A 115,343-nucleotide genomic window follows, 5' to 3' on the forward strand; every position below is an offset into this window, starting at 1 on the left:
AGGACAATCCATGCGGGATCTACCTTCGGACTTTCGAATATCGGCCTGTTGCCAGGGCCCCGCGTGCTCTGCTTAACTTCGATGGGGTGGATTCCTGCTTTTATCTATGGGTGAATGGTGAGCTTGTGGGATACAGCCAGGTATCCCATTGCACCAGTGAATTCGATATAACCAAAAAACTGAAACCGGGGCGCAACCGTCTCGCAGTTCTGGTGCTCAAGTGGTGCGATGGCAGTTATCTGGAAGACCAGGATAAGTTCAGGATGAGTGGCATCTTCAGGGATGTCTATATCCTGCGTCGACCTGAAAGCCGCATCCGGGATTACTTCGTTCACACTAACCTAACGCAGGATAACTCCCGAGCCTGTGTCACTGTGGATCTTGATATAGCGGCTACTGGACAGTCGGCAAAATCGTCTGTCATGGGCAGGATCGTGGACTCAGCAGGTTCGAAGATCGCTGAAAGCAGGGCCAGTGGGGGCGAAAATCAATCATGTCTGCGAATGGAAATCGACCATCCCCGTTTGTGGAATGCCGAAGACCCGCAGCTTTACAGGTTGGAGCTCTACTATAAGGGCGATGCCGTGGGGACGTCCATGGAGGATCCCGACGAGGTCATTACCGACTACATTGGACTGCGATCTGTTAGCGTCGAAGGCCAGGTGGTCAAGGTCAACGGCTCGCCCATCAAGATTCATGGTGTGAACCGGCATGATGGAGATCCCCGGACGGGATTTGCCATTGATCAAGATCAAATCATGCGCGACTTGGTTCTGATGAAAGAACATAATGTCAACGCCATCCGCACTTCTCACTATCCTAATGCGCCGCAGTACTACTCACTCTTCGACCAGATGGGCTTCTACCTGGTGGCTGAAGCAGACCTGGAGACACATGGAATCGAATACCTCTATCATGGTCCCGGCTGGAAGGAACCCGACTATTGGAACGGCAAGATAGCCGACGATCCAAATTTTACCCAGTCTATCCTTGATAGGGCCCAGCGCAGTCTGGAGCGTGATAAGAATCACCCCTCGATCATCATCTGGTCCATGGGCAACGAGAGCGGGTACGGATGTGGAATTGAAGCGGCTTTGGCCTGGACTAAACAGCGCGACCCCTCGCGACTCACCCACTACGAATCGGCAATCCACGGCTCACCCAGGACAGACCTTGACTATTCCAATCTGGATATCACTTCCAGAATGTACCCCTCAATCCGTCAGATCAAGGAGTATTTCACCTCTGAGGGTCCCCATGGCGTCAGCTCTCACGGGGATGACGGGGACGGAGGCAGGCGACCGTACTTCCTGTGCGAGTTCTGTCATGCCATGGGATTGGGGCCCGGCGATCTTGAGGACTACTTCCGTGTTTTCCAGGAGCAGCCGGGAATTCTTGGTGGATGCGTTTGGGAGTGGGCTGACCATGCCATTGATCAGGGACGGTCAAGAGATGGTCGACAGGTCTACACCTATGGCGGTGATCACGACGAGTACCCGAACGATGGCAACTTCTGCATGGATGGTTTGGTGTACCCTGATCGGCATCCCCATACTGGTTTGGAAGAGTTCAAGAATGTCTTTCGTCCAGCTCGGGTAGTTGATTTTAATCCGGCAGATGAAACAATTCGTCTGCATAATTACCTGGACTTTATTTATTTGGATGAGTATCTGACCCTGTCTTGGACCGTGCTCAGGGATGGCGAACCGGTTCTTACTGGTGGATTGTCGGAGAATGCCGAAGATGATCTGCACATCGCTCCTCATCAGGAGGGCAAGGTCAAGCTTCCTCCTATAAAATGGCCCGACCGCGGAAGAGTGACGCTCTTGGTTTCCTATGCCTTGAAGAAAGAGGACCGGAACCTTCGTCGGGGACATTTACTGGGGTTCGATGAGTTGAATGCGGGAGCGCTGGGTCTGGATGAACGGCGCAACAGTGTGGCTGGATTCATTTTAGAAGAACACGGACACAACCGACAAGATGTCGTCCGGCCTATGACCAAGGAAAACGCAGGCACGATTGAAGTGGAGGGGGATGACTGGCGATATGTCTTCAACAAGCGTACCGGCATGCTTGATACTGCAATTGTAGCCAATCGACAGCTTCTGACAGCTCCCACCCAAGTCAATGTCTGGAGGGCTCCAACAGACAACGACGCCATCATTAAGCAGGAGTGGATCAGGGCTCAGTACGACAGGACTGTGACCAGGGCGTATGAATCTGTTCTGAATATTGATGAGGACAGAGGCATTACCACGATTCGCACTGACTTGTCCCTGGTGTCGCCGAGCATCCAACCCTTGGGAAGTATCCAGGCTACATGGTCCTTTGATTGTCTAGGAGGTTTGGATCTTGGGTTGAGCTTCCACAAGGATTCCGAATTCCCTGTACTGCCAAGGTTTGGCATACGCCTCTTCCTCCCCAGAACCATGGACAAAGTCACATATTGTGGATATGGGCCCTACGAGAGCTATAGGGACATGCATCAGGCCAGCCACTATGGCGTTTTCTCAAATACTGTGGAAGACATGGTCGAACACTATCTGCGCCCACAAGAGAACGGTTCGCATTTCGGTTGTGATTATCTAATGGTCGAGGATGGCTGGTCGGCTTTGGAGGTCGTTGGAGACACTCCCATCTCCTTTAGCTGCTCCCCATATACCCAAGAGGAGCTGACTGAAAAAGGTCACGACTATGAGCTGCAGGAATGCGGTTCCACTGTGCTTTGCCTGGATTATGCAACTGCAGGTGTCGGCTCCAATAGTTGCGGACCTGATTTGGCTCCTGCCTATCAAATGAATGAGTCCGAAATCACCTTCGGACTGCATCTAAGGGTCCAATCACACTAGATCCGTGAACCCGGATGGAGAGGAATTGCTCTCCATCCGGGTTCATTTTCGCCAGTTCCTGTATTGCTGATATACCTGGTCCTGAGGCTGTCCCGATAGTGTTTCTTCAATATTCACTGGCCAGACGGGGGGCTGATTCTGACCGAACAAGGTCCAGGCTGCCTGACGTGCTGCTCCGATGGCGACGTACTCATCGATTTGTGGCAACTCCACATCCATGCCCAGAATCTGAGGTGCATATGCCCTGACTGCCTTGGACTTTGCCCCTCCGCCGACCAGGAGGATTCGCCTGACTTCGGTGCCGAGATGTTTCAGCAATTCCAGGCAGTCGCGTTGTGAACAGAGAAGACCTTCAATAAAGGCGCGAGCCAGGTTCTGCCTGTTTGTGTTTTCCAAGCTCAGTCCATTGATGCTGGCCCTGGCATCCGGACGGTTGGGGGTGCGCTCGCCATCAAAATAAGGGATTAAGGTGATGCCGCCGGCTCCTGGTTCTGACTGGTCGGCAAGATCTGCCAGGCCATCGTAATCAACGCCCATGGCTGCACGGCCGGCATCAAGAATTCTAGAGGCGTTGATTGTGCATGCCAGGGGGAGCCAGTGCCCAGTGGCATCAGCGAAACCTGTGACTGATGCGCTCATATCGTATGCGGGAACAGGGCTGATGGCGGCGGCAACTCCGGAAGTGCCCAGAGAGATCGAGACGTCCCCTACTCGCATTGACAGCCCGAGAGCGGTCATGGCATTATCGCCCCCGCCAGGTGCGATGATGCATCCGCCGGGTACCTTCTTGCCTGCGATTCGAGGATCGGCCTTGGCGCCGACCTGATATGGCCCCAGGACCTTGGGAAGGATGACCTTCTCAGCCATTCCGTCAGGAAGGGCCATGCTGAGGAGATCGCGTCGATAAGTGTCGGTTGCTGAGTTGAAGTAACCGGTGCCGGATGCGTCCGACCGGTCAGTGAAGAGGTCAGTCAGGTGTGCGTCATCACCCTTCGCGGCGGCAGGCCCATGTCCGGCAATGGCCCAACTCAACCAGTCATGGGGAAGGCAGATGGCAGCGATTTTATTGGCGTTTTCGGGTTCGTTACGACTAACCCAGTTCACTTTGGTGATGGTTAAAGAGGCGACTGGAGAAGAACCGACCGCTCTGACCCAGCGCTGTCGACCGCGCATATTCGGATCAGCATCCAGGTCCGATTCGGTTCCGCTTTCTTTAGGAGGTCGGCCCAGGCGGATGATCAGCTCCTCAGCGTCAGCTGCAGAACGGGTGTCATTCCAAAGCAGCGCATCGCGAATGACCCGGCCGGTATCGTCCAGAAGGACCATGCCGTGTTGCTGACCGCCCACTGAGATGGCGGAGATATCGTCAAGACCGCCAGCCTCTTGGGCCGCCTTTCTAAAGGCAGTCCACCAAGCTTGCGGGTCGATGCTGGTCCCATCGGGATGTGATGCCTTGCCGAAACGAACCATTTGTCCCGTCCTGGCATCCGTGATCCTTACTTTGCAGGATTGCGTCGATGTATCAACTCCTGCCACCAGCACTCTATCCATAGCCGCCTCCTTGCTCGAGCAGATGTATTGCGATTCTTATGCCATCCTACCCTAATCATTAGATGAATGAACTAAGTATTGCTGGATGACATTGACAATGGCAGGTGGAATACTAAAAAACGGTCTGTTTGTTCCTGCCGTCCACGATAGACGTCAATTTTAAGAAGGTCGATTTATGGTTACCTTGCGTTCAATCAATCAGGACGATCTGAGAAATCACAACCTTTCGGTCATCATCAATACCATTCTACGTTCCCCGTCAGCGCTGAGCAGAGCTGATTTGGCCAAAACGACCGGCTTGACCAAAGCTACAATGTCCCTACTGAGCGCACTTCTCTTGAAGAACAAGGTTATAGGGGAGGGGGAGCCGGGGACGACACAGACCAGTTACGGTCGTCCAAGCACGCCTCTATCCATCGCCCATGGGCGATGGGCCGGCATGGGCTTGCAGATCAATACCGATGGTTATGGGTGTCTGGCTCTGGATCTAGATGGAACGCTGATTGATTCAGCCTGGATCGATGACGATATGCGTGAAGCTGATCCTGAAAAGGTCTTTGCCAGCCTGGATGCCTTGGCAAAGCCCATTGAAGGCAGACTCCGCGAGGATAACTATAAATTGGTCGGCTCTGGTCTTGCCCTTCCTGGCTTGGTCACTGGCGATATGCAGTTGCTCATGGCTCGAAACCTAGGATGGGAGCGAATCGACCTTTCCGGATTCGCCTTGGTTCGTCGACTAAACCCCGTGGCGGGCAATGAGGCCCGGTTGGCGGCCTTGGCCCAGATTCCGGGATTTGCGACTCAACGAACAGCAGGTGGGGGGAATGACCTTCTTTCGCCGACTGATTCTTTTCTTTACATTTCCACGGATATCGGTATTGGAGGTGCTGTGGTTCGAGGGGGTACCGTCGAAGTGGGCGATCATGGTTTTGCAGGTGAGCTAGGGCACGCTTCTGTGGATCTGAACGGTCCCACTTGCCGGTGCGGGCGGCGGGGATGCCTGGAGACCTATGCCGGTCGCAGGGCCCTGGTCGAAGCTGCGGGCATCGCATCTGGGGCTGAGGCTGTTTCCACTTGGGCGATAAACGAGCTCTACAGACGCTGGCAGCAAGGAGACGACAAAGCCGTCGAAGCTATCGACAGAGGCTTGGATGCCATGATCTCGGTCATCGTCACAGCTATAAATATTGTAGATGTGGATGCCGTTATATTGGGCGGTTTCTGGCCTAATCTCGGAAGAGATCTTGCACAACGCCTGCAGGAACGGATCAATCGGTTGACCCTGGGCAGGAACGCCGCACCGGTAAGGGTGCTCATGCCCAGCCTGTCTGCCTATCCGGCCCTGCGGGGTGCAGCCTCTGTCGGGCTGCGTAAATTCATCGACAACCCTTTGGGATTCTTTGACAACTAAGTATGGTCAAGACAGGTGTTTATGGCCGATGTACCTGTTTGATTATGATGAGTTATTCGCTCAAGGTGACCGATGGGGTGTCGGTGATCGGATAATAATTGAGTTTGTTCTTGATTTGTTTCTTCCAACGTGACGGTGTATCGATAAATTTTGTTATACCCTTCCATGCTGCTCCGAACGCGACGGAATTGCTTGTTGAAATTGACTTCAAAACGTTGATTTTGGCCCATTTTGACGAAAGCACGCGTTTGGAGAGCTTCAGAAGAAGTGGTTCTTTTAAGTACTCAAACAGCTTCGAATACAACCCGTCCAAGACGATCGTCGGCACATCGCATATATTGACGAAATCAGCCAAAGCTAAACCCAAGTAGTCGGCGGCGCTCGCCACGGCTTTGCTGGCCCGGGTTTCGTTTCGCATCAGGGCGGCAAACAAATTGCCTATGGGGCTGTCCTGGGAAAAACCTGACGCCGCCATTATGGCATTCTGCCCGGCAAATGATTCAAGGCAACCGGTGTTTCCACATGAACATACATTAGTGCCTTCAGCAACATACACGTGGCCGAGTTCCCCTGCCCAACCGTGATAACCTGCATCAAATGAACCGTTCTTCATCAACGCGGCATCGATGCCTGAGCCTCCTGAGACATAGAGAAAGTCGGATAGCGGTTCACCATGTTTATTCCTGAGGTAGTTTTCAGCATATGCCCCGGCGTCCGCCGAATTTAAAAATGAAATTGCCGGCATGTACTTTTTTTCGCGACCTATATGAAGGGAACGAGCGAGGTCAACGTCGGTCCATCCAAGAGTCGGACTGCTGAGAAGATGTGTACCGTTCCTATCGAAGTAACCGTGCAGAGCTGCGGTGACATCGACCACAATCAGATCCGCATTTCTTGCCCTTTCATGCAGATCACTGATTATGCGTCCAACCAAAACAAGTGTTTTAGCTGCCTCTTCTGTTTCGGTCTGCAGATATTGTTGTGCGAGTATTTGACCTGACAGGTCGACGACAGAGGCCTCTATGGAGTCTCTCATAATATCCACGCCTATCGATGCATAGGTGTGCAGAGCCGGAGCCAAGGGGACGGCTGGCCGCCCAGAACCTATGTTTTTCGAGTCCAGTTCCCGGATAATCCCGTACGCGATGAGCTGCTCGACAAGACGCGAGAGTGTCGACCGATTTAAGCCTGTAATTTTTGCCAGATACGCGCGAGAGGGATCAGGAAGCGAACCGGTTATTACAGCCTTGGCGATTATTGCAAGATTGTGGTTGTGCAGGCTGGTCCTGCCTGCTGTATTCAAGACGTTCTTCTTGCTTGCTGCTACGTTGCGCATAGTATTGAATCCTCTTTCAGCCATATATTAAGTATGCACCAAAGTTCAAATAACAGCATTTATTCTCTGCTCAATAGCAAAATACAAAACGTAGGATTAATAAGTTGCACAGTTGGACAAAATGATAAACATAAATTACTATGTTGCATAAAGCAATAATTGCATGATATGACCAAGGAGGGTGATTGTGCAGAAACTGGTAGCCGGAATTGACTCTTCGACACAGTCATGCAAGGTCGTGATTCGCGATATCAATACAGGCAAGCTGGTGCGTTCAGGTGCTGCAAGACATTGCGGAGGAACGGAGGTCAACCCACATGTGTGGCGACATGCTTTGGATGCTGCCCTGCAACAGGCTGGCGGATTAGACGGAGTCGTTGCGCTTTCGATTGCCGGGCAACAGCATGGCATGGTTGCTCTTGATGCTGATGGTCATGTTGTCCGTGATGCCATTCTTTGGAACGATACCAGATCTGCACCGCACGCTTTTGATCTCATCAATGAGCTTGGTGATGGCGACTATGAAAAAGGGAAGCGTAAGTGGGCTGATAGCGTCGGAAGTGTTCCCGTAGCATCACTCACAGTGACGAAACTTCGCTGGATGGCGGAAAAGGAACGTGGCAACTGTGAGCGCACAGCGGCCCTCGCTCTGCCGCATGATTGGCTGACCTGGAATTTTCTAGGGGGCAAGGATATTCATGATCTGGCTACAGATCGTTCAGAGGCCTCTGGAACGGGCTATTACTCTCCGGAGGAAAACGCATACAAATACGACCTGCTTTCATTGGCGGCAGGCAGAAAATTTGCTGAGAAGATTGTGCTCCCCTCTGTAAAAGGTCCGAATCAGGCAGTTTCCAAGACCATAATCAAGGGACACGAGATCACTGTTGGACCAGGGGCAGGTGACAATGCTGCAGCGGCATTCGGTTTAGGACTCAAGCCTGGGGAAATCGCAATGTCTATTGGCACATCAGGCGTTGTCTCCCTCGTCTCGACAAAGGCTACGCACGATCCTCAGGGGTATGTCACCGGATTCGCTGATGCAAGTGGGAAATACCTACCCTTGGTCTGCACTCTTAATGCATCACGGGTTATCGATTGCTTCTGCGCCATGTTGGGAATGGATTATGAGGAATTCTCACGAGCGGCGCTTTCGGCTCCACCTGGTGCTGAAGGGCTAGTTGTTCTTCCGTACTTTGAGGGTGAACGGACTCCCAACTATCCTGATGCCACTGGCGCAATTCATGGTATAACGAACACGAATCTTACGGCTTCCAATCTGGCAAGGGCAGCAATTGAAGGTATGCTGTGCGGAGTTGGCATCGGAATACGGGATATGCAGAAGCTCGGCATATCGGTTACCAAGATTAACCTCATTGGTGGCGGAGCGCGTTCGGAGGCCGTCAGGCGTATAGCCCCATCGGTTTTAGGCTTGCCTGTGACTGTTCCGGAGTACAGCGAATATGTTGCAGATGGTGCTGCACGGCAGGCTGCTTGGGTATACGGGGGCAACAAGGAGCCCCCGATATGGACGCCGAACCTTTCCAGTGAATATCAATGTGATTTTTCTCCCTTCATATCCCAGCGATTTGAAGAAGTGTCAGCCTGCTTTATGCACAAAAAAGAAGACAATGCACTTGCTTGAGTGAGTAAAACACTTTTTTTCATAACTAAAAAACAAAGAATGCAACATCAAATAATCAAAGGAGATACGCGATGCGTAACATAATGAAGGCCGCACTTTCCGCTGGTCTTGCCTTGACTTGCCTGGCTTTCTCGGCAGGATGCGGTTCTGGGGGAGTCATCGGCAGCAAAAATGGTGCGAATAGCAAAGCCACAAAAATCGTCCTGGTTGCCAAGCAAGAGGGGATTCCGTGGTTTGATGATATGAGATCCGGGGTTAAGCAATTCTCGGAAGACAACAAAGGCAAGGTTGATGTCAAGCAGATTGCGCCAGATTCAGGCGATTCGGCCAAGCAGGTTCAGATGGTATCCGATCTCATCTCTCAGCAGGTTGATGCCATTGTGGTTGTCCCCAATGATCCGCAGGCACTGAAGCCGGTGATCAAGCAGGCCAAGGCGAAGGGGATAGTAGTAGTGAGCCATGAGGCCAGCAACATCGCAGATGATGTGGATTACGACATCGAAGCTTTCAAGAATGAAGATTTTGGAGTTGCTTTCTGCAAACCTCTTGCAGAGAACATGGGCGGAAAAGGAAAACTGGCAGCGGTTGTAGGCTCAAAGACAATGGAGACCCATATGGCATGGTACAGGGCCTGCAAGAGCATGATGGAAAAGGACTATCCGAATATTCAATTTGTTTCCAGTGAACCATACGAAGATAACAACAATGATGACACGGCTCGCAAAGTTGCCACTGAGATCCTTAACGCGCACCCTGACATCACTGGTTTCTTCGGCACATCAGTATCGGCCGGCTCCAATATGGCTGCAGTTCTTAAGGAGCGGAGCAACAGGAATGTCTATGTCTCCACTTTGGGAATCCCCTCGGTGGATATGCCATACATTCAAGATGACTGGGTTCGTTATGCTCAGACATGGCGCCCCAAGGATGCTGGTTATGCGGCTCTTCAACTGGCTTATGACAAGGTTCAAGGTAAGAAGATCGCCAGCGGTATTGATTTGAAAGCCAAGGGTTACGAAAAGTCAGAGGTAAAGGGCCACCAGGTATATGGGGACGCTCCTTTGATCCTCAAAAAGGGCGATTACAAGGACGGTAAGTATCCGTTCTGATTCAACAGGTCATATGTCTGTTGTCGTTTCCAATATTCTTTGCGAAGCAAGGGAATAACAGTGATGAATGCACAATTATCCGCTACAAATATATGCAAAACCTTCGGCGGTGTTCAAGCATTGCGGAGCGTAAATCTCAGCATCAGGAAAGGTGAGGTTCACTGCCTCGTCGGAGAGAATGGGTCAGGGAAATCCACGCTCGTAAATATTCTTTCTGGCGGACTAGTGCCCGACAGCGGAAGTATTCAAGTCGGGAATTCGGAGTTTTCGTCGGTTACGGCACGACAAGCTATAAGTCTTGGGATTGCAGTCATACACCAGGACTTGTCGCTATTCGGAACCATGAATGTCCGAGATAATATCTGCCTGCCCGGTCTGGTTCATCGTAAGCGGTGGATTATCAACTACCGTCGTTGCGACGAAATCGCTTCGAGAGCCCTGGAGCGGATTCATGCGGATATCGATCTGGACGCGCGAGTAGAAAGCCTGTCCATGGCGGCCAAGCAACAGGTCGCCATTGCCAGAGCGCTTGCCCTTGAAGCCCATATCATTTTCATGGATGAGCCAACGACTGCGCTGACGTCCGTTGAAGTACAGAGTTTGCTGGACACCATCCAGAAGCTGAAAGCATCAGGCGTATCCATTATTTTCATTTCTCATAAGTTGGATGAAGTATTTTCCGTGGCAGACAGGATTACTGTATTCCGATCTGGCGAGGTCGTTGGTACATACCAATCGGATGATCTGGATAATCGCAGGTTGTCGGCTTTGATGACAGGTCATGATGTTGTGTTCGGTGATCCAGAGGACCATGTCGTCCCTGAAGCTCAGCCTGTATTGGAGATGAAAAATGTGAGCGCAGCCCGGGTACGCAATGTGAATTTGACAGTCAGACCTGGTGAAATTGTTGGTTTGAGCGGATTGCTGGGCTCAGGTAGAACCGAAACAGCTTTGACCTTATTTGGGCTGAACAAGCTCGAAAAAGGCCATGTCTTTATAAATGGGAAAAGGGTTTCTATCAATAATCCACGGGAGGCAATCGAGGAGGGTATCGCCTTGGTACCCGAAGATAGGCAGGAACAGGGACTGTTCCTTGACAGGACATTGCTTCAGAACAGTGTGGCCAGTGTACTTAAGCCCTTATCTAATTCGCTTGGACTGATTAACGCCAGAAAAGAGCATGAAATTGGTAAAGAGGTGCTGACTGGTCTGAAAGTGAACACCCAGGATCTTTCCATGCTTGCACAATCCCTTTCTGGTGGTAATCAGCAAAAGGTACTGCTTGGCAAGTGGGTTGCCACAAAGCCCAAATTGCTGATATTGGATTCTCCCACCGTAGGTGTGGATGTGGGTTCAAAATCCCAGATTTATGACATTATTCGTCGTTTGGCCGGCCAAGGCATCGCAATACTGGTTATTTCCGACGAAGAGGAAGAATTATTGGCGGTGTGTAACCGTATAGCTATTTTTGTGCAAGGAACAGTGACGACTGAGCTGACGGGAGACCAATTACAATCAGGGTATTCACAGTTATATCGAAATGCTGATAAGAAATCTGATTCCCATGCCAGGGGCTCAAGGCTTGTAAATGAGAAAGGAAGCAATTCCTGATGAGTCAGAAGATCCAGGCAAGGATGCCTCGAATAAAAAAGTTAAATTCCATGGAAATCACACTCCTCTCCATTATCGTGGGTTATTCGGTGATTGTTTCTTTGGTGAATCCTAATTTCCTGACACTGGGAACATTCGCTGATCTGACCCGTAATGGGACTGGAATGGCAATACTGGCTGCCGGGGTGTATATGATTATGATTTCCGGCGGCATTGATGTGTCTTTCCCGGCTGTGGCTATTACGTCAGGATATTCAGCTGTACTCCTATCCTTGGCATTCCATATAGACTCACTGCTGGCGATACTGCTAATGGCAGCCGTCATCGGCGCCATTCTCGGTGTCTTTAACGCGTTGCTTGTATATTGGTTATCACTGCCTACTTTCATTGTCACGCTAGGTACATCCTCAGTCTTTTACGGACTGATGGCTACGGTTTTGGGTACGAAACCCGTGACGATTAGCGAGATGCCCAAGTCCCTCCTAGATTTTGGCGCGTGGAATGTCGTCTCATTCACCAGCAAAGGACAAAGCAGCGGTATAGCGGGTTTCTTCCTTATAGCTGTTCTCATCTATATCGCCTTGTGGTTCATCATGAACCATACAACATTGGGGCACAGCATTTATGCCTTGGGCAATTCAGAGGAATCAGCACGACGGGCAGGTCTGTCGCCCTTGAAAATCAAGCTTTTTATCTATCCTTTGATGGGCGTTCTTTCAGCTTTGATGGCGATCATTTCCTTCGGAAATCTCAAATTTGTTGATCCAACCAGCATCATGGGCACAGATATGACAGTGATAGCTGCTGTGGTGATTGGCGGGACCAGGATTACTGGAGGATCCGGTACGTTGCTGGGGACATTCCTTGGAGTGACGCTTGTGCAGTTGTTAAATAATACTCTTGTGCTTCTTGGGATTCAGTCTTCCTGGAACAACCTCTTTATCGGGGCCGTCATGGTTTGTGCGGTCGTTGCCATTTACTACGGCGAAAAGCGCCGTAACCGTCGAAGCATGTCCTTCCTGGGATGAGGGATGAGGATTATATTATGGGACAAGAAAAATCAAGTGAATTGAAAGTAAATCGTATAAGTGGTGTCCTACGGTCATTGGTTGTTAGGCTTGATAGACCGAGCAAAGTGCTGTATTGCTCGGTACTGGTTGTCTGCATCGGGTTCTACATATTGCTCGGCAACAGTCTTTATAATGTAGGAACACTCCAATCCATGGGCTTCCAGGTAGGCGAGTTTATGTTCCTAGCTCTTGCCATGGGGACAGTTATGCTGACGGGCGGTATCGATTTGTCCGTGGTGGCCAACATGAACGTCGCGGCAATCATCGTGGCTTGGTTCCTATCGGGTAGTGAAGTCGGACGTGCAGGCTCAGTCGGATTGTCGATTGCCATTGCCATTGTGTTGGGAATCCTATCCACGATCCTATGCGGCGTTATGAACGGGTGTCTGGTTTCATTTGCCGGCGTCAACCCCATCGTCGCTACCCTAGGTACTCAGCTGTTGTTCACTGGAGTGGCTTCTGCATCGACTAATGGATCTTCCGTTGCTGTTTCAGTTGCTGACTATTCCACACTTGGAACCGCGACCATACTGGGCATTCCCGTAGTTTTCCTAATTGGCTTGGTGAGCTATGGCATCATTGGCTGGATTACGAGTCGCACGCGTTACGGCCGTGAACTATACTCGTATGGTTCAAACCCTGTTGCATCGCTTTTCTCTGGTCACAGAGTGAACCGTACCTTGATACTTACCTATGCTCTTTCAGGTATATTCGTAGGATTGGCTGCTTTTGTCATGGTAGCGAGGGTTAATTCAGCTCGTGTTGGCTTCGGAGGCACGTACCTGTTGCAGGCTCTGCTTGTTGTTGTGCTGGCAGGATTTGATCCATTCGGTGGTCGGGGCAAATTCAGCAATCTGCTTTTAGCGGTCATTATGCTTCAAGTTTTGCAAACAGGGTTTACCATTTTGAACTTCTCGCCCTTTGTTAAAAATTTGGCCTGGGGTTCTGCTCTGATCATAGTCATGGTCATTAGCAGAGCTCTGGAGCTCAGAGCAAAGCACACTCAAAAGGTCAAGTAGAAGGGTTCGCTTCGGTGACATCGAACATCGAAGAATCATCGGAAAATGATTGGATAATGAAATGACAATGGACAGCGAGCAGACAGAGTCAATACTTGATGAACTAAAACAGACTTTTGATAGTATGGATTACGCGAATGTCGACTCTTTCATTCAAATGCTTAAGAAAGCACGGCATATTGTTTGTGCTGGAGTAGGTCGTGAGGGATTGACCTGTAGGGCTTTCTGTATGCGCTTGATGCATTTGGGCTTTGACTGCCACTGGGTATGGGATGACACGGCACCCGCTCTTGGACCTGGTGATTTATTTGTCTTTACCTGTGGATCTGGAGAGATTGCGCATCTCCTCACAATTGCCCGCCTAGCCAAGGACGCGGGCGCTTCAGTCGTTTGTTGCACCGGCGTTCCTGGGAGTACGGCCGCATCTGTAGCAGATTTGACTATCTTCATCCCGGCAACCGTATTCAAAGGTCAGGGTGACTTGGTTCCCTCCCTACAACCGATGGGAACTTTGTGGGAAACAGCGTCATGGGTATTCTTTGATTCTCTTGTCTACGAAATACACAAGGAAGAAGGCATAAGTTACTCATCAATGACGAAGCGACATAGGAACTACGAGTAATTCCTCCAATCTCTAATGATTTACCCGGTCTTTATCTGAATTTCAGGTTGCTCCGGCAATCTGAGAATATTCATCTAGGGCATTCCTTTGATGAATAATCGGTCCTGGAGGCCGGGTTCTTCATGGGGAAAGATTGTTGTCCTAATACTCTCCTGCAGTTGTCAATAGTATTCCGATTTTCCACCGGCTGCGTGAAGACCTGAAGTTGCCCCTCACCCCCCGAGACGAGACTGGTTTGCAGTGTTCAAAAGTTTGTTGCTGAGGAACGAGTTCAGGACGAAACAGTGGGTTAGCTGCTATTCGCAACTAGAGCCCCTGTATGCGGTAGAACCGCCTTTGTCTAGGTGGTTAAGGCAGAGACAGTTAATACCAGATTGTTGCAGTACTAGTCGGCGATTGGTCTCTCCAGCCCTTTGAAGACGAAGAGGGCGCGGGCATCTCCGCCCTGCAGGCGCTTCAGATAGGTTCGAGCTCGGGCCATGCGTTCCACAGTGGTTTGGGCCAGTGGGGCCGGGAGTTGATCGGGGTCGAACCAGCCGACTGACAGGCTCTCATCATCACCCACAAAGGGGTCGGCATTGCCGCTGGGGTCGGGCCGGCAGATGAACAGATGGTCCATGTACATGGTCCGGTCACCGTTGGCGTAGGTGACCACCTCCTGGGAGGATGTGACCGCCGCCAGGTCGGTGACGATCACATCCACCCCGGTCTCCTCCTTGACCTCACGGGCCACGGTGTCTGCCGGGTCCTCGCCCGGCTCGTTGATCCCGTAGATCAGGGCCCACTGGCCGGTGTCAGAGCGCCGGCCCAGCAGGACGCGGCCCTGGCCGTCAGTGACGAAGGCTGTCACGCCGTTCAGCCAGAGCAGGTCATGGCCTATGGACCGGCGCAGTCTGAGTACAAAGTCAGGGGTGGGCATATATCAGTCCCGGTCCGGGTCGGCCAGCGCAGCCCGCTGAGCCATCCAGGCCTCCACCTCTTCCACGGTCTTGGGGATGCCTGCAGACAGCCACTGGGGTCCCTGCTCGGTCATGAGCACGTCGTCCTCCACGCGCACGCCGATGCCGCGGAATTCCGGGGAAACCAGCAGGTCGTTCTCCTTGAAGTAGAGTCCGGGCTCGATGGTGAAAATCATCCCAGGGGTGATGGGTGCGCCCTGGTAGGACTCGTACCTGGCCTCCGCGCAGTCGTGCACGTCCAGACCCAGATGGTGGGCGCAGCCACAGGCGTGCCAGCGGCGGTGCTGCTGGCCCTGGGGGGAGAGGGACTCCTCCACGCTGACCTTGAGGATGCCCCACTCGTGCAGGGTTTCAGCCAGCACACGCATGACGGCATGGTGGATGTCCGAGTAGGTGGCGCCGGGCTTGGCGGCCTCGAAGCCGGCCTGCTGGGCCTTGAGCACGGTCTGGTAGATCCGCTTCTGCAGTGGGCTGAAGGTGCCGCCTACGGGGAAGGTGCGGGTGATGTCGGCCGTGTAGAGGCTGTTGACCTCCACGCCGGCGTCGATCAGGAGCAGGTCGCCCTTCTGTACCGTCCCGTCGTTGCGCATCCAATGCAGAATAGGAGCATGTTTGCCCGAGGCGATGATGGACCCGTAGCCGACGTCGTTGCCTTTCTCGCGGGCGTTGGCGTTGAAGACGCCCTCCAGCATCCTCTCGGAGCGAGGCTTGCCCACCACCCGGGGCAGGTGGGTCAGAATCCGGTCGAACCCGTCCTTGGTGGCGGCGATGGCCTTGCGCATCTCGCCCACCTCGTAGTCGTCCTTGATCATGCGGGCCTCGGAGGTGAACTCTTCAAGCTTGTCGTCGGCTTCCTCATTACGGTCCGGACCACCGATGCCGTTGGCCTTGCGGGCGGCCTCCACCTGGTCCAGGACCTCCTGGTCGGCGGTGCGGATTACCCGCATCTTGACCGCCCCCTGGTCCGGCCCCAGATCCTTGGCGATGGCATCAGGGAAGGAGGCGATGTCCTTGGTGGGGATGCCGGTCATGATGGCCAGCTCCCGCAGTCCGGCCCGGGGACCCACCCAGTACTCCCCATACTGGGAGGACCGGTAGTAGTCGCGGGTGGACTGATCGGCCCGGGGATGGACGAAGAGCTCAGGGGTATGGGTCAGGCCCTTGGCGGCCTCCGGACTGTCAGGGTCCACCGGGTCCAGGACCAGGATGGCTCCGGGTTCATAGTCCTCGCCCAGTCCCGTGTAGTAGGCGAAGGTGGTATCTGGGCGGAAGGCGTAATCGTTGTCGTTGTTACGGGTCTTGTAGGAACCGGCGGGAATGACCAGGCGTTCGCCAGGGAAGCGATTGCCCAGTTCACGCAGACGGCGCTCAGTGTATTTGCTGGACTCCAGCGGCTCGATTTGAGGCTCCTGGGGCTGCCAGCCGGTGGTCATGAACTCCTGGAATGCGGGGGAGTTGGGGCGCAGGGTGCGGTTGTTCACCCGGTCCTCCATATTCTGCTCATCCAGGTCCACGTTCTTGGGATCGGTGTCTCCTTGTAGATGCTCCTGAGCGGATGCGGTCACGTCCAGCCTCCTTGAAATTCCGGTTCTGACTATGTTGGTTCCATGGTAGTGCGTTCGGCCGATGTGACAGTCGGCTGTTTCGGCCCTCAATCGGGGCAGGTCGCGCATAGAATGGGCGGGAAGCATCCACAGCCAGCAGGAGGCGCAGGCAGAATATGTCATTCGAACACCCCAACAGCAAGGGTCAGGATATTCGCGATGTCGAGCGGGCCATCATGGCGCGTCCCGCCGAGCATGACAGCCCCAATCTGGACTTGGACAGGATGGGGATGATGCTGGACCTGCTGGGCCACCCCGAGCACAGCTTCCGGGTCATCCACGTCACCGGGACCAACGGCAAGGGGTCCACGGCGCGGATGGCCGAGGCTCTGGTGAGGGCCTATGGTCTACGCACCGGGCTCTATACATCGCCCCACCTGGAGCGGATCAACGAGCGGATCGCCATCGACGGCAAGGAGCTTTCAGACGAGGACTTCGTAGACCTATACCAGCAGATCGAGGATTTCATCGCCATGGTGGATGACCGCTTCGCCCAGCAGGGCAGGGCTCCCATGAGCTTCTTCGAGGTCCTGACCGCCATGGCTGTCTGGGCCTTCGCCGACGCCCCCGTGGACGTGGCCATCGTCGAGGTTGGGATGGGCGGCCGCTGGGATGCCACCAACGTCCTCGACGGGGATGCCTCCATCATCGGGCCGGTGGATATGGACCACATGCAGTGGCTGGGGGATACGGTCGAGCAGATAGCGGGGGAGAAAGCTGGGATCATCAAGCCCAAGTCCACGGTCATCGTCGGCGCCCAACCCCATGAGGATGCCGTCATGCCCATCATCGAGCAGGCTGTGCGCGAGCAGGGCGCCCCCACCCTGTTGAGGGACGGCAACGAGCTGGAGGTGGTCTCCCGCATGCCTGCAGTGGGCGGTCAGGTGGCCACCTTGCGCACGCCTCAGGGACTCTACAAGGATGTGCCCATCGACAAGTTCGGCGAGCATCAGGCTCACAACGCCCTGGCGGCCCTGGCGGCGGCCGAGACGGTCATCCCCGTCAACGGAGCCCTGGACCAGGATCTGGTGGCCGAGGCCCTGAGCCAGGTGCGCATCCCCGGACGGATCGAACAGGTGCGGACCTCGCCCACCATCATCATCGATGGCGGGCACAACCTGAACGCGGCCCAGTCCCTGCGCTCGGCCATTGAGGAGAACTACGACTTCAAGCAGCTGGTGGGTGTGATCTCCATGATGGCCGACAAGCAGGTGGAGGACTACCTGGGCCTGCTGGAGCCCGTGCTGGACAGCGTCGTGGTCACCGAAAACTCCTGGAAGGGCCGGGTCATGCCGGCCGAGGATCTGGAGCGGATCGCCGTCCGGGTCTTCGGGCCCGACAGGGTGGTCCGGCGCGACCGGATGCCCGATGCCATCCAGACGGCCGTTGACATGGTCGACAGCGAGGACCAGACCGGCGTGGGCTATGGCCGGGGGGTGCTGATCTGCGGCAGCTTCGTCACCGCCGGCGACGCCCGCACCCTGCTGGCCGAGCGTCCCAACCCCGATTTGGCCAAACCTAAGGCGGAGCGCGCCTGATGTATCTCAAGGAGCTGACCCTCAAGGGCTTCAAGTCCTTCGCCTCGGCCACCACCCTGCGCTTCGAGCCGGGCATCACCGCTGTGGTGGGCCCCAACGGATCAGGCAAATCAAACATCGTCGATGCCCTGGCTTGGGTCATGGGTGAGCAGGGGGCCAAGAGCCTGCGCGGCGGGTCCATGGAGGACGTGATCTTCGCGGGCACCTCCTCCAGACCGCCGCTGGGCCGGGCGCAGGTCACCCTGACCATCGATAACACCGACCGGACCTTGGACATCGACTACACCGAGGTCACCATCAGCCGGACCATCTACCGCAACGGCGGGTCCGAATACGCCATCAACGGATCAGACTGCCGCCTGCTGGACATCCAGGAGCTGCTCAGCGACACCGGACTGGGCCAGCAGATGCACGTCATCGTCGGTCAGGGGCGGCTGGATGCCATTCTAAGGGCCGATCCGGCCGGCCATCGGGCCTTCATCGAGGAGGCGGCCGGCATCCTCAAGCACCGCAAGCGCAAGGAGCGGGCCCTGCACAAGCTGGCCAACACCGAGGCCAACCTGTCCCGCCTGGACGACCTGATCGGCGAAATTCATCGGCAGCTGGGCCCGCTGGGCCGCCAGGCCAAGGTCTCCCGCCGGGCCGACATGATCCAGATCAGCCTGCGGGACGCCCAGGCCCGCATCCATGCCGACGACGCTCTGACCTCGCAAAAGAAGCTGGAGGATCTGCGCTCGCGGATGGTTCAGACCCGTGGGCAGCTGGCCCGGAGGCAGGAGGAGCTGACCAGGGTCAAGCTGCGCATCGAACAGTTGGAGGGGCTGGATCGGCAGTCCAGTCCGGCCCTGGATGCGGTCAACCAGCAGTGGAACGACCTGACCAAGCTGGGTGAGCGGGCCGGGTCCCTGGCATCCTTGGCCAGGGAGCGCAGCCGTTCGCTGGAGGCCGGCATGGTGGCCGACCAGGGACAGGATCCCGGGGTGCTCAGGCGGCGGGCTGACGAACTCAAGGACCAGGCCGACCGGGAGGAGGGCCAGGTCGGAGCCGACCGGATCGCCCTGGATGGCTGTGTTCAAGCCCGTGCGGATCTTGAGCGGCGGCTGGCCGCTCACCGGCAGACCATGACCGAGCTGCGGCAGGCGGCCAGAAAGCGGCAGGCTCGGTTGGGGGACCTGGCGCAGCTGGTGGCCAAGGAGGAATCGGCCCTGGAACTTTCCAGGCAGCGCGAGCGTGACCTGGTCCGACAGCAGGATCAGCTCAGGGAGGGTCTGGAGCGGGCCAGAAACCGGGTACGGGACCTGGACAACCAGGAGGAAAGCCCCGACCAGGACGGCAGACAGGCCCTGGATCAGGCAGGTCAGGTCAGGGACCAGGCCCGCAGCAGACTCAACGACCTTCAGGAGCACGAACGTCGAATCCAGTCCGATGCCATCTCGGCTCAGGCCAAGGCCGACGCCCTGGCGGACACGCTGGACCATCGTGGCGCTAGCGAGGCCCTGTCCCAGGCTGGGGGTCCGGCCCTGCTGGGTCAGCTGACCGACTTCGTCTGCGTGGAGGAGGGTTGGGAGGAGCCCCTGGCCCAGGCCCTGCACGACTATGCTTCGGCCCTGGTGGCCAAGGATGGTCAGACGGTCAATCAGACCCTGGAGCGTGCGCGCCGGGACCGTCTGGGACGTGCCGCACTGATTTCGGCATCAGGCCCGCTCGAGGGGGCAGTCGTAAAGCCGGGCGATGGCCCCTGGCGGTCGGCCGCTGACCTGGTGGCCCTGCGTGAGCATCCTGCCGATTCTGACCGGGCCCAGGGGGTGCTGGATGCTGTCCGCAGTCTGCTGGCCTCCACAGCTGCCGTCGATGACGCTGATCAGGCCCGACGTGCCCTGAAGGATGGATGGCAGCAGGCGTTGACCCGCTTGGGTGACCTCTACGACCGGGTGGGTGCTGTGGGCGGTTCCGCCCCGGCCACCAGTGATTTGGCACTGACCGCACGCAGGGATAAGGCCCTGGCACAGGTGGAGGCCCTACAGGAGGAATCCAAGGCATTGCAGCCGCAGATGGATGCGGCCCATGCCGTTCTTGAGCAGGCTGAGCAGAAGCTGCAGGAGGCGCGCAACCAGTGCACCGAGGCCCGGGTCAAGGCCGAGCAGGCCGCCCGGGAGCTGGCAGCAGCCCGCAAGGAATCGGATCGGGCCCAGGCCGGGGTCAAGGATCTGGAGGACCGCCTGGCCCAGGTGCGCGACCAGGTGCGTACCCACGAACTCAAATTGGATGACCTCAAGGCCGGCCTGGCCCGCGCCCAGGAGGACGGGGGGTCTGACCCTGACGACCCGGAGGGCATGGAAGAGCGGCAACATGAATTGGAGACGGCCCTGGACCAGGCCCGCACGGCCGAGATGGAGGCCAAGCTGACCTGGACCGAGAGTGACCGGCGGCACACCTCCCTGCTGCGTCAGATTGATCTGCTGCGGGACCAGGCCGACCAGGCCGAACGCCACCGGCAGCGGATAGGCGAGGAGAACCGTCGTCGCAAGGCAGGCATGGCCTCCCTGGGGCTTATCGCGCTTAGGGCCGACCTGCTGGCCCAGCTGATCAAGGGCAGGATGGACCATACGGCCCGCCACCGAGATCAGCTCAGGGCCAAGGCCTCGGCACACGACAAGGAGTTGACCAATCTGCGGGCCGACAGGGACGCTCTGGAACCCAAGGTGGCCGGTCTGCGCCAGGACGAGCATGGTCTGGATCTGGAGCGGGAGCGTCTGGGCGGCGAGGACGGCCGTCTGCGCCAGCGCATCCAGGATGACCTGGGCATGGAGCCTGAGGAGCTGATACGCGAATACGGCCCCGACCGTCCGGTACCCGTCCTGGATGACGAGGGCAATCCTGTGCCTCTGGACCAGGAGCCGACCGAGGAGGACGGGGATTCGTCGGCCTTCAAAACGGTGCCCTACCAGCGCGGTGAACAGGAGAAGCGGCTGGCCAAGGCCAAGCGGGACCTGGCCGCCCTGGGCAAGGTCAACCCGCTGGCCACCGAGGAATACGAGGCCCTGGAGTCCCGCAACCGCTACCTGCACGAGCAGCGTCAGGATGTAATAGGTTCCCGGGACGATCTGATGGCCCTGGTCAAGGATCTGGATTCGACCATGGTCACGGTCTTCAAGGAGGCCTTCGACGATACCGCCCAGGCCTTCGAACGCATCTTCGCCACCCTCTTCCCCGGCGGGCGCGGGCGGCTGCGGCTGGAGGACCCGGACGACCTGCTGACCACCGGCGTTCTGGTCGAGGCCAGTCCGGCCGGCAAGAAGGTCCGTCGGCTCTCCCTGCTTTCGGGCGGGGAGCGATCGCTGACGGCCCTGGCCCTGCTTCTGGCCATCTTCACGGCCCGACCCAGCCCCTTCTATGTCATGGACGAGGTCGAGGCAGCCCTGGACGACGTCAACCTGACCAGGCTGCTCAAGGCCTTCGAGCAGCTGCGGGAGCATGCCCAGCTGATCATTATCACCCACCAGCAGCGGACCATGGGCATCGCCGACGCCCTCTACGGGGTCACCATGAGGGGGGACGGGGTGACGGCCGTCATTTCCCAGCGGCTGAAGGATCCGAATCGTTCCGGTCGCGAAGAGCCCGAGCCCGATCAAGGGTGACCTCTGCCAGGACTGCCTGAGAGTCCACGATGGGCAGTTGCGGCATGGGGTAGGCCTCGTTGAGCACCGAGAGCTCGGTGCAGCCCAGCAGGACCGAATCACAGTGGTAGTCGTTCAGGAAAGCCTGGAGGACACCAAGGTAGCGGTCCTGGTCCAGTCGGCCTTCCTTGACATCGTCGTAGATCAGCGCGCTTACCCGGTCCTGCAGGGCCTGGTCCGGGTCCACCAGCTGGTAGCCGGCGCTGTCGGCTGGTCCTTGGTAGATGGCGGCATGGCGGGATCCCTCGGTGCCCATGTACCCCATGCGCGGATGGGATTTCGCAGGATAGTGCCGATTAGCCCAGTCAATGGTGGCCTGGGGCATGCTCAAAATGGGCACCGGGGTCAGGGCCTGGAGTCTGGGCAGAATCTGATGGGCGGTATTGCAGGCCATGACCATGAAGGAGGCTCCCATGGCCGTGGCCTGGCGGACGTCCTCGGCAAGATAGGGGAAGGGATCATCCTTGCTGCGGCCCATGATGAACTCGGTGCGGTCGGGCACGGTGGCGTGGTTGAAGACCACGTAGTCCAGAAAGTCCTGGTCCCGGTGTGCCCCGGTCATCCGGTCCAGCACCCGTACGAAGCTCTCGGTGGCCAGCGTGCCCATGCCACCCAGGACGACGAAGAAGTTTCTCATGCCAGTGTCCTCTTGTCACGGAAGTAGCGCCGGTAACGACGCCGATAGATTGCGAACATGTGTCGAATCAGCAGCCAACGCTTGAAATTGCGGTCCTTGCTGTACTCCAGGGTGGTGCCCCAGTCCCCGCGGCGAATCATGGCCATGGCCTGCCGCTTGTCCTCGGATTCGGCGCAGTATTTGCGGAAAATGTCCTTGGGGATCTCCATCCAGAGGCGATGCCCCCGGCCGAAGACGGTGCGTCCGTTGAAGGGGGTGTCCAGAACCAGGTCGTCCACGAAGTAGCGGGCCAGGTTGAAGCCGTTCAGGGTGACCACGTAGCTGCTGCGGCCCTGGCGCAGATTGATCTCGAAGAGCTTGTAGATGCCGTCGCGCGGGTCGTACTTCATGTCGAAGTTGGCCACCCCGCTGTACTTGATGTCCTCAAGGAAGGCCTTGATCCGGTCGAAGATGTCCTGGTTGTAGTCGGGGATGATGGCCGCGTAGTTGCCCACGGCCTCGGGGGCGGGATCCTCCAGCAGGGGATGGCCCAGGAACATCATGCGCACCCGGTGGTGACGGTCCACGTAGGCATTGAGCACCCTCATGTTGTCATCGCCCCCGGGCACGAAGTCCTGGATGACCATTTTGGAGGTGTATCCGGCCCGGTAGGACCTGCGGATCATGGTGTCCAGCTCATCCGGGTTGCTGAAGATGAAGGCCTTCTTCCTTCCGGGGAAGTCGATGCCCAGCCACTCGTCGCTGTCTGCGGGCTTCATGGCCACCGGGTAGTCGAAGGGCAGGTTGCGGTGGTGACCGGCTTTGACGTCATCGGCATCCACCGAAACAGTCTTCGGGTGGGGCAGGTCATAGCGGTCGCAGAGCTCGTAGAAGGAGGATTTGAGCGAGAGGGAACGGTTCAGTTCCTTGTCGATGGCGTTGAAGACGAACCGCTCGCGCAGGGGCTCGCCGAACTCGTCCAGCAGGTTGGCGTAGGTGTCCCCGCAGGGCAGCAGGAGCAGGGTGACCCCCGGGTGGTCCCGGTGATAAGCGTCGGCCCAGTCGTTCAGGGTGGACACGAAGACCTTGGGATTGGTGAAGTCGTGGACCAGGTGCAGGTCCAGGATCTTGCTGTACTTGGTGGGGGAGAGCTGGTAGTGGCCGAATGCGGTGGAGACCAGGCCGTAGGCCTCGTGGAAGGCTCGCGCCATCCCGTAGGTGTTGATGTCGGTGCCCAGTATGACCGGTTGGAATTCTTTCATGTTTCTGAAACCACCTACCATGTGCTCGTGCGCCCCACCCTGCCGTGGGGCATTCGGCTTTCCATCTTAGAACCTGCCGGGATCGTCAGACCTTGGCTGCGCCGGTGGCTCCCAGGTCGTAGCTTTTTGTGCCCAGCAGACGTGCCACTACATGGTCGTCGCCCTCGTAGGGCACGTGGCGGCCTTGATTCTTGAACCAGCGCTCCTCGCCCTTGCCGGTGACCAGAATGATCCGCAGACGATCCCCCGGCTGGCCCGGTTGACCAAGACCCTGTTCGATGGCCTGGGTCCTGTCCAGTACGATACTGGTCTCCAGGTTGGCGTTGGTGACGAAACTCAGCATTTCCCGGTCCACATGTTCCGAGCTCTCCTCGTTTTCGTCGTCAGAGGTCAGGATGAGTCGATTGACGCGGTCCTGGGCTGCCTGGACGATGCCCTTTCGCCGGTCGATACCCCTGCCGCCGGTTGCTCCGCAGACCAGAGTGATCTCAGGCTGACGCTCGCCGTAGCGCTCATCCACAAAGTCCAGAAGGGCCTTCATAGAGGCGTAATTATGGGCGTAATCGACATAGGCAATCCGGTTGTCGGCTTGGAAGCATTCCATCCTGCCGGCGATGCGGATCTTCTCCATGGCGCGGAGGGCATCGGCATCGGGTTCCAGCCCCAGCCGGTTCAGCATGGCAAAGGCGGCTATGGCGTTCAAGGCGTTGAAATCACCGGCTATGGACAGGCTGACCGGGGTCATGGGACCGCTGGCGGGGCCGATCAGATAGTCGTTGCCCTTGTCCGGGGCCTTGCGGGCCACGAAGTCGGCCTCTTGTTGGCCGAATCCAAAAGTGGTCACTGGAATACCGGCGGCGCTTGCATCCTGGCGGATCAGGTCGGCCCTCTGGATGTCGGCTCCCATGACCAGCTGTCTGCTGTTGTAGGCTATGCGGCGCTTGCAGTAGAGGTAGTCCTCGAAGGTGGGATGCTCCATGGGGCTGACGTGATCGGGGGAGATGTTCAGGAAAGCCCCTAGGTCAAAGGTCAGTCCGTAGACGCGATCCACCTTGTAGGCCTGGGAGGAGACTTCCATGACCAGGTAGCGCATGCCGGCATCCACTGCCTGGCGCATCATGCGGAAGAGGTCCAGCGACTCGGGTGTGGTCAGCTGGGATTCTACATAGTGGCGGCCGTCCAGGCAGTTGTCCACAGAAGAGAACAGGGCCGCCCGACCTCCAGAGAGTTCGCCCAGTATGGCGTGCAGATAGTAGGCGGTGGTGGTCTTGCCCTTGGTGCCGGTGATCCCCACCAGGGTCAGCTGGTTCTGCGGATAGCCGTAGAAGGCGGCCGAGAGCAGGCTCATGGACTTGCGCACGTCATTGACGATGATTCCCGGGGCGCTGGTGTGGGCGGACAGGTCCTGCTGGGCCACGTAGGCCGCCGGACCTTCGGGACCACAGGCATCCATGTACTCGGGCAGGAAATGTCCCTTGCAGAAGAGCAGACTGCCGGGTCCCGCCTGGCGGGTGTCGTAGGTGACGTCGGTGAAGGGCTTGAGCGAAGAGTGATTCGTCGGCTGATCCAAGGTCCATCGATCACCCTGAATTACCTCGCGCAGCTGATCATGTTTGCGCAGCAGCTCCAGGGCCGAAGCCATCGTCAGCGCCATGCCGTCTTCCTCCTCGTCTGATGGGATTCTTTCAGCCCGACTGCAATCCGGTCGAGGCCAGGTCCAAGTCTATAGTCCCGGCCAGGCAGGCACGGAGGAGTCCCGCCACCCCTTGACCGAAAATATACATATGCTTCAGGTCCCATACCGAAAGTGACTGGGCCCAGTGATGAAAGGTCAGAGCCAGGAGTCGGTGACCGGGCGGCGCCCTTGCGAGATCAGGTACTGATTGAAGTGGTCCCTCCACTTGGCCTGTGCCTGCCGCTGCCAGTCCATAAGGGAGTCCATGGTGATTCGGGCCACCTGGGGGAAGAGGGTGGTCATGGGCTTGATCAGGTCCACGGCCGCCACCGTATCCGCCGTGGCATTGTGGAAGTTGCCGTGGGGGATGACGCCGTAGTACTCGCTGGTCATTCCCAAGTTGCGGCGGCCCGACCGATGGGAGATCTCCCTGTCCAGAACAAGAGGGTCCACCACCAGCAGATCGCCCTCGCTCAGGGGCTTGACCGAACCCGCGCACCAGCGGGCGATGTCCCCGTCCAGCATCTGCACGTCGAAGGGGGCGTTGTAGGCCAGCAGGGGGATGCGCTTGTCCTGGGCGCGGGCGATGAGTCCGGCCATCTGCTCGGTGGCCAGCCCAGGCTCCATGCCCTCGGTGGCCAGCTGCTGATCGGTGAACCCGTTGACCCGACTGGCCCCCTTGCTGATATGCCGGTGCGGATTGACTACCCAGGTGGCTACTGCATCCCCTGAGTAGCCCTTGGTCGGGTCGCGCAGAACCAGGCTGGCCGAGACAATGCCGTCCTTGCCCGGTCTGGTACCCGTGGTCTCGGTGTCGAACCCCAGAAGCCAGGAATCCCCCAGGCGAGTCGATCCCTCCTGCTGCGGGGCGGACTCAAGCGCCTGCTCCATGCTTGTGTACTCGGTGTTTTCCATAAGAGTGATTTCTCCTTCGTCATTATGGTAACCGAGGAGCTACCGGCCCGCGACCGGGTCGGAACCGCAACGGGCGAGGGGGGATGGCACAATAGGGGTGTGGCAGATACCAGCGAACTCGAAAGCAGAAAACGTCAATTCGAGGCTCTGGCCATGCCTGCGGTCGATGTGCTCTACCGTCAGGCCATGCGCCTGACCAACAACCCGGATGACGCCCAGGATCTGGTCCAGGATACTTTCGAGCGCGGATTCAAGGCCTTTGACCGCTTCCAGCCCGGCAGCAACTTCGAGGCCTGGATGACCACCATCGAGCGCAATGCCTACTTCAACCAGTATCACAAGGCCAAGCGGCGTCCGCAAAGGGCCAACGACTCGACCGGCGAGTACAACGACTGGGACATCTATTCGGCCTCGGAGCACGGGTCCGAGGGGCTCAAATCCGCAGAGCAGGAATACATGGAGACCTTCGCTCCCAAGGAGATCATGGCCGCCTTGGACCGGCTCAGTCCGGAACGCCGGCGAGTCTTCATCGACGCCGCCATCGACGGCAAGAGCTACCAGCAGGTGGCCGACGAGGAGGGCATCAAGATCGGCACGGTCATGAGCAGGCTGAACCGTGCGCGCTCGCAGCTGCGCCAGGAGCTGGAGCGGTATGCCAAGGAGCGGGGCTACCAGCAGGAACACGGAGCTGCGGGCAAGCCCTCAGCGGAACGCCATGGACCTGCTGAGACCAGGCCTAGTATAAAAAAAGAGATCAGCAGCAAGGGGCACTGAGGGCCCCAGAAGATCGGGTATCAGGAAGCGGGCAGGAGCATGGACGGACGCGTGGAGATGAGTCACTACGCCTACGATGGCGGCGGCTCTGTCAAGGTGACCCACACCAGCCTGCGCATCTACCAGGATGCCTCCTGTGTGGACCCCAGCGACTGCTTCGATCCGGAATCCTGCTGCGATGATCGGGAGCGCATGGTCATCGAGGAGCTGCGCCGGTATCTGCGTCCCGAATGCGCACCGGACTGTCTGCTGGACCGGCTCAGGCACATGTTCGATCAGATGGATGAACTGGAGCAGGGGACGCCGGAGCACACTACGGACAAGTAGGCAAAGTCAAGTAAGCCCAGCCGGTTTCTTGACAGAGCATCGCTTCTGTCCGGCTATTCGGGCTATTGCAGGAATCATGGTCATGCCCATGCAGCCATGGTTTTTTTTTTTTATGCATATATGCAAAACCCCGGCACCGTTGGTGCCGGGGCAGACGATCAGGTGTTCGGCCTCTTGCCGTGGTTGGCGGCCTTCTTGCGGCGATCCCTGCGCTTGCGTCCGCGCATGCCCATGATTGGACTCCTTTGCTACTGATGAACCTATAAGCCTTGCCGATTATCGCACACCGGGCTGACCTTTGTCGACCAGCCAGGATGCTCAGACGCTGCTCAGACCTCTTGTGCCCGGTAACCCACCTGGGTGGTATAGATGGCGGCAGGCTGCAGAATGACCAGGTTCCGGCCGGTTCTGAAGGCGTTGGCATAGGCCGTCATGGGTTCCACGGCAACTCCGGCCGGGCGCATGCCCGCGTCGAAGCCGGTCCCCGTGCAGACCTGCCAGGAAGTGATGGTCTCATCGCCCCAGAGCTGAATGCGGATGCCGTCCGGCCGGGTGAACCAGGCCGAGCAGGTGCCGTCGTCGTCCCGCTCCACATCGGTCCAGGCATCGTCGAAGTTCGCATCCTCGCCCAGCACAGGACCCTGGCGCAGATCGGTCCGCCCCTGGACGGGTTCGGTGCCGGTGGGCAGCAGTCTGTCCGGATCTACCACCACGTGGGTGCGGCAGGGGATGGACAGGGTGCAGGGGGCGTTGTCCTTCTGAATCTGGTCACCGGCGCCCTGCTTGCCATTGGCCAGCCAGGGGTGGATGCCGAAGGCCCAGGGTGCGGCCTCATCGCCCAGGTTCAGGGCACGGGTGGTCATGGTCAGCCCCTGGTCGCCCAGGGTGTAGGTGACGGTGACCACTACGTCGAAGGGGTATCCGCCCATGTCCGGCACCCGCCAGGAGAGGCTGACGGAGTCCTCGGTCAGGGCTTGCAGCCGCCAGTAGGCCCGGTATCCGTACCCGTGAATGGCGGTGTTCCGGTCGTGCTCGTCGATGGGCAGGGTGTAGGTGTGGCCCTGGAATTCGTAGGTGCCGTCCTCGATCCGGTTGGGGAAGGGGACCAGCACGTTCCCATTGCTGCAGGGTACGGTTCCATCCGGGTCGAATGAGGCCAGCAGGTCCTTTCCCCGGTATTTCAGGACGCGCAGGATGGCTCCCAGCTCGGTCACCACCGCCTCGTAGTCCCCATGACGGATGCTGTACTGCTGTCCTGTCCGGGGCACGGCCCCGCCCATCATCTCGTTCGTATGCATGCTCCCACTTCCATAGTGCCGTTGATGCTTGGTACGCCACCATCCTAGCGCCTGGGTGGTCTTGGCTTCTTGGTGAAAAAGTGGCGGATGGACTACCGGGGTGCTCTCCGGCTTTCTACCATGAACTTGCATTGTCCGGAACCGTCCGGATTGACATCGATAAGGAGCGGTAGTGGCAGGATTTCGGACCACTGTGTGCGAACAGCCGACCCCACAGGGGCAGGGGCGGGTCATCCTGGCTGATCCGCGTGGGTTCTGCGCGGGGGTGGACCGTGCCATCCAGACTGTGCAGACCATCCTGGAGGCGGACAATCCCCACCAGAATCAGGGTCTGCCCCCGGTCTACGTGCGCCGGCAGATAGTTCACAACCGGCATGTGGTCGAGGACCTGTCCCGGCGAGGGGCCGTGTTCGTGGATGAGCTGGACCAGATTCCCGACCAGGCCGTCCGTGCCGGGGTACCTGTGGTCTTCTCGGCCCATGGAATCGCTCCCTCGGTCGTCAAGGAGGCCCAGCGACGCGGGATGCGCGTGGTTGATGCCTCATGCCCTCTGGTCAGCAAGGTCCACCGCGAGGTCCAGCGCTTCGTTCGCGACGGCTACTCGATTATCTACATAGGCCATCGGGGGCATGACGAGGCTATCGGAGTCATGGGGGAGGCCCCGGACCGGGTTTACCTGGTGGAGCATGAGGCCGATATTGAGGCTTTGGACTTCGGACCCGACACGCCGCTGGTCATGCTGACCCAGACCACTCTGAGCCTTGATGAGACCGCCGACCTGGCTGCAGCCCTGCGCCGACGCTTTCCCTGGATCCAGGAGCCGCCGGGCTCGGACATCTGCTACGCCACCCAGAACAGGCAGCAGGCGGTCAAGCTGGTGGCCGGCCAGGCGGACTGCATGATTGTGGTGGGGTCGGCCAACTCCTCCAATTCGGTGCGTTTGGTCGAGGTGGCCCGTCAGGCCCTGGATGCGCGTTTCCCCGGTCAGGGCCAGCGGAGGGCTCACCGAGTCGACGATGCTGGCGAGCTGGACCCGACCTGGCTGCAGGGCATGGATTCGGTAGGACTCACCTCGGGTGCTTCGGTTCCCGAAAATCTGGTTCAGGGGGTGCTGGAGACCCTGGCCTCCCGAGGGTTCACCCAGGTGACCCGGGAACGAGCAGTCGACGAGCATATGCACTTCGTCCTGCCCGCCGCCCTGCGCTCGGCACGGGCATCCAGGAAGGTTCCACAGGTTTCACAGCCCCAGAGCTAAGCTCCAGCGCTCAGGATTCCTCAGTCAGTGGCTAGAGGTGCGGTCTTGGCCTTGAGGACACGGATCAGATCCCGAGGGTCCAGCCCAAGGCTGATGCCGCGCTTGCCGCCGGAGACCATGATAGTCTCGAACTCCAATGCGTCCTGGTCCAGCACGGTCACGTGTTGGGTGCGCTGGCCGAAGGGCGAGATGCCGCCCAGGACGTATCCGCTCTCTCGTTCGGCCTGGGCCTTGTCGGCCATGCGGGCCTTCTTGGCTCCCACGGCGGCCGCCAGGTGCTTGAGATTCAGGTGGCCGGTCACCGGTACTATGCCGATGACCCGTTCCTTGCCCGTGTCGGCCATCAGGGTTTTGTAGACCGTGCGCGGGTCCAGGCCCAGCTTTTTGGCGGCCTCGATGCCGTACCCCTGGTCCATGTGGTCCGCATTGTGTTGATACTCGTGGATCGTGAAGGGAACCCCCAGACGCTCCAGCTGGGCCATGGCCGGAGTCGCGGCATCCGAGTCTGCCCGCTTCTTCTTGCTCATGACTCCATGCTAAGGTACTGACCGTTCAGGTAGGCTGAGGGGTGTCTTTGGTGCCATTGCGCGGAAAGGGTAGTCCATGACTGCTGTCAATGCCTGGCTGCTCGATGCTGTGACGGGCGGCTGGGGGCTGGCCGTGCTTTTCCTGGCCGCCTTCCTGGATGCCCTGATCATCCCCATACCCACGGAGCTTATGGTTTTGGCCACGGCTTCGGCCTTTCGGGCCTCGGGGCGACCCCTGCCCGTCCTGGTCTTTCTGGTATGCGCCCTGGCCTTCGCGGGCGGCGATGCCTGCACCTATGGGCTGGGGCGGCTGGTCCCGCTGAATCGGCTGGCCGTCTTCCGTGGCGCCGCAGGCAAGGCTGTGACCTCATGGGCCCACCGGGCCCTGCTGCAGGGAGGCGGATTCTTCACACTGGCCTCGCGCTTCGTTCCCTCGGGCCGGACCGTGGTCAATCTGACGGCCGGCGCGGCGCGGTATCCGCTGAACCGTTACCTGCCCCTGGCTGCACTGGCCGGTCTGCTCTGGTCCATATACATGTGGACCTTGGGGTATCTGGCCGCCTCTTGGCTGGAAAACAACCCTCTGGCCGTCATGGCCATCGGCTTTCTGGCGGGCATGGTCGTCGGCCTGGTCTGCGACCTGGCCATGCGGGCGCTCACCCGGAGGCGCTGATTATAAGCAAGGGGCCCGCCCCCGTAGGGAACGGACCCCGAAATCGCTATGGCCGGAGGAACCGGTCGGATGCTCAGTCGCCCAGTTCGGCGAAGTAGAGCAGGGTGCGGATCATGTTGCTGGTGAAGCCGTACTCGTTGTCATAGAAGGCAACGGTGCGGACCAGCTGGTCGTCACCATAGGTGTTGACATCGGTCTGCGTGGGATCGAAGATGCCACCGTGGGTGTCGCCGATCACGTCGGAGGAGACGATGCCCTCGTCGTTGTAGCCGAAGTAGTCCTTGCCCTCGAAGGCCTTCTTGGCGGCGTCGTTGATCTCGTCGACAGTGACCTTCTTGTCCAGGACGCAGGTCAGCTCGGTGACGGAGCCGGAGGGAACGGCCACACGCTGTGCATGGCCCTGCAGCTTGCCGTCAACGGAGGGAACGACCTTGCCGATGGCCTTGGCGGCACCGGTGGAGTGCTCGATGGTGTTGATGGCGGCGGCGCGGGTGTTGCGCGGCTTGTTGCCCTTGGGGCCGTCCAGCAGCATCTGGGAGCCGGTGTAGGCGTGGATGGTGGTCATGTAGCCGATGCGGATGCCGAAGTTGTCATCCAGCATCTTGACCATGGCGGCCAGGGAGCCGGTGGTGCAGGATCCGGCGGAGATGATCTTGTCGGAAGGCTTCAAGGTCTTCTCGTTGACGCCGTAGACCACGGTGGGCGTGGTGTCGTCCTTGGCGGGAGCGGAGATCAGAACCTTCTTGGCCCCGGCGTTCAGGTGGGCCTGGGACTTCTCGGAAGAGGTGTAGAAGCCGGTGCACTCCAGCACGTAGTCCACGCCGTCGTTCTTGACCCAGGGGATGTTGTTGGCATCCTTCTCGGCGTAGACCGGGATCTCCTTGCCGTCCACCACGATGGCGGTGTCGGTGGAGGTGACCGAAACATTGGTTCCGTCGTCGTGCCGGAAGGTGCCCTGGGTGCTGTCGTACTTGAGCAGATAGGCCAGAATGGCCGGGGTGGTCAGATCGTTGATGGCGGCAACCTCGATGTTGGAGGCGTCACCGCCACGGGCCTGGAGCTCAAAGATGCGCCGGAAGGCCAGACGACCGATACGTCCGAATCCGTTGATGCCAATCTTTACTGTCATTCAATTCTCCCTTGGAGATTGGCCGTATACAGCACAAAAATTACCGGACCGTATATGGCCGATTACTGATAACATCTCATAGTTTATAGAAACCTGTGTACTTATAGCAAGCGATTACGCGGGTTGTGCCGAGGAAAAAACGAACAAAAAAAATGGTAGATTTTGTTGTTTGTTTGCGCAACAAAACGATCAGGAATTGTGAGAATTTTCGTTCGTATCGGCCAGCCAATTCTCCCACTCCTGCTGACGGAATCCGACCAGGACATGCCGGCCATCCAGCAGGATGGGGCGTTTGACCAGCATGCCGTCGGTGGACAGCAGCTGCAGCGCCTGCTCCGTATCCATCTGCGGCAGGCGCTTGCTCAGGCCCTGGCTGCGATAGGCCTGACCCGAGGTGTTGAAGAATCGCCGAACGGGCAGGCCGCTCATGTTCAGCCATTCGGTCAGTTCCTCCTGGGTGGGGTGGTCACCCTTGATGTCTCTCTCGGTGAAGTCCACATTGTGGTCACGCAGCCAGGTGCGGGCCTTGGCGCAGGTGGAGCAGCGGTTGTAGCAGATGAAGAGCGGGTGCTCGGCTGTAGGTGTTGCTGTCATAAATTTTCCTTTCCAAGTGGGGTTTCCAGTCAAACGAGGCTCAGGCCAGTCGTCGGGAGGGCCGGGTTTCCAGGGAGCCTAGGTCGGCCTTGGGCACCAGGCTGGTGCTCCAGACCGGCGCGGGCGCCGAGGTGGGGTAGGTGACGAACACGGTTCCTTGTTTCAAGGCTATGTGTGCGGGCCTGCCGGGCAGGAACTCGTTGCTGACGCCGGTCACCTGCTGGTTGGTCATGGTCATGCCGTCCGTCTGGTATTTGAGGCCCTGCTCGACCACGCCCAGGGCCTGGTCGTCGGCAGCTAGGACGGAGACCATGGACCTGGGCGGGCAGTCCCAGGCGGGGAAGTCCAGGCTTCCGGGGCCAAGTGCCGTGACCAGCATCCCCTGGCCCCAGAGTTCAGCCCGGCCCCCGCTGGCTGCAATCAGATGGATCAGGTTCAGGTTGGCCAGCGTGTGGTCCATACGCCCGCCTAGTCCGCCGTATATAAGGAATCGTTGGCAGCCGCGCTGCCAGCCCGCCTTGACTGCGGCCAGCAGGTCCGTGTCGTCCTTTTCGGCGGGCAGGACCCGGCGGGGGATGTCTGTCCGCAGCTTTCTGCTGCCAGCGGGCAGGGAGTCGAAGTCGCCCACAACCAGGTCCGGCTCGTCCCCGTGCTCCAGGGCCGGCTCCAGTCCTCCGTCCGCAGCGATGACCAGGGCCTGTCCGCCGTGTGCAGTCTCTTCACCGAAGTACTGTCCGGCGCCCCAGATCCGGCAGAGCAGTGTCTGAGCAGACTGACTGTCATCCTGCATAAGATTCTTCTTTCTGCGCTCGCCCATTGGACGCGTCCCCATCATCCCAGACCAACCAGACGGATCAGGAAAATCAGCCACCCTTGCACCAGGGCCATGTAGGTCAGGGTGCCGCAGGCGATGCTGACCATCATGTTGCGCCAGCGCAGGTGGACCAGGGCTGTGACCAGCAGAGCCAGGGCTTCATAGAGCCCGTGGTCGCCTCCCACCAGGTCGGTGTGCCTTAACGAATAGACCACCAACAGTCCCATGACGGCGGCGGGCAGCAGGCGTCCCAGCCTGGTCACCAGGGCCGGCGGCCGACGCCCCTCCGGCCAGATTATGAAAGGCAGAAATCTGGTGGCCATGGTTCCCAGGACCACAATGCCTATGGTGATTAGTTGCTGTGCAGTGGTCATGAGGCCTCCCTTTGGCTGTGGAAGTCCAAGAGGATGAAGATGGCCAGGATGACCACCATGGACGGGATGATGAACCGGTCGGGTCCGAAGACCAGCAGGCAGACCAGCGAGGCCAGCAGACCGATCAGGGCCGGCAGGCGGGCCTCGGCCTGTCGCCACTGCTCCAGGAAGAGCACCAGGAACATGGCGGTCAGCACGAAATCCAGCCCCCTGGTGTCGAAGTTCGCCAGGTTGCCCAGCACGGCACCCAGGGTCGCGCCGCCCACCCAGTAGATCTGGTTGAGCAGGGTGACGAAGAAGAGGTACCAGCCCTTGTCGGTTCCGGCAGGATGAGGATCGGCGGACTCCAGAGCGAAGGTCTCATCACACATGCCGAAGATCAGGTAGGGCTTCTTCCGGCCTGTCCCTCGAAAGACCGGCAGCATGGCCAGGCCATAGAAGAGGTGCCGTGCATTGACCATCAGGGTCAGCATCAGCGCACCCCAAGGATTGAAGGTGGACAAGAGCAGATCCACGGTCACGAATTCCATGGACCCGGCGTAGATCAGGGCGCTCATGGCCAGCGGGTAGATCACCGGGAATCCACGGCTGGTCATCAGAAAACCGTAGGAGATCCCCAGCACCAAAAATCCGGCCATGATGGGCAAGGTCCGTGGGAAGGCCGCAGCCAGGGAGCCCGGGATGGTTCCGGAGGCCTTGGCATCTTCGTCTGCCTCTTCCTGCTCGTGCTGCATGACCCGCCTCCTGACTTCGATTTGGAGATGGTCATATGATAATCGCCTCTCGCGCCGCAGGGGCAGGCCGGTCGACAATGTGAGAAGGCTGTCAAGACGTAACAGGGTCGGAATAGGCGCTCTCCGGCTCCTGTTGAGCCTAGCAAAGGTAGAGGTATGCGAGGAGGAATCATGGATAAGAACAAGATTTCGACCAACAACCCGGCCACGGTCGTTCTGGCTGGAGGATGCTTCTGGGGCATCGAGCGGTTCTTCCAGGAGGTGGACGGGATCATCGACACGCAGGTGGGATATGCCCAGTCCACAGTGCCCAACCCCAGCTATGAGCAGGTCTGCAGCGGTGTCACCGACGCTGTGGAGAGCGTGCGGCTGACCTATGATCCCCAGACGGTCAGTCTGCGGACCCTGACCCTGCTCCTGTTGGATCTGATCGACCCCTTCTCGGTGGATCGGCAGGGTAACGACCGGGGCCGGCAGTATCGAAGCGGCTTCTACTGGGACCCCGAGCATCGAGAGCAGGAGGAGCCCGTCTTTCGGCGAGCCTTGGAGGAACTGGAGCGCAGGACCGGCCGTCATCCTGCTGTGCAGGTGGAGGCCCTGATCAACTTCTATCCGGCTGAGGAGTCCCACCAGGACTACCTGCTCAAGAACCCCGGCGGATACTGCCACATCCCGCTGGAGGCCATTGCCAACGCCGCCTCCCGCCAGCGCTACATCGAGCGCATCTGGTCCCTGGATCCTGAAAGCTACGAGGTGACCCAGCACGCGGCCACCGAGCGGCCCTTCGCCAACGCCTACGACGGGGAGTTCCGCCCCGGCATCTATGTGGACGTGGTCAGCGGGCAGCCGCTCTTCTCATCCGTGGACAAGTACGATTCCGGATGCGGCTGGCCCGCATTCACCAAGCCCATCGATCCCGACCTGCTGGTCAACCGCAAGGACTACAAGCTGCTGGGTCGGCCTCGGATCGAGGTGCGGACGGCACAGACCGGCATCCATCTGGGGCACGTTTTCGACGACGGTCCGGCCGACCGTGGCGGGCAGCGCTACTGCATGAACTCCGCCGCTCTGCGATTCGTGCCGCGGAACCGGATGGAAGAGGAGGGCTACGGCGACTATCTGCCCCTGGTGGACCGAGCAGCCGCCTGACCAGGCCCGGTCCTGAGGGTTGTGTTATACTGCTACTCGGCTTGAGAAATCAAGAAAGCGGATGATCCCACCTGGGGGCCTTCCATGGCTTCGGGTTCGACCTGCGCCGGTGACGGTCGGCCGTCATCATGCACGGTGCAGGTATTGGCTGTTTCACTGCCATACGGCTGCGATAGTCATGTTCGAAACTATGGGTTCTTCGCTGGGCAGTGGATGTTGTGGTATTTGAGAAGGAGTCATCATTAGCGACGAACCAAGGATTAACGACGATATACGAGTGTCTCAGGTACGCCTGATCGGGCCCAACGGCGAGCAGGTGGGAATCATTGCGACCTCCGTCGCCCTCAACCTGGCCAAGGAGGCCAACCTTGACCTGGTCGAGGTTGCGCCCAAGGCCAAGCCTCCGGTCGCCAAGCTCATTGATTACGGCAAGTTCAAATACAACGAGAAGATCAAGGCTCGTGAGGCGCGCCGCAACCAGAGCATGTCGGAGATCAAGGAGATCCGCTTCAGATTGAAGATCGACGACCACGACTTCGAGGTCAAGGAGGGGCACGTGCGCCGCTTCCTGTCCGCCGGGGACAAGGTCAAGGTCACCATCATGCTGCGTGGGCGCGAGCAGTCCCGGCCCATCGGCGGCGTGGAGCTCCTGCGCAAGCTGGCTGACGACGTCGCGGATCTGGGCTCCATCGAGTTTGCCCCCAAGCAGGAGGGGCGCAACATCATCATGACCCTCTCGCCCAAGGGCAAGAAGGTCCACACCCAGTCCGAGCAGCGTCGGCGGGGCGGCCAGGCCCGTGCCGAGCGCAAGGCCCGTCAGGCGGCCCATCTGGCTGCCAAGGCCGACAACAATACTTCTCCCAAGCAGATGAAATCCAAGGAGGGCAGCAATGCCGAAGATGAAAAGTAACTCCGCCGCATCCAAGCGCGTCCGGACCACGGGTTCGGGCAAGCTCATGCACGCCGGGACCGGTATGCGCCACAATCTGGAGCACAAGTCGGCCAAGAAGCGTCGTCACCTGTCCACTGACGAGGTGCTCGCTCCGACCCAGTCCAAGAACATGAAGAGGATGCTGGCCCGCTGAGCGGGTGCAGTCGCGTCGAGTGAGATTTTAGAAAGCTGAGGAATATCTATGGCACGAGTCAAGCGGGCAGTCAACGCGCATAAGAAGCGTCGGGTCGTCCTGGAACGGGCGTCAGGCTACCGTGGCCAGCGCTCCCGTCTCTACCGCAAGGCCAAGGAGCAGCTGCTCCATTCATATACATACAACTTCCGGGACCGCAAGGCCCGCAAGGGCGACTTCCGCAAGCTGTGGATCCAGCGCATCAACGCCGGATGCCGCGCCCAGGGAATCACCTACAACCGCTTCATCCAGGGGCTGCGCCTGGCGGGGATCGAGCTGGACCGCCGTGCCCTGGCCGACCTGGCCGTCAACGACATCGACACCTTCAATGCCATCGTGGCCGAGGCCAAGAAGGCCCTGCCTGCCGATGTGAACGCTCCGGTCGCTGCCTGATCAGCGGACCTGAACACCGTATTGCAAGAACCTCGCCTTTCGCGAGGTTCTTTGCATATTTGACCATTCCTCAGGGGGACGGTAAGTTGATTGACGACAATGATGCCGGGAGCCGCCATGAACGATGATCACAGCCTAGACGCGTCGGCAGGCCAGGCCAGTCCATCACAGAGCAGCGATAGATTCAAGCAAGCCAGAATCAATAAGTCGCGCCCTATCCTTAGGTCGCGGGTTTTTCTCTATGTGACGGAGTTTTTCTCGGGGATGGCGGTCATGGCCGCAGAGTTGGGGGCCTCCCGTCTGCTGGCCCCTTACTTCTCGTCCTCCCAGATCGTGTGGACCATCATCATCGGGACCATCATGATCGCCCTGGCCCTGGGTGCCGTCGTCGGCGGCCGCTGGGCCGACAGGAATCCAGACCCGGACAGGCTCTACCTGTGCATCATGGCCGCGGCCGTCTGGATCGCCCTGATCCCCCTGGTCGGCAAATATCTGATCATCCTGATCTCGGGACTGCTGATCGTGGCCGTCTCCACGAACTTCCTGGTCCTGGCGGCCTTCATCTCCTGCCTGATTATCTTTGTTCCGCCCCTCTTCCTCCTGGGCACCATCACCCCCGGCCTGGTCAAGAGCGCCACCGACTCCCTGGACGACAACGCTTCGGTGGTCGGCCGGCTCAGTGCCTGCAACACCGCAGGATCCATCCTGGGCACCTTCCTGCCTACCTTCGTGACCATCCCGGCCGTGGGGACCTTCGTCACCTTTCTGATCTTCTCCGGGATACTGCTCCTGGTGGCCTTGGTCTATTTTCTTTCCTCCCAGGTGCACCGTCTGGCCTGCCTGATCGCCACGGTGGCCTTTGTGGTCTCGGCCGCCCTGTCGCCGATGACGGGGTTCGCCTTCTGGGAGAAGGGCCTGGCCTACGAGGGCGAGTCCATCTACAACTACCTGCAGGTCAAAACCCTGGCGGACAGAACCATCCTTTCCACCAACGTGCTCTTCGGTGTCCAGTCGGTGACCATGAAGCACCCCGGGATGACCGGCATGTACTACGACACGGCCCTGGCGGCACCGCTCATGGCCGATCAGGCCCGCTCGGCCCTGATCCTGGGGATGGGGACCGGAACTTACGCCCGGCAGCTGAAGCGGTACTATCCCCGGATGGCCATCCAGGGGGTGGAGATCGACCAGTCCATCAGCAGTCTGGCCCTCAAATATTTCGATCAGCCCGCCGATATTCCGGTTTCCACATACGACGGCCGAGCCTGGCTGGCGGCCACGCACCGGTGCTACGACCTGATCATGGTCGATGCCTATCAGGACATCACCATACCCTTCCAGATGAGCTCCACCGAGTTCTTCAACCTGGTCAGGAAGCACCTGAATCCGGGCGGGGTCATAGTGGTCAACATGAACATGATCGACGACGGTAAGGGGTCCATCAATGCAGCCCTGACCAATACCATCACCAGTGTTTTCGGATCCGATGCCATTCTGACGGCCGACGTACCCCAGACCACCAATCGCGAGCTCTTTGCGCGTCGTCCCGCCTCTGATGATTCCTCAGGAACAGGGGGTGTCAAGAAGGCGGCGATGAGGGACTACCCGGGTTCCGATCTGCTGGCGGAGGCTGCCGCCAGGGTCAGCCCTAATCCGGACCTGTCCCAGATGATGGAGCAGGTCAGCTCCCGCCTGAGCACGGTTGGGGATGCGAAGGGAAGGGTATTGACCGATGACAATGCGCCGGTGGAGCTGCTGGGCATGCACGCCATCGACGGCATCATCAACAGGGAGGCCGGCCCCTACCGACGGATTCTTCAGCAGGAGGGGATTCAAGGACTGATCCGGGAGGTCTCCTGAGTGTTCGCCCCAATCTTACGCGCGTTGGAAGCATGGAAACAGGGGAGCATAGCGTTAGACTATGGCCTGAGACCAGCACTGATGAAGAGAACCGGAGGTTAAGCGGTAGTGGACGGTGATCATCAGGAGGGGCTGACCGCATTGTTGGATCAGTTCCTGGCCTACACCGGTCTGGAGCGGGGTCTTGCCCCCGCCACGGTCAAGGCTTATAAGTCCGATCTGACCATGTACATCAACTGGTTGTCCGGCCGTGGCATCACCAGCCTGGAGCAGATTCAGACCGCCGATGTGGAAGGGTTTCTTGCCCATCTGGCCGACGAGAGTCCAGCCAGCCGCTCGCGGAGGATGGCCGCCGTCCATGAGTGGCATCGGTTCGCCCTCAAGCAGGGGGTGACCGACCAGGATGTCTCCCGTACCGTCAAGGCCCCCAAGGGCACCTCGGCCCTGCCCGATGTGCTGGACGTGGACCAGGTGGCCCGACTGCTGGATGTGGCCGCCATGGGCGGGTCCAAGGATCCGGTGGTCCTGCGGGACAAGGCCCTGCTGGAATTCATGTACGCCACCGGTTGCCGGGTCTCGGAGGCTGTCGGCACCAACCTTGAGGACATGGACCTGCACGAGCGGGTGGTCCGTCTGACCGGCAAGGGCGACAAGCAGCGTCTGGTGCCCATGGGCTCCTACGCCTGCCAGGCCATGCAGACCTACTTGAATCTGGGGCGGTCCAGCCTGTGTAATCGGGCCACCAAGGGCAGGGAGCTGCGGGCCGTCTTCCTCAACAAGCGGGGCAAGCGGCTGACCAGGCAGACGGTCTGGCAGGTGGTCAGGGATGCCGGCCGCCGGGCGGGATTGAACAGGCCCCTGCACCCCCACACCCTGCGGCACTCCTTCGCCACTCATCTGCTGGAGGGAGGCGCCGATGTGCGTTCGGTCCAGGAGTTGCTGGGCCACGCTTCGGTGACCACGACGCAAATCTATACACACGTCAGCCCCCAGGCCCTGATGGAGACCTACCAGACGGCCCATCCTCGCGCTCGCTGACCCGCCAACCCGCGAATCCGCTCGGAAACTTGATAGGGTAGAGGCATGCCTACGGATTTGTTAGGGCGCGAGTATGAGACGTTCGCTGCCCCGGAGCCTTTGAAACAGCACGGCCCGGCCCGTGTCCTCGCCATGTGCAACCAGAAGGGCGGCGTGGGCAAGACCACCTCATCGATCAACATCGCTGGGGCCATGTGCCAGTATGGGCGACGGGTGCTGATCGTGGACTTTGACCCCCAGGGTGCGGCCACCGTGGGTCTGGGCATCAATGCCAACAGCGTGGACAACACCATTTACACCGCCATGTTCGACACCTCCCTGGATGTTCACGAGGTGGTCCGGCACACCCGTTTTGACGGTCTGGACATCATCCCGGCCAACATCGATCTGTCAGCCGCCGAGATTCAGCTGGTCACCGAGGTCGGCAGGGAACAGGCCCTGGCGGCCACCATCCGGCCCTTGCGGCAGGAGTATGACGCCATCATCATCGACTGCCAGCCCTCGCTCGGTCTGCTGACCGTCAACGCGCTGACCGCCGCGGACGGGGTCATCATTCCCGTGGCGGCCGAGTTCTTCGCCCTGCGCGGCGTGGCCCTGCTCATGCAATCCATAGAGAAGGTCCGCAGCCGCATCAACCCCGACCTGCAGGTTTACGGAGTACTGGTCACCATGTACACCAAGACCCTGCATTCGGATGAGGTGCTTCAGCGCATATACGAGGCTTTCAAGGACAAGGTCCTGCACTCCATCATCAGCCGGTCCATCAAGCTGCCCGACGCCACGGTGGCCGGTGAGCCCATCACCATGTTCGCCCCCGAGCACAAGACCGCCAAGGAGTATCGGGAGGTCGCCCGGGAGCTGATTGCCCGCGGCATCGTGGCGTGAGCGGATCAGCGGACGGCTTCGCCGTCGATCTGGATGTCTACCAGGGACCCTTTGACCTGCTGTTGGGCATGCTGGCCAACCGAAAGCTCTCGCTGACGGAGGTCTCTCTGGCATCCATCACCGGGGAATTTCTGGACTATGTGCGCACCCTGGACTTCAGCCAGGGCCTGGACCAGGCCAGCGCTTTCCTGGATGTGGCCTCGGTTCTGGTGGAGGCCAAGAGCGCTGCCCTCCTGCCTGTGGAGGACGAATCCATGCGCGACCAGGCCTCCATGGATGCCCTCCGGGAGCGTGATCTGCTCTTTGCCAGGCTCCTGCAGTACCGGGCCTTCAAGCAGGCGGGGCAGGACTTTCGAGCCAGGCTGGCCGCCAACTCGGGCCGCTACCCACACCCCGGCCATCTGGAGCCCCAGCTGGCTCATTTGCTACCTGATCTGGTCTGGACCTTGAAGCCGGAGGATCTGGCCCTGCTCTGCGCCAACGCCCTGGTCAACGCTCCGGCCTCAGAAGTTAGGCTGGACCAGCTGCACGTGCCCTTGGTCGACCTGAACAAGGAGGCCGATCAGGTTCGCCGGGCCCTGCTGGCAGAGCCTGGTCAGCCGGTGGCCTTCGCCGATCTGGTTGCCTCCTCCAAGGGTCGGGCTCAGGTGGTGGCCCGATTCCTGGCGGTGCTGATCTTCTTTCGGCAGGAGCTGATCCAGTACCGTCAGGATGGCCCCTACCAGCCGCTCTACCTGCGCTGGGTTGGGCCGACACAGGAGCCGGAAACGGCCTTGATCAGTGAGGGGGACTTCGCATGAGCCAATCCTCGGCTCCCGATACCCGTCCCGAATATGTGGACTTCGACGTGCAGGACTTTCCCGGTGGACTGGCCGCCTGTCTGGAGGCCATTCTGGTGGCCACGGACCGGCCTCTGACTGCAGAGGATTTCTCCCGGGTGCTGGCCGTGGATCCGGGCCCGGTCAATGCCGCCCTGGAATCGCTGGCCGAGTCCTATGGCGACCGAGGGTTCGAACTGCGTCGGACCGCCCGGGGCTGGCAGCTGACCAGCCGGGCTGCCTACCAGCCCGTGGTGGCGGCCTTCGTCAAGGACGGCCAGACGGCACGGCTCTCCCAGGCGGCCCTGGAGGCCTTGGCCATCGTGGCCTACCGCCAGCCCATGACCCGTGCCCAGGTGGGTCAGATTCGCGGGGTCAATTCGGACGGAGTCATCCGGGCCCTGCTGGTGCGCGGCCTGGTTCGCGAGGAGGGCCTGGACGAGCAGACCCATGCCGCCCTGCTGGTCACCACTGACCTTTTCCTTGAACGGATGGGTCTGCAATCCCTGGAGGATCTGCCCTCCCTGGCTCCCTTCCTGCCCGACGAGGATTCGGCTCTGGCCCAAGCACATGAGGAGCTGTCCGGGCAACTTCAGTCCCCGGATCCGACCCAGGGTTCGCCCCAGGGCGAGGAACAGTGATCGCCTGTCACACAAGGCGGTTACACTTGTCTCTGTTTGTCCAATTCCTGGACCACGCCAACCGGCAGTCAGGCCGGTGGAGGCATGGATAGCATTCACGAGAATGAGGTTTTGATGGCGGTACGCGGCGATATACGAAATGTGGCGATTGTGGCACACGTTGACCACGGCAAGACCACCCTGGTCAACGCCATGCTGCAGCAGTCGCACGTCTTCTCCGAGCGGGAGGAGGTGCCCGACCGGGTCATGGACTCCAACGACCTGGAGAAGGAGAAGGGCATCACCATCCTGGCCAAGAACACCGCCGTCAAGTACACAGGCCCCCTGGCTGCCAAACTGGGCCAGCCCGACGGCATCACCATCAATGTGGTGGACACCCCCGGCCACGCTGACTTCGGCGGCGAGGTGGAGCGCGGCATCTCCATGGTCGACGGCGTGGTGCTGCTGGTGGACGCCTCCGAGGGACCCCTGCCCCAGACCCGCTTCGTCCTGCGCAAGGCCCTGGAGGCCAAGCTGCCCGTCATTTTGGTCATCAACAAGACCGACCGTCCCGATGCCCGCATCTCCGAGGTGGTCTCCGAGTCCACCGATCTACTCCTGGGTCTGGCCCAGGATGTGAGCGAGGAGGGAGTGGATCTGGATCTGGATTCCCTCCTGGACCTGCCGGTGATTTACTGTGCAGCCAAGGCCGGCAAGGCCTCCGTCAATCAGCCCGCCGACGGCGCTGTGCCCGACAACGACGATCTGGAGCCCCTCTTCGAGGCCATCCTGAACAACATCCCCGCCCCGGAGTACGAGGAAGGCGCCCCCCTGCAGGCCCACGTGACCAACATCGACGCCTCCGACTACCTGGGCCGTCTGGGCCTGGTGCGCATCTACAACGGCACCCTGACCAAGGGCCGCCAGTATGGTCTGTCGCGCGTGGACGGGTCCATCGAGAACTTCAAACTGACCGAGATCCTGCGGACCAAGGGCCTGCAGCGCTTCCCGGTGGATGAGGCCGGCCCCGGAGACATCGTGGCTGTGGCAGGTGTGGAAGACATCATGATCGGCGAGACCATCGTCGACCAGGACGATCCCCGCCCCTTGCCTCTGATCCACGTGGACGACCCGGCTGTCTCCATGACCTTCGGCACCAACGATTCGCCCCTGGCCGGCACCGAGGGCAAGGATCACAAGCTGACCGCCCGTATGCTCAAGGACCGTCTGGACCGGGAGCTGATCGGCAACGTCTCCATCAAGGTGTTGCCCACCGACCGCCCTGACGCTTGGGAGGTCCAGGGCCGTGGCGAGCTGGCCCTGGCCATCCTGGCCGAGCAGATGCGCCGCGAGGGCTACGAGCTGACCGTGGGCCGCCCCCAGGTGGTCACCAAGACCGTGGACGGCAAGCTTCAGGAGCCCATGGAGTCCGACACCATCGACGTGCCCGAGGAGTATATGGGTGCTGTCACCCAGCTCATGGCCGATCGCAAGGGCCGTATGGAGACCATGACCAACCATGGCTCCGGCTGGGTCAGGATGCAGTTCACCGTGCCCTCCCGTGGCCTCCTGGGCTTCCGCACCGCCCTGCTGACCGCCACCCGCGGCACCGGCATCTCTTCGTCGATTTCCGCCGGCTATGCCCCCTGGGCGGGGGACATCAAGACCCGGCAGAACGGGTCCATGGTCTCCGACCGCTCCGGCAAGGCCAGCCCCTACGCCATGCAGAAGCTCCAGGCCCGCGGCGAGTTCTTCGTCAAGCCCCAATCGCCCGTCTACGAGGGGCAGATCGTGGGCATCAACAACAAGCCCGGCGACCTGGACATCAACATCACCCTGGAGAAGCACATGACCAACATGCGTTCCTCCACCGCCGACGTGCTGGAGACCCTGACCCCGCCCATCGACATGAGCCTGGAGGAGTCCCTGGACTTCGCCAACGATGACGAGTGCGTGGAGGTGACGCCCGAGTCCATCCGCGTGCGCAAGATCATCCTGGACAGGGATGCCTGGTACAAGTGGAACGCCCGCCAGCGCAGGGCCAACAAGAAGTAAGCCTTCTCTCACAATCTGAACAGTCCGACCCGGCCGCCCCACGGTGACCGGGTCGGACTAGTCTTGAACCCATGAAGTCTCAGGTTTCCAAATCCAAGGACCAGGCCGCCTCCCATTCGACGGGGGAGTCTGGCAAGGCAAGTCTCGTCCGCTGCCTGCTGGGACTGCCCATCGGTCTGGCTGTTGGCGTGCTGGGAACCCTGGTCCAGCGTTCCGGGGCCGCCCAGGGTCTGCCCTGGGGGATGCTCCTGGCCTATCTGCTGGTGGCTCTGGCCTCCTGGTGGGTCCGTTGCGACAGCGGCACCATGGGTCTGGCCCTGCATCTGGTGGCCTCGACGGTCACGGTCTGGCTGCTCTCCATGCGAGGGCCGGGCGGTGATGTGCTCATGCCCTACGCCAACTTCCCCACATTCTTTGCCAAGTATGCGGTCTTCCTCTGGATGGGTGGACTGGTCCTTATCCAGACCCTGGCCATCTGCCTGCCGGCCTCCTGGTTTGCTGACGGTCCCCTGCGTCGTCATGGGCGATCCGCATGAGCCAGGCTGCTTCAGAATCACCGGCGACTGTGCCCGAGCGGGTTTCCTTGCACTTCCTGGGTCCCGAGGGGACCTTCACCCATCAGGCCGCCCTTGAGGCCGCCAACCTCATGGAGACAAGGCTGGGCTGCCAGGCGAATCTGAGGTCCTGCACGGATGCGGCCGCCATTGTGGCTGCCGTGGAGGAGGGCCGAGGCTGGGGGGTGCTGGCCTGGGAGAACAACGTGGAGGGGCATGTGGTGCCCAACATGGATGCCCTGATCGACGCTGAATCGGTAGCGGGTTTCGGCATGGTCCGCCTGCCCATCATCTTCGATGCCTTCGTCCGGGCCGACCATGGCCCCCTGCGCCAGGTGGGTGCCCACCCTCATGGACTGGCCCAGTGCAAGGGTTTCATCAAAGAGACCGGCCTGAATCCGGTGACGGCCAACTCCAACGCTGCGGCCTGCCGTGATCTGGGCCCCGATCAGGTGGCTCTGGGTCCGCGCATCTGCGGGAGCCTTTACGGACTGAAGACCTACCGGCGTGAGGTTCAGGACTATCAGGGGGCCCGCACCGACTTTCTTATGCTGGCTCCCCGGGATCAGGCCGCCGGGCTGGCACACCGCCTGGCGCCGGGTGGGGATTTCGAGTCCATCGTCACCTTCATTCCCCTGAATACCGGGCCGGGCGTGCTGGCCAACCTGCTGGACCGCCTGCGCGATGCGGGCCTGAACATGACCTCGTTCATGTCCCGGCCCATCAAGGGGCACGACGGGACCTACAGCTTCGTAGCCAGCATCGACGCCGCACCATGGCAGAAGGGTCTGCATCAGGTGCTGGCCGACCTGCTGGAAAGGGGGGACTGGCTCAAGACCCTGGCGGTCCATCCGCGCACCCCGCATCCGGCGCCCCCCATCCGTGAATGGATGCTGCCCAGGGCGGGGGCCTTCCGGGGCGAGGACCCCGATTCCGAGACGATCAACAAGGAGTTGTTATGGTAGACGAATCCACGCCCTTCCCGCACATGGACCTGTCAGGGCCCGAGCATATGCACCCCATGGCGGGCATGGCCGCCTCGCCGGTGCTGACCTCGGCCCATAAGATTGCCGTGGCTGGGCTGGGTCTGATCGGCGGATCGTTGGCCCGTCGCCTGGCCGCCCGGGGTCGGTTCGTGATCGCATGGAACCATAATGACCGCCCCTATGAGCAGGCCCGCAGCCAGGGGATTCACTGCGTGGACACTCTGGAGGAGCTGGCCAAGGGCAAGGCAGATGTGCTGGTTCTGGCCACTCCCTTGCGTGCCATGCCCGACGTGCTCCAGGTCCTGGCTCCGGTGCTGACCCCTGGCACCACCCTGACCGACGTGGGCAGCGTCAAGGGTCCGGTCCGCAGGCAGGTCGAACAGGCCGGTCTGGCGGATCGTTATGTAGGCGCCCATCCCATGGCCGGCAGCGAGGGCTCCGGATACGAGGACTCGGACCCGGCCATGCTGGAGGATGCTCTCTGGGCCCTCTGCATAGATGAGCATACGGACTACAGCCGCTTCCTGACTGTGGCCGACATGGTCACCCAGGGGCTGGGCAACCGGCTGATAGCCCTGGATGATGCCACCCATGACCGGGCTGCGGCACTGATCTCGCACATGCCCCATGTGGTGGCCACCGCCCTGGCCAACATGCTGACAAGGTCGCCTGACCGTCGTGTGGCCTCGGCCTTGGCGGCCGGATCCTGGCGGGATATGACCCGTGTGGCCCTGACCGATCCTGAGCGGACCCGGGCCATGGTGGAGGAGAACGCCCACCAGGTGGCCGACCTTCTGGATGCCTTGGTCAAGAATCTGCAGGGCATGGCTTCCCTCTTGCGGGACCAAGGGTCGGAGGCCGACGAAAAGCGTCGGGACTTCTTCCTTCAGGCGGATCCCTTCCGGCGCTACAAGGCTGCCTTGGGCGACCAGGAGCAGATGTCCACCACTGATTTGGAACTGGATCCGCAGGAGGGCAACTGGCGGCAGGAGCTGTTGGATTCGGCCCTGCGCGGGGAGCAGGTCTCGGCCTTCTTGACCACCAGTCGGGCCCGGGTGCTGCACCCGCCGGTCATCGATTGAGACCGGGAGGGTCCGGCCGGGGCGAACGGCGTTCCGGAACCGGCTTCAGCGCCACCATGTCTGCCGCCTGAAGGGTCACGCGCTCCCCGGGACGCGACCCATTGGCCGCCGGGTCCCTGTCCAGGATCAGCCGATGTCCGTCCCAGTCGACCACATGGCCCACGTAGTCGCGGAACTTGGGCCTTCCGTCATCCGGGTCCGACCCCAGGGCAATCCTGACTACCAGCCGTGCTCCGGCGGGTATGGTTGCTGGCAAACGCATGGCCATCCACCTCCTGGGTCAGTATCGCCTGCGGCTGCGACGAGGGTGTAAGCGCCTAGACTGTATTGCACATGCAACACAGTCAAGCGAAGGGAGCGCCCGTAGTGGACCAGGATTTGCAGGACTTTACCGACTATCTTTCCCGGGTGGCAGGCAAGAGTCCCAACACCGTGCGTTCCTACCGGGCCGACCTGGCGGGCTTCCTGCACCTGATGCACCTGCATGGCATCGATGATCCCGCACAGATCGACCTTGCCACCATCAGATCCTGGCTGGCTCACGAAGCCGCAACTCACGCCCGCTCGACCATGGCCAGGAAAACGGCCGCACTGAGGTCCTTCTTCGGTTGGCTGAGCCGACACGGCCGGATCGAGACCGACCCCACCCTGGCCCTGAGCAGCCCCAAGCAGTCCGAGCATCTTCCTCGGATCCTGACGCATGACCAGGCCCGCACTCTGATGGATACGGTCGACCAGGATCCGGTCGAGCCCCGGGAGGATGAGGAAGTTCAAGCGGCCCTGCAGGTGCGGGACGCGGCCATGCTGGAGCTGCTGTACGCCACGGGCATGCGTGTGGCCGAGCTCTGCGGACTGGATCTGGATGACGTGAACAGGCACAGCCGTACCGTAAAGGTTCTGGGCAAGGGATCCAAGGAGCGGGTTCTGCCCTATGGCCTGCCTGCCGATCGTGCCCTGGATCACTGGCTGGGGGAGGGGCGACCGGTCCTTGCGGGTGCAAGGGCCCAATCGGCCCGCAAGGCAGGTCGGGCCCTCTTCCTTGGTCAGCTCGGCGGCAGGATTGGCCAGCGTCAGGTCCGCAAGGTGGTCCACCAGGCGGCCGGTCAGGCCGGGGTGCCCGACATTGCCCCCCATGCCCTGCGGCACTCGGCTGCCACGCATATGCTGGATGGGGGAGCAGATCTGCGCGAGGTTCAGGAGATGCTGGGTCACTCCTCCTTGCGAACCACCCAGCGCTACACCCACGTATCCATCGAGCAGCTGCGGGCACGGTACAAGCAGGCTTTTCCAAGGGCCTGAGATTCGGCAAGTGAGACGAGACTTGTCCTGTGAAACATCCTGGTACCAGAATATGGCCTATCGCAGCCTACACGTCAGTCCAGGAACCTCGAAGTGTATGCGCGAGAATGAGGACCGGCTAAAGGGAGCAGCAGCAATGAAAAAGGGTTCACAGCTTACGCTCGTATCCGCGACCATCTGCACCTTGGCGCTCTTGGCCAGCGGCTGCGGCAGTGGCAGCAGCGGTACCAACACCGAAGGTACCGAGCAATCGTCCAGCGGTCAGTCCAGCAGCAACGTCTTGGTTTCGGTCCACGGATGCGAGCCGGCCCAACCGCTCATTCCCAGCGGTACAGCGGAGAGCTGCGGCGGGCAGGTTGTTGATGCCATCAACTCCAGGCTGATTCGCTTTGACGACCAGGGCAAGGCCCACAATGATCTGGCCTCGGAGATAAAAGGGAACGATGACATGTCCCAGTACAGGATCACCCTGGCTGACGGGCGCAGGTTCTCGGACGGCACTCCCATCACCGCCAAGTCCTTCACCAGGGCCTGGTCCTGGGCAGCCAATGTGAACAACGGCCAGCTGAATGCCAGCTTCTTCGCCAATATCAAAGGCTTTGATGACCTGCAGAAGCAGGGTGTATCTGCGGATGCCCAGTTCTCCGGATTGAAGGTCATCGATGACAAGACCTTCACTGTGGACCTCAGCTCGCCCTCGTCCACCTTCCCCATCCAGGTGGGCTATAGCGCCTTCGCGCCGCTGCCTGAGTCCTTCTACAAGGATCCCAAGGCCTATGGGGAGAACCCGGTCAGCTCGGGTCCCTACAAGTTTGAGTCCTGGCAGCACAACGCCATGGTCAAGCTCCGCAAGAACAGTGATTACGGCGGGGAGGTCAAGGTCCAGAACGGCGGCATTGACTACAAGGTCTACACTGACATGGGTTCGGCCTATTCCGATGTGCAGGCGGGCAACCTGGATGTGATTGACAGAATTCCCACCTCTGCTGTCAAGACTTTCATGACCGACAGCATGGTTCAGGGCTACAACAAGCCTGGTTCCGTCCTGCAGATGTTCACCATCCCGACCACCATGGAGCACTTCGGTCAGGATCAGGAGGGCCACCTGCGTCGTCAGGCCATCTCCATGGCTCTGGACCGCAAGATGCTGATCGACAAGGTTCTGGGCGGTCTGGGTGTGCAGCCCACCGACTTCACTGCGCCGACAATCCCGGGCTATGCCAAGAACCTCAAGGGTTCGGACAACATCAAATTCAACGCCAAGAAGGCCAAGGAGTACTGGGCCAAGGCCGATGCCATCAGCCAGTGGCCGGCTGACAGGAGCTTCCGGATGCTCTACAACGCCGATGGCGGCTCCAAGGATTTCTATGACGGCATGGCCAATTCCATCAAGAACACGCTCGGTATCAAGGCCGAGGCCACTCCTGTGCCCACCTTCAGCGAGTTCCGTGGCAACATCAAAAAGCGCCTCTACAACGGTGCGGCCTTCAGATCCTCCTGGTCGCCGGACTACCCCTCTCCTGAGAGCTATCTGATGAGCAACTTCGCCAGCTCTGCGGCCGATGGCAACGGGTCCAACGACGGCGATTACAAGAATCCCAAGTTCGATGCGTTGCTGAAGCAGGCTGCCAAGGCCAAGGACACCAATGAAGCCAACAAGTTCTTCCAGCAGGCCGAGGAGATCCTTCTGCAGGACATGCCGGCTGTGCCGCTCTACAACCCCACCAACAATGGTGCCTCCGCCAAGAAGGTCCATGGGATGCGTCTGGGCTGGGACGGTTACCCGATTTTCGCGGAGCTTTCCAAGGACCAGTGATGTCAAGCAGCTGCTGGTCTGAGACCGGCAAATGAGATGAGACTTGCTTTACGAAACATCTTCGTACCAGAATATGGCGTAATGTGGCTTACACGTCAGTCAGGGATCCTTGAGGTTCGGTCATCCCAGTGTTCCTGGCCATAGACGTGAGGTTGACACTCAGTAAATATAAGAAATATAGGGAGCAGCAGCAATGAAGAAGGGTTCACAGCTTACGCTCGTGTCCGCTACCATCTGTGCCTTGGCGCTTTTGGCAAGCGGCTGCGGTGGAGGTTCAGACACCAAGGGCGCACAGCAGTCGTCCAGCAGCCAGTCCAGCAACAATACCGTCATTTCGGTCCATGGGTGTGAACCGGCCAAGCCGCTCATTCCCAGCAACACAGTTGAGAGCTGCGGCGGGCAGGTCGTGGATGCCATCAACTCCAAGCTGGTCCGCTTTGACAATCAAGGCAAGGCCCATAATGATCTGGCTTCGGAGATCAAGGGCAACGATGACATGACCCAGTACAAGGTCACCCTGGTCGATGGGCGCAAGTTCTCGGACGGCACCCCAATCACGGCCAAGTCCTTCACCCAGGCCTGGTCCTGGGCGGCTAATGTGAACAACGGGCAGCTGGCTTCCAGCTTCTTCGCCAACATCAAGGGCTATGACGATCTGCAGAAGCAGGGCGCGCCCGCGGACGGGCAGCTGTCCGGTCTGAAAGTCGTGGATGACAAGACCTTCACCGTGGATCTGAGCTCGCCTTCGTCCACCTTCCCCATCCAAGTGGGCTACACCGCCTTTGCGCCGCTGCCTGAGTCCTTCTATAAGGACACCAAGGCCTATGGCGAGAACCCGGTCAGCTCGGGTCCCTACAAGTTCGATTCCTGGCAGCACAACGCCATGGTCAAGCTCCGCAAGAACACTACCTACAAGGGTGATATCAAGGTCCAGAACGGCGGCATCGACTTCAAGGTCTACACCGACGTTGCTGCGGCCTACTCCGATGTGCAGGCGGGCAACCTGGACGCGATCGATACCATTCCCACCTCGGCCCAGAAGACCTTCATGACCGACAACCTGGTTCAGGGCTACAACAAGCCTGGTTCCGTCCTGCAGATGTTCACCATCCCGACCACCATGGAGCACTTCGGCCAGAACGAGGAGGGCCACCTGCGTCGTCAGGCCATCTCCATGGCTCTGGACCGCAAGATGCTGATCGACAAGGTCCTGGGCGGTCTGGGTGTGCAGCCCACCGACTTCACCGCGCCGGCCATTCCCGGCTACTCCAAGAACCTCAAGGGCTCCGATAATCTGAAGTACGACGCCAAGAAGGCCAAGGAGTACTGGGCCAAGGCCGACGCCATCAGCAAGTGGCCCGCTGACAAGAGCTTCCAAATGGTATACAACGCCGATGGCGGAGCCAAGGACTTCTACGACGGCATGGCCAACTCCATCAAGAACACACTGGGGATCAAGGCCATAGCCACACCTGTGCCCACCTTCAGCGAGTTCCGTGGCAACGTCAACAAGCGCGCTTACAACGATGCGGCCTTCCGGTCGGCCTGGTCGCCGGACTACCCCTCGCCTGAGAGCTACCTGCTGAGCAACTTCGCCAGCTCGGCTGCCGATGGCAACGGGTCCAACGACGGCGACTACAAGAACCCCAAGTTCGACGATCTGCTGAAGCAGGCTGCCAAGGCCAAGGACACCAATGAGGCCAACAAGCTGTTCCAGCAGGCCGAGGAGATCCTTCTGCAGGACATGCCGGCTGTGCCGCTCTACTACGCCAACAACAAGGGCGCGTCAGCCAAGAATGTGCAGGGATTGACTCTGGGCTGGAACAGCTATCCGAACTTCGCGGAGTTGTCCAAGAAGAAGTGATGATCGTGCCGGAAACGGCATAATCCGTCGTCACTGACCCGGCCGGATCCGCCCAAAGCGGATTCGCGCCCGGGTCTTGTGTACTCGGCGGATTCGGGAAACCAACCAAAGGAAAGAGCAGCATATATGAAGAAGCAATCGGCCCTGACCATTGCTGGCGCCGGACTGTGCGTCATGGCGCTCACGCTGGGCGCCTGCGGCGGATCCGGCGGATCCGACTCCTCAGCCAAGGGGACCGACACCGGCAGCTCGGATGCCGTCATCTCGGTCTTCAACCCTGAGCCGGCCAATCCACTCATTCCCAGCATGACCAACGAGGTGGGCGGCGGCAACCCCATCGACGTCATGTTCTCCAAGCTGGTCCGCTTCGACGACAAGGGCAAGCCGGCCAACGAGATCGCCAAGCAGATCAAGGCCAACGAGGACAACACCCAGTACACCGTGACCATCAACGACGGCTGGAAGTTCTCGGATGGCACCCCGGTCACCGCACAGTCCTTCACCAAGGCCTGGTCCTGGGCGGCCAACATCGCCAACAAGCAGCTGGGTTCCAGCTTCTTCGCCAACATCAAGGGCTATGACGACCTGCAGAAGGAGGGCACGCCTGGCGATGCCCAGCTGTCCGGCCTCAAGATCATTGACGACAAGACCTTCACCGTGGATCTGACCTCGCCCTCGTCCACCTTCCCCATCCAGGTGGGCTACACCGCCTTTGCCCCGCTGCCTGAGTCCTTCTACAAGGACACCAAGGCCTTCGGCGAGAAGCCGGTGACCGTGGGACCCTATAAGTTCCAGTCCTGGGAGCACAACAAGGCCATCAAGCTGGTCAAGGATCCTTCCTACAAGGGCGGCGTCAAGGTCAAGAACGGCGGCATTGAGTTCCGCGCCTACACCGATGCCACCGCAGCCTACCGTGATGTGCAGGCCGGTAACCTGGATGTGCTGGACACCCTGCCTGCCTCGGCTCGCAAGACCTTCCAGACCGACAACACCGTCCAGGCCATCAACGACCCGGGCTCGGTCATCCAGATGTTCACCATCCCCACCTACATGAAGCACTTCGGCCAGGATCAGGAGGGCAAGCTCCGTCGCCAGGCCATCTCCATGGCCATCGACCGGCCAACCATCATCAAGAAGGTGCTGTCCGGAACCGCCAAGGAGGTCCACGACTTCACGGCCCCCGTCATCCCCGGCTATTCAACCAGCATCAAGGGATCCGACGTGCTCAAGTATGACCCGTCCAAGGCCAAGGAGCTCTGGGCCGAGGCCAACAAGATCTCCCCCTGGGGCGAGGGCGACACCTTCAAGATCGCCTTCAACGCCGATGGCGCCCACAAGGAGATCTACGACGCGGTCACCAACTCCATCAAGAACGCCCTGGGCATCCAGTCTGCGGGCAATCCTCTGCCCACCTTCAGCGAGTTCCGCTCCAACGTGCAGAACCGCAAGTTCACCGACTCGGCCTTCCGCTCCGGTTGGCAGCCTGACTACCCCTCGCCCGAGAGCTACCTGTCCAGCAACTTCGCCAGCTCGGCAGCCAACGGCAATGGGTCCAACGACGGTGACTACAAGAACCCCGAGTTCGATGAGCTGATGGACAAGGCGGCCTCCGCCAAGAACATCGACGAGGCCAACAAGATCTACCAGCAGTCCGAGGAGCTGCTCTTCCGCGATCTGCCCGCAGTCCCGCTCTACTATCAGAACTCCAACGGCGTGGCAGCCAAGAACATCAAGGGATTCTCCTTCACTTGGAAGGGAACCCCCGCCTACTACAACCTCAGCAAGTGAGGTGACGGGAGTCTGAATCCCGCACCTTAAAACTGACACCGCCCGGGCCGGCGCGGAAGGATCCACTCCGCGCCGGCCTTGGTGTTCTTGCACCCCTGTTGAGGTGTGCTGGTAGACTCAAACAAGAATTTTTGCGGCGGCCCCGATCCCCATGCCGATCCCGGTCGCGGATGACAAAGGAGAATAGCCGATGGGAAAATATCTTCTGCGACGTATTCTGCAGATGATCCCCGTCGTTCTCGGTACGACACTGCTGATATACGCGCTGGTCTTCGCGCTTCCTGGCGACCCTGTGGCCGCCATGTTCGGGGACAAGCCGGTCAACCAGGCCGTTGCCGCACAGATACGCTCGGAATACAATCTCGACAAGCCCTTCATCGTGCAGTACCTGCTCTTCCTGAAGAACGCGCTGACCTTGAACTTTGGTAACACCTTCGCCGGCCAGCCCGTCATCAGCGTGATCGGCAGGGCCTTCCCGGTGACCATCAAGCTGGCCCTGATGGCCTTCGTCTTCGAGGGCATCTTCGGCGTGATCTTCGGCATCATCGGAGGCCTGACCAAGGGCAAGTGGTCGGACAACATCATCCTGGTCCTCTCCCTGCTGCTGATTTCGGTGCCTACCTTCGTCACCGGCTTCATCCTGCAGTACCTGTTCGGCGTCAAATGGAAGCTTTTGCCAGCCACAGCCGGAGCCAATCCGGGCTTCATTGATCTGCTCATGCCGGCCATCGTGCTGGGGTCGGTATCCATGGCCTCCATCATCCGTCTGACCAGGACGGAGATCACCTCAAACATCTCCGAGGACTACGTGCGCACGGCCCGGGCCAAGGGCATGAGCAACCGGTCCGTCATTATGCGGCACGTGCTGCGCAACTCCCTGATCCCTGTGGTCACCTACCTGGGCGCCGACATCGGCGGACTCATGGGCGGGGCCATGATCACCGAACGTATCTTCAACATCCAGGGTGTGGGCAACACCCTCTACCAGGCCATCCTGAGGGGCGAAGGCACCCTGGTGGTCTCCATCGTGACCATTCTGGTCCTGATCTTCGTCATAACCAGCCTCCTGGTCGACCTGCTCTACGCAGTGCTCGATCCGCGAATCCGGTATGCGTGAGGGAGAGGGACCGACTATGAGTGAAACGGCAATGAACGAGTCAAGCGAACAGAACGAAAGCCAGGCCCGCGTATACTTCCCCGACCCCTTGCCGGGGCAGGAGCGCTTCGTGGCCCCCATCGACGAGACGCCCCTTCGCGAGGTGGACTCGGTGGATGAGGACGTGCCGCCCACCAGCATGTGGGCCGACGCCTGGAAGACCCTGAGGCGCAACCCGCTCTTCATCATCTCCGCAATCCTGGCAATCGTGGTCATCCTGGTGGCCCTCTTCCCCAACCTCTTCGCCAAGCAGGACCCCATGGCCTGCAACCTGTCCAACTCCGTGGAGCCGGGTCGGCCGGGACACCCCTTCGGCTTCGACCTGCAGGGCTGTGACGTCTACAGCCGCGTCATCCACGGGGCCCGGACCTCGGTGGCCATCGGCATCATGACCACCATCCTGGTTACCGTCTTCGGCGGACTCATCGGCGCAATCGCTGGATTCTTCGGAGGTTGGGTCGACGCAGTGCTCAGCCGCATCACCGACATCTTCTTCGCCATCCCCATGATCCTGGGCGCCATCGTGCTCCTGCAGATGTTCCGTACATCCACCTCGCTGTGGAAGATCATCCTGACCCTGACCCTCTTCGGCTGGGTCAACATGGCCCGCATCACCCGAAGCGCCGTCCTGGAGGCCAAAAACCTGGAGTTCAACACCGCATCCACGGCCCTGGGCTCCACACCCCTGCGCAACCTCTTCCGGCATATCCTGCCCAACTCCTTGGCCCCGGTCATCGTCATGGCCACCATGTCGCTGGGTACCTACATCGTCTCCGAGGCCACGCTGAGCTTCCTGGGCATCGGCCTGCCCTCCACCGTGGTCTCCTGGGGCGGAGACATCTCGACGGCCCAGACCCTCCTGACCACCAACCCCTCGGTCCTCTTCTATCCCTCCGCAGCCCTGGCCATCACCGTGCTGGCCTTCATCATGATGGGCGACGCGGTCAAGGATGCATTGGATCCCAAGAGCAGAACGGCCTGAGTGGAGGAAGCATGACTGAAGCAGACAAGAACATGACCACCAATCAGGAGCAGCAGCCACTGCTCGACGTGCGGGACCTGCAGGTGGACTTCACCGCCGATGGACGCACGGTCCACGCGGTTCGCGACGCCTCCTTCAACGTCTATCCCGGCCAGTGGGTGGCCATCGTGGGGGAGTCCGGCTCGGGCAAGTCCACATCAGCCATGGCCGTGTTGGGCCTTTTGCCCGGCACCGGCAAGGTGACCGGTGGCAGCATCCGGCTCAAGGGCCGCGAGCTGGTGGGCCTGGACCGCAAAGGATACGAGGCGCTGCGCGGCTCCCAGGTGGGCCTGGTCCCGCAGGACCCTATGAGCAATCTGAACCCGGTCTGGCGAATCGGCTCCCAGGTCAAGGAGGCGTTGACCGCCAACCACATGGATGTCTCCCGGGAGAAGCGCTCCCGGCTGGCCAAGGCTCTGGCCGGCGACGAAGAGGTGAAGGTAAAGAAGTCAGACGACGAGCTCTTCATCTCCTCCAAGGACCTGCCTGGCCTGCTCGAGGCCGCCCGTAAGGCCCTGAGCGATGCCGGGGTCGCCGACGTGGACAAGACCATGGAAGCCATGAAGGCCGAGTGGGATGTGGGCTCCGAGACCCGCTGGGGCGTGGCCAAGTCCCTGATCGATGCCGGTGTGGATGACGACACGGCCTGGACGCTGGCCAAGGAGCATGTGACCGGCTCGGACATGAACGACCGCATCGCCGGCCTGTTGTCCGAAGCTGGACTGCCCGAGGCCGCCACCAGGGCCCGGCAGTATCCACACGAGTTCTCCGGCGGTATGCGTCAGCGCGCACTGATCGCCATCGGCCTGGCCTCCCGGCCTGACCTGCTGATTGCGGACGAGCCCACCAGCGCCCTGGATGTGACCGTCCAGAAGCGGATTCTGGACCACCTGCGCAGCCTGACCGAATCCCTGGGCACCGCCGTGCTCTTCATCACCCACGACCTGGGTCTGGCGGCCGAGCGCGCCCAGCACATCGTGGTCATGTACCGGGGCCAGGTGGTGGAGTCCGGGCCCAGCCTGGAGGTCCTGCAGCACCCCCAGCACCCCTACACCAAGCGGCTGGTCCAGGCTGCGCCCTCGCTGGCCTCCCAACGCATCATCTCCGCCAAGCAGCGCGGTCAGGATGCCGAGGGCCTGCTGGAGCACCACGTCAAGGGCGAGAGCACCCTGGAGCGCAGCGAGCACGTCATCACCGTGGAGCACCTGACCCGAGAGTTCAGGCTGCCCCGGCGCAAGGAGATGTTCAAGGCCGTGGACGACGTCTCCTTCTCGGTCAAGCGGGGGACCACCCTGGCCATTGTGGGGGAGTCCGGCTCGGGCAAGTCCACCGTGGCCAACATGGTCCTGCACCTGCTCAAGCCAACCTCGGGCAAGGTGACCTACGAGGGCCAGGACATCGCCGGCTTCGGCGGCCGTCAGCTCTTGGAATTCCGGCGGCACGTACAGCCGGTCTTCCAGAACCCCTATGGCTCCCTGGACCCCATGTATTCCATCTACCGCTCCATCGAGGAACCCCTGCGCATCCACAAGATCGGCAACGCCAAGTCCCGGCAGAAGCGGGTCAAGGAGCTGCTGGACATGGTGGAGATGCCCGAGTCGGTCATGGGGCGCTACCCTAACGAGCTCTCCGGCGGACAGCGTCAGCGCATCGCCATCGCCCGGGCCATGGCCCTGAATCCGGATGTGATCATCTGCGACGAGGCCGTTTCCGCCCTGGACGTGCTGGTCCAGGACCAGGTGCTGCGGCTGCTCAACGACCTGCAGGCCGAGCAAGGGCTCAGCTACCTATTCATCACCCACGATCTGGCCGTGGTCAGGCAGATCGCCGACGAGGTGGTGGTCATGCAGCACGGTCGGCTGGTGGAGCATGCCACCACCGACGAGGTCTTCGACCATCCGCAGCGTCAGTACACCAAGGATCTGCTGGACGCCATCCCCGGCGGCAAGCTGCGCCTGGGTCTTGACTAGGTATCCTTTGCACAGACTCACAAGGAAATGAGGCATCATGGGATTGTTCGGTTTTGGAAAGAAACGCGCCAAGCAGCGGGCCGAGGAGGACGTCGAGGATCAGAAGGACCAGTCCAAGGAGCTCGACGAGTCCAAGGACGCTGAGGAGCCCGACCAGTCTTCTCAGGAGGACCGCGATGAGACGGCTGCGGAGCAGGAAGAAGCCGAGCAGAGCGGGAAGGGCCCCTGGGACAGCATGGACCCCGAGGCCCCCGACACCGATGAGTACCTGGACATCGGTGCCCTGATGCTGCCCTTCCTGCAGGGCAGTGAGCTCAGGCTCAAGGCCAATTCGCAGACCGGCGACGTGCTGGGAGCCACCATCACCTACAAGTCCTCCAGTCTGGAGCTGGAGCCCTTCGCGGCCCCCAAGTCTCTGGGCCTGTGGGACGAGGTCCGGGCCGACCTGCTCAAGGCCAATCCCTCCTGCAAGGAGGTGGACGGTGTATTCGGCAAGGAGCTGACCCTGCCCGTCAAGGTCAAAGGCAAGAACCTGCTGACCCGTGTGGTGGGCGTCGACGGACCCCGTTGGATGCTGCGAGGCATCTTCTCCGGCCCGGCAGCCAAGGGTGGCAAGGAGAAGGATGTGCTTGACGGATACCTGGCCGACCTGGTCGTGGTCCGTGGCGATGAGCCCCTGGCTCCCCGCGACCTGGTTCCCATGCATGCGCCCATCACCCCCAACCAACGCCGCGGAGAAGCCGAAGATTCGGAGTCCAAGGACGATGAGGCAGCGCAGATTCCCGGCAAGCCGGAGGGCCCCTTCGATTCGGACCAGCAGACCGAGGTAAAGACCACACTGTCTCGCGGACCCATGTTCTCGGAGGTCCGCTGAGGCTGTGGAGCAGAAGCATTCCGGGCTGGCTGCGCTGGCCGACGACGATTTCTCGGTCATGGAGGCCATCGGCGGATGGCGGGGGATTGTCGAGTCCCTGCTGCCAGGGCTGGTTTTTCTGGTTGTTTTCCTGGTGACCGGCCGTCTGGGACTGACCGTGGCGGTTTCGGCGGCCCTGGCCCTTGTACAGCTTCTGATTCGCCTGGTCCAGCGGCAGTCCTTTCTGGGTGCGCTGACCGGTCTGCTTTCGGTGGGCATCTGCCTGGTGGCTGCATGGCTGACCCGGGATGCACGTAACTACTATCTGCCGGGATTCCTGACCAACGGATTCTGGATTATCGTTTTGGGCGTCTCGCTGCTGGCACGGATGCCCGGTATAGGCCTGCTGGTGGAGTATCTGCGCCGACCCGTCGTCTCAGGCTGGAAGCAATGGCTGGCATCCTGGCGGGGCGAACCTGACCTGGTTCGGGCCTATACCCAGGCCACCCTGGTCTGGATCGCTGTATTCGCGCTGCGCCTGCTGGTCCAGGTGCCGCTCTACCTGACTGGTTCCGTCGGGTTTCTTGGCGCCGCACGCCTGATACTGGGCCTGCCCTTGTTCGCCCTGGGCATCTGGGTCAGCTGGCTGCTGATCGGTGGCCCCTACCATCGTCGCCAGGCCGACCAGGGTCAGACCGACCAGGAGGTTCATGCCGATCATGACTGAGACCAGGGTCCGTCTTCGCATCGAACGCTATGCCGACCAGGGGCGATGCGTGAGCCACCTGGAGGATGGTCGGGTCGTCTTCGTCCGCTTTGCCCTGCCTGGGGAACTGGTTGAGGTCCTACTGGACGAGCCTCACGGTCGGGCCGGCAGGTTCGCCACGGGCGAGGTCACTCAGGTGTTGGAGGTCAGCCCTGACCGACGCGAACCCGCCTGGCCCCTGGCTGGACCCTTGGCATGGGGAGGCGGCCTGGGTGGCGCCGATCTGATTCACGTCAGTCTGCCCGGTCAGCTGGCCTGGAAGGCTGATCTGATTGGTCAGCAGATGGCCCGTCTGGGCGGGGTGGACGTCCAGGTGCCGGTGGCCCGGGTTCCGGGCGATGAGGAGCTGGGCGGTCTGCACTGGAGGACCCGAATCGAGCTGGTGGCCGACGACCAGGGCCGCCCCTCCATGCGTAGGCGGGGTTCGCATGACCGTCTGCGGATTCAGACCATGCCCCTGGCCACCCAGGAGCTGCTGGACCAGGCCGACGAACTGGGCATCTGGGAGGGCGGCCTGCCGGCTGGTGCCCGCATACGTCTGGCCGTGCCCCAGCCGCGAGATGGGGGCTCGGTCGGCGACAACTACGCTCTGCTGGTGGATGGCCGACTGAGTAAGGGGAGCCGTCTGCTGACGGAGCGGCTGGAGGCCGGAGCAGGACCTGAATACCAGGTTCGGGCCGACGGATTCTGGCAGGTCCACCGTCAGGCACCGGTCGTGCTGACCAAGGCGGTCCTGGACCAGGCCAGGCAGGCCCTGGATGGGGTCGCCGAACCGGTCATCTGGGATCTTTACTGCGGATCAGGGCTCTTCACTCTGCCCCTGGCCGCCCTGGCTGATGGACGTGTCCGGCTTCTGGCTGTGGAAGGATCTGCTGGCGCCGTTACCAGTGCGAAAAACAACGTGAAGCGGGCCGGACTGGACTGGGTGGCCCTGCGTCGTGGGGACGTGGCCAAGGTCCTGGTTGGCGGTGCGCCCAAGGGGCTGGGACATCCCGACCTGATTCTGCTGGATCCGCCCAGGGCCGGCGCCAAGGCTCAAGTCTGCCGACTGCTGGCCGCCAGCGGGGCTGGGACCATCATCTATGTGGCCTGCGATCCGACCAGCCTGGCCAGGGATACGGCCACACTGATTTCCCTGGGGTACAGCCCCAAGCACCTTGAGGCCTTTGACATCTACCCCATGACCCACCACGTGGAAACCCTGGCGGTCTTCACCCGCACGGCGGGAAGGCAGCGCTGACATGAGCCGCGCCGGGCGGATCGTGGCAGCTGTCAGGAGGCTGGCGGGTCTGCTGCTGGCGGTCGCTCTGCTGACAGGCCTGCCCATGCTGACCGGTTGCGCCCCCATGGACAGGGCCGTGGGCGACTCCTGGCATGAGGGCACCGTGCCCCATGACGGCGTGGATCGGTCCGACACGCTCGTGGCCTTGATTGGATGCCCGCAGAAGGGTGACAAGGACCCGGACACCGGTCTTGACAGCCGTATTCTGGCATCCTTGAAGGCCGAACGCATGAAGGGTTATTTTTCTTCAGCGCAGTCCGCCAGTGATCAGCAGGATGGGGTGCAGGATGCCGTCAACCGCGGGGTCAGACTGATTCTGATTCGCCAACCCGGACTCGGTGACTGGACCCCGGCCCTGAAGGCAGCCCGGAAGGCTGGCATCCCTGTGGTAGAGTTCGCTCAAAGCGCCAAGGCTTGGACCCCTGACCCAGGTAGGCTCTACTATGCGGCTACGGTCCACCCGGTGGATCCTGCCGGGAATCCACATGCGCCCTTGCTGGCTGACGCTCTGCAGACCATTGTGGACGACGGACCGCATGCAAGGATTATGGCCGTGCGCCTGAGCGCCGACTGAGAGGGGGGCCAAGGATGAGCACAGGCAGTGAGCAGGAGCCGACTACGGGCACAGCAGCGGGCACAGGCTTTCCGGACACTGACCGGCCGGGGCTGAGCTCCCAGGAGGTGGAGCAGCTGAAGGCCCAGGGCCTGGTCAACGTCTCCCAGGACCAAACCTCCCGCAGTCTGGGCCAGATCATCCGCGACAACGTCTTCACCCTCTTCAATGGGATCATCCTGACCGCCATGGTGGTGGTCCTGCTGACCGGCCAGTGGAAGGACGCGGTCTTCGGCCTGGTCATCATCATCAACACCGGCATCGGCGTGGCCACCGAGCTCAAGGCCAAGCACACCCTGGACGGGCTGTCCATCCTGGTGGCCTCCGACTATGCGGTGCGCAGGGATGGGCGCAACCTGACCGTGCCCCACGATGACATCGTCAAGGGGGACCTGCTCTGGATCCGCTCCGGGGACCAGGTGCCCGCCGACGCGCAGATCATCGACACCTACGGCCTGGAGCTGGACGAGTCCATGCTGACCGGCGAGTCGCGCACGGTCAAGCACAAGTCGGGCGACCAGGTCTACTCGGGCTCCACGGCCGTCTCGGGCATGGCCCTGGCCCAGGTGACCGCTGTGGGCGCCGACTCCTACGCCGCCACGCTGACGGCCAAGGCCAAGGTCTACAAGAAGGTCCGCTCCGACTTGAACGAGGGCATCAACACCATCCTCAAGGTCATGACCGTGGTGGTCATTCCCCTCTGCCTGCTGCTCATCTTCACGCAGATGCGGACCGTGGGCGGCTTCCAGACGGCCCTGGCCACCGGAGCCTGGCGGCAGGCTGTGGTGTCTGCTGTGGCCGGGGTGGTGGGCATGATTCCCGAGGGCCTGGTCCTGCTGACCTCCCTGAACTTCGCCCTGGCCGCTATCCGCCTGGCCCGGCATCAAACTTTGGTCCAGCAGATGGAGTCCGTGGAGACCCTGGCCCGGGTGGATGCCCTGAATCTGGACAAGACCGGCACCATCACCGACGGGGGCATCGTCTACGACGACCTGCACCCGCTGGCCGAGGATCTGGCGGCACAGCAGATCCGGCAGGCTCTTGTGGATGTCTGCGCGGAGGAGAGCCCCAACGCCACCGGCCGGGCCATCCTCAAGGGGATGGATGACCTGCACCCCGGCAGAGCCGTCAGCCGCATCCCATTCTCCTCGGCCCGCAAGTGGAGCGCCGTAGCCGACCAGTCCGGCAAAATCTGGTACTTCGGCGCCCCGGAGGTGCTCCTGGCATCCCAGGCGGGCAGCTGGCCCCAGGTGGACCAGCAGGTGGCCGACCTGGCCGACCGTGGCTACCGGGTGCTGATGCTGGCCGCCCCTGATGGGTATCCGAGCACCGACCAGCCTGATTACTTCACCAGCAGCCCCGGCCTGCCCGGGAACCTGAAACCCCTGGCCCTGATTACCTGCTCGGAGCACATCCGCGACGACGCCGCCGAGACCCTGGCCTGGTTCCGCCAGCAGGGCGTGCGCTGCCGGGTCATCTCGGGCGACAACCCGGCCACGGTGGCGGCCATCGCCAACAAGGTGGGCCTGACCGGCGACCGGGCGCCCAGGGCTATGGATGCCCATCAGCTGCCCAAGGACACGGCAGCCCTGGCCGAGGTCCTGGAGGACGTGGACGTGCTGGGCCGGGTCCTGCCCGACCAGAAGAAGGCCATCGTCCAGGCCCTGCACCTGAAGGGCCATACGGTGGCCATGACCGGCGACGGGGTCAACGACTCCCTGGCCCTGAAGGAGGCGGACCTGGGCATCGCCATGGGCAATGCGGCGGCCGCCACCAAGGCCGTGGCCCAGCTGGTCCTGGTGGATTCGCGCTTCTCCCACCTGCCCGACGTGGTGGCCCGGGGTCGGCAGGTCATGGCCAACATGGAGCGTGTGGCCGGCCTCTTCCTGGTCAAAACCGTCTACTCGGCCCTGATCTCCCTGGGCGTGGTCCTGACCGGTATCCCCTTCCCCTACCTGCCCCGGCACATCACCTACATCGGCGCTCTGACCATCGGCACCCCGGCCTTCTTCCTGGCGCTGGCCCCCAACACCAGGCGCTACCGGCCCGGCTTCCTCAAGCGGGTGGTCACCTTCGCCCTGCCCTCGGGCATCGCCACTGCTCTGATTGTGCTGGCGGCGGCCTGGAGCCTGCCTAGCTTGTTGGGCCTTGACCTGGCCCGGCCCGGAGACCTGGGACGCTGGCGGTCGGTCTGCGCCATCGTCCTCTTCTGCATGGGCGTGCTGGTCCTGACCCAGGTGGCCCGGCCACTACGCTCCTGGAGGGGTCTGCTGGTCCTCTTCTTCGCCGCAGACGGGGTGATCGGGGCCCTGATTCCCTTGGTGGCGCAGTTCTTCGCCATCAGCCTGCCCACCGGTCCGGCCCTGGCCGCCACCGTGGCCTTCGCCCTGGTCGGAGCCCTGCTCATGGTCCTGGCTGTCCTGGGCTATCCAGCATGCGCACGTTACATCCGTCAGGTAACACATCGGGGCTAAGAATGGAACCTAAAAAGCACAAATAGCGTCACTGACGGCCTGGGGTCCTCCCGCCGCCGGTCCACATGGGCGCAAGGGCAGTGCCTGAGTGTCCAAGGAAGGGGTGGTGCATGTCAGAATCCGCACAAGATGCCGGTCGTTCCAAGCTCAAGGTGGGCTCCGAGGAGTTCGAATACTACCGGATCAGCGACCTGCCGGGAATCGACCACCTGCCCTACAGCCTGCGCATCCTGGCCGAGAATCTGCTGCGGCACCAGAACGGGACCACGGTGACCCGGGACCAGCTGGACCAGCTTCTGGACTGGGACCCCAAGGCCCAGCCCGACAGGGAGATCCAGTTCAGCCCCGCTCGGGTGCTCATGCAGGACTTCACAGGCGTGCCCTGCATGGTCGACCTGGCCACTATGCGTGATGCCGTCAAGGCCCTGGGCGACGATCCCTCCCTGGTCAACCCGCTCATCCCTGCGCAGATGGTCATCGACCACTCCGTCCAGGTGGACAGCTCCGGCGTGCCCGGCGCCTTGGAACACAATATGGACATGGAATACCAGCGCAACAGTGAGCGCTACCGCTTCCTGCGCTGGAGCCAGCAGGCCTTCCAAAACTTCCGCGTGGTGCCCCCGGGCACCGGCATCATCCACCAGGTCAACCTGGAGTACCTGGCCCAGGTGGTCATGCGCAGGGACAGGAACAAGGGGGAGGGGCCGGCCCTGGTCTACCCGGACTCCTGCGTGGGCACCGACTCCCACACCACCATGGTCAACGGCCTGGGCGTGCTGGGCTGGGGCGTGGGCGGCATCGAGGCCGAGGCGGCCATGCTGGGCCAGCCCATCTCCATGCTGGTGCCCCAGGTCTTGGGCTTCAAGCTGACCGGATCCATTCCCGAAGGTGTCACCGCCACCGACGTGGTGCTGACCGTGACCCAGATGCTGCGCGAGGTGGGCGTGGTGGGCCGGTTCGTGGAGTTCCACGGCAAGGGTCTGGCTCAGGTCCCCCTGGCCAACCGGGCCACCCTGGGCAACATGAGCCCCGAGTTCGGCTCCACCTGTGCCATCTTCCCCATCGACCAAATCACCCTGGACTACCTGCGTCTGACCGGCCGCAGCGACGATCATGTGCGCCTGGTGGAGGCCTATGCCAAGGCCAACGGTCTGTGGATGGATCCGGAGGATGCCGACTGCCCCGAGCCTGAGTATTCGCAGGTGCTGGAACTGGACCTGTCTACGGTGCGGCCATCCATTGCCGGCCCCCGGCGGCCCCAGGACCGCATCCTGCTGGACCAGGCCCAGAAGACCTACCAACGGGACCTCAAGGATTACAGCGACCAGGACAAGGACAAGGGCGAGGCTGTGCCGGTCAAGAAGGCCGACGGCAGCGAGTTCAGCCTGCGTGACGGGGATGTGGTCATCGCGGCCATCACCTCCTGCACCAACACCTCCAACCCCTCGGTCATGGTGGCCGCCGGTCTGCTGGCCCGCCAGGCGCGCGCCCGGGGTCTCAAGCCCAAGCCCTGGGTCAAGACCTCGTTGGCGCCGGGCTCCCAGGTGGTGACGGACTATCTGAACCGGACCGGCCTGAGCAAGGACCTGGATGCCCTGGGCTTCGAGCTGGTCGGCTACGGCTGCACCACCTGCATCGGCAACTCCGGCCCCCTGGACCCGGCCATCCACCAGGCCATCGCCGATCATGACCTGACGGTGACGGCCGTGCTCTCGGGCAACAGGAACTTCGAGGGCCGCATCAGCCCGGATGTGAAGATGAACTACCTGGCCTCGCCGCCCTTGGTGGTGGCCTACGCCCTGGCCGGCACCATGGACTTCGACCCCTGGCGCGACCCCCTGGGCCAGGACAGCCAGGGCAAGCCGGTCATGCTGGCGGACATCTGGCCCTCCCAGGAGGCCATCGAGTCCGTGGTGGGCACCGCCCTGGATCGGGACATGTACCTGCGCGACTATGCGGACGTCTTCGGCGGGGATGATCGCTGGCGGAAGCTGGAGGTGCCGGAGGGCGAGCTCTTCCACTGGGACCAGGATTCCACCTACATCCGCCGCCAGACCTTCTTCGACGGCATGAAGGCCCAGCCCGACGCCCTGGAGGACATCCACGGGGCCCGAGTGCTGGCATTGCTGGGGGATTCGGTCACCACCGACCACATCTCGCCCGCAGGGGCCATCAAGGCCGACGCACCGGCCGGTCGCTACCTGCAGGAGCACGGCATAGCCGCCAGGGACTTCAATTCCTACGGTTCCCGGCGCGGCAACCATGAGGTCATGGTCCGGGGCACCTTCGGCAACATCCGCCTGCGCAACCAGCTGCTGGCCTCGGTGGGGATGGATGTGCGCCCGGGAGGGTTCACCTACGACTTCCTGAACGGCCAGGAGACGACCATCTTCGAGGCGGCGCAGGACTATGCCAGGCAGGGCACGCCCTTGGTGATACTGGCCGGCAGCGAGTACGGCACGGGCTCCTCAAGGGACTGGGCGGCCAAAGGCACAAGGATGCTGGGCGTGCGGGCCGTCATTGCCAGGTCCTTCGAGCGCATCCACCGCAGCAACCTGATCGGCATGGGCGTGCTGCCGCTGGAGTTTCCTGCGGGTCAGTCGGCCCAGAGCCTGGGGTTGGACGGCCAGGAGACCTATGACCTGGTTGGCATTGATGCTCTGAACAACTCCCTGCCCGATAAGATTCAGGTACAGGCTCGGCGGCCAGACGGCAGCAGGGTGGAGTTTGCGGCCAAGGTTCGTATCGACACTCCTGGCGAGGCCGAGTACTACCGCAACGGCGGCATCCTGCAGTACGTGCTGCGTGGTCTGCTGGCCAGGGCCGATCAGGAGGCCTGAAGATACAAAAATCCCCGCCCACAATGCCAGGGGCGGGGATTTTCCTTTTTGTCAGTTGCGGTCGCCGACCAGATTCAGGATGTAGAGGAAGAGGTTGACGAAGTCCAGGTAGAGGTTGAGGGCGCAGAGGATGGAGACCCGCTTGATGGCCTCCGGCCCCTGGCTGCGGTAGGTGGCGAAGATGACCCTGGTCTGCTGGGCGTCATACATGGTCAGCCCGGCGAAGAGGATGATGCCGATGGCCGAGACTACGCGCAGGGCCGTGTTGGAGGGGGCCACGAAGAGCATGACCACCTCGACCAGGATCAGCATGAGCAGGCCGACCATGAAGATGGACCCCATGCCCAGCATGTTGCGCCGTGTGGTCAGCCCCAGCATACTGAGGACGAAGAAGAAGCCTGCGCTGATCACCAGTGTCAGCATGATGGAGGGCAGTGAGTAGGTTATGAAGATGGTGCTCAGGGTGAAGCCCATCAGGGCCGCATAGATGTAGAACATGACCCGGGCGGTGGAGGTGCGCATGCGCATAACCCGGACGCTCAGAATCATGGCGAAGGCCACCTGGACCACGGCCATGCCGATCCAGCCCAGGGCGCCCGTGGCCTGCATGAAGGCCAGGAGCAGTCCGGTGCGGGCGGTCAGGTAGGCCGTCAGGGCGGTGACCAGCAGGCCGATGGCCATCTCCGCATAGGCGCGGGACATGGAGACCCGTTCCGCCTTTTCAAAGCTGTATGCTGCGTTGGTGTCGATGGGCGCGCCCATGCCGTAGGACTCACCACCCTGCATGGTCGGCATCGGCTGCTGCGCGTACTGACCGTATGGGGCCTGCGGCCGCGGATTCCCGTTGAAAGCCATCTGCTCCTCCTTGTCTTCCCGCCTGTGGCGGTATGGTCGTCTTATTCAAGTCTACATGGCCGGTTTGGCGGTATAAAGGGTGTTTGCTCTGGCTGGAATCAGGCGGGGATGGCCGCCATGGCAGGGCGGTTGCATGCCCAGATCCCGCTATGGCGGTTGCCCCTCTCCTGATGTGCCGCCCAAACTTTGCAGGCTGGACGGAGTGTGGTGGGGGCGCAGGAGGGAGTGTCGGCTCTCTTGGGGTTTGAGCCTTCAGTGACACGTTCCTCCATGCTCCCCCTGTGTGGGCCGGGGGCTGGGGGTTTGATACGCCGCCCCTGGCCGCTCTTACTCGTGCGAAGCGTGTAATAGTTGGTGTGTTTCCCTCCGGTGGCGGCGGGATGCCAGCATCGCGCCCATGCCGGTCATGCCGGTGGCCAGGGCAAGCAGGATGCCTTCCCCGCCTGCCTGGGGGAGCACGCCTGCAGGCAGGTACGTGTATCGGAGTGAGGTGTCGGTCAAGGTGCTTCCTGCACCGCCCATCGTGTAGTCCACGCTGACCGTGACCGTGCCTGGTTGGTGTGCGGGTGTGAGCACGGTGACGCTGTTGCTGTTGCTGATATGGTTCAGGTTCGTGGCAAGGCTGGTGTCGAACCTGGCGGCTGTGATCACCGGCTGCAGGGGGAACATCACCGACACAGGAACAGGATTCGGCTTCTCGCCACTAGTGGTGCCGTTGCCGAGCTGGCCATTGTTGTTTTGTCCCCATACTTTCGCGTATCCGTCAGTGCCGATTGCTGATGAAAAGTATCCTGCGCTGATTTGCACAGCATTCAGCCATGGTCCATCCGAGCTCGTGGACTGCGCGGAGGCGAACACCTTTACTGGGGTACTCTGATTGCTCGTGGTGTTGTTGCCGAGCTGGCCATAGTCGTTGCGCCCCCATGCCCAGGTGTTTCCGTTTGTGTCGACAGCTATCGAATGATTGGCTCCGGCGCTCACCTGCACGGCTGTCACTGTGCCCGTACTTGCGGGGTATTGCACACGCACGGGGACAGGATTTGCGACGTGTTCTCCGGTGCTGGTGCCGTTGCCGAGCTCACCATAGTTGTTGCGTCCCCATGACCATGTGTTCCCGTCCTCGTCGATGGCCAGCGCATGCCTAACGCCGGCGCTCACTTGGACGGCCTTCAGCCAGGGGCCCGCAGCAGCCGTGGACTTGCTGGAGGCGAACACGCGGCTGGGCGTGGGGTGGAAGACGGTGGTGCTGGTACCGTCGCTGGTGTTGTTGCCGAGCTGGCCGTTGGTGTTGTAGCCCCAGGCGTATACGTACCCGTCCTGGCCGATGGCCATGTCGAAGGACCATCGGGTGCTGATCTGCACGGCGTGGAAGACGCTGCTGGCATCCGAGGGGTCCTCGACCGTTGTGGGCACGGTCTGCGGGACAGTTGCGGGCAAGTTGGACGAGACGGCCCATGCGCTCTGGAAGCTGCCCCAGGTGTATACGGTGCCGTCGGCGGCCAATGCCATGGAGTTCCAGGCTCCTGCGGAGACCTGGATGGCTTTCAGCCCTTCGCCGGTGTTGTTGGGCCCGTGCACGCGCACGGGGGTTGACGAATTGGACTTGGTGTTGTTGCCGAGCTGCCCGCGGTTGTTATTCCCCCAGGCGTATACGTACCCGTCGCTGCCGATGGCCAGCGAATGATAGCCTCCGGCAACGACCTGCACGTAGGTGAAATCTGTGGGCGCGCCTTCAGGCTTTGGCACCGGGACGGGTGTGTTCTGCTGGGTAGTCGTGCCGTTGCCGAGCTGGCCATACTTGTTGTATCCCCAGGCGTAGGCGTTCCCGTCGCTGCCCACAGCCAGTGAATACCCCCCCGTCACATCAAACGGGGCGTATCCTCCGCCACTGACCTGGCTGAACCTGATGCCCCGGCTGGTGTCTGGAGGGGTGATGGTGGTGGTTTCCTTGCCGAACTGGCTGCCCCTGTCGGGGTTGATCTTCCATGTGTTGTCGGGGTCTTTGAAGGTCCAGTGGGCGGTGAGGGTGATGTTGTCGGTGACGGGCTTGCTGAAGTCGTAGGCGGTGTTGCCGGTGAACCATCCGTCGAACAGGAAGCCTTCGCGCGTCGGGTCGGGCGTGGGCCGTTGCACTCGCCCGTAGGGGTAGTCGACCTGTTGGGGTTGGGGCGCCGGGCTTCCTCCGGCTGTATTGAAGCTGACCGTGTAGGTGGAGCCTTCTCGGATGTCTCTGGTCAGCGGCTGGTCGACCGTGTAGTCGAGGCTTCTGGTGAAGGGCTGGCCGTCCTGACTGCCGGCGAGTGTGATGGTGGCTTGTCCGGGCGCGTGGGCGGGTGTGTCCGTCTGCCAGGCATCGTTGTTCCTGGTGAGTGTCAATGCCTGGCCGTCCATGCTGGCTGTTTCCAGGGTGGGTGCCTGGGTGGTGTCGAGCCGGGCTGGCTTGCCGGGCCGGCCCTGCTCGTCCAGGCTCCACGTGAACATGCCGCCTTGCCTGCTGATGGCGGTGACTCTGCTGCCGGTGCTTGCGGCCTGCGTGTATGGTTGGCTCCCGTCGTCCGCCCGGGTGGGTTTGCTGCCGGGCTCCCACGCCCAGACGCGGCCCTCCCTGTCGGTGATGATGGCCTGGTTCTTGTCTGCCGTGATCCTGCTTGCTGTCATGTCCTCCGGCAGGCTGTCGGCTGTCGGTTTTGTTGTGCTGTCGGCCAGGTAGTAGACCTGCCCGTCCTCGTTCAGGAGGAGGAACCCCTGGTCGAGGGCCTGGGCCTGGAGAATGCGCATGCCCGCGTCCTGCCTGACGCGTTCTGGTTCGGCTTTCCAGGTGTTGCTTGCGTCCCGGGTCCAGGCCTGCCCGTCGGAGTCCACGATGAGGATCCGGCTGTCGGAGGCGGCGGCGGTGACGGCCTGCGCCTGTCCGGGCAGGCTGGTCGTGGCCTGTTCGGCAGGCTTCGGGTTCGGATTCTGGCTGTCGGCCTGGTCGGTCTGGAAGGTGTGGACCCGGCCTTGTCGGTCCACAGCCAGCAGAAGGTCATCGTTCATGCTGATGCTGGTGAACCTGGTGTTCTGGTTGGCATCGAGGATGGTGGGTGTCGATTGTTCATTGTTCCAGGTGTAGATCTGCTGGTCGGATCCGAGTGCCGCCTGCCGTCGGCTGCCGGCTGCAACCTGCAGGTAGCGGAACCCGTCTGCAGCCTGGGCGGGGGTGGAAACCTGCTTGGGTGCGCCTTCCTGCGTCCAGGTGTGGATGCGCCCGTCGCCGGTCAGGCCGACTATGTGCTGTCCGGCGGCCTGGAGGCTGACAAATTGAGGTTCTTGATTTTTGGGCGGGCTGATGGTCAGCCGCGCCCCGGTGGCGGGACCATGGTCCGGGCTCAGCGTCCAGTCCGTGACCTTGGTCCACTGGGCTTTCAGGGTCGTGTCCTGGAGGATGGGGGTCCGGAAGTCAAAAGGCTGGCCGTCGAGTGTCCACCCGTCGAACCGGAAGCCCTCACGCTGCGGATTCCGTTGCGGGGGAGCGGCCAGGGTGCCGGTCTTCACTGTTGACTGTGTTGGCTTGCTGCCGTCGGCCGGGTCGAAGCGCACCGTTTGTGTGGCTTGTTCATCCGGCTTCTCTGCTGATTTGGCCGGAGCGGGGTCTGTGCTGCCGGGTGTTCCCGTCGTCGATGACGGGGTGCCCGGGCTTGCTGTCGGGCTTAATGGTGTGGTGGCTTGTATCGGCGATGGCGAGGGCAGTGGGGTGCTGGTTGCGCTGCTGGGGAGAATGCCGAGGGTTTGCTCAGCTACGCGAGGGGTCTGACGACCCCCCACCCCCCCGCTAACCGCAGGAGCATCCGCCTGGGCGGATGCGATGCCCAGGCCTGCCAGCAGGCCCAGCAGGACGGTCATCATCGCCAGGATTCGACGCAGACGGGTAACCATACGCATGAAACCAAAACCCCCCTCACCAACACCAGGCGGAATCAACGCCGCCTGCCTATTAAAGTTCTTCGTTCTTCCAGTCGAAAAACCGTTCTGTCTATCGATGCCCATCCTGCATCAAACAGCAGAGTCCAATGGCGGAAGCTAGTCGCCTTCTTGATATCCCCTGTCTCTCACCATACCACCCGGTCAGCAGAAAACAACACACGAGCCAGGTCAGCTCTTTGACGACAACGGATCTTTCGGCTGGGAAAAGCGTTTGTTCAAAGCAATTATCTGGTACTGGGAGCACAGACGAAGGCCGAGCGGACTTGGGCTCCATCCCCCCCCCCCCCTGGTCGGCGTGCCCAAGTTTCCCTTTCGAAGGCAGAAACGTGCCGTGCACGCCTGCTCTCAATTCTTGACTGCAGTATTTGGACAGTAGTGTGGTGGCGGAGGCGCAAGAGGGGTGAGTTTTAAGTGGCATTCCTCCGTGGGCCCCTGTTGTAAGCCGGGGGGGGGGGTGATTGATCTGCCTCCGGCCTGTCTTACTCGTGCGAGGTGTGCAATAGCCTGTGTCGTTCTCTCCTATGGCGAAGTGAAGCCAGCACCGCGCCCATGCTCGTCATGCCGGTGGCCAGGGCGAGCAGAATGCCCTCACCGCCGGCATGAGGGAGAACGCCTGCAGGCGTGTACGTATATCTGAGGGAGGTGACGGGACTTTGGGCTTTGCCGCCCAGCGTGTAGTCGACGCTGACCGTGACCGTGCCCGGCTGGTGCGGGGGTGTGAGCACGGTGACGCTGTTGCTGTTGCTTACAGGAGCCAGGTTCGTGCCGGGGCTGGTGTCGAACCTGGCAGCAGTGATCACCGGCTGCAGGTTGAACAACACCGACACAGGAATAGGATTCGCGCTATCGTCATTGTTGCTTATTCCGTTACCAAGCTGACCAGAAAAGTTGTTTCCCCACGCTCTTGTGTCCCCCCTCGAATCTATCGCTAGTGAATGCTTATATCCTGCGTTTAGTTGAACGGCTTTCAGCCATGGGCCTGCCGAGCTTGTGGATTGTGCGGAGTCGAATACCTTGACGGGAGAAAGCTGATCGTTCGTGGTACCGTTACCGACCTGACCATTGTCGTTCTGTCCCCATGCCCAAACGCTCCCATTGGTGTCTATGGCCATCGAGTGATAGATTCCGGCGCTCACCTGTGTGGCTTTCAGACTTGTGCTTGAGTCGTTCGGATTAATCCGTACCTGCTTGGGAAGAGGATTCGCGTTATAGTCGCTACTGGAGCCGTTGCCAATCTGACCATTCCGGTTGAATCCCCATGCCCATATTTTATTTTCCTCGTCGATGACCAGTGCATGCCATCCTCCGGCGCTCACCTGTAGGGCTCTCCACCCTCTGCCCGTATCCTGGGGGTAAGCAGGATTGGGTATGCGGCTGGGGGTTGAATGCACGGTAGTTGTATGAATTCCGTCGCTTGTGTTGTTACCGAACTGGCCGTTGGTGTTGTAACCCCAGACGTACACGTACCCGTCCTGGCCGATGGCAAGGTTGAAAGACCAGCTGGTGCTTATCTGCACGGCGTGGAAGACTCCGCTCGGATCTGAAGAGTCCTCCACCGTTGTGGGAATGGTTTGTGGGGTAGTGCCACTTGTGGTGTCATATCCTCTAGCTTGGCTTCCCCATGAGAACACCGTCCCGTCGATGCCCAACGCCATGGAGTTCCACATTCCCGCGCAGACCTGGATTGCTTTCAGGCCCTCGCCGGAGTTGCTTGCGCCATAGACGCGCACAGGGACAGAGGAATTCTTTGTGTTGTTGTTGCCGAGCTGTCCGTGGTTGTTGTTTCCCCAGGCGTATACGTATCCGTCGCTGCCTATGGCCAAGGAATGACTGGCTCCGGCACTGATCTGCATGTATGTGAAGTTCGCTGGTGCACCTGCAGGCTTTTTCACCTGCACGGGAGTAGTTTGATTGGTGTTTGTCCCATTCCCGAGCTGGCCATACATGTTGTTTCCCCAGGAGTAGGCGTTCCCATCGCTGCCCACAGCCAAGGAAAATGCAGCTGATGAGAAGTCCTTTACGTTACTTGAGCTGCTGGTTTGGTTGAATCTGATGCCCTGGCTGGTTGGCGGGGTGATGGTGGTGGTTTCGTGGCCGAGCTGGCTGCCTGTGTCTGGGTTGATTCTCCAGGTGTTGTTGGGGTCTTTGTAGGTCCAGTGGGCGGTGAGGGTGAGGTTGCTGGTGACGGGTTTGCTGAAGTCGTAGGCGGCGTTGCCGATGAACCATCCGTCGAACTGGTAGCCGCTGCGGGTCGGGTTTGGGTAGGGGCGCTGCACGCGTCCGAACGGGTAGGCGACCTGTTGGGCTTGGGGTGCCTGGCTTCCTCCTGCCGTGCTGAAGCTGATCTTGTAGGTGGAGCCGGGCTGGGCGGTTCGGGTCAGGGTCTGGTCGACCGTGTAGTCAAGGGTCCTGGTGAAGGGCTGGTTGTCCTGCCTGCCGGCGAGTGTGATGGTGACTGGTCCGGGCTGGCTTGCGGGCATTTCCGCCTGCCAGGAGCCGTCGGTCTTGATGAGCGTCAATGCTTGGCCGTCCAGGCTGGCTGATTCAAGAGTGGCCGCCTGGGTGGAGTCGACTTTTGCCGGCTTGTCCGGCTGGCCCTGGGTGTTGATGCTCCACTGGTATAGGCTGCCCTGCCTGTCTAGGGCGGTGATCCTGTTGCCGATGCGGACTGCTTGCATGTAGGGCTGGTTCCCGTTGTCGGCGCGCATGGGTGTCTCGCCGGGCTTCCAGGTCCAGATGTGGCCGTCCGTGCCGGTGGTGACGGCCTGGTTCTTGTTGACGGTGATCCGGCTGGCTTTCATGTTTTCCGGCAGGCCGGTGGTTGCTGGGCTCGTCTCGCTGTCGGCCAGGTGATGGGCCTGCCCCTTTGCGTCCAGGAGGAGGAACCCCTGGCTGAGGGCTTGGGCTTGGGTGATGCGCATGCCCTGGTCCTGCCTGATGCGTTCGGGCTTGACGTTGGCGGTCCTGCTTGTGTCCCACGCCCAGGCCTGCCCGTCCGTGTCCACGATGAGGGTCCGGCTGGGGGAGGCGACGGCCAGTGTCGCCTGGGCCTGTCCGGGCAGGCTGATCGTGGATTGCTCAGTGGGTTTCATGTTCCGGCTGTCGGTTTGGCCGGCTTGGAAGGCGTGGACCTGTCCCTGCTGGTCCACGGCCAGCAGTAGGTCGTCGCTTGTGCTGATGCTGGTGAACTTGGTGTTCTGCTTGGTGTCGAGGATGGTGGGCGTGGGCTGTTGGCCGGTCCATGTGTAGATGTGCTGGTCGGATCCTATTGCGGCCTGCCATTGGTTGCCGGTTGCGGTCTGCTGGTAGCGGAACCCGTCGGGGGCCTGGGCGGGGGAGGGAACCTGCTTGGGTGTGCCGTCCTGTGCCCAAATGTAGATGCGGCCGTCGCCGGTCAGGCCGGTAAACTGGTCCCCTGCGGCTTGGATGCTCATGTAGTAGGGCTCTTGCAGGCTGGGTGGGTTGATGGTCACCCGGGTGCCGGAGGCGGGCCCGTGGTCCGGGCTCAGCGTCCAGTCCGTGGCTTTGGTCCAACGGGCGGTCAGCCTCGTGTCCTGCAGGATGGGGGTCTGAAAATCGAAGGGTTGGCCGTCACGTGTCCACCCGTCGAACCGGAAGCCTTCGCGCACGGGGTTGTTTCCCGGAGGGGATGCGAGAGTGCCGGCTTTCACGGTCGCCTGGGTAGGAGTGTTGCCGTCGTCTGGGTCGAAGCGCACCGTGTGCGAAGCTTGACCGTCCGTCTTGCCGGATGGCTTGGCTGTAGAGGAGCTTGTGCTGTTGGTGGCGTCCTTCGGCGTTGACGGGACTGGGCTTGGTGCCGTGGGGTTCAGGGGTGATGCGGTTTGCAGTGGCGAGGGTGAAGGCAGGGGAGTGCTGGTTGTGCTGTTGGGGAGTGTGTCGGGGGTTTGCTCAGCTACGCGAGGAGTCTGACGACCCCCCCCCCCCCCGCTAAATACAGGAGTGTCCGCCGGACTGGCGGACACGACATCGTCCGCGTTGGCGGACGCGACACCCAGGCCTGCCAGCAGGCCCAGCAGGACGATCGCCGTCGCCGATGCACGACGCAGACGGGTACCCAGATGCATGAAATCAATCCCCTTCACCAATGCCAAGCGGTATCAAGGCCTCCTGCCTATCAGCATTAACGTCTTTCGAAGTCGATGAACCGTCGCTACTGTGGACGTTAACCGCCCCTAAAGCAAAAGCCAGCTATCTCCCAACATCCCCACTTTTCACTTTACCACCAAGCCAACAGAGAACGCACGAAATGCAGAAGCGCGACGGTAGGCCTTAAACAACAGCTGATCCCATCTTGCCTGGCAGATAGAATGAACAGACAACACGTCACGGCCGCTGATCGGCCGATAAGGAGCATGCCTATATGACCGGAAACGTCACCGACACCGTCATCACCCTCAACAATGGGGTCAGCATTCCCCAGCTGGGTCTCGGGGTCTTCCAAACGCCTGATGGCGAGGCCACCAGCCAGGCCGTCACCTGGGCTCTGCAGGCGGGCTATCGCCACATCGACACCGCCATGATCTACGGCAACGAGCAGTCCGTGGGGGAGGGCCTGCGTCGCTCCGGTGTCGACCGGCGGGATGTCTTTCTGACCACCAAGCTCTGGAATGACGACATCCGCGCTGGGCGGGCCAAGGAGGCCTTCAAGGAGAGCCTGGACCGGCTGGGCGTGGACTACCTGGACCTCTACCTGATCCACTGGCCCGCCAAGGGCTGGCAGCAGGCCTGGGAAGACATGGAAGAGCTCTACACCCAGCGACGGGTGCGGGCCATCGGGGTCTGCAACTTCCAGAAGCATCACCTGGACGAGCTGCACACCATCAGCGGCACCAAGCCGGCCGTCGACCAGATCGAGTCCTCGCCCCAGTTCGTCAACGGCGACCTGATCGACTACTGCCATGGCACCCTGCGTGTGGACGTGGAGGCCTACAGCCCCCTGGGCGGCACCGGCGGCAACCTACTGGCCGACCCCAGGCTCAAGGCCATGGCCGAGCGCTATGACCGCTCCCCGGCACAGATCGTGCTGCGTTGGCACCTGCAGCGCGGGGTCATCGTCATCCCCAAGTCCACCCACAAGGAGCGAATCGAGCAGAACGCACAGGTCTTCGACTTCGAGCTGAGCGACGAGGACATGAAGGCCATCACCGCCATGAACAGGGACGAGCGCACCGGTGCGGATCCCGACAACTTCGACTTCTGACATGGTGGTACAGGAGGAGACCCGACCTTGAAGGCGGGGCCTCCTCCTGGGACCCGGCGGAAGCCCCAACCCTTCCACCTGGCCTGGTTTCTATGGTAAAGGATTTGTGAGGATTCAGCTAATCGTTATTGCTGCTAATGGCCTCGTCGTCGGAGTCCTGCTCCTGGGGAGAACCTGAGATGTCGCGGTGGATGGACTGCATCTGCACCTCGATGTTCTGCAGGGAGCGGGCGCAGTCCAGCAGGGTCTGCGAATGCTCGGCCAGGCGGGCGTCGGGCAGGTCGGACTTGTAGCGCAGCTGGTGCTCCAGGGAGGCCCAATAGTCCATGGCGATGGTGCGGAACTGCACCTCGACCGGCGTGTAGTGGGGGCCCGAGGTCAGGAAGACCGGCACGGCGTAGATGACGTGCAGGCTGCGGTAGCCGTTCATCTTGGGGTTGCGGATGTAGTCCTTGACCCTCAGCACCTGGATGTCCGACTGGTCGGAGAGGTAGCGGGAGACCGAGTAGACGTCGTCCCGGTAGTTGCAGATGACGCGCACGCCGGCCACGTCGAAGATGTGATCGCGCACCGAGGGAATGGTGACGGGCAGGTTCTTGCGGTGCAGCTTGCCGATCAGGGAGTCCACGCTCTTGAGCCGACGCTCCATGTGGTGGATGGGGTTGTGGCTGAACCGGACCTGGAATTCGGTGTCCAGCACGTCCAGCTTGGTCGAAATCTCGTACATGGCCCCCTCGTAGGTCTGCATGAGATTGACGAACTCCGTTATCTCGTCGATGTCCAGCTTGGGACGGTCCTTTTCGTCCAGGTCGGACAGTCGCTGCTTCATTTCGGATGCGCTCATGGCACTGTTACGCTCGAGTATCACATGAACCTCCCATGCCGCCGTTCGTAACCATGACTTATGGTACGCACAGGCCCCGATGGCCGTGGGACCCGACCTGCGCATACAATCATGGCTTATGGAAGCAGGCGAGGGCATGAGCGTGACCGCTCAGCGTAAGGACAGCAGGGGCGTCTACTATGTGCGGACCCTGGGCTGCCAGATGAACGAGCATGATTCCGAGCGGATCGCCGGGGTGCTCCGGGCCCAGGGCTACCGGCAGGCTACGCCCGAGCAGGTACGCGCGCGCGAGGTGGACGTGATGGTGCTCAACACCTGCGCCGTGCGCGACAACGCCACCCAGCGCATGTACGGGACCATCGGGCGCTGGCACAGGTTCAAGCAGCACAAGCCCGACACGCGGATCGCCGTGGGCGGTTGCATGGCCCAGAAGGACCGGGAGCGGATCGTGAAGGCGGCGCCCTGGGTGGATGCGGTCTTCGGCACCAGGGACATCGGCTCGCTGCCCGGGCTTTTGGACAAGGCCCGCAAGGACGGGCGGCCCCAGGTGGGGGTTTCGCAGGAGCTGCGGGATCTGCCCGGGCGGCTGCCGGCGGTCAGGGCCTCGCGCTCGCAGGCCTGGGTGTCCATATCGGTCGGCTGCAACAACACCTGCACCTTCTGCATCGTGCCCTCGGTGCGCGGGCGGGAGCGGGACCGGTCCATGGAAGACATCCTGCAGGAGGTTGAGGACTGCGTGCGCTCCGGGGCCCGCCAGGTGACCCTGCTGGGGCAGAACGTCAACTCCTACGGCTGGTCCACGGGGGACCGCTACGCCTTCGCCCGGCTCCTGCGGGCCTGCGGCCGGGTGCCTGGGCTGGAGCGGATCCGCTTCACCTCGCCCCATCCGGCGGCCTTCACCGACGATGTGATCGCCGCCATGGCCGAGACGCCCACAGTCATGCACCAGCTGCACATGCCCCTGCAGTCGGGCTCCGACCGGATTCTGCGGGCCATGCGGCGCTCCTACCGGTCCCAGCGCTTTTTGCAGATACTGGATAAGGTGCGGGACGCCATGCCCGATGCCCTGATCACCACCGACATCATCGTGGGCTTCCCCGGGGAGAGCGAGGAGGACTTCCAGGCCACCATGGACGTGGTGCGCCGGGCGCGCTTCTCGTCGGCCTTCATCTTTGAGTATTCGCCGCGTCCGGGCACGCCTGCCGCGCGCATGCCGCAGCTGCCCAAGGCCGTGGTACAGGACCGGTTCGAGCGGCTGCAGGCCCTGCAGGAGTCCATCACCATGGAGCACATGCAGGCCTTTTTGGGCAAAGAGGTGGAGGTGTTGATCGGCGACGGGCACGGCCGGCACGACGGCAGCACCCATCGCGTGACCGGGCACGAGCGCACCGGGGTGCTGGTCCACGTCGGCGTGCCCCAGGGGATGCCTGCGCCAAAGCCCGGGGACCTGGTCACCTGCACCGTCACCCAGGCCGGGCCCCACTATCTGATCGCTGACCCGGATCCCCGGGCTGGGCAGGTCTATGACATCCGCTGAACCCCGCATCATCTCCATCGTGGGTCCCACAGCCTCGGGCAAGACCGCCCTGGGCGTGGCCCTGGCACAGGCTCTTGAGGCGCGCGGGCAGGAGGCACATATCGTCAATGCCGACGCCTACCAGATGTACCGGGGGATGGATGTGGGCACGGCCAAGCCTTCGGTAGGGGAGCGGCAGGCGGTGGTCCACCACCTGATCGACATAATCGAGCCGGAAGAGGCCATGAGTGTGGCCCGCTTCCAGGCCATGGCCCGGTCCCTGATAGCCGACCTGCGGGCCCAGGGAATCCGGCCGATCTTGGTCGGTGGCTCAGGGCTCTATACCCGGGCTGTCATCGACGATCTGTCCTTCCCCGGCACCGACCCGGCGGTCAGGGCCAGGCTGGAGGAGCGGGCCCAGGAGGAGGGACCCGGGCTGCTCTTCCGCGAGTTGCAGGAGCGGGACCCGGAGGCTGCGGCGCGGATGGACCCTCGGAATGTGCGGCGGACCGTGCGGGCTCTGGAGGTCATGGAGATCACCGGACGGCCCTATTCGGCCAGCCTGCCCCGGTACCGCTACCTGCTGCCCGCCCTGCAGCTGGGGCTGGACCTGCCCCGGGAGGAGCTGGACCGCAGGATCGACCAGCGCACCCAGGCCATGCGCGACCAGGGGCTGGTCGACGAGGTGAGCGGGCTGCGGAACCGCCTGGGGACCACGGCCTCACGCGCCCTGGGCTACCAGCAGATTCTGGACTACCTGGACGGCCGCACCGACCTGGATGCCGCCTTCGGTCTGATAGCGCAGAAGACCAAGCGCCTGGCCCGCAAGCAGATGGGCTGGTTCGGCCGGGACCCGCGCATCCACTGGCTGAATGCCCTGGCCCCGGACCTGGCCCTGCAGGCCCTGGACCTGGTGGACCGGGCCGACCAAGGCTGCTTCGACCAGGCGGACGCCCAGGCCGACCAGTCGGACCAGAGGAGGGTGACCAGACACCATCTGGGCGCGCTTTGACTTCAAGTACTTGAAGTTCCTAGGCTGAACGGGTATGACCACCATCACGCAGCCCCAGGCTGAACCCCAGACCGACCGAACCCAGAACGCCCAAACCCAGACTGCCCAGGGATCCGGGCCCTGGTACACCATCCGCCAGGCCTCGCTCATGTCGGGGATGCCGGAGACCACCCTGCGCTACTACGAGACCATCGGCATCATTCCGCCCATCGCCAGGGACCCCTCGAGCGGCCACCGCTGCTACAACCAGGAGGATCTGGACCTGCTGGAGACCATCTCCTGCCTGAGCGCCACGGGCATGTCCCTGGAGCACATGCGGGAGTATCTGGGCAACCGTGCGGCGGGAGCCGAGGCCGCCGGACGGCAGATCGAGCTCCTGGCCGAGCAGGGACGGCGGCTGGACCAGCGGATGGCCGGCCTGCGCGCGCGGAAGCGGTATGTGCAGCTCAAAATACGATACTGGGGGCGCGTCCGCGACCACGATCAGGCCGGGGCGACAGAACTGATCAACCAGAGTGCCCGGATCATCGAGGCCGCCAAGCGCAGCGGCAACGAGCGGCTGCCAAGCTGAGGTTGCCGGGCTGAGGCTGCCAACTCAGTGGGCCGGACCCTGGTCCCATCCGGCGATCAGAAATATTCGGGTTGGGTTGACCGGGCGGACCATGCCCGCAATCAAGGCCTGCAGGTCATCGGTGCTGCCCCGGAGCGCTCGTTGGATTGCCCGGCGGTGGGCGGTCGGATCAGCCCGTCCCCAGTTCAGGTCCCAGCCGGCATCGTGCGACAGGCGCGAGAGGAAGATGCGCAGGGTCATGCCGTCACAGTCAGCGAAGGGGTGCAGGTAGGAGAGCTCGTCGTAGTAGTGGGCCAGGCGCTCCACGAAGACCGGACGGTCCAGGCTGGCCAGGTTGCGTTCGGCTGCCAGCTCCTGGCCGATGGCCGCAGCCCCCTGCTCCAGCATGGTCGCCGGGTACAGACTGGTGCCGTCCTCCGGTTGAGGTCGGCGCAGCGCTCGCTCTTCCGGCTGGCCGGGCAGCAGTCGGCGGTGGATGGCCCGCAGCTCTGCAAGATCGCCCTCGGTCGCCCAGGGTCGCTGACAGACCAGGATGGTCCGCAGAAAGAGGGTATCCGTCGGGGCATCCGCCTTGGCCTCCAAGCGTCGGGCCTGGTCGGCCAGCGCCTCGGCCTGCTTTCTGCCCGCCATAAAGTCGCTGGCCGCCTGAAGGGCCCAAGGACCGGGCTGACGGTCATCCAGAAGCAGGTTGCGCAGGGCGAAGGCCACGGCGCTCTGACGTTCGGCTGGTGTCATGCCAACGATGCTAGCCCTGGCGGCCCCCGTCTGAAAGAGTTGTGCACACTGACCCGGCGGGCCCGATGCAGACCGGGGTTCTGGGTAGGCTGAAAGGGTTATGACACGTAAGCAGCAAGCAGACGCACGCGGTCGCGGCCGGACCGCATCCAAGGAAAGCCAAGACCCGGAACCCTTCTGGCACAAGGCCTTGCTGGCCCTGCCCCGGGGCCTGGGATCCCTGGTGCGTGCCGTGGCCGGCAAAAACGCTGACAACTCCGCCTACCGCAAGGACGGGCTCTGCTTCGTACTGGTCATTCTGGCCGTGCTTTTCTGCGCCAGCGAATGGTTCCGTGTGGACGGCTTCCTGGGGCGAGGACTGCACGCCCTGGCTGCGGGCGTTCTGGGGCTCTGCAGCATCATCCTGCCGGTGGTTCTGCTCTTTGCGGCCTTCCGGCTGGTCTGCTACACCGGTCGCGAGGCCGGCAACCTGCCTGTGGTGGGCGGCCTTATGGTGGTGCTCTGGTCGGTCTGCTCCATTCTGGACGTGCTCATGGCCTCGGATTATCGCGGCTTCGACATGAGGGCCATCAGCGATTCAGGCGGCCTTCTGGGGTTCTTCCTGGGGTCGCCCCTGGCCTGGGGGCTGTCCAAGGTCTTTGCCGTCATCATCTTCGTCCTCGTGGCCATTTTCGGCTTCTTCATCACCTTCAGATTCCATATGAGTGATCTGGTCGCCTCGCTGCGCGGGAAGAGGACCCATGCCGCCAGCTCGGCTCCGGCGCAGACCGCCCCCAACGAGGTCCGGCTGGGGGACGACACCCTGCCCTTGGCGCCCGGCGTGCCAACACACGAGGAGCAGGACCAGGAGGATGCCCAGAACTCCGGCAGGGGCGGGGTGGCCGGTTGGTTCAGCCGCTTGCTGCATGGCCGCATCGGCAAGGATACAGACACCCATCTGGAGCGTTACGAGGCTGACGAGCCCTTCTCCCAGGCGGCTTCTCTTGAAGGGGCTGACCAGGGTGATCAGTCGGCGCAGGGTTCCGAAACTGACCAGGTGTCCACGCAGAACATGCCTGCGGTGGAGGCCCCGGCCACAGCTGCCCTCCTGGATGCCAGGGAGCAGGGGCATCCCAAGGTGGATCCGGCTGCCCTGTCCGGCGTGGGGGCTTCGGACCCTTGGGCCGCTGCCGCAGCAGCAGCCGACACCGTCCAGATGGACGCCCAGCCCGCTCCGGGAGCAGGAAACCAGACGGCTGGAGCCCAGGGTACGGGAGCCCAGGATGCCGGCGCATCAGGCTCCTCCGATGAGCGCCAAGCGGACGAGAGTCGGCCCTACGTGCTGCCCAGCACGGATCTGCTGGTCAAGGGCAAGCCCCACGCGGTCAGGACCTCGGCCAACGACGCGGTCATCAAGGCTCTGCAATCGACCTTCCAGCAGTTCGATGTGGACGCCAAGGTGGTCGGCTTCCTGCGCGGCCCTTCGGTCACCCAGTACGAGGTGGAGCTGGGCCCGGGCGTCAAGGTGGAGAAGGTCACCAACCTTCAGCGCAACATCGCCTACGCGGTGGCCAGCTCGGACGTGCGCATCCTGTCGCCCATCCCCGGAAAGTCGGCCATCGGCATCGAGATTCCCAACGTCGACCGCGAGATCGTCCACCTGGGCGACGTGCTGCGCTCCGACAAGGCCCAGCAGGACGACAACCCCATGATGACCGCCGTGGGCAAGGACGTGGAGGGCCACTATGTGACCGCCGACCTGACCAAGATGCCCCACCTGCTGGTGGCCGGCGCCACGGGCTCGGGCAAGTCCAGCTTCATCAACTCCATGCTGGTTTCGCTGATCATGCGGGCCACGCCGGAACAGGTCCGCCTGATCATGGTGGACCCCAAGCGCGTGGAGCTGAGCGCCTACGCCGGCATCCCCCACCTGCTCACGCCCATCATCACCGAGCCCAAGAAGGCCGCCCAGGCCCTGGAGTGGGTGGTCAAGGAGATGGACGCCCGCTACGACGACCTGCAGTTCTTCGGATTCCGGCACATCAAGGACTTCAACAAGGCCGTGCGCGAGGGCAAGGTCCACGCTCCGGCAGGCTCCAATCGCAAGGTGGCTCCTTATCCATATCTGGTCGTGGTGGTCGACGAGATGGCCGATCTGATGATGGTGGCCAAGAACGACGTGGAGAGCTCCATTCAGCGGATCACCCAGCTGGCGCGTGCCGCTGGTGTCCACCTGGTCCTGGCCACCCAGCGGCCCTCGGTGGACGTGGTCACCGGCCTGATCAAAGCCAACATCCCCTCCAGGCTGGCCTTCGCCACATCCTCCTCAACGGATTCCAGGGTCATTCTGGATGCCACCGGCGCCGAGACCCTGATAGGCCAGGGCGACGCCCTCTTCCTGCCCATGGGCCAGGCGAAGCCCACCCGCGTCCAGGGAGCATGGGTCTCCGAGTCCGAGATTCGCAAGGCGGTGGATTATGTGCGCACCCAGCGCAAGCCCCACTACCGCGAAGACATCGAGCAGATGGCCGACAAGGCTGACCACAAGAACGAGATCCAGGAGGAGATCGGCGACGATATGGACGAGCTGCTCCAGGCGGCCGAGCTGGTGGTGACCACCCAGTTCGGGTCCACCTCCATGCTCCAGCGCAAACTGCGTGTGGGCTTCGCCAGGGCGGGGAGACTGATGGACCTGCTGGAGTCGAGGGGAATCGTAGGGCCATCGGAGGGTTCCAAGGCCCGCGAGGTGCTCATCCAACCGCCGCAGCTGCAGCAGGCCCTGGCCTTCATCAGAGGCGACGCCACCTCCATGGATTCCACCCCGGATGAGCAAGCGCAGGGCTGAACATCGGCCCAAAAAGCTGGGCCTGGTCTACCGTTATGATGAAACTGCCGCCCGGCATGTGTTGTTGGACGGCCCGAGCGCACGAGTATCGCGTATAAGGAGTGGCAATGCAGGAGCATGCCGAGTCAGAGACCGGTCGTGAGAGGCGCAGGCTTCTCGAAGGATGGAATTCACCCCCAAACCTGGTCACCTACACCCGTATCCTCCTGGTCCTGGTCTTCATCGTCCTGGATCTGATGGCCGGTCCCTGGGGCGAGCGCAGGCCTGGCATGCGGTGGACCGCCGCCGTGCTCTTCATCCTCGCCGCTTCGACCGACAAGCTGGACGGGTGGCTGGCCCGCCGGTACAACCAGGTGACCGAGCTGGGCAAACTCATGGATCCCATCGCCGACAAGCTGCTGATCTGCTCGGCGCTGATCGTGGCCTCCGTCTTCGGCGAGCTCTGGTGGTGGGTCACCCTGCTCTTCCTGGTGCGGGAACTGGGCATCACCCTGCTGCGGGTCCTGGTCATCAACAAGCAGGGACGGGTCATCGCCGCATCCCGGGCCGGCAAGTATAAGACCTTGTTTGAATGCATCGGCCTGGGCATGCTGATGGTGCCCCTGTCGCCGGTCTGGCCCTGGTACCTGGTGGCCACCCGTGTGGTCATCCTTGTGGCCCTGGCCCTCTGCCTTTACTCGGGAGCTGAATACGTGATAGGGATGCGGCGATGATCGGCAAGAGTGTGCAGGGCCGTTGCGACGACCTGGCTGGACGGATCATCGACACCTGTCGTGATTCGGGCCTGCTGCTGGCCGCTGCCGAATCGCTGACCGGGGGACTGCTGGCCGATGCCTTCGTCAGGATTCCCGGGGCGTCAGACGTCTTCCTCGGATCGGCCGTCACCTACGACATCGCCGCCAAGGCCGCCATTCTCAAGGTGGACCAGGACCTGCTAGCCACCCAGGGTGCGGTTCATCCACGGGTCGCCCAGGAGATGGCTGAGGGCACGGCCAGGCTCTACACCAGGCCGGCGCACGAGGATACGGTCATAGGCATGGCCACTACCGGTGTGGCCGGTCCAGGCCCTGACGGGGATGATCCTGCCGGGCTGGTCTACATCGGTCTGGCCCTGCCTGTTCGTGTGTTGGGTCGACGTATAGAGACCGGCCTTCAGTCCCACGCCTACCGCACCTATGCATACGAGCTGCATCTGGACGGCGACCGTGAGCAGGTGCGTCGGGGCACGGTCATGCGGATTCTGGACCAGCTGGATCGGGCCCTGCATTCGCGCGGCTGACGGCCTGATACGGTAGGTCGCTTTTACGGTTTTACAGCTTCTGCAAGTCGATGCAGGGCTTTGCGCTTGCAGGGTCTGTTGTACCCATCAGGCCTAAGCAAGAGCATATCAGTATTGAGCCATTCCCCCTACCTCCGGATTCCTTGCTTTCGTATACGTGACCTTGGTCACAAAGCAGGCCTTTTCGGTTCCTCCCCTGGAATAATCTACCGGCTCGTCTGTTGGTCAATGTGTAAGAAATTGAACACGATAATGGCGAAAGGGGCTGCTATGGCCAGCACCGAGACCGTGATGACTCGAACCAACGATACCTATGATGTCAAGCCGGCCGCACCCGGAGTGGAGCGCAATGCGCGGGTTCGTGATCTGACACCCGCCCAGCGTCGTGCCGTCGTCTTCGCCCAGCAGCAGGTGATTCGTGCCAAGGCCGCCAAGAAGGCCAAGGAGGAGCGCCAGGCCAACCTGAACAAGATGTGGATGGAGGAGGACGGCATGGAAGCCAGCCGTCAGCGGGCAGCCTCCACCAACGACGGCCGGGCCGTCACCCACACCGTCTCCCTGCGCGAGGCCCTGGGCCACGTGCTGCGCGAGCTGAGGACCAACGATCACAAGACCCTGCGTGAGGTCAGCGAGAAGGCGGGTGTGTCCCTGGGTTACCTGTCCGAAGTGGAGCGCGGCCAGAAGGAGGCCAGCTCCGAGCTGCTGAGCTCCATCGCCGACGCACTGGGCCTGGGTGTGCCGCAGACCCTGCGGATGGTGGCGGACTACCTGGAGTCCACTCAGGAGTAAGCATGTCAGGTCCAGCCGGTCGACCCGGCGGACCGCCCTGGAGGGCGTCCGGTTCTGAGGAACCAGGCGCCCTCTTCTGCTGACTGTCGGTTGCTACGGTAGAAGGAGCGTGACAGGGTGGGTCTTGGACGAAAGGTGATGTCGGGTGCGTGAACGGGAATTCTGGCAACTGCTGGAGGAGGTCTTCGGCCGGGTCTACGGACGCAGTCTGGCCCGTGACCAAAGACTGACCGCCTTGGATGCCATGACCGTAATAGAGGCACTGGATGCGGGCGTGGAGCCGCGTGTGGTCTGGAACGTGCTGTGCGATCAGATGGAGATTCCCGACTCCCGACGCTGGGGAAAAGACCACAATGCGCCGCCCATGCCGGCAGCCTGATCGGCGGGTTTTATCCTCCGCGAATTTATTTCCCATTCCAGGCGATTTTCGAACATTTGTTCGCATGGGCGGGTATACTGATACCCATGGTCCGGTGACCGCCGGCACGTTCGACCACATCGGGCGCCGGGACCGCAGACGGGTTCCGACGGCGGATAGGCTGTCAATCGTGAGGTCGTCAATCAGGATGTCGTCATCGTGAGGTCGGTTACTAAGAAGGAGAGCCATATGGCACGTCAGAGCAACAGTGGCAAGGCGAAGAAGGAAGAAGAAGGCGGGATCGACCCCCGCCGCCAGGCAGCCTTGAACACGGCCCTCGCGCAGGTGGAGAAGAGCTTCGGCAAGGGTTCGGCCATGCGGCTGGGCGACAAGCCTGCCCAGGATGTAGAGGTCATTCCCACCGGTTCCCTGGCCTTGGACATGGCCCTGGGCATCGGCGGACTGCCCCGCGGCCGCATCGTCGAGATCTATGGTCCGGAATCATCGGGCAAGACCACCCTGGCTCTGCACGCAGTGGCCAATGCGCAGGCCGGCGGTGGAGTGGCTGCCTTCATCGATGCCGAGCATGCTCTGGATCCTGAGTATGCCAAGAAGCTGGGTGTGGATACGGACTCTTTGATTGTCTCCCAGCCGGACAACGGCGAGCAGGCGCTGGAGATCGCCGATATGCTGATCCGGTCGGGCGCCCTGGATGTCATCGTCATTGACTCGGTGGCTGCCCTGGTGCCCAAGGCCGAGATCGAGGGCGATATGGGCGACAGCCACGTGGGTCTGCAAGCTCGTCTGATGAGCCAGGCTCTGCGCAAGATGACCGGTGCCCTGTCCCAGGCCAACACCACGGCCATCTTCATCAACCAGCTCAGGGAGAAGATCGGCGTCTTCTTTGGCAGCCCGGAGACCACCACCGGTGGCAAGGCCCTGAAGTTCTATGCTTCGGTCCGCCTGGATATCCGCCGCATCCAGACCCTGAAGAACGGCGACGAGGCAGTGGGCAACCGCACCAAGGTCAAGGTGGTCAAGAACAAGATGGCCCCGCCCTTCAAGGTGGCCGAATTCGACATTCTCTACGGGGAGGGCATCTCCAAGGAGGGTTCGGTTCTGGACATGGCCCTGCAGACCAACATCGTCAAGAAGTCGGGCTCCTGGTTCACCTACGAGGGCGATCAGCTGGGTCAGGGCAGGGAGAACGTCCGTCAGTTCCTCAAGGACAATCCCGGCCTGACCAAGGAGATCGAGGATAAGGTCAAGGTTGCCTTCGGCCTTATCCCTGCTCCCTCCGAGGACGACAAGGCCGATCAGGCTGATGCTGACCAGGGCAGTAAGGAAGACGACTCGGCTCCTGTCGACGTCAACGGTACTGTGCCTACGGCCCAGGCTGCATGACCCGATGATCTCGGCCGAGGACTTCCTCAAGGAAAATCCTGTCCGACTGGCTCAGGCCGAAGATTCTGCCGACTCCAGCACAGGGTCGAAGAATTCTCGGTCGGACAGATGCCAGGTAGACTCTGCGGGTACGCCTGCTCCAGCAGAGTCGGTGTCAGTCCTTGATTCTGCTCCCGAGCAGAAGGATGACAGCTTCAAGGAGGACAGCAGCCCAGTGCAGGCTGCTGTCTTGGGTCTGGGGCATGGCGCCAGGTTCGGAGGCAGTCTGGAAGATGCAGACAGTTCTGCCAATGCTGATATGGGTGATGAATCCCTGGCAGGTCGCCATTCCCATGGCCGCCGTTCTGTCCCTGGTTCCGATAGAAAGACCCGTCATCGTGGCCGTCGCCCACGTGCCGGAGGTTTTGGCTGCGGTTCCGCGCCTGCAGCCCCGCGAGCAGATGCCGATGACGCGGATGCTTGCAGGGAAGCTGCCCTGACCCTGCTGGATGCGGCAGCCCGTTCTAGCGGGGCTCTGGCCCGCCGTTTGGTCGACAAGGGTTTTGATACGAACGTAGTCGATCAGGTGATCGACAGGCTGACCAAGCTGGGCCTTTTGGATGACCGGGCCTATGCCCAGGATCTTCTGCGTTCCTGCCTGCATCGCACCATGGGGGAGCGGGGCGTGCTCTTGGAGATGACCCGCAAGGGTCTGGATCCGGGACTGGCTGCGCAGGTGGTGGCCCAGGCCTCTCGCGAGGGACTCTTTGTTGACTCCGCCTACGAGCTCGGCCGCAAGGTGGCCCGAAAGACTGCCGGGCTGGATCTCAAAGTCCGAAAACGGCGATTCTGGAGTGCTGGATCCCGCAAGGGCCACTCTCCCGGCCTCCTTAACCAGGTGGCGGCAGACCTTTTCGTCTCTGACGACCCTCTCGATTGAGTTGATTGCTGCTAAGGCACCACGCAGTAAAAGAGAAGATGAGACCTCTCATATACCCCGGGTTCTGTCATCGACCGGATCGGAATCCGGACGACGGATGGCCATCCATCTCGACCTGACGTTGCCGCCAGGCTCTAGCGGCCTACCCGAAGGCGGGACGAGCAGCCCCTGAATGCCTTCTGCTTGGCCTTGCTCCCGATGAGGCTTGCCATGCGGTCGGCGTTACCGTCGATCCGGTGGTCTCTTACACCGCCGTTTCACCCTTGCCCGCCTTAACAAGGCGAGCGGTCTGTTCTCTGTTGCGCTATCTCTCAGGTCACCCTGGGCGGACGTTATCCGCCATCGTGCTCTGTGGAGCCCGGAAGTTCCTCAGCCCTTTCCAGGAGGAGGGGCCGCGGCCATCCGAGAGGTCTCGGGGATACAGCATAGCGGAACTGAACGACCGGACCAGCGGTCAGGATTCCGCTCTGGCCTCAAGCTCAATCAGTGAGTCAGCCCTGCTCTTCGGATACAATCGGAAGCACAGTCGATGGTGACCAAGTCCGCCATCGCACCAGCGGCTCGTCCGCTCACAAGTGCAAGGAGATTCCCATGGAGATCGTCATTACCGGTCGACATACCCAAATCAAGCAGCGGCTCCGCGATGTCGTGGACAGCAAGATGAACAGGGTGACGGCCATCGCGCCCGATGCACAGCGCATCCAGGTCGTTCTGACACATGAAGGCAATCCCCGCCAGGCTGACAGCGCCAAGAGGGTGGAGCTCACGGTCCAGGCCGGCAAGACCGTGATCCGCGCCGAGGCCTCCAGCGCCGACGAGTTCAGTGCGCTGGACATGGCCTTGGACAAGCTGACCCAGCGTCTGCGTCGGGTCCGTGACCGCCGCAAGGACCACCGCCGCGGACTGGAGCATCCGCCCCTGCCCGCCGATCTGCCCGTGGATGACCAGACAGGCGATGAGGGCGATCAGGGCCAGGAGTCCAACCCAGACAACAGCGCCCAGAGCGCCGTGGCTTCGGACCTGGCGCCGGGCCAGTCGGTCGAAGTACAGGTGGGCGACACCCCCATCGTCATTCGCCGCAAGCTGCACATCGCCGAGCCAATGAGCATCGACGAGGCCCTCTACGAGATGGAGCTGATCGGCCACGACTTCTTCCTCTTCGTCAACAAGGAGACCCAGCGGCCGTCAGTGGTCTACCGTCGGCACGGTTGGAGCTATGGCGTCTTCGAGATCGATACGCCTGAGCATGTAGGCCAGAAGAAGTAAGCGCAAAACGGATACTGAACTGTGGGGCGATTCCCCGGCGGCAGGTTGGCCCGGCCTCCGGAGAATTGCCCTTCTTCAATGACCGACCTGGTTGCCGAGGCCGCAGCCGGGTTTGTGGAACCATCGGTTTCGAGAAAATCGGTGCATTCGCGTAAGATAATCAAGGTCTGGGCCTACGTCAGCTGAGGGCGTGCGAAGGCCATAAAAGAACGGTAGGGAGCGCAACGTGGTAGCAGTCTTGGACAAGGTCCTCCGTATGGGCGAGGGTCGTCAGATTCGCAAGCTTCAGGGGGTGGCCAAGGCGACCAACGCCTTCGAGGATCAGATCTCGGCCATGAGCGACGAGGAGCTCAAGGGTCAGACGCCAAAGTTCAAGCAGCGACTTGAGAACGGCGAATCCCTCGATTCCCTGATGCCCGAAGCCTTCGCCACGGTTCGCGAGGTTTCCAAGCGCACCCTGGGCCAGCGGCACTTCGATGTCCAGCTGATGGGCGGAGCGGCCCTGCACTGGGGCAACATCGCCGAGATGAAGACCGGCGAGGGCAAGACCCTGGTGGCCACCCTGCCCAGCTATCTGAATGCCTTGGAAGGCAAGGGCGTGCACGTGGTCACGGTCAACGACTACCTGGCCTCCTACCAGAGCGAGCTCATGGGGCGCATCTTCCGCTTCCTGGGCATGAGCGTGGGTTGCATCATCACCGACCAGCGTCCCGCCGAGCGCCGCAAGCAGTACCAGGCGGACATCACCTACGGCACCAACAACGAATTCGGCTTCGACTACCTGCGTGACAACATGGCCTGGGACAAGGACGAGCTGGTCCAGCGCGGCCACCATTTCGCCATCGTGGACGAGGTGGACTCCATCCTGATCGACGAGGCTCGAACTCCTCTGATCATCTCCGGACCCGCCGAGGGCGATGTGACCCGATGGTACCGGCAGTTCGCCAAGCTGGTCCCCAAGCTCACCAGGGATGAGGACTACGAGGTCGACGAGAAGAAGAAGGTCGTCGGCATACTGGACCCCGGCATCACCAAGGTGGAGGACTACCTGGGCATCGACAACCTCTACGAGCCCGCCAACACCGCCCTGATCGGGTACCTGAACAACGCCATCAAGGCCAAGGAGCTCTTCCTGCGCGACCGCGACTACGTGGTCCAGAACGGTGAGGTCCTGATTGTGGACGAGCATACAGGCCGTCTGCTCAAGGGCCGCCGCTACAACGAGGGCCTCCACCAGGCCATCGAGGCCAAGGAGGGCGTGGAGGTCAAGGCCGAGAACCAGACCTTCGCCACCATCACCCTGCAGAACTACTTCCGCATGTACGACAAGCTGGCGGGCATGACCGGAACGGCCGAGACCGAGGCCGCCGAGTTCATGAACACCTACAAGCTGGGCGTGCTGCCCATCCCCACCAACAAGCCCATGATCCGCAAGGATCAGCCGGATCTGATTTACCGCACCAAGAAGGAGAAGCTGACCGCCATCGTCCGCGATGTGGCCAAGCGGCATGCCAAGGGCCAGCCCATCCTGCTGGGCACCGCATCCGTGGAGTCCTCCGAGGTGGTCTCCTCCCTGCTGGACGTGGCCGGCATCGACCATCAGGTCCTCAACGCCAAGCAGCATGCGCGCGAGGCTGCGGTCGTGGCCGTGGCAGGGCGCAAGGGGGCTGTGACCGTGGCCACCAACATGGCGGGGCGTGGCACCGACATAATGCTGGGCGGAAACGTGGAATTCCTTGCCGATCAGAAGCTCAAGGAGCAGGGTTACTCCTCCGACGACACTCCTGAGGAGTATGAGAAGCGCTGGCCCAAGATGCTGGACTCCGTCAAGGAGCAGGTCAAGGACGAGCATGAGGAGGTCGTCAAGCTGGGCGGCCTGTACGTACTGGGCACCGAGCGGCACGAGTCCCGCCGTATCGACAACCAGCTGCGCGGCCGCTCAGGCCGTCAGGGCGATCCTGGCGAGTCCAGGTTCTACCTGAGCCTGGAAGACGATCTGATGCGCCTGTTCAATACCGGGATGGTGGCTCAGCTCATGTCCAAGAGCCTGCCCGAGGGTCAGCCCATCGACAAAAAGAGCGTCTCCAAGGGTGTGCGCAACGCACAGAAGTCCGTGGAATCCCGCAACTACGAGATCCGCAAGAACGTGTTGAAGTACGACGATGTGATGAACAAGCAGCGTCAGGTCATCTATGGCGAGCGTCAGGCGGTGCTCAAGGGCGAGGACATCCACGAGGACATTCTCCGCTTCATCAGCGAGACCATCACCTCATACATCCGGGGTGCACAGAAGGGCTCGGACAAGCCCGAGGACTGGGATGCCGACGGGCTTTGGAAGGCGCTGGCCTCCGTCTACCCGGTCAGTCTTGACCAGGATGAGACCATGGACTCCCTGGAGGGTCTGAAGGGTGACAAGGCCGTCAAGGCTCTGGCGGACAAGTTGGTGGAGGATGCCGATTCCATCTACCAGCAGCGTGAGGACGAGCTGGGCGAGAAGGGCTCCAGGCAGCTGGAGCGCCAGGTGGTCCTCTCCGTCCTGGACAGCAAGTGGCGTGAGCACCTCTACGAGATGGACTACCTGAAGGACGGCATCGGCCTGCGCGGCATGGGTCAGCGTGACCCCCTGGTCGAGTACCAGCGCGAGGGCTACCAGATGTACAACTCCATGATCGACGCCATCAAGGAGCAGACCGTGCAGCTGCTCTTCAACGTGGACCTCAAGCAGATCGCGGCCAGCCAGGAGAACGAGCGGAGGGCCCGCGAGGAGCGCAAGGAGAACGAGGAGAGCCAGTCCCAGCCGGTCAACTACCAGGCGCCTGAAGAGCCTGATGCCGAGGACGAGACCACCGATATCGACGAGATTGCCGAGGAACATGACGAGGGTGCTCCGGCTGGCAGCATCCAGGAGGATTCAGAGGAGGATGCCTCTGAGGATGCCGCTGACGAGGGTGCTCCGGCCCCGGTCGGGCCTGCCCCTATCAGCCATGCCGAGGGCAAGGTCCCTGCCAACAAGAGGCCCAAGGCCGTAGAGGATCACTCGCCTTGGTCTGATGGCCGCACCTTCCCGGGCACGCCCCGCAACGCCCCCTGCCCCTGTGGTTCCGGACGCAAGTACAAGATGTGCCACGGCCAGAACGAGAAGAAATGACAGGTTCGCATAATCACTAGCGGCTTCTGCAGATAAGGTTGCCGATACATTTAGGGTTGCCGATCTGACTGACGGCCATCGCTCATAAGGGCGGTGGCCGTTTCCATATATTGGATTGCTTACTTTCATATATTGGTAGCAAAGTGACCAGAATATGGGATTGCCTTGTGCAGGGGAGGGGCAGGGCAGTAAACCTAGAGCAAACAGCGGGGCATCCAGCCCCGCTTCTTCAAAGGAAAAGAGTCATCATGCGGCCACTTAGCTGGAAATCCGTCCTGAACTCCTTGGTGTCCGGTCGGCACCTGAGCGCGGATGAGGCCGAGTGGTGCATGAACGATTTGATGGACGGGCATGCCGACCCTGTCCAGGTGGGAGCCGCCCTGTCCATGCAGTCCGCCCTGGGACTGACCAGCCCGGAGGTCGAGGGGGCTGCCAAGGCCATGGTGGGCCATGCGGTGCCGCTGAAGGTCAGCGGCGACGTGACCGACATCGTCGGCACCGGCGGCGATGGGGCAGCGACGGTCAACCTGTCTACCATGGGTGCCATCGTGGCTGCGGCTGCGGGGGTCAGGATCGTCAAGCACGGCAACCGGGCCGCATCCAGCAAGAGCGGCACTGCCGACTGTCTGGAACAGCTGGGTCTTCCCCTGGATCTGCCGCCCAAGGAGGTGGCTGCCATGGAGGATCGCTACGGCATCACCTTCGTCTTCGCCAAGACCTTCCACCCCGCCATGCGGTTTGCTGGGCCTGTCCGCTCGTCGCTGGGCATTCCGACCGTCTTCAACCTGCTGGGACCTCTGACCAACCCGGTCAACCCGCGCTATGTGGCCATAGGATGCGCCCAGCGCCAACTGAGCCCCATGATGGCCCAGGTCTATGCCTCTCGCGGTCAGGAGGGCATGGTCTACACCTCGGTCGAAGGCCTTGACGAGATGGCCCCCACCGGCCCGGTCTCCATCTGGGAGATCCACCAGGGCAAGGTGGAGGAGCGAACCTTCGACCCGACTCGCGAACTGGGTCTCGACCCGGTCAATCCGGAAGACCTACGCGGTGGCGATCCCGCCTTCAACGCCAGCGTCGTCAGGGACTTCCTGGCCGGCAAGTCGGTTCCTTCGCGTTCCACGGCCCTGCTCAATGCGGCCTCGGCCATCGTGGCCGACGGCACACAGATCGATGCCGGTCCCGAGGCCGACCTGAGCGTCCGGTTTGCCCAGGCCTACCAACTGGCTACCCAGGTTGTGGACCAGGGGAGGGCGGCCGACCTGCTGGCAGCCTGGATCCACGGAGCCCAGGAAGCGCAGTCCCGCTGCCGGCAAGAGGAACGGACACGCCGTCCGGTCCTGGTCTAGGTTCGCGGCTGCCAAACCTGCTTGGACCCCGCTGGCTGATGTTTCTGCCAGTGGGGTCCGAACGTATTGGTGGCCTAGATATGGCGGCACTCGGCATTATCGCCGGTAGTGCCGTTCGTCGTCATCGAAGAGCCCGCTTGAATCGTCGCGGAAGTTCTTCCGGTCGATAATCAGTCCTGCGATGCCTATCAGCAGGAGCAGTCCCGCCAGCAGGCCGGTCAAGCCGGACCAGCGGGGGATCAATATGGTCAGGAAGAAGCAGATCAGGCCCAGCATCGTCATGATCATGAAGGCCGCATGCCTTCTGCCCAGGTCGCTCAGATCGGGGTTGGGCGGCACAAAGTTCGACGACTGGTCCATGACCTCGTCGGTGTCCAGCCAGCTGCTGCCTTGGAAATCGCGCGGCCCGGAGCCGCCGACGAAGGAGTCGCGCTTCAGGTCCTCGGCCCTCAGCGCCGCCTTCTTCTCGGACTTTCGGGCCTTCTTTTCGAACTCCTTGGCCGTCCTGGACGATTCCAGGGAACCCAGCTCGTCAGCGTGCGAATTCAGAAAGTCCGCCCACTCCTCGTCCCCCTGTGAGGGCCCGGTTCCCGCCTCGCTGTTATACTGATTCCCGGCGTCGTTATGCTTGTGCTCGGTCATAGAACCATCGTAACCTCGGCCGCACGCATTCGCTACCAAGGAGTCTCTGTGCTGTACTGGTTCTTCGTCAAACTGCTCGGTCCGTTGGCGCGTACCTGGTTCAAACCGACCGTTGAAGGCACGGGGAACATTCCCAAGCAGGGGGCTGCCATCATCGCCTCCAACCATCTGGCCGTCATCGACGACGCCCTTCTGCCCATCACCTGCCCCAGGATGATCCACTTCATGGGCAAGGCCGAATACTTCAACGGCAAGGGGATAAAGGGCAAGTTCAAGAAGTGGTGGTTCAGCTCGGTCGGAGTCTTCCCCGTCGATAGGTCGGGCGGCTCCAAGTCGCTGGGAGCCATGGAAACGGCACGCTCCATCCTTGAACACGGGCATATCTTCGGCATCCATCCGGAGGGCACACGCAGCCCGGACGGCAGACTTTACCGTGGACACACCGGGGCGGCGCGGCTGGCCTTCGAGACCGGAACGACAGTGGTGCCCACCGCCATCATCGGCACCCGGCAGCTTCAGGAGCCCGGCCATGTGCTTCCGCATAAGGGCAGGACCAAGGTCATCTTCGGCAAGCCCATCACCGTGCCCTACGTGCCGGTCAACAGCCTCACCCACGAGGAGATCCGCAACCTGACCGACCGCATCATGCAGGAGATTCAGGAGATGAGCGGGCAGCGCTACGTGGATGTGTATGCCCAGGTCATCAAGGCGCATGAAAACAAGGAAGAGCTGCCTGACGACTGACCGCAGAGACAGGGCGGTCAGACCACAGTCAGGGTCACGACGGCCGGCGAACCGTCATCATTGACCACCTTGACCTGGGTGCCGGGGTTGGGGTCCTGGATTCGCACCGTGTGGGTCAGATTGCCCAGTGGCGCGGAGATGTTGACCTTGAGCCCGTATCCCTGCAGGATCTGTGTGGCCTCATCCTGGCTCTTGCCCTTCACGTCGGGCATGCTGATGAATTGCGGCCCCTTGGAGACCACCACGTTGACCGCATCGCCCCAGTGCAGCTGTTCCTGGGCCTGGTGGGAGGCGGAGATCACCTGGTTGCGGGGCACCGTGTCTGACCAGTCCTCGCTGTAGTTGACCTTGAGCCGGAGGGCTTCCAAGGCCGCCTTGGCATCATCTCTGGCCTTGCCGATGATGTCGGGCATGGCCACCGGCATCCGACCCTTGGACAGGACCAGACTGACCTTGGTATCATGCCGGGTCCTGGTTCCCGGGGCCGGTTCCACCGAAATCGCCGCTCCCTCGGGAATATCCATGGAGTACTGGTCCTTGGAGGAGTCATGGTCGACTCGGTCGAACCCGGCCGCCTTCAGGGCTTGCAGGGGGTCCTTGCCGTTGGAGGTGTCCGGCATGAGGATGTCCTTGGGCACTGTGGCCTGGCGAATCCCCTTGGAGACGGTCAGGCTGAGGCTGCCGCCCCGCTTGCTGATATGGGCTCCGACGGTATCGGGATCCGCGGCCATGATGGCCCCTTTGGGCACCTGGTCGCTGAAGTCGTAGTCGGTGTCGACATCGATGCCTGCGACCTTGAGTGTGCTGGCGTACCTGGCGTAGTCGGCGCCGATGACCTTGCACTCCTGATTCTCGGGGCAGGAGATGTCATCCGGCTTGGGAAGGGCGACATAGCTGCCCGGACCCAGGTAGTACCACCAGGCGCCACCGCCGCCTCCTGCCAGGGCCAGCATCAGCAGAACCACCAGCGCGATGATCAGGCCCCTATGCCGGTGCTTGGGTCTGGCCGTCTCGGCGCCTTGCTGCATGGTCTGGGCGGAAGTCGGGACGACGTTTGCATCGGCGGGGGATGCTGCCCGGTCCTGAGGCTGCAGGACGGTTGTGGTTTCGGCCCGGGAGGGGGTGTCCACGTCGTTGAGCCGATAGCGCCTGGTCGCTGCGTCCGCATCGGTTTCGGGCGGGGCGGGCACATTCAGGACCGTGTCCGAATCCTCCGGGTCGCTTGCTGCAGCAATGGTCTGTGTGGCTGCGTCTTCGGAATCGTCGCTGGGTGCCGTGGCTGCCTGCCTTGGCGGTTCGGTCATCTCAGGGTTGGCGGACCCGGGCTGTCCGCTGGCTGCGGCTGCCGCGGTCGCTGTGGCTGTTGCAGGCAGCACGTAGTCCATGGCCTGCCGGTCCAGTCCCCTGACCACCTTCCTCAGGCTCTCCAGGGCCTTGCCTGCGTCGTCCGGGCGGTTTTCCGGTGAGCGGTCGGTCAGCCCGGAGACCAGTGCGGCCACGGATGGGTCGATTCCCGGGCAGATGCTGGCCAGGGAGGGGACGTCCTCGTGGACGTGCTTGAAGACGATGGTCACCGGATTGTCGCTGGCGAAGGGGACCGTGCCGGTCAGCATCTCGTAGGCGATGATGCCCACGGCATAGAGGTCGCTCTGGGGGGAGGCCTCATTGTTCTCGATGGTTTCGGGGGCCAGGTAGGCGGCCGTGCCCATGAGCATGCCCGTGGAGGACAGGGTGGCCTGGGCGGCGGCGCGGGCCAGGCCGAAGTCGGTGATCTCCACGTGGCCGCGATCGTTGATGAGGATGTTTTCCGGCTTGATGTCGCGGTGGATGACGCCGGCTCGGTGGGCGGAGGCCAGGCCGTCCAGTATTTCGCCCACGATCCGCAGGGTCTCCTTCAGGGGATAGACGCCCTGCCGGGCCATGTCCCGCCGCAGGCTGATGCCGTGGACATACTCCATGACCAGGTAGTCCAGCCCCTGATCGACGCCGGTGTCGTAGACCTGGACGATGTGGGGGTTGGCGATGGCGGCCGCCGACCTGGCCTCCCGGCGGAAACGCTCCTCGAACTGGGCCCTGTGCGGTCCCTGGGCCAGCATGGTGTGCATGATCTTGACCGCCACATGCCTGGACAGCCGCAGGTCCAGGGCCTCGTAGACCGTGGCCATGCCACCTTGCGCAATCTCGCGCAGAATGCGGTAGCGCCCGTCTATGATCCGGTCGCTGGTCCTCTCGTCCGCTTCACTCATGCTCGTCTTGTCCGGCCCTCTGTACCTCGGAGGCCTGACCGGCCTCGGCATCAATGGAAGATACACGTTCATGATACCCGGCGGTGGTGGCAAGCGGCAGGAAGCGTCTGCAGGCCTTGAGGAAGACGGTTCGTCCCTCTGTCGACAGATGCAGATCATCGGCCAGGGCCTGGGCTCGGGCCTGGGCTCGGGAGGACAGACCGGCAATGCGTCGACGACTGGCTTCCACGGCCCCGCAGGAGCGCATCAGGTCACGGACCATATTCACCTGGGCGTCCTTGCGGCGTTCGGTCGGTGAATTGTAGAGTCGGCGGACCTCCTTGGCCTGACCAGGGCCGGCCATGGCCAGGGTGTCGGCCAGGAGGACGGTTCGCTTGCCCTCACGGATGTCGCCGCCCACGGGTTTGCCGGTGCGGCGGTCGTCGCCTGTCACATCCAGCAGATCGTCCGCCAGTTGGAAGGCCAGACCCAGATCCAGGCCCAAGGTGCGCACTGACTCTTTGTGCTCTTCCAGGTCTGCTCCGGCAGCCAGCAGGCCCAGGGCCAGGGGGGCCATGGTGGTGTAGGAGGCGGTCTTCCAGGCCATGGTGTGCAGGGCCTGACTGCGCAGGCGTTCCGGATCGTCCAGGGAAGCCTCTTCCATACCCATGTCCAGGATCTGGCCGGTGACCACGGCCGTCTGCATGGCTTGAAAGGCTCTGCCGACGGCCGATTCCTGAGGCAGGTCGGCAGCCGCCTGGAGGGCCATGGTTGTGCTCAGTGATGCCAGCAGGTCGCCAAGGAGGATGCCCAGGCCGGTGCCACGGGCATCGGGGCCTGCGGGGAGCCGGTCGCTTGGATCGTTTCCGGCGGCCGACCGGCTCAGGGCCAGATGGGCGGCAGGACGGCCCCGACGACGGGGGGAGCCGTCGATGATGTCGTCGTGGACCAGGGCGCTGGTCTGATAGACCTCCAAGGCGCAGGCAAGGTCCACTGCCGCCTGTTCACGGTCCGGATTCTGCTCGGATTCCAGAGCCCGCCAGACATCGCAGAGCAGGAGGGCGCGCAGTCGTTTGCCGCCACGGCCTGCCTCGATTGCCTGGTGGATGACCTCCTGCAAAGCCCCCTGTGAGGGGTTCTGATCCAGGGGATGGTCCGGTCCGGGCTCTGGAGCAGTCAGGTGGTCGCATTGGCTCCGGAGCAGTTCCTCCATGCGTTGTTCGACCCGTGCTGCAGTCACGCTCTTCATGTCTTAGAGCCTATCCGCATATCTGCCCAGCAGGCAGGCTGCAAGGCCCATGGCTGCAAGGACCATGGTGGATGGATGACCCCACTTGACCACATGATCGGCTGTGGCCTTCCTAACGGTTCCAACTGGTTCAGGATGGTGCCCAGGCTCCCCGGACCACAGACCGGGAGCGGATGGGAGGCGATGACGGCATGAACGATTCATATGAACACGGCATGACGAAACTGGTGGAGAACTATCGAGAGGGTCGACGACGATGGGGCGTGGAAGATGCTGACAGGCGATGGCTCCAGCAACCCTTGACAGACTGGACTGCCGGCTTGAGGGGGCAGCAGCAGGGGCACCCGCCTCTGGACTCCGACTCGGCGGACCGTCTGGCTGTGGCCATCAAGGAAACCCTGGCCATACGCGACGGGCTGATTCTGTCAATCCTGGCGCCTGAGCCTGGTCTGCATGCTGACCGGCTGCTGGACCTGTGTGTGCGTCCCAACGATGCGTCCAATGTGACGGTGCTCTGCAACATTCTGGATGCGGTCTTCAAGGACCCTGCCACGCGGCCGGACCATCCGCGTTGCCGGGCCGGGCTGGCCATGCTTCAAGCCATAGCTGATCAGGTTCCGCCGGGGTTTCGGTCCCAGCCCCTGGCGGTCGCGGCCTACGTCGACTGGTGGAATGGGGGATCCCGGGCATCCGGGTTCGCCGAGGAAGCTCTTTCCGACGACCGCTCATGCAGTCTGGCCGCCATCGTCCTGGCTTTGATCGGCCGCGGCATCGAACCGGCCTGGAGGCAATCGGGCTGAATCGGGAATAATCGTCCCCCTGGGGTGGTTCACTTAGTGAGTCTAAGATTTGACCTTGCCATAGCTGTGCCTTGAAAGCAGTGTCGGCGGGTGGGATGATCCAGGAGGAGAATTTGGCCACGAAGGACACCAAGTCAGCCAAGACAGCCGCAGTGGATACCGGGAAGGGCCGGACCAGTTCAACCGCCGGCAAGACCAAGACCGCCACCAGGTCCAAGACCAGCAGCAGCAAGGCGTCCCGCAAGACCGCAGCCCGCAAGACCGCCACTGCCAGCACTTCGACGGCCAAGACCAACCGTCGCCCGGCCTCCAAGACCAAGAAGAAGGTCGAAGAGGAGCCCATCCTGCAGCCGGAGGAGCAGGAGCCCGACGAGGACCTGCTCGAGGACCAGGAGGACGACGACCAGCTGGACAAGAGCGAGGATCAGCTGGAGGACGAGCCCGACGAGGACGATCAGGAGGAGGACGAGGCCCACCAGGTCGAGGATGAGGCCGAGGAGGACCGCAAGGCCGCCCATGCCCTCGCCGCCAAGGTCAAGGGCGCCTTCGTCGTCGACGATTCCGATGACGATGAGAATGTCACTCCCTCAGGCAACCCCAAGCGTCGTGTGGTCACCGCCGGCGCCACTGCCGATCCCGTCAAGGACTACCTCAAGCAGATCGGCCGCGTCAGCCTGCTGAACGCCGAACAGGAGGTGGACCTCTCCGAGCGTATCGAGGCCGGCCTCTATGCCCAGCATCTGCTGGACACCGAAGGCGAGGGCATGGACTTCAAGCGCCGCCGCGAGCTCAAGTGGGCCGCCAACGACGGGAAGAAGGCCAAGGACCATCTGCTGGAGGCCAACCTGCGACTGGTGGTCTCCCTGGCCAAGCGATACACCGGCAGGGGCATGCTCTTCCTGGACCTGATCCAGGAAGGTAACCTGGGTCTGATCCGTGCGGTGGAGAAGTTCGACTACACCAAGGGCTACAAGTTCTCCACCTACGCCACCTGGTGGATTCGTCAGGCCATCACCCGTGCCATGGCCGACCAGGCCCGCACCATCCGTGTGCCCGTTCACATGGTCGAGGTCATCAACAAGCTCTCCCGCGTCCAGCGTCAGATGCTGCAGGACCTGGGTCGCGAGCCCACCCCCGACGAGCTGGCCCGTGAGCTGGACATGCCCGTCGAGAAGGTCCAGGAGGTCCAGAAGTACGGGCGCGAGCCCATCTCCCTGCATACCCCTCTGGGCGAGGACGGTGACTCGGAGTTCGGCGATCTGATCGAGGACACCGACGCCATCGCCCCCTCGGATGCTGTGGCCTTCTCCCTGCTGCAGGAGCAGTTCCAGCAGGTGCTTGAGACCCTGAGCCCCCGCGAGGCCGGCGTCATCAAGATGCGTTACGGCCTGGAGGATGGGCAGCCCAAGACCCTGGACGACATCGGCCGCGTATACGGGGTCACCCGTGAGCGCATCCGCCAGATCGAGTCCAAGACCATGTCCAAGCTGCGGCATCCTTCGCGCTCGCAGACCCTGCGTGACTTCCTGGATCAGTGACCTCTGCGCCCGGCGGGGAGGTCCGGATGCTGTCGAGGCCTCCTTGCTAGAAATGGTCATCGGTGCGTAAGCGACCGCCCATGCGAGGACCCGTGTCCCCTGGGCGCCAAGAGGTGAACGGCGAGGTAAATGGTGGCGAAAAAGCCTGAAAAGGGAAAGTCCTATGGTGCCGGCAGTCTGACGGTCCTGGATGGCCTGGACGCAGTGCGCAAACGTCCAGGCATGTACATCGGGACCACGGACAGCCAGGGGCTCATGCACTGCCTTTGGGAGATCATCGACAACGCCGTGGACGAGGCCCTAGCCGGCCAGTGCGACCACATCAAGGTCATTCTGCACAAGGACGGCTCCATCGAGGTGGACGACAACGGCCGAGGCATCCCCGTCGATATTGAGCCTCGAACCGGGCTGACCGGCGTGGAGGTGGTCCTGACCAAGCTTCACGCCGGTGCCAAGTTCGGCAACTCCTCCTACACGGCCGTGGGCGGCCTGCACGGCGTGGGCTCTTCGGTGGTCAACGCCCTGAGCTCCCGACTGGACGTGGAGGTGGACAGGGATGGCAAGACCCACCGGATGCGCTTCCACCAGGGTCATCCCGGCATCTACCAGGACCCTGATCCGGAGCGACCCTCGCCTGACTCGCCCTTCAAGCGCACCAGGAAAAACCGGCCTACACCCCTGGAAGTAGTGGGCAGCGTGCCCAAGTCCCGGACCGGGACCAGGGTGCGCTACTGGGCCGACCCGGAAATCTTCAACCCCACGGCCCGGTTCAGCTACGCCCAGCTGATCGACCGGGTGCGCCAGACCAGTTTCCTGGTGCCCGGCCTCAAGATCACCGTGATCGACGAGCGCATCCCCGCAACAGGAAGCGCCGAACAGAACCTGCGCCTGGAGGTCGATGGCGAGTCTGCTGCGGAACAGGATGATCAGGACGTTCAAGGGAACCTTCTTGAATCGTCTGTCAGCGGCGACTCTTCGGAAGAAGATGCCGGAGACGAACGTGCCGAAGGCGCACAGGCTGATGATACCGACCTTTCGGCCACAGAGCAGGCTGACCGGGCCATGCTGAAGCCGGAGGACGAGTCCGGCCATCAGCGTGTGGAGGAATTCCTGCACACCGGCGGGGTGAAGGACTTTGTTGACTTCCTGTCCAAGGGCGAGCCGGTCAGCGACATCTGGCGGATCAGCGGCCAGGACACCTACCAGGAGGAGACCCAGCGGGTGGGCCCCGACGGCGAGCTGCACGCCGAGCAGGTGGAACGTGTCTGCGGGGTGGATATCGCCCTGCGCTGGGTCAACGATTACGATTCAGTCGTCCGCAGCTTCGTCAATGTGGTGGAGACGCCTGGCGGAGGCATGCACGTGGACGGGTTCATGAACGCCATGACCCGCCAGGTGCGCAAGGCCGTGGAGGCCAACGCCCGCCGCCTTAAGGTCAACCTCAAGGACTCCCACACCAAGGTGGAGCGCGACGATGTCCTGGCCGGTCTGGTGGCCGTGGTCACGGTGCGCATCGCTGAGCCGCAGTTCCAGGGCCAGACCAAGGACGTGCTGGGCACAGCCCAGGTCAAGCCAATCGTCAGCCGGATGACCGACGACCAGTTCGGCCAGATGATCAGCGGTTCCAAGCGTGGCTTCAAGGAGCAGTCCGGCCAGGTGCTGGAAAAGATCGTGGGCGAGATGCACGCCCGCGTCCAGGCGCGCAAGACCAAGGAGGTCACCAGGCGCAAGAACGCTCTGGAATCTGCCTCCATGCCCTCCAAGCTCTCGGACTCCATGCCCGGCAACGACGACATCGCCGAGCTGTTCATCGTCGAGGGCGACTCCGCCCTGGGTACGGCCAAGGCCGCCAGAAACTCCATGTTCCAGGCTCTGCTGCCCATCCGCGGCAAGATACTCAACGTGCAGAAGGCCTCCCTGTCCCAGATGCTGACCAACAAGGAGTGCGCCTCCATCATCCAGGTGGTCGGCGCCGGCTCGGGAGCCAGCTTCGACATCGACCAGGCCCGCTACAACAAGGTCATCATGATGACCGATGCCGATGTTGACGGCGCCCACATCCGCATCCTGTTGCTGACCCTCTTCTACCGCTACATGCGGCCCCTGATTGAGAACGGGCGGGTCTACGCCGCCGTGCCGCCCCTGCACAGAATCGCCCTGGCGGGCAAGAACAAGGGGAAGTTCATCTACACCTATTCGGATGATGAGCTGGAGGGCAAACTGGCCGACCTGCAGGCCAAGCACATCGACTACAATCCCGATGTGCAGCGGTACAAGGGTCTGGGCGAGATGGACGCCGACCAGCTGGCTGACACCACCATGGATCCCAGGACCCGCATGCTGCGCCGCATCCGCATGGAGGATGCCGCTCAGGCGGCCGGCATCTTCCCCCTGCTCATGGGCGACGACGTGCCGCCCCGCAAGCAGTTCATCGTGGACAATGCGGACGACTTCGATCGCAGCAAGATCGACACCTGATCGACCTTCAGCAGGGCCCAAAGGGGCGGGGAGAGGAGTGTGACGCATATGGGCGATCCCTTGGACAATTTCTCCCCGCAGACGGCCGACTGGTTCCGCCAGGCCTTTCCCGAGGGGCCGACGCCGACCCAGGTCCAGGCCTGGCCTGCCATCCGCTCAGGCGGCGATGCACTGATCATTTCGCCCACCGGATCGGGCAAGACCCTGGCCGCTTTTCTTTGGGCCATTGATGAGCTCATGACCAGGCCTCGGCGCTCCCGGAAACCTGGGGTCGCCGTGCTCTATATCTCGCCCATGAAGGCCTTGGGGACTGACGTGGCTCGCAACCTGCAGGCTCCGCTGGATGGCATCGCCGAGCGATTTACACAGCAGGGACGAAAAGCGCCCAAGGTCCGGACGGGCATCCGCACCGGAGACACCGATGCCCGTGGCCGCAGGGCCCTGGCCGCCCATCCGCCGGATATTCTGGTCACCACCCCGGAATCGCTCTATCTGATGCTGACCTCCAAAACAGCCAGCACTCTGAAGAACGTGCAGACCGTTATTGTGGACGAAATCCACGTTTTGGCGGGCAACAAGCGCGGGGCCCATCTGGCGCTGAGCCTGGAGCGGCTGGACGACCTGGTCGGGCGGCCGGTGCAGCGGATAGGCCTGTCGGCTACGGTCCGGCCGCCCGAGCAGGTGGCACGTTTTCTGGGCGGCAGCCGTCCGGTCAGCCTGATCCAGCCCAAGTCGTCCACAGCCATGGACCTGCGGCTGATCGAGCCCCTGGAGGATATGGGCGATCTGGTTGCGCCTCCTGGCGAATCCGGGCAGGAAGGACAGGAGAGCGACAAAAGAAGCGGATCCATCTGGCCAGCCATCGAGCGTGCCATTCTGGACCAGATCCTGTCCCACCGCACCACCCTGGTCTTCGTCAACTCCCGCGGCCTTGCCGAGCGCCTGACCGCCCGGCTGAACGACCTACACCAGTCCGATCTGCAAGCGTCCAAACACCGTAGCCGAGGCAGCAGTGGACAGGGCCAACCAGGTTTATCCCCACAAACAGACGAGCCCACGGCCAGGGCTGGGCAGGTCGGGGAGCCAGCCCACTACGATTCGGCCACCGGGTCTACCTCCGAGAGAACTTCCGGCCTGGTCGTCGACCAACCCATTGCCATGGCGCATCATGGTTCGGTGTCCAAGGAACGCCGCCGTCAGGTGGAGGATGACCTCAAGGCCGGCAGACTGCGGTGCGTGGTAGCCACCTCCAGCCTGGAGCTGGGTATCGATATGGGTTCGGTCGATCTGGTCATCCAGGTCAATGCCCCGTTGTCGACCGCCTCGGGACTGCAGCGGGTGGGCCGGGCCGACCACCAAGTGGGACGGGTATCACAGGCCAGACTTTTTCCCCTGACCCGCGAGCAGATCCTGGAGTGCACGGCCAGCATGGAAAGCATGGTCCAGGGCGACATCGAACCCACCATCATGCCCAGCAGTCCCCTGGACGTTCTGGCCCAGCAGACGGTGGCCGCGGCCGCCATGGGACTGCTCAAGGAGGAGGACTGGCTGGCCACGGTCAGACGGGCCGCGCCCTTCGCCCACCTGGACCGGCAGGTCTACCGGGCGGTGCTGGGTATGCTCAGCGGCGCCTATACCTCCCAGGATTTCACCGCCTTCCGCCCCATCCTGGTCTGGGACCACCAGACCGGCACGCTGACGGCCCGACCCGGTGCGCAACGCCTGGCGGTCACCTCCGGAGGCACCATTCCCGACCGCGGATCCTACACTGTGGTCATGCCCTCTGAGGCCGCCGGCGGCAAGCCCCGACGAGTGGGGGAGCTGGACGAGGAGATGGTCTACGAGTCCCGCAAGGGGGACGTGATCACCCTGGGCACCACCTCCTGGAGGATCCAGCAGATCACCCGCGATCGTGTGGTGGTGGTCCCCGCCCCGGGACGCTCCGCCAGACTGCCCTTCTGGCACGGGGAAGGCACCGGCCGCGACCCCGCCTTTGGCCGCCGCCTAGGCAGGCTCGCCAGGGAACTGTCCCAGGGCCTGATACCGGCAGTACAGACTGCCTCCGGTCGGCCGGCCTTCACTCAAGCCGTCTCTTCTCGTCTGCTGGAGGACGGTCTGGATCGTTCTGCCATCAATAATCTGGCTGCCTTCCTGGCCGAGCAGCAGGCCTCCACCGGTCAAGTGCCCGACGACCGGCACCTGGTGGTCGAGTGCTGCCCCAACGAGGAGGGTGACCTGAGACTGATCCTCCACTCGCCATACGGACGCAGGGTCAACGAGCCCTGGGCCCTGGCCATAGCCGCCCGGCTCTCCCGTGAGCGCGGCTACGACGGATCCGTCTGGGCGGGGGAGGACGGCATTGTCGTGCAGATTCCGGGCACTGACGCCTTCCTGGAAGATCGGCGAATATTCGGATTCACCCCCGACCAGGTGGAGCGCGAGGTCCGACGGCATCTGGTGGGCTCGGCGCTCTTCCAGGCCCGCTTCCGCCAGTGCGCAGCCCGCTCGCTCTACATGCCCAGGATGGAGCCTGGCCGCAGGGTTCCGCTCTGGCAGCAGCGTCTTCGAGCCTCCCGTCTGCTGGATGCGGCCCTGAAGGAGGATGACTTTCCCCTGGTTCTGGAGACCATGCGCGAGTGCCTGCAGGACGTCTACGACATGCCCGCCTTGCACGAACTGATGGCCGACCTGGAGCAGGGGAGCGTCCGTCTGATTCCGGCCTCCACCAAGACCCCCTCACCCATGGCCTCAGGTTTGCTCTTCGGTTACCTGGGGACCTTCATGTACCAGTACGACATGCCCAAGGCCGAGCGCGACGCCGCCATGCTGGCCATCGACTCCGATCTGCTGGAGCAGATGGTCGGCCAGGTGGATATGGCTGACCTCCTTGACCAGGAGACCGTTGACCAGGTGACCGCTGACCTGCAGCGGCTTTCGCCCAGGACCCGGGCCAGAGGGGCCGAAGGACTGGCAGACCTCTTGCGCATCCTGGGCCCCATGGATTTGGCCGAGATTCGTCGGCGTATGCGCGGCCAAGAGGACGAGCCGGCGACGGAGGCACAGGTCCGGGCCATGCTGGAGGAGCTGCAGGTCCAGTCCAGAGTGGTTCCGGTCAGACTAGGCGTTCGCGACTGCTGGGTATGGGCCGGTCAGGCAGAGCGGCTGACGGCGGTCCTGGGCCCTGGTATCCAGCCATCCCCACAGGCAGCAAAGGAATCGGAATCAGACAACGAAGCCTTCGACCAGCTGGTCAGGCAATACGCTGCAGTCCACGGGCCATTCACCACCCAGGATCTGGCTGGTCACCTGGGCCTAGGCAGTGCTCTCTTGGAGGACAGGCTGCGCTCCCTGGCCGCACGCGAGCTGCTCATGACGGGGGTCTTTCCCAGACCTGACCTGAGTGCCTATGGCGAGCCTGGTTGGGAGGGAGGCGAGCCCCGCCGAGGGTGGCTGGATTCCGAGGTCTTCCGTCGGCTGCGCTCGCGGGCCCTGGCCAAGGTCAGCAAGGCCGCCAGTCCCGTTCCCAGCCATGTCTACAGCGACTTTCTTCTTCACCGTCAGGGTCTGGCACCCTTGGGTCAGGAGCCCTTGATGGGCACTGAGGGGCTGCTGGAGGTGGTCGGTCAGCTGGAGGGATTGAATCTGCCGCCCGCGCTCTGGGAGTCGGCCATCTTCCCGGCCAGGGTGCGTGATTACGGTCCTGCATTGATGGACGATCTGCTGGCTTCGGGCCAGGTGGTCTGGGTGGGATCCGACCAGGGGGAGGGACCGCTGGGCGCCATGACCTTTTACCTAGCTGAGGACCTGGATGAGGATATTCCCCGGCAAGCCACCGGTTCGCTGCCTGCTGGGGATGAGGCCGATAAGGTAAGCAGGTCGAGCGGCCAGGGAGATCCGGGCGACTTGGAAGAGTCCCTGCTGGATGTTCTGGCCGACGGGGGAGCCTACCGCTTTGATCGCCTTCTGCGTGCCTGTGCCGGTCGTGGTGGCAATGACATCGCGTCCCCTGATTCTGAGTCTCCAGACCAGGAGGCCCTGGCCCGGTCGTTCTGGGGGCTGGTCAGGCGTGGACTGGTCACCAACGCCTCCCTGGCTCCGGTCAGGCGGCTGGTCCGAGGATCCGGACCACAGCCCTCGGGGAGGACCCGCCGTTTGCCCCATGGTTTGCGTGGACGCGGCAGGCCCTTGGGTCGCGCAGCCTTGACACGGGCGGCCGGTTCATCAGCGTTGTCGGCGGCGGAGGAAGGATTCTGGACTCTGGTTGCCGATCAGCGCGGACCAACAGCAGGTGCGGCAGGGATTGGCATGCACAATTCAAGCGACGATGACCGGCAGCGGACCGTCCACCTGGTCCATGAGGAACAAGCCATCCTGGACCGTTATGGGCTCCTGGCTCCGGTCCTGCCTGAGGTGAGGTCCCTCCCTGGCGGATTCTCGGCCCTTTATCAGGTCTGCAGGCGCATGGAGGAGGCCGGCCAACTGACGCGTGGAGTCATCGTCGACGGTTTCGGCGGCGCCCAGTTTGCTCCTCGGGAAGTGATTGACCAGCTCAGGGACTTCCAAGAGGGTCAGCGCAATGATGATGGCGATGGTGGATTGGAACAGCGTCCTCCCGAGCCCGTGGTCATGGATGTGACCGATCCTGCCAACCTCTATGGCACGGCCCTTACCTGGCCGACCACATCAGGGGATGGCGGCGGTCGGCCCATTCGGCGGATGGGGAACCTCTTGGTGCAGAATCGAGGCCGTGCCCTGGTCTATGCGGCGCCCAAGGGGCATCATCTGCTGGTCTTCGGTGAGCCCGGGCGTGGGTTGCTGGAGGCGGCTTTCTCTCAGTTGGCTTCATGGCTGAGGCAGGGCGGACAGGGTCGCATCCTCTTCAGTGATGCCAATGGTCAGCCCCTGACCATGCGCGAACCGGTGGGCATGGCCATGGCTGCGGCCGGATTCACAGCCGGGCCGGGCGGTATGGCCCTCTACTGAACCTTAATTGAACGCGTCCTCAGGCCACGAAGGCGATGGGCGCTGCCAGCTCCTGACCGGAGGCATCCCGGCGCATGTCCACGTCGGGCAGTTCGACCGGCGATCCGGCGGCGGTGCTGGCATGCAGGGGCCAGGCGCCAACACGGGCCAGCAACAGGGTGTCCTGACCCTTGAGGAAGCGCTGGGAGCGCACGCCCCCTGTGCCGCGACCCTTGACCGGATACATCTCCAGCGGGGTCAGCTTGGCCGATCCGTTCTCTGTACCGGGCAGGGCCTCGGAGTCGCCAGCCACGGTCAGGACCACAGCCCCGGCCTGGGTGCTCATGCCATCCTCGCCGGTCTCCTGGTAGGTCCAGCCGATCTCCCCGGCCGGCACGACAGCGAAGGTGGCTACCTGGCAACCCTGGGCCAGACGGATGCCCACCATGCCGGCTGCATTGCGGCCCTGGGGCCGAACCTTGTCCCCGGTGAAGGTCAGCAGGCTGGAATCCGAAGAGATGAGCACCATGCGGTCCCCGTCCTGGCAGGGGGCTGCGAAGACCACCTGGTCGCCATCCTTCAATTCGATGACCGACCAGGAGTCCATGGTGGTCGGGGACTCGCGGTTCCAGCGCTTGACCGTGCCCAGCCGGGTGCCCAGGGCCAGGGGTCGGGAGTCGGCCATGTCGATGACGGTGACGGCGTGCTCGTCGGCCTGTGGTTCGGTGCTGGCGGTTCCGCCCAGGAGCTCGTCAGCCACGATGCCCCCGCTCAGGTTGGGGTTGGCGGTGGCTGGGATCAGCGGCAGGTCGGCCACGGGGGCGGTGATCAGCCGGCCAGCCGTGGTGACCAGGCCGTAGGTGGCCAGGGTGGTGGTGGCGAATATGGCGATGATCTGGTCGTCGTGCCCCCGGTCCTGGTTGCGCGGCCGGGACCGCCAAGCATCCAGGGCACCCGGGGTGCTGCGTGCCAGCAGGCCGGTGGCGCTCATCATGACCGTGCAGGGCTTGTCCTCCATGTGCAGGTCGCCGCCGTCACCGCCGCGGCTGGTTCCTCCGCTGGCCAGCAGTGCGGCCTGTGGGCCAGCACTGGCCTTGCTGGGGGTTTGCTGGTCGTCGGCTGCTGCTGACTGCACGGGGGCCAGGTCACCGGAGGGCTCCTGGTCCAGGATGACCGTGCGCCTGGGTGTACCCCACTGGGCCACCGCCTGATCCATCTCCTGGATGACCACCCGGTCCAGCTCGGCCGAGGAGCCCAGAATCCGCTCCAGTTCCTCCAGCTGCTTCTTGAGGTCGTCGCGCTCACCCTCCAGCTCGATCCGGCTCATCTTGGTCAGCCGCCGCAGACGCAGGTCAAGAATGTACTGGGCCTGGGTCTGATCCAGGTCGAAGACCGCCATCAGCCTGGTCTTGGCCGCATCCGCATCGTCCGAGCTGCGGATGACCTGGATGACCTCGTCAATGTCGACCAGGGCCAGCAGGAGCCCCTCGACCAGGTGCAAACGCTCCAGGGCCTTCTTGCGGCGGAACTCGCTGCGCCGATGAATGACCGTGCGCCGGTGCTCCACCCAGACCTCCAGCAGCTCCTTGAGTCCCATGGTTCTGGGCCGTCCGTGGACCAGGGCCACGTTGTTGATGGTGAAGGAGTCCTCCAGGGGCGTGTACTTGAAGAGCTTGCCCAGAACCTTGCCCGGGTCGAATCCCGTCTTGATCTCGATGACCAGGCGGGTCCCGTTGTGCCGGTCGGTTAGGTCGATGGCGCTGGAGATGCCCTCCAGCTTGTGGTTGCGCACCCCCTCGGAAATGCGCTCCAAAACCCGCTCGGGGCCCACCATGAAGGGCAGCTCGGTGACCACGATGGCCTTCTTGCGGGCGGTCACGTTCTCCAGGTGGGTGACGGACCTGGTCACGAAGGCCCCGCGGCCGTGCTCGTAGGCCTTGCGGATGCCGTCCCGTCCCACGATGATTCCGCCGCCGGGCAGATCCGGACCGGGCATGTAGCGCATGAGTTCGTCCAGGCTTGCGTCGGGGTGGGCCATCAGATACTTGGCGGCGGCCACCACCTCGCCCAGATTGTGCGTGATCATGTTGGTGGCCATGCCCACGGCGATGCCCGAGGCCCCGTTGACCAGCAGGTTGGGGATGGCCGAGGGCAGGACCTGGGGCTCCTTGAGCTTGTTGTCGTAGTTGGGGGAGAAGTCCACCGTGTCCTGGTCGATGTCGGCGTTCATGCCCAGAGCCGCCGGGGCCAGCCTGGCCTCGGTGTAGCGGGAGGCCGCCGGTCCATCGTCCAGGGATCCGAAGTTGCCGTGGCCGTCGACCAGGGGCAGACGCATGGCGAAGGGCTGGGCCAGGCGGACCATGGCTTCGTAGATGGATGAGTCCCCATGGGGGTGCAGCTTGCCCATGACCTCGCCCACGGCCCTGGCGGACTTCATGTAGGGGCGGTCGGGGTTGAGGTTCATCTGCCCCATCTGGTAGATGATCCGCCGCTGGACCGGCTTGAGTCCGTCACGGGCGTCGGGCAGGGCCCTGGCGTAGATGACCGAGTAGGCGTATTCCAGGAAGGACTTGCTCATCTCCTCGTTCAGAGGGGTTTCGACGATGTGCTCCTTGACTTGCCGGGGGTCATACCCCGCCGCCTTGCTCCTACGATGAGTTGCCATGCTCCAGCTCCTGCTCCTTCACGTTCCGCCTTATGATAACCGGACGGTCCGCCAAAGCGTGCCTGCCGGGCCCGATGTCGGCCTGGGGTCTGACCGTGCTTGAATGGAAGGCATGGGTCTGGATACACCTGACATGAAGAAACTGCTGCAGCCGAGTCCGCCTATCCAATACGGGGACCAGGCGGGAGACAACCACGTTGGCGGACCCCGGCATCTTTCCGCCGTCCTGCCCGCCCTGAGCGCCTGTCTGGGAACGCCCGTGGCCACTGATGTCCATCCGTCCGCCAAGGCACTCCAGGAGGCCCTGGGACTGCCTGATGCCAGCTCGGCGGTCGTCGTCCTGGTGGACGGGCTGGGATTCTGGAACTTGGTCAGTCGCCAGGGCCATGTGCCCTACCTGCGCTCGCTGCTGTCCGAACCCATCAATCAACGTCCCATGTACACCAGCCTGCCCTCGACCACGGTGGCGGCCATGGGGGTCTTCGGCACCGGAACCAGCCCTGGACTGACCGGCATGACCGGCTACACCCAGCTGAATCCGGACACCGGTCAGTTGGGCCAGATGATCCAGTTCAGGGGGGCCCAGGACCCCGAGCGCCTGCAGCGCCGTCCCACGGTCTTCGAAACCCTCCAGGCGCAGGGGGTTCGTGTGACCTCCTCGGGCCTGCCGCGTTTCCGCGACTCCGCCCTGACCCGTGCGGCTCTGCGCGGCGGGGAGTACCTGGCCCACAACCACTCCCGTCAGCGTCTCCTGGCCGCCTGCGAAGCTGCCCGCCAGCCGGGGCTGACCTACCTCTACATCCGCGAAGTGGACAAGGTGGGCCACCACAGCGGTTGGGAGGGCGAGGAATGGGTGGCCGCTCTCGAAGCGACCGATGCACAGCTGGCCGAGCTTCATCGCCGCCTGCCCGCCGGGACGCTGACGGTTATCGTAGCTGACCACGGCATGGTCCAGGCTGATCCGGACCGGCGTATCGACATCGCCCAGGACCCGGAGCTGAGCCAGGATGTGCGACTGGTGGGTGGCGAGCCCAGGGCGGTCATGCTCTACCTGGACCAGGGGGCGGATTCCCAGGTTGTGGCTGCACGCTGGCGTGAACATCTGGGGGAGCGGGCCTGGGTGCTGACCCGGGACCAGGCCATCCAAGGGGGAATCTTCGGCCCTGTGGATGCCCGGATTCGACCCATGATCGGCGATCTTCTGGTTCTTGCCGGTGACAGGATCACCCTGGTGAATTCTGCAGATCAGACTGATGCCGCGACCAGACTGCCTGGCGTCCACGGCTCATGGACCCGTCTGGAGACGCAGATTCCCTGCCTGATCGATCTGGTCTGACTACTTGCCGAAGAGAATCTCGTCCCAGCTGGGTACGGCCGATCGCCCGGAGTGCTTTTTGGCCCGCTTGCTGCGGCGTCCCTCCTTAGGCTCGTCCTCTTGCTCATCCTGGCTGGCATCATCGCCTTGGTCCTGCTGCTGGGGCTGTTCCTGGTCAGCCTGGCTCTGCCCATGGTTCTGCACAGGCAGGACCATGGTGGATTCATTGTCTCGGATGGGGGGATGCTCGGCCGTGTCGGGGTCCTCGGTCAGTTCGGCACGGGGGTGGCTGGGTTCCCGCTCGGCTGTCCGATCCTGGCCTTCCTTGGGCTTGCCATAGAGCCAGGCCGTGAGCGCTGCCTGACGCTCGCCATCCTTCTGGCCGTCCGATCCAGTATCCTCTTCTTCGATTTGGGCAAGGGCATCCTCCTGGTTTGGAGGACGCCTGTCGGTCTGGTCATCGATCTCTTCGGCAGGGTCCTGGTCCCAGGCAGGCCGCTCCTGTCCATGGCCGTCTGCGGAATCATCCATCAGCATCCTTGCCGCCCCGTTCAGACAGGTCACGGTGTTGTCATGCATGTTCCAGGCCCAGCGGGCGTTGAAGATCCGCTTGTCCAGCGTAAACACGCCGTTGATGTTCCAGGGTTGGTACCCCCGCCTGGTGGCCTGCCAGGAAACCTGTGACAGGCTGACCCCGGCACGGGCCAGCACCTTGCCAATCAGCTCCTGGTAGTTTCGCCCGTCCGACCCCTTGGGCGCCGGCATGGTCATGAACTGCTCGATGGCGTACTTCTTTTCGGTCTCCACAGGGGCCGCGAAACGCCGTACCAACGCTTCGTTGACAGCGTATTGCTGAGCCACCTGTTCGGGGCGGGCGCCTGCGCGCACAGCCGCCTGAATGGCTGAGACAGGCAGTGGCTTGGACTTGCCGGTCTGGGGGTCCACGTCCTCTTCCTCCTTGACCTGCTTGGCCTCAAGAATGGCGCGATCAAGCGCATCGTCGACCCTTACGGCGAAGTGCCGGTGGTCACAGACGAAGACCAGATCGCCCCTGTCGTCGACATGGTCAAAGCTGGCCACCCTGGTCCCATTCTCAGACATGCACGCCCCTATCCTCTTACGGTTCCTTTACACGGCCTTAGGTATTTCCATTGTGCCCTACGGTTGGTATTTTACGTGCTTTTGAAATCGTGTATCCTATGCGCAGTACATATCGTGTGAAATGACCGGCATACGAGGTGGCTGGTCGAACAAGGAAAGGGTACACGATGGCACAGGATTACGATACCCCGCGAGACAAGGACGAAGACGAGGAATCCCTGCAGGAGCTTGGCAAAAGCGGCCAGGATGCCGGGGCTGACCTTGACGACGACGAGAACGCCATCGCCGAGGACTACG

88 protein-coding genes and 1 other RNA gene (2 of these 89 only partly in view) are annotated in these 115,343 nt (G+C 62.1%); 61 read left to right on the forward strand and 28 right to left on the reverse strand.

Annotation, left to right across the window (positions count from 1 at the left end; all coding sequences use genetic code 11):
- Positions 1-2,849 carry the 3' portion of a glycoside hydrolase family 2 TIM barrel-domain containing protein gene (locus ACNAOV_RS02800; RefSeq protein ID WP_416518132.1) on the forward strand. The gene continues 292 nt to the left of window position 1, outside the view, so the window shows 2,849 of its 3,141 coding nt (coding positions 293-3,141); its start codon lies beyond the left edge, outside the window; its stop codon occupies positions 2,847-2,849.
- 42 nt (positions 2,850-2,891) lie between these two features.
- On the opposite strand, the gene ACNAOV_RS02805 is transcribed toward ACNAOV_RS02800, so the two are convergent.
- Positions 2,892-4,400, reverse strand: coding sequence for a xylulokinase (locus tag ACNAOV_RS02805; protein WP_416517878.1), 1,509 nt, complete (start codon positions 4,398-4,400; stop codon positions 2,892-2,894).
- A 175-nt stretch (positions 4,401-4,575) separates the two neighbouring features.
- Between ACNAOV_RS02805 and ACNAOV_RS02810 the strand changes: the two genes are divergently transcribed.
- On the forward strand, positions 4,576-5,811 hold the full coding sequence (locus ACNAOV_RS02810; protein WP_416517879.1) for an ROK family protein: 1,236 nt from the start codon (positions 4,576-4,578) through the stop codon (positions 5,809-5,811).
- Between the two features lie 52 nt (positions 5,812-5,863).
- On the opposite strand, the gene ACNAOV_RS02815 is transcribed toward ACNAOV_RS02810, so the two are convergent.
- Positions 5,864-7,147 (reverse strand): ROK family protein, encoded by a 1,284-nt coding sequence (locus ACNAOV_RS02815; RefSeq protein ID WP_198205951.1) that lies wholly within the window; start codon positions 7,145-7,147, stop codon positions 5,864-5,866.
- Between the two features lie 187 nt (positions 7,148-7,334).
- Between ACNAOV_RS02815 and ACNAOV_RS02820 the strand changes: the two genes are divergently transcribed.
- The 6 genes from ACNAOV_RS02820 (at position 7,335) to ACNAOV_RS02845 (ending at position 14,223) form a co-directional block, all read left to right on the forward strand.
- Positions 7,335-8,792, forward strand: coding sequence for a xylulokinase (locus tag ACNAOV_RS02820; protein WP_198179061.1), 1,458 nt, complete (start codon positions 7,335-7,337; stop codon positions 8,790-8,792).
- A gap of 71 nt (positions 8,793-8,863) precedes the next feature.
- A complete protein-coding gene (locus ACNAOV_RS02825) occupies positions 8,864-9,901 on the forward strand; it encodes a substrate-binding domain-containing protein (protein WP_198179063.1) in 1,038 nt (345 codons plus the stop codon).
- A 63-nt stretch (positions 9,902-9,964) separates the two neighbouring features.
- On the forward strand, positions 9,965-11,512 hold the full coding sequence (locus tag ACNAOV_RS02830; RefSeq protein ID WP_416518133.1) for a sugar ABC transporter ATP-binding protein: 1,548 nt from the start codon (positions 9,965-9,967) through the stop codon (positions 11,510-11,512).
- Positions 11,512-12,540, forward strand: a complete 1,029-nt coding sequence (locus tag ACNAOV_RS02835; protein WP_416517880.1) for an ABC transporter permease — start codon at positions 11,512-11,514, stop codon at positions 12,538-12,540. Before ACNAOV_RS02830 ends, ACNAOV_RS02835 begins: the two co-directional genes overlap by 1 nt.
- Positions 12,537-13,601 (forward strand): ABC transporter permease, encoded by a 1,065-nt coding sequence (locus ACNAOV_RS02840; protein ID WP_416517881.1) that lies wholly within the window; start codon positions 12,537-12,539, stop codon positions 13,599-13,601. Before ACNAOV_RS02835 ends, ACNAOV_RS02840 begins: the two co-directional genes overlap by 4 nt.
- 67 nt (positions 13,602-13,668) lie before the next feature.
- Positions 13,669-14,223 (forward strand): SIS domain-containing protein, encoded by a 555-nt coding sequence (locus tag ACNAOV_RS02845; RefSeq protein ID WP_416517882.1) that lies wholly within the window; start codon positions 13,669-13,671, stop codon positions 14,221-14,223.
- A gap of 385 nt (positions 14,224-14,608) precedes the next feature.
- Here ACNAOV_RS02845 and ACNAOV_RS02850 read toward each other — a convergent pair whose 3' ends face one another.
- Together ACNAOV_RS02850 and ACNAOV_RS02855 are read right to left on the reverse strand one after the other, a co-directional pair.
- Positions 14,609-15,142: an NUDIX hydrolase gene (locus ACNAOV_RS02850; RefSeq protein WP_416517883.1), complete on the reverse strand. Its 534-nt coding sequence runs from the start codon at positions 15,140-15,142 to the stop codon at positions 14,609-14,611.
- 3 nt (positions 15,143-15,145) lie between these two features.
- Positions 15,146-16,696, reverse strand: coding sequence for an aminopeptidase P family protein (locus ACNAOV_RS02855; RefSeq protein ID WP_416518134.1), 1,551 nt, complete (start codon positions 16,694-16,696; stop codon positions 15,146-15,148).
- Positions 16,697-16,902: 206 nt separating this feature from the next.
- On the opposite strand from ACNAOV_RS02855, the gene ACNAOV_RS02860 reads away from it, so the two are divergent.
- Positions 16,903-18,324, forward strand: a complete 1,422-nt coding sequence (locus tag ACNAOV_RS02860) for a bifunctional folylpolyglutamate synthase/dihydrofolate synthase (protein ID WP_416517884.1) — start codon at positions 16,903-16,905, stop codon at positions 18,322-18,324.
- Positions 18,324-21,962 carry a chromosome segregation protein SMC gene (gene smc / locus ACNAOV_RS02865; RefSeq protein WP_416517885.1) on the forward strand — a complete coding sequence of 1,213 codons (3,639 nt, stop codon included), beginning with the start codon at positions 18,324-18,326 and terminating at the stop codon, positions 21,960-21,962. Before ACNAOV_RS02860 ends, smc begins: the two co-directional genes overlap by 1 nt.
- On the opposite strand, the gene ACNAOV_RS02870 is transcribed toward smc, so the two are convergent.
- From ACNAOV_RS02870 to ACNAOV_RS02885, 4 genes are all read right to left on the reverse strand, one after another.
- Positions 21,895-22,638 carry an aspartate/glutamate racemase family protein gene (locus ACNAOV_RS02870; protein WP_416517886.1) on the reverse strand — a complete coding sequence of 248 codons (744 nt, stop codon included), beginning with the start codon at positions 22,636-22,638 and terminating at the stop codon, positions 21,895-21,897. The genes smc and ACNAOV_RS02870 overlap by 68 nt on opposite strands.
- The gene (locus tag ACNAOV_RS02875) at positions 22,635-23,879 is read right to left on the reverse strand and encodes a carboxylate--amine ligase (RefSeq protein WP_416517887.1); all 1,245 of its coding nucleotides are present in this window, start codon (positions 23,877-23,879) and stop codon (positions 22,635-22,637) included. Before ACNAOV_RS02875 ends, ACNAOV_RS02870 begins: the two co-directional genes overlap by 4 nt.
- 85 nt (positions 23,880-23,964) lie before the next feature.
- Positions 23,965-25,533 carry a UDP-N-acetylmuramoyl-L-alanyl-D-glutamate--2,6-diaminopimelate ligase gene (locus ACNAOV_RS02880; RefSeq protein ID WP_416517888.1) on the reverse strand — a complete coding sequence of 523 codons (1,569 nt, stop codon included), beginning with the start codon at positions 25,531-25,533 and terminating at the stop codon, positions 23,965-23,967.
- A gap of 177 nt (positions 25,534-25,710) precedes the next feature.
- A complete protein-coding gene (locus tag ACNAOV_RS02885) occupies positions 25,711-26,469 on the reverse strand; it encodes an exonuclease domain-containing protein (RefSeq protein WP_416517889.1) in 759 nt (252 codons plus the stop codon).
- Between the two features lie 153 nt (positions 26,470-26,622).
- Between ACNAOV_RS02885 and ACNAOV_RS02890 the strand changes: the two genes are divergently transcribed.
- Together ACNAOV_RS02890 and ACNAOV_RS02895 are read left to right on the forward strand one after the other, a co-directional pair.
- The gene (locus tag ACNAOV_RS02890; RefSeq protein ID WP_416518135.1) at positions 26,623-27,243 is read left to right on the forward strand and encodes a sigma-70 family RNA polymerase sigma factor; all 621 of its coding nucleotides are present in this window, start codon (positions 26,623-26,625) and stop codon (positions 27,241-27,243) included.
- Positions 27,244-27,282: 39 nt separating this feature from the next.
- Complete coding sequence (locus ACNAOV_RS02895; protein WP_416517890.1) at positions 27,283-27,570, forward strand: hypothetical protein; 288 nt, start codon at positions 27,283-27,285, stop codon at positions 27,568-27,570.
- A 158-nt stretch (positions 27,571-27,728) separates the two neighbouring features.
- Here the strand turns inward: ACNAOV_RS02895 and ACNAOV_RS02900 are convergent, their stop codons facing one another.
- A complete protein-coding gene (locus ACNAOV_RS02900) occupies positions 27,729-27,803 on the reverse strand; it encodes a 50S ribosomal protein bL37 (RefSeq protein WP_099327425.1) in 75 nt (24 codons plus the stop codon).
- A 96-nt stretch (positions 27,804-27,899) separates the two neighbouring features.
- Complete coding sequence (locus ACNAOV_RS02905; RefSeq protein WP_416517891.1) at positions 27,900-28,868, reverse strand: aldose 1-epimerase family protein; 969 nt, start codon at positions 28,866-28,868, stop codon at positions 27,900-27,902.
- 172 nt (positions 28,869-29,040) lie between these two features.
- Between ACNAOV_RS02905 and ACNAOV_RS02910 the strand changes: the two genes are divergently transcribed.
- On the forward strand, positions 29,041-30,123 hold the full coding sequence (locus ACNAOV_RS02910) for a 4-hydroxy-3-methylbut-2-enyl diphosphate reductase (protein ID WP_416517892.1): 1,083 nt from the start codon (positions 29,041-29,043) through the stop codon (positions 30,121-30,123).
- A 20-nt stretch (positions 30,124-30,143) separates the two neighbouring features.
- On the opposite strand, the gene ybaK is transcribed toward ACNAOV_RS02910, so the two are convergent.
- On the reverse strand, positions 30,144-30,650 hold the full coding sequence (ybaK, locus tag ACNAOV_RS02915) for a Cys-tRNA(Pro) deacylase (protein WP_416517893.1): 507 nt from the start codon (positions 30,648-30,650) through the stop codon (positions 30,144-30,146).
- 76 nt (positions 30,651-30,726) lie between these two features.
- Between ybaK and ACNAOV_RS02920 the strand changes: the two genes are divergently transcribed.
- Positions 30,727-31,323, forward strand: a complete 597-nt coding sequence (locus ACNAOV_RS02920) for a DedA family protein (RefSeq protein WP_416517894.1) — start codon at positions 30,727-30,729, stop codon at positions 31,321-31,323.
- A gap of 73 nt (positions 31,324-31,396) precedes the next feature.
- Here ACNAOV_RS02920 and gap read toward each other — a convergent pair whose 3' ends face one another.
- From gap to ACNAOV_RS02945, 5 genes are all read right to left on the reverse strand, one after another.
- Positions 31,397-32,452: a type I glyceraldehyde-3-phosphate dehydrogenase gene (gene gap, locus ACNAOV_RS02925; protein ID WP_154313394.1), complete on the reverse strand. Its 1,056-nt coding sequence runs from the start codon at positions 32,450-32,452 to the stop codon at positions 31,397-31,399.
- Positions 32,453-32,641: 189 nt separating this feature from the next.
- Complete coding sequence (locus tag ACNAOV_RS02930; protein WP_416517895.1) at positions 32,642-33,046, reverse strand: arsenate reductase family protein; 405 nt, start codon at positions 33,044-33,046, stop codon at positions 32,642-32,644.
- 40 nt (positions 33,047-33,086) lie between these two features.
- Positions 33,087-33,836 (reverse strand): thiamine diphosphokinase, encoded by a 750-nt coding sequence (locus ACNAOV_RS02935; RefSeq protein WP_416517896.1) that lies wholly within the window; start codon positions 33,834-33,836, stop codon positions 33,087-33,089.
- Positions 33,837-33,877: 41 nt separating this feature from the next.
- Positions 33,878-34,234 carry a branched-chain amino acid transporter permease gene (locus ACNAOV_RS02940; protein WP_416517897.1) on the reverse strand — a complete coding sequence of 119 codons (357 nt, stop codon included), beginning with the start codon at positions 34,232-34,234 and terminating at the stop codon, positions 33,878-33,880.
- Positions 34,231-34,968: an AzlC family ABC transporter permease gene (locus ACNAOV_RS02945; RefSeq protein WP_416517898.1), complete on the reverse strand. Its 738-nt coding sequence runs from the start codon at positions 34,966-34,968 to the stop codon at positions 34,231-34,233. The genes ACNAOV_RS02940 and ACNAOV_RS02945 overlap by 4 nt, the downstream gene beginning before the upstream one ends.
- Before the next feature lie 171 nt (positions 34,969-35,139).
- Between ACNAOV_RS02945 and msrB the strand changes: the two genes are divergently transcribed.
- The 13 genes from msrB to ACNAOV_RS03010 all read left to right on the forward strand — a co-directional run bounded on the left by msrB (position 35,140) and on the right by ACNAOV_RS03010 (position 47,532).
- The gene (msrB, locus tag ACNAOV_RS02950) at positions 35,140-36,117 is read left to right on the forward strand and encodes a peptide-methionine (R)-S-oxide reductase MsrB (protein WP_416517899.1); all 978 of its coding nucleotides are present in this window, start codon (positions 35,140-35,142) and stop codon (positions 36,115-36,117) included.
- 238 nt (positions 36,118-36,355) lie between these two features.
- Positions 36,356-37,027: a translation initiation factor IF-3 gene (gene infC, locus ACNAOV_RS02955; protein ID WP_029676114.1), complete on the forward strand. Its 672-nt coding sequence runs from the start codon at positions 36,356-36,358 to the stop codon at positions 37,025-37,027.
- A complete protein-coding gene (gene rpmI, locus ACNAOV_RS02960) occupies positions 37,008-37,202 on the forward strand; it encodes a 50S ribosomal protein L35 (RefSeq protein WP_015021617.1) in 195 nt (64 codons plus the stop codon). The genes infC and rpmI overlap by 20 nt, the downstream gene beginning before the upstream one ends.
- A 48-nt stretch (positions 37,203-37,250) precedes the next feature.
- Positions 37,251-37,634: a 50S ribosomal protein L20 gene (gene rplT / locus ACNAOV_RS02965; protein WP_110451910.1), complete on the forward strand. Its 384-nt coding sequence runs from the start codon at positions 37,251-37,253 to the stop codon at positions 37,632-37,634.
- Between the two features lie 273 nt (positions 37,635-37,907).
- Positions 37,908-39,494: a spermidine synthase gene (locus ACNAOV_RS02970; RefSeq protein WP_416517900.1), complete on the forward strand. Its 1,587-nt coding sequence runs from the start codon at positions 37,908-37,910 to the stop codon at positions 39,492-39,494.
- A gap of 108 nt (positions 39,495-39,602) precedes the next feature.
- Positions 39,603-40,532, forward strand: coding sequence for a site-specific tyrosine recombinase XerD (gene xerD, locus ACNAOV_RS02975; protein WP_416517901.1), 930 nt, complete (start codon positions 39,603-39,605; stop codon positions 40,530-40,532).
- Between the two features lie 45 nt (positions 40,533-40,577).
- Positions 40,578-41,417: a ParA family protein gene (locus ACNAOV_RS02980; RefSeq protein WP_029677993.1), complete on the forward strand. Its 840-nt coding sequence runs from the start codon at positions 40,578-40,580 to the stop codon at positions 41,415-41,417.
- On the forward strand, positions 41,414-42,217 hold the full coding sequence (locus ACNAOV_RS02985) for a segregation and condensation protein A (protein ID WP_416517902.1): 804 nt from the start codon (positions 41,414-41,416) through the stop codon (positions 42,215-42,217). The genes ACNAOV_RS02980 and ACNAOV_RS02985 overlap by 4 nt, the downstream gene beginning before the upstream one ends.
- Positions 42,214-42,876 (forward strand): SMC-Scp complex subunit ScpB, encoded by a 663-nt coding sequence (gene scpB / locus ACNAOV_RS02990; RefSeq protein WP_416517903.1) that lies wholly within the window; start codon positions 42,214-42,216, stop codon positions 42,874-42,876. Before ACNAOV_RS02985 ends, scpB begins: the two co-directional genes overlap by 4 nt.
- 114 nt (positions 42,877-42,990) lie before the next feature.
- Positions 42,991-44,910 (forward strand): translational GTPase TypA, encoded by a 1,920-nt coding sequence (gene typA / locus ACNAOV_RS02995; RefSeq protein WP_198205934.1) that lies wholly within the window; start codon positions 42,991-42,993, stop codon positions 44,908-44,910.
- Between the two features lie 71 nt (positions 44,911-44,981).
- Positions 44,982-45,446, forward strand: coding sequence for an alcohol dehydrogenase (locus ACNAOV_RS03000; protein WP_416517904.1), 465 nt, complete (start codon positions 44,982-44,984; stop codon positions 45,444-45,446).
- Positions 45,443-46,429: a prephenate dehydratase domain-containing protein gene (locus ACNAOV_RS03005; protein WP_416517905.1), complete on the forward strand. Its 987-nt coding sequence runs from the start codon at positions 45,443-45,445 to the stop codon at positions 46,427-46,429. Before ACNAOV_RS03000 ends, ACNAOV_RS03005 begins: the two co-directional genes overlap by 4 nt.
- Positions 46,430-46,494: 65 nt before the next feature.
- Positions 46,495-47,532, forward strand: a complete 1,038-nt coding sequence (locus ACNAOV_RS03010) for a prephenate dehydrogenase (RefSeq protein WP_416518136.1) — start codon at positions 46,495-46,497, stop codon at positions 47,530-47,532.
- On the opposite strand, the gene ACNAOV_RS03015 is transcribed toward ACNAOV_RS03010, so the two are convergent.
- A complete protein-coding gene (locus tag ACNAOV_RS03015; protein WP_416518137.1) occupies positions 47,522-47,794 on the reverse strand; it encodes a DUF6725 family protein in 273 nt (90 codons plus the stop codon). The two genes, ACNAOV_RS03010 and ACNAOV_RS03015, sit on opposite strands and share 11 nt — an antisense overlap.
- 71 nt (positions 47,795-47,865) lie before the next feature.
- Between ACNAOV_RS03015 and ACNAOV_RS03020 the strand changes: the two genes are divergently transcribed.
- The 13 genes from ACNAOV_RS03020 (at position 47,866) to acnA (ending at position 67,274) form a co-directional block, all read left to right on the forward strand.
- Positions 47,866-48,831, forward strand: coding sequence for a tyrosine recombinase XerC (locus ACNAOV_RS03020; RefSeq protein ID WP_416517906.1), 966 nt, complete (start codon positions 47,866-47,868; stop codon positions 48,829-48,831).
- 136 nt (positions 48,832-48,967) lie between these two features.
- Positions 48,968-50,647 (forward strand): peptide ABC transporter substrate-binding protein, encoded by a 1,680-nt coding sequence (locus ACNAOV_RS03025; protein ID WP_416517907.1) that lies wholly within the window; start codon positions 48,968-48,970, stop codon positions 50,645-50,647.
- A gap of 193 nt (positions 50,648-50,840) precedes the next feature.
- A complete protein-coding gene (locus tag ACNAOV_RS03030) occupies positions 50,841-52,511 on the forward strand; it encodes a peptide ABC transporter substrate-binding protein (protein ID WP_416517908.1) in 1,671 nt (556 codons plus the stop codon).
- A gap of 126 nt (positions 52,512-52,637) precedes the next feature.
- Positions 52,638-54,299 (forward strand): peptide ABC transporter substrate-binding protein, encoded by a 1,662-nt coding sequence (locus ACNAOV_RS03035; protein ID WP_416517909.1) that lies wholly within the window; start codon positions 52,638-52,640, stop codon positions 54,297-54,299.
- Between the two features lie 190 nt (positions 54,300-54,489).
- Positions 54,490-55,416: an ABC transporter permease gene (locus ACNAOV_RS03040; protein ID WP_416517910.1), complete on the forward strand. Its 927-nt coding sequence runs from the start codon at positions 54,490-54,492 to the stop codon at positions 55,414-55,416.
- 31 nt (positions 55,417-55,447) lie between these two features.
- A complete protein-coding gene (locus ACNAOV_RS03045) occupies positions 55,448-56,437 on the forward strand; it encodes an ABC transporter permease (protein WP_029678006.1) in 990 nt (329 codons plus the stop codon).
- A gap of 11 nt (positions 56,438-56,448) precedes the next feature.
- Positions 56,449-58,446: a dipeptide ABC transporter ATP-binding protein gene (locus tag ACNAOV_RS03050; RefSeq protein WP_416517911.1), complete on the forward strand. Its 1,998-nt coding sequence runs from the start codon at positions 56,449-56,451 to the stop codon at positions 58,444-58,446.
- A 37-nt stretch (positions 58,447-58,483) separates the two neighbouring features.
- Entirely contained in the window at positions 58,484-59,320 is an 837-nt protein-coding gene (locus ACNAOV_RS03055; RefSeq protein ID WP_416517912.1) for a DUF3710 domain-containing protein, read from the forward strand.
- Between the two features lie 4 nt (positions 59,321-59,324).
- Positions 59,325-60,026: a DUF3159 domain-containing protein gene (locus tag ACNAOV_RS03060; protein ID WP_416517913.1), complete on the forward strand. Its 702-nt coding sequence runs from the start codon at positions 59,325-59,327 to the stop codon at positions 60,024-60,026.
- Positions 60,019-61,305: a class I SAM-dependent RNA methyltransferase gene (locus ACNAOV_RS03065; protein ID WP_416518138.1), complete on the forward strand. Its 1,287-nt coding sequence runs from the start codon at positions 60,019-60,021 to the stop codon at positions 61,303-61,305. Before ACNAOV_RS03060 ends, ACNAOV_RS03065 begins: the two co-directional genes overlap by 8 nt.
- A gap of 1 nt (position 61,306) precedes the next feature.
- A complete protein-coding gene (locus ACNAOV_RS03070; protein ID WP_416517914.1) occupies positions 61,307-61,921 on the forward strand; it encodes a hypothetical protein in 615 nt (204 codons plus the stop codon).
- Between the two features lie 14 nt (positions 61,922-61,935).
- Positions 61,936-64,434 carry an HAD-IC family P-type ATPase gene (locus tag ACNAOV_RS03075; RefSeq protein WP_416517915.1) on the forward strand — a complete coding sequence of 833 codons (2,499 nt, stop codon included), beginning with the start codon at positions 61,936-61,938 and terminating at the stop codon, positions 64,432-64,434.
- A gap of 110 nt (positions 64,435-64,544) precedes the next feature.
- Positions 64,545-67,274, forward strand: coding sequence for an aconitate hydratase AcnA (acnA, locus tag ACNAOV_RS03080; RefSeq protein WP_416517916.1), 2,730 nt, complete (start codon positions 64,545-64,547; stop codon positions 67,272-67,274).
- 51 nt (positions 67,275-67,325) lie between these two features.
- Here acnA and ACNAOV_RS03085 read toward each other — a convergent pair whose 3' ends face one another.
- The 3 genes from ACNAOV_RS03085 to ACNAOV_RS03095 form a co-directional block, all read right to left on the reverse strand.
- Complete coding sequence (locus ACNAOV_RS03085) at positions 67,326-68,129, reverse strand: Bax inhibitor-1 family protein (RefSeq protein ID WP_416517917.1); 804 nt, start codon at positions 68,127-68,129, stop codon at positions 67,326-67,328.
- Positions 68,130-68,456: 327 nt separating this feature from the next.
- On the reverse strand, positions 68,457-72,050 hold the full coding sequence (locus ACNAOV_RS03090; protein WP_416517918.1) for an InlB B-repeat-containing protein: 3,594 nt from the start codon (positions 72,048-72,050) through the stop codon (positions 68,457-68,459).
- Positions 72,051-72,571: 521 nt separating this feature from the next.
- Positions 72,572-76,177, reverse strand: a complete 3,606-nt coding sequence (locus tag ACNAOV_RS03095; protein ID WP_416517919.1) for an InlB B-repeat-containing protein — start codon at positions 76,175-76,177, stop codon at positions 72,572-72,574.
- Positions 76,178-76,473: 296 nt separating this feature from the next.
- Between ACNAOV_RS03095 and ACNAOV_RS03100 the strand changes: the two genes are divergently transcribed.
- Positions 76,474-77,313, forward strand: coding sequence for an aldo/keto reductase (locus ACNAOV_RS03100; RefSeq protein WP_198206407.1), 840 nt, complete (start codon positions 76,474-76,476; stop codon positions 77,311-77,313).
- A 118-nt stretch (positions 77,314-77,431) separates the two neighbouring features.
- Here ACNAOV_RS03100 and ACNAOV_RS03105 read toward each other — a convergent pair whose 3' ends face one another.
- Complete coding sequence (locus tag ACNAOV_RS03105) at positions 77,432-78,142, reverse strand: GTP pyrophosphokinase (protein WP_045935247.1); 711 nt, start codon at positions 78,140-78,142, stop codon at positions 77,432-77,434.
- Positions 78,143-78,275: 133 nt separating this feature from the next.
- Here ACNAOV_RS03105 and miaB point away from each other — a divergent pair, with 133 nt between their 5' ends.
- The 3 genes from miaB to ACNAOV_RS03120 are packed head-to-tail and all read left to right on the forward strand — an operon-like array spanning position 78,276 to position 81,256.
- Positions 78,276-79,694 (forward strand): tRNA (N6-isopentenyl adenosine(37)-C2)-methylthiotransferase MiaB, encoded by a 1,419-nt coding sequence (gene miaB / locus ACNAOV_RS03110; protein ID WP_416517920.1) that lies wholly within the window; start codon positions 78,276-78,278, stop codon positions 79,692-79,694.
- Positions 79,681-80,685, forward strand: a complete 1,005-nt coding sequence (gene miaA, locus ACNAOV_RS03115) for a tRNA (adenosine(37)-N6)-dimethylallyltransferase MiaA (RefSeq protein ID WP_416517921.1) — start codon at positions 79,681-79,683, stop codon at positions 80,683-80,685. The genes miaB and miaA overlap by 14 nt, the downstream gene beginning before the upstream one ends.
- Before the next feature lie 34 nt (positions 80,686-80,719).
- A complete protein-coding gene (locus ACNAOV_RS03120) occupies positions 80,720-81,256 on the forward strand; it encodes a MerR family transcriptional regulator (RefSeq protein ID WP_416517922.1) in 537 nt (178 codons plus the stop codon).
- Between the two features lie 24 nt (positions 81,257-81,280).
- Here the strand turns inward: ACNAOV_RS03120 and ACNAOV_RS03125 are convergent, their stop codons facing one another.
- A complete protein-coding gene (locus tag ACNAOV_RS03125) occupies positions 81,281-81,991 on the reverse strand; it encodes a Fic family protein (RefSeq protein WP_416517923.1) in 711 nt (236 codons plus the stop codon).
- Between the two features lie 100 nt (positions 81,992-82,091).
- On the opposite strand from ACNAOV_RS03125, the gene ACNAOV_RS03130 reads away from it, so the two are divergent.
- The 7 genes from ACNAOV_RS03130 to ACNAOV_RS03160 all read left to right on the forward strand — a co-directional run bounded on the left by ACNAOV_RS03130 (position 82,092) and on the right by ACNAOV_RS03160 (position 89,564).
- On the forward strand, positions 82,092-84,815 hold the full coding sequence (locus ACNAOV_RS03130; RefSeq protein WP_416517924.1) for a DNA translocase FtsK: 2,724 nt from the start codon (positions 82,092-82,094) through the stop codon (positions 84,813-84,815).
- A 107-nt stretch (positions 84,816-84,922) separates the two neighbouring features.
- Positions 84,923-85,528: a CDP-diacylglycerol--glycerol-3-phosphate 3-phosphatidyltransferase gene (gene pgsA, locus ACNAOV_RS03135; RefSeq protein ID WP_416517925.1), complete on the forward strand. Its 606-nt coding sequence runs from the start codon at positions 84,923-84,925 to the stop codon at positions 85,526-85,528.
- Positions 85,525-86,094, forward strand: a complete 570-nt coding sequence (locus tag ACNAOV_RS03140) for a CinA family protein (RefSeq protein ID WP_416517926.1) — start codon at positions 85,525-85,527, stop codon at positions 86,092-86,094. Before pgsA ends, ACNAOV_RS03140 begins: the two co-directional genes overlap by 4 nt.
- A gap of 270 nt (positions 86,095-86,364) precedes the next feature.
- On the forward strand, positions 86,365-86,883 hold the full coding sequence (locus ACNAOV_RS03145; protein ID WP_373637637.1) for a helix-turn-helix domain-containing protein: 519 nt from the start codon (positions 86,365-86,367) through the stop codon (positions 86,881-86,883).
- Between the two features lie 145 nt (positions 86,884-87,028).
- The gene (locus ACNAOV_RS03150; RefSeq protein WP_015021655.1) at positions 87,029-87,262 is read left to right on the forward strand and encodes a DUF3046 domain-containing protein; all 234 of its coding nucleotides are present in this window, start codon (positions 87,029-87,031) and stop codon (positions 87,260-87,262) included.
- Positions 87,263-87,490: 228 nt separating this feature from the next.
- The gene (recA, locus tag ACNAOV_RS03155) at positions 87,491-88,645 is read left to right on the forward strand and encodes a recombinase RecA (protein ID WP_416517927.1); all 1,155 of its coding nucleotides are present in this window, start codon (positions 87,491-87,493) and stop codon (positions 88,643-88,645) included.
- Between the two features lie 151 nt (positions 88,646-88,796).
- Positions 88,797-89,564 carry a regulatory protein RecX gene (locus ACNAOV_RS03160; protein WP_416517928.1) on the forward strand — a complete coding sequence of 256 codons (768 nt, stop codon included), beginning with the start codon at positions 88,797-88,799 and terminating at the stop codon, positions 89,562-89,564.
- Between the two features lie 36 nt (positions 89,565-89,600).
- On the opposite strand, the gene rnpB is transcribed toward ACNAOV_RS03160, so the two are convergent.
- Positions 89,601-89,978: RNase P RNA component class A (gene rnpB / locus ACNAOV_RS03165), an RNA gene on the reverse strand.
- A gap of 177 nt (positions 89,979-90,155) precedes the next feature.
- Between rnpB and hpf the strand changes: the two genes are divergently transcribed.
- The 3 genes from hpf (at position 90,156) to trpD (ending at position 95,327) form a co-directional block, all read left to right on the forward strand.
- The gene (gene hpf / locus ACNAOV_RS03170) at positions 90,156-90,830 is read left to right on the forward strand and encodes a ribosome hibernation-promoting factor, HPF/YfiA family (protein ID WP_416517929.1); all 675 of its coding nucleotides are present in this window, start codon (positions 90,156-90,158) and stop codon (positions 90,828-90,830) included.
- Positions 90,831-91,056: 226 nt separating this feature from the next.
- Positions 91,057-93,978 carry a preprotein translocase subunit SecA gene (gene secA, locus ACNAOV_RS03175; RefSeq protein ID WP_416517930.1) on the forward strand — a complete coding sequence of 974 codons (2,922 nt, stop codon included), beginning with the start codon at positions 91,057-91,059 and terminating at the stop codon, positions 93,976-93,978.
- Between the two features lie 248 nt (positions 93,979-94,226).
- Positions 94,227-95,327, forward strand: a complete 1,101-nt coding sequence (trpD, locus tag ACNAOV_RS03180; protein ID WP_339346631.1) for an anthranilate phosphoribosyltransferase — start codon at positions 94,227-94,229, stop codon at positions 95,325-95,327.
- A gap of 96 nt (positions 95,328-95,423) precedes the next feature.
- Here trpD and ACNAOV_RS03185 read toward each other — a convergent pair whose 3' ends face one another.
- On the reverse strand, positions 95,424-95,969 hold the full coding sequence (locus ACNAOV_RS03185) for a hypothetical protein (RefSeq protein ID WP_416517931.1): 546 nt from the start codon (positions 95,967-95,969) through the stop codon (positions 95,424-95,426).
- 48 nt (positions 95,970-96,017) lie between these two features.
- Here ACNAOV_RS03185 and ACNAOV_RS03190 point away from each other — a divergent pair, with 48 nt between their 5' ends.
- Entirely contained in the window at positions 96,018-96,713 is a 696-nt protein-coding gene (locus ACNAOV_RS03190; protein ID WP_198206440.1) for a lysophospholipid acyltransferase family protein, read from the forward strand.
- A gap of 17 nt (positions 96,714-96,730) precedes the next feature.
- Here the strand turns inward: ACNAOV_RS03190 and ACNAOV_RS03195 are convergent, their stop codons facing one another.
- On the reverse strand, positions 96,731-98,959 hold the full coding sequence (locus ACNAOV_RS03195; RefSeq protein WP_416517932.1) for a protein kinase domain-containing protein: 2,229 nt from the start codon (positions 98,957-98,959) through the stop codon (positions 96,731-96,733).
- Positions 98,952-100,187 (reverse strand): polyprenyl synthetase family protein, encoded by a 1,236-nt coding sequence (locus ACNAOV_RS03200; RefSeq protein WP_416517933.1) that lies wholly within the window; start codon positions 100,185-100,187, stop codon positions 98,952-98,954. The genes ACNAOV_RS03195 and ACNAOV_RS03200 overlap by 8 nt, the downstream gene beginning before the upstream one ends.
- A 191-nt stretch (positions 100,188-100,378) precedes the next feature.
- On the opposite strand from ACNAOV_RS03200, the gene ACNAOV_RS03205 reads away from it, so the two are divergent.
- From ACNAOV_RS03205 to ACNAOV_RS03220, 4 genes are all read left to right on the forward strand, one after another.
- Positions 100,379-100,987: a DUF4192 domain-containing protein gene (locus tag ACNAOV_RS03205; protein WP_416517934.1), complete on the forward strand. Its 609-nt coding sequence runs from the start codon at positions 100,379-100,381 to the stop codon at positions 100,985-100,987.
- A 113-nt stretch (positions 100,988-101,100) separates the two neighbouring features.
- Positions 101,101-102,525 (forward strand): RNA polymerase sigma factor, encoded by a 1,425-nt coding sequence (locus tag ACNAOV_RS03210; protein ID WP_375537543.1) that lies wholly within the window; start codon positions 101,101-101,103, stop codon positions 102,523-102,525.
- Positions 102,526-102,654: 129 nt separating this feature from the next.
- Entirely contained in the window at positions 102,655-105,003 is a 2,349-nt protein-coding gene (locus ACNAOV_RS03215) for a DNA gyrase/topoisomerase IV subunit B (protein WP_416517935.1), read from the forward strand.
- A gap of 48 nt (positions 105,004-105,051) precedes the next feature.
- Positions 105,052-109,986 (forward strand): ATP-dependent helicase, encoded by a 4,935-nt coding sequence (locus ACNAOV_RS03220; RefSeq protein ID WP_416517936.1) that lies wholly within the window; start codon positions 105,052-105,054, stop codon positions 109,984-109,986.
- 19 nt (positions 109,987-110,005) lie between these two features.
- Here the strand turns inward: ACNAOV_RS03220 and ACNAOV_RS03225 are convergent, their stop codons facing one another.
- Positions 110,006-112,630, reverse strand: coding sequence for a DNA gyrase/topoisomerase IV subunit A (locus tag ACNAOV_RS03225; protein WP_416517937.1), 2,625 nt, complete (start codon positions 112,628-112,630; stop codon positions 110,006-110,008).
- 112 nt (positions 112,631-112,742) lie between these two features.
- Between ACNAOV_RS03225 and ACNAOV_RS03230 the strand changes: the two genes are divergently transcribed.
- Positions 112,743-113,966: an alkaline phosphatase family protein gene (locus ACNAOV_RS03230; protein WP_416517938.1), complete on the forward strand. Its 1,224-nt coding sequence runs from the start codon at positions 112,743-112,745 to the stop codon at positions 113,964-113,966.
- On the opposite strand, the gene sepH is transcribed toward ACNAOV_RS03230, so the two are convergent.
- Positions 113,967-115,046, reverse strand: coding sequence for a septation protein SepH (gene sepH, locus ACNAOV_RS03235; protein ID WP_416517939.1), 1,080 nt, complete (start codon positions 115,044-115,046; stop codon positions 113,967-113,969).
- A gap of 167 nt (positions 115,047-115,213) precedes the next feature.
- On the opposite strand from sepH, the gene ACNAOV_RS03240 reads away from it, so the two are divergent.
- Positions 115,214-115,343: the 5' end (the start) of a DUF4193 domain-containing protein gene (locus ACNAOV_RS03240; RefSeq protein ID WP_024627827.1), read on the forward strand. Its footprint extends 164 nt past the window's final position; only the first 130 of its 294 coding nucleotides appear in the window; the start codon lies at positions 115,214-115,216; its stop codon lies beyond the right edge, outside the window.

This window comes from Bifidobacterium asteroides (assembly GCF_048001765.1).
Taxonomy (GTDB): domain Bacteria; phylum Actinomycetota; class Actinomycetes; order Actinomycetales; family Bifidobacteriaceae; genus Bombiscardovia; species Bombiscardovia asteroides_K.

Coding starts and splice junctions, on each gene's coding strand:
- ACNAOV_RS03195 (WP_416517932.1), bottom strand. CDS start 98,959: ATGAGTGAAGCGGACGAGAGGACCAGCGACCGGATCATAGACGGGCGC.
- ACNAOV_RS02805 (WP_416517878.1), bottom strand. CDS start 4,400: ATGGATAGAGTGCTGGTGGCAGGAGTTGATACATCGACGCAATCCTGC.
- ACNAOV_RS03205 (WP_416517934.1), top strand. CDS start 100,379: ATGAACGATTCATATGAACACGGCATGACGAAACTGGTGGAGAACTAT.
- ACNAOV_RS03120 (WP_416517922.1), top strand. CDS start 80,720: ATGACCACCATCACGCAGCCCCAGGCTGAACCCCAGACCGACCGAACC.
- ACNAOV_RS03185 (WP_416517931.1), bottom strand. CDS start 95,969: ATGACCGAGCACAAGCATAACGACGCCGGGAATCAGTATAACAGCGAG.
- ACNAOV_RS02890 (WP_416518135.1), top strand. CDS start 26,623: ATGCCTGCGGTCGATGTGCTCTACCGTCAGGCCATGCGCCTGACCAAC.
- sepH (WP_416517939.1), bottom strand. CDS start 115,046: ATGTCTGAGAATGGGACCAGGGTGGCCAGCTTTGACCATGTCGACGAC.
- ACNAOV_RS02845 (WP_416517882.1), top strand. CDS start 13,669: ATGGACAGCGAGCAGACAGAGTCAATACTTGATGAACTAAAACAGACT.
- ACNAOV_RS02850 (WP_416517883.1), bottom strand. CDS start 15,142: ATGCCCACCCCTGACTTTGTACTCAGACTGCGCCGGTCCATAGGCCAT.
- ACNAOV_RS03225 (WP_416517937.1), bottom strand. CDS start 112,630: ATGGCAACTCATCGTAGGAGCAAGGCGGCGGGGTATGACCCCCGGCAA.
- ACNAOV_RS02970 (WP_416517900.1), top strand. CDS start 37,908: ATGGCCGCAGAGTTGGGGGCCTCCCGTCTGCTGGCCCCTTACTTCTCG.
- ACNAOV_RS03045 (WP_029678006.1), top strand. CDS start 55,448: ATGAACGAGTCAAGCGAACAGAACGAAAGCCAGGCCCGCGTATACTTC.
- ACNAOV_RS03070 (WP_416517914.1), top strand. CDS start 61,307: ATGAGCCGCGCCGGGCGGATCGTGGCAGCTGTCAGGAGGCTGGCGGGT.
- ACNAOV_RS03145 (WP_373637637.1), top strand. CDS start 86,365: ATGGCCAGCACCGAGACCGTGATGACTCGAACCAACGATACCTATGAT.
- ACNAOV_RS03085 (WP_416517917.1), bottom strand. CDS start 68,129: ATGGCTTTCAACGGGAATCCGCGGCCGCAGGCCCCATACGGTCAGTAC.
- ACNAOV_RS02885 (WP_416517889.1), bottom strand. CDS start 26,469: ATGGAAAACACCGAGTACACAAGCATGGAGCAGGCGCTTGAGTCCGCC.
- ACNAOV_RS03230 (WP_416517938.1), top strand. CDS start 112,743: ATGGGTCTGGATACACCTGACATGAAGAAACTGCTGCAGCCGAGTCCG.
- ACNAOV_RS03030 (WP_416517908.1), top strand. CDS start 50,841: ATGAAGAAGGGTTCACAGCTTACGCTCGTGTCCGCTACCATCTGTGCC.
- ACNAOV_RS03095 (WP_416517919.1), bottom strand. CDS start 76,177: ATGCATCTGGGTACCCGTCTGCGTCGTGCATCGGCGACGGCGATCGTC.
- smc (WP_416517885.1), top strand. CDS start 18,324: ATGTATCTCAAGGAGCTGACCCTCAAGGGCTTCAAGTCCTTCGCCTCG.
- scpB (WP_416517903.1), top strand. CDS start 42,214: ATGAGCCAATCCTCGGCTCCCGATACCCGTCCCGAATATGTGGACTTC.
- ybaK (WP_416517893.1), bottom strand. CDS start 30,650: ATGAGCAAGAAGAAGCGGGCAGACTCGGATGCCGCGACTCCGGCCATG.
- ACNAOV_RS03050 (WP_416517911.1), top strand. CDS start 56,449: ATGACTGAAGCAGACAAGAACATGACCACCAATCAGGAGCAGCAGCCA.
- ACNAOV_RS02835 (WP_416517880.1), top strand. CDS start 11,512: ATGAGTCAGAAGATCCAGGCAAGGATGCCTCGAATAAAAAAGTTAAAT.
- ACNAOV_RS02940 (WP_416517897.1), bottom strand. CDS start 34,234: ATGACCACTGCACAGCAACTAATCACCATAGGCATTGTGGTCCTGGGA.
- ACNAOV_RS03055 (WP_416517912.1), top strand. CDS start 58,484: ATGGGATTGTTCGGTTTTGGAAAGAAACGCGCCAAGCAGCGGGCCGAG.
- acnA (WP_416517916.1), top strand. CDS start 64,545: ATGTCAGAATCCGCACAAGATGCCGGTCGTTCCAAGCTCAAGGTGGGC.
- ACNAOV_RS03200 (WP_416517933.1), bottom strand. CDS start 100,187: ATGAAGAGCGTGACTGCAGCACGGGTCGAACAACGCATGGAGGAACTG.
- ACNAOV_RS02980 (WP_029677993.1), top strand. CDS start 40,578: ATGCCTACGGATTTGTTAGGGCGCGAGTATGAGACGTTCGCTGCCCCG.
- recA (WP_416517927.1), top strand. CDS start 87,491: ATGGCACGTCAGAGCAACAGTGGCAAGGCGAAGAAGGAAGAAGAAGGC.
- ACNAOV_RS03130 (WP_416517924.1), top strand. CDS start 82,092: ATGACACGTAAGCAGCAAGCAGACGCACGCGGTCGCGGCCGGACCGCA.
- ACNAOV_RS02920 (WP_416517894.1), top strand. CDS start 30,727: ATGACTGCTGTCAATGCCTGGCTGCTCGATGCTGTGACGGGCGGCTGG.
- ACNAOV_RS02945 (WP_416517898.1), bottom strand. CDS start 34,968: ATGCAGCACGAGCAGGAAGAGGCAGACGAAGATGCCAAGGCCTCCGGA.
- trpD (WP_339346631.1), top strand. CDS start 94,227: ATGCGGCCACTTAGCTGGAAATCCGTCCTGAACTCCTTGGTGTCCGGT.
- ACNAOV_RS03090 (WP_416517918.1), bottom strand. CDS start 72,050: ATGCGTATGGTTACCCGTCTGCGTCGAATCCTGGCGATGATGACCGTC.
- pgsA (WP_416517925.1), top strand. CDS start 84,923: ATGCAGGAGCATGCCGAGTCAGAGACCGGTCGTGAGAGGCGCAGGCTT.
- ACNAOV_RS02810 (WP_416517879.1), top strand. CDS start 4,576: ATGGTTACCTTGCGTTCAATCAATCAGGACGATCTGAGAAATCACAAC.
- ACNAOV_RS03065 (WP_416518138.1), top strand. CDS start 60,019: ATGACTGAGACCAGGGTCCGTCTTCGCATCGAACGCTATGCCGACCAG.
- miaA (WP_416517921.1), top strand. CDS start 79,681: ATGACATCCGCTGAACCCCGCATCATCTCCATCGTGGGTCCCACAGCC.
- ACNAOV_RS03035 (WP_416517909.1), top strand. CDS start 52,638: ATGAAGAAGCAATCGGCCCTGACCATTGCTGGCGCCGGACTGTGCGTC.
- ACNAOV_RS03075 (WP_416517915.1), top strand. CDS start 61,936: ATGAGCACAGGCAGTGAGCAGGAGCCGACTACGGGCACAGCAGCGGGC.
- miaB (WP_416517920.1), top strand. CDS start 78,276: ATGGAAGCAGGCGAGGGCATGAGCGTGACCGCTCAGCGTAAGGACAGC.
- ACNAOV_RS02880 (WP_416517888.1), bottom strand. CDS start 25,533: ATGGCGCTGACGATGGCTTCGGCCCTGGAGCTGCTGCGCAAACATGAT.
- ACNAOV_RS02895 (WP_416517890.1), top strand. CDS start 27,283: ATGGACGGACGCGTGGAGATGAGTCACTACGCCTACGATGGCGGCGGC.
- ACNAOV_RS02840 (WP_416517881.1), top strand. CDS start 12,537: ATGAGGGATGAGGATTATATTATGGGACAAGAAAAATCAAGTGAATTG.
- ACNAOV_RS02815 (WP_198205951.1), bottom strand. CDS start 7,147: ATGCGCAACGTAGCAGCAAGCAAGAAGAACGTCTTGAATACAGCAGGC.
- ACNAOV_RS02860 (WP_416517884.1), top strand. CDS start 16,903: ATGTCATTCGAACACCCCAACAGCAAGGGTCAGGATATTCGCGATGTC.
- ACNAOV_RS03000 (WP_416517904.1), top strand. CDS start 44,982: ATGAAGTCTCAGGTTTCCAAATCCAAGGACCAGGCCGCCTCCCATTCG.
- ACNAOV_RS02870 (WP_416517886.1), bottom strand. CDS start 22,638: ATGAGAAACTTCTTCGTCGTCCTGGGTGGCATGGGCACGCTGGCCACC.
- ACNAOV_RS03140 (WP_416517926.1), top strand. CDS start 85,525: ATGATCGGCAAGAGTGTGCAGGGCCGTTGCGACGACCTGGCTGGACGG.
- ACNAOV_RS02905 (WP_416517891.1), bottom strand. CDS start 28,868: ATGCATACGAACGAGATGATGGGCGGGGCCGTGCCCCGGACAGGACAG.
- ACNAOV_RS02830 (WP_416518133.1), top strand. CDS start 9,965: ATGAATGCACAATTATCCGCTACAAATATATGCAAAACCTTCGGCGGT.
- rplT (WP_110451910.1), top strand. CDS start 37,251: ATGGCACGAGTCAAGCGGGCAGTCAACGCGCATAAGAAGCGTCGGGTC.
- ACNAOV_RS02825 (WP_198179063.1), top strand. CDS start 8,864: ATGCGTAACATAATGAAGGCCGCACTTTCCGCTGGTCTTGCCTTGACT.
- ACNAOV_RS03105 (WP_045935247.1), bottom strand. CDS start 78,142: ATGAAGCAGCGACTGTCCGACCTGGACGAAAAGGACCGTCCCAAGCTG.
- hpf (WP_416517929.1), top strand. CDS start 90,156: ATGGAGATCGTCATTACCGGTCGACATACCCAAATCAAGCAGCGGCTC.
- ACNAOV_RS02875 (WP_416517887.1), bottom strand. CDS start 23,879: ATGAAAGAATTCCAACCGGTCATACTGGGCACCGACATCAACACCTAC.
- gap (WP_154313394.1), bottom strand. CDS start 32,452: ATGACAGTAAAGATTGGCATCAACGGATTCGGACGTATCGGTCGTCTG.
- ACNAOV_RS03015 (WP_416518137.1), bottom strand. CDS start 47,794: ATGCGTTTGCCAGCAACCATACCCGCCGGAGCACGGCTGGTAGTCAGG.
- typA (WP_198205934.1), top strand. CDS start 42,991: ATGGCGGTACGCGGCGATATACGAAATGTGGCGATTGTGGCACACGTT.
- ACNAOV_RS03125 (WP_416517923.1), bottom strand. CDS start 81,991: ATGACACCAGCCGAACGTCAGAGCGCCGTGGCCTTCGCCCTGCGCAAC.
- msrB (WP_416517899.1), top strand. CDS start 35,140: ATGGATAAGAACAAGATTTCGACCAACAACCCGGCCACGGTCGTTCTG.
- ACNAOV_RS02930 (WP_416517895.1), bottom strand. CDS start 33,046: ATGACAGCAACACCTACAGCCGAGCACCCGCTCTTCATCTGCTACAAC.
- ACNAOV_RS03215 (WP_416517935.1), top strand. CDS start 102,655: ATGGTGGCGAAAAAGCCTGAAAAGGGAAAGTCCTATGGTGCCGGCAGT.
- ACNAOV_RS03220 (WP_416517936.1), top strand. CDS start 105,052: ATGGGCGATCCCTTGGACAATTTCTCCCCGCAGACGGCCGACTGGTTC.
- ACNAOV_RS03040 (WP_416517910.1), top strand. CDS start 54,490: ATGGGAAAATATCTTCTGCGACGTATTCTGCAGATGATCCCCGTCGTT.
- ACNAOV_RS03100 (WP_198206407.1), top strand. CDS start 76,474: ATGACCGGAAACGTCACCGACACCGTCATCACCCTCAACAATGGGGTC.
- rpmI (WP_015021617.1), top strand. CDS start 37,008: ATGCCGAAGATGAAAAGTAACTCCGCCGCATCCAAGCGCGTCCGGACC.
- ACNAOV_RS03020 (WP_416517906.1), top strand. CDS start 47,866: ATGCAACACAGTCAAGCGAAGGGAGCGCCCGTAGTGGACCAGGATTTG.
- ACNAOV_RS03010 (WP_416518136.1), top strand. CDS start 46,495: ATGGCCGCCTCGCCGGTGCTGACCTCGGCCCATAAGATTGCCGTGGCT.
- ACNAOV_RS03005 (WP_416517905.1), top strand. CDS start 45,443: ATGAGCCAGGCTGCTTCAGAATCACCGGCGACTGTGCCCGAGCGGGTT.
- ACNAOV_RS03025 (WP_416517907.1), top strand. CDS start 48,968: ATGAAAAAGGGTTCACAGCTTACGCTCGTATCCGCGACCATCTGCACC.
- ACNAOV_RS02935 (WP_416517896.1), bottom strand. CDS start 33,836: ATGCAGGATGACAGTCAGTCTGCTCAGACACTGCTCTGCCGGATCTGG.